Below are 108,464 nucleotides of genomic sequence, written 5' to 3' on the forward strand. Positions count from 1 at the left end.
GCCCGATGCCGTCGCCGTGGTCTGCGGCGCGCAGACGCTGCGCTACGGCGAACTGCTCGACCGTGCCGACCGCCTCGCCGCCGTGCTGCATGCGCGCGGCATCGGCGCCGAGGACCGCGTCGGCATCGCGCTGTCCCGTTCGCCTGACATCCTCGTGGCGCTGCTGGCCGTGCTGCGCAGCGGCGCGGCCTATGTGCCGTTCGATCCGGCTTATCCGAAGGACCGGCTGGCCTATCTGTTCGAGGACAGCGCGATCCGACTGCTGGTCACTGAACCGGCGCTGCTCGATGCGCTGCCCGCACCGGCGTCGCTGCCGGTGCTGATGCTCGACATGGTCAGTGCCGAGGTGGCGCCACTGGCCGAAGTGGCCGTGCATCCCGACCAGCTCGCCTACGTGATCTACACCTCGGGCTCGACCGGCCGGCCCAAGGGCGTCTGCGTCTCGCACGGCCCGCTCGCCATGCATGTGGCGGCCACCATCGACGCCTACGAGATGGGCATCCATTCACGCGAGCTGCACTTCCTGTCGTTCGCCTTCGACGGCGCGCATGAGCGCTGGCTCTGCGCGCTCGCCGGCGGCGGCTCGCTGGTGCTGCGCGACGACGCCCTGTGGACGCCCGAGCAGACCGCCGCGGCGATGACGCGCCACGGCGTGACCAACGCCGGCTTCCCGCCGGCCTACCTGCGCCAGCTGGCCGAATACTGCGAGCAAAGCGGTGAGCGGCCAGACGTCTCGCTCTACTCGTTCGGCGGCGAGGCGATGCCGCGCAGCGCCTTCGCCCAGGCGCGTCGCGCGCTGGCGCCGCGAAGCTTCATCAACGGCTATGGGCCCACCGAGACCGTGGTCACGCCGATGGTGTGGAAGGTCCGTGCCGAGGCGCCGGAAGCCGATTTCCCCGGCACCTACGCACCGATCGGTCGACCGGTGGGCGACCGTTGCTGCTACCTGCTCGATGCCGAGCTTAACCTGGTGCCGCCCGGCGTGGCGGGCGAGCTCTATATCGGTGGCGAAGGATTGGCCCGCGGCTACCTGAACCGCGCCGCGATGACCGCCGAGCGCTTCGTGCCCGATCCGTTCGCCGACGCCGGTGCGCGGCTCTATCGCACCGGTGACCTGGCCCGCTGGCTGCCCGACGGCCAGCTCGAATACCTGGGCCGCATCGACCAGCAGCTCAAGATCCGCGGCTTCCGCATCGAGCCGGGTGAGATCGAGGCACGCATCCTGGCGCAGCCCGGTGTGGGAAACGCGGCCGTGCTGGCGGTCAAGGGGCCGTCCGGGGCGCGGCTGGCGGCGTATGTAGTGCCTTCCGGCGCCACGGTCGATATCGCCGCGCTGCGCACGGCGCTCGCCGCAGGACTGCCCGACTACATGGTCCCGGCCGCCTTTGTCGTCCTCGATGCCCTGCCGCTGACGCCCAACGGCAAGCTCGATCGCCGCGCCCTGCCCGCGCCGGCCTTCGACAGCGCGCACGCATTTGTCGCGCCCGAGGGTGAGGCCGAGACCGCGCTTGCAGCGATCTGGACCGAGGTACTCGGCCTGTCGCGCGTCGGCCGTGCCGACAACTTCTTCGAGCTTGGCGGCGATTCGATCCTGAGCCTGCAGATCGTCGCGCGCGCCCGCGCGGCCGGGTGGCTACTGACGCCGCGCCAGCTCTTCGAGCGCCAGACGCTGGCAGAGCTGGCCGCCGTGGCCGTGCCATTGGCACAGGATGCCGTCACCGACAACGTAGTGCCGACAGGCGCCGTGCCGCTGCTGCCGATCCAGGCCGGCTTCTTCGATACGCCGATAGCGCATCGCCATCACTGGAACCAGTCCGTGCTGCTCGATTGCAGCGAGGTGCTGGACGTGGAGGCCCTGCGGTTGGCCCTGGCGGATGCCGTCGCGCATCACGATGCGCTGCGGCTGCGGTTTACGCGGCGCGATGGCACGTGGCAGCAAGCCTACGCGGACATGGAGACGTGCCCGGACCTGCTATGGGTGCGCAAGGCCGGATCGGAAGCCGAGCATCGTGCCCACTGCGAGGCCGCCCAGCGCAGCCTCGACATCACCCATGGCCCGTTGCTGCGCGCCGTCGCGCTGCAATCCGGCGAACAGTGGCAATTGCTGCTGGTGATCCACCACCTCGTTGTCGATGGGGTGTCGTGGCGCGTGCTGGTGGAAGACCTGTTGACGGCGTACCGGCAACGGATGGAAGGCACGCCGGCCGCGCTGCCGGCACGTACCGCGTCGTACCAGCGCTGGTCCGAAGCGCTCCGCGCCAACGCCGCGGAACGTGCGATCGAACTGGCGCACTGGCAGGCGCTGGCGCAATGCGACCAGCACCTGCCCTGCGACAACCCGGATGGCGAACTGACCATTGCCGAACGCGACAGCATCATCCTGGCGCTGCCGGCTGACCTCACCCAGGCCTTGCTGCAGCGCGCCCCCGCAGCCTACCGCACCCGCATCAACGACCTGCTGCTGACGGCGTTGGCCCGGGCGCAGTCGGCCTGGTCGGGCCAGTCCAGGGTGCTGGTCGACCTCGAAAGCCATGGCCGCGCCGCGGGCGTCGACGACACGCTCGACCTGAGCCGCACCGTCGGCTGGTTCACGACCATGTTCCCGGTCGCGCTCGACGGCAGCGGCCCGCTGGATGCCGCGATCAGGGCGGTCAAGGAACAACTGCGCGCCGTCCCGGGCGATGGCATCGGCTTCGGCCTGCTGCGCCGCTTCGGCACGCCGGCGCAACAGGCAGCGCTGGCGGCGGTACCCAGGCCCGAAGTCGTGTTCAACTACCTCGGCCAACTCGACGCCAGCTTTGCCGACGACGGACCGTGGCAGCTGTCGGACGGCAGCACCGGCGCCAGCCAGGACCCCGGGACGCCGCTGTCGCACCCGCTGTCGGTCAGCGGGCAGGTGCTGGACGGCCGCCTCACGCTGTTCTTTGCCTACGCCCGCCGCCGCTACCGCGCCGCGACGATCGAAGCGTTTGCCGCGGCGTTCCGCACGGAGCTGGAGGCCGTGGTCGCCCATTGCACGTCGGGCACCAGCGGCATCACGCCGTCCGACTTCCCGCTCGCGCACGTTTCGCAGCCGGAGCTCGATGCGCTTGGCCTGGATCCCGCGCAAGTGCAGGACCTCTACCCGCTGTCGCCGATGCAGGCCGGCATGCTGTTCCACAGCGTGTTCTCGGACCACGGCAGCGCGTACACCAACCAGCTCCGCGTCGACATCGACGGCATCGATCCGGAGCGCTTTACCGCCGCGTGGCAGGCGGCGCTGGCGCGCCATGACAGCCTGCGCTGCGGCTTCCTGCATCGCGCCGTGCAGCCGCTGCAGTGGGTGGCGAAGCGCGTGACGCTCCCCGTCCTGGCCGAAGACTGGACCGGCCAAGACGCCCCCGCGATCGATGCCTTCGCGGACAACCAGCGCGCCCAAGGCTTCGACCTGGAGCGCCCGCCGTTGATGCGCCTGGCGCTGCTGCGCACCGGGCCCAACCGCCACCATCTGGTCTGGACCGTCCACCACTTGCTGCTCGATGGCTGGAGCACTGCCCAGCTGCTGGGCGAAGTGCTGCGCCACTATGCCGGCGAGCCACTGCCGGCCACGGGGGGCCGCTTCGCCGACTATATCGGCTGGCTGCAGTCGCGCGACCACGGTGCCAGCGAGGCCTTCTGGAAGGCGCAACTGGCGCCGCTGGACGCGCCCACGCGTCTGCTGGCGGCACTGCCAACGCCCGGGCATGGTCACGGCCAGGCCGAGCATCACCATCTGCTCGACACCCGCGAAACCGCCGCGCTGGCTTCCTTCGCGCGCGCGCAGAAGGTCACGCTGAACACGCTGGTGCAGGCCGCATGGCTGTTGCTGCTGCAGCGGTGCACCAGCCAGCCATTCGTGGCGTTCGGCGCTACCGTCGCAGGTCGCCCTGCCGACCTGCCTGGGGCGCAGCAGATGCTGGGCCTCTTCATCAACACGCTGCCGGTGATCGCGGCGCCGCGCCCGCAGCGGGCAGTGGGCGACTGGCTGCGCGAAGTGCAGGCGCTCAACGTCGCCGCCCGCGAGCACGAGCACACGCCGCTGTACGACATTCAGCGCTGGGCCGGCCACGGAGGACAGGCGCTGTTCGACTCGATCGTCGTGTTCGAGAACTACCCCGTCGACGCCGCGCTGCGCCGCACGCCGGCTGGCCTGGCCTTCTCGGACGTGCGCAATCGTGCCGAAACCAACTATCCGCTGACGCTGCTGTTCGCGCACACCGATACGCTGCACCTGACTTGCCGCTTCGACCGCGCGCTGCTGGCCGAGCCGCAGGCACGCCAACTGGCGCAAAGCCTGTTTGCCGTGCTGGGCCAGATGGCGGCTGACGCGGCGCGGCCGCTTGGCGAGATCGGATTGCTGGCGCCCGAGGACATGAATGCCGTGCTCGCGCTGGGCACCGACCCACAGCCCTATCCGCCGGCGCAACCCGTGCACCGGCTGTTCGAAGCCCGCGTGGCCGCACAGCCCGATGCCATGGCACTGTGCTTCGGCGGCCAGGCGCTGACCTACGCGGCGCTGAACCGCCGCGCCAACGCGCTTGCCCATCGGCTGATCGCGCAAGGCGTCGGACCGGACGTGCCTGTGGGCGTGCTGGCCGAGCGCTCGATCGAGATGGTCGTGGCCCTGCTGGCCATCCTCAAGGCCGGCGGCGCCTATGTGCCGTTCGATCCCGACTATCCCGCCGACCGGCTCGCCTACATGATCGAGGACAGCGGCGTGGCGACGGTGCTGGTGCAGCGCCCGGAGGCGATGCCGCCGCTGTCCCGCGCCGTGTCGGCCATCGACCTGACCGACGCCGCGCTGTACGCGCACGGCGACGACGGCAATCCGCAGCCGCTGCTGTCGCCCGAGAACCTGGCCTACGTGATCTATACCTCCGGGTCGACCGGACGGCCTAAGGGCGCCGGCAACCGCCACGGCGCGCTGCACAACCGGCTCTGGTGGATGCAGGCGCAGTATCGGCTGACCGCGGCGGACACGGTGCTGCAGAAGACGCCATTCAGCTTCGATGTTTCGGTCTGGGAGTTCTTCTGGCCGCTGATGACGGGCGCGCGGCTGGCGCTGGCAGCGCCCGGCGACCACCGCGATCCGCAGCGGATCGCGGCACTGATCGCGCAGCATCGTGTCACCACGCTGCACTTCGTGCCCGCGATGCTGCAGGCATTCGTGGCCGACGACACGGTCGCCGCATCATGCGCGAGCCTGCGCCATATCGTCTGCAGCGGCGAGGCGCTGCCCGCCGACCTCGCGCGCCGCACCATGTCCTTGCTGCCGTGGGCCGGCCTGCACAACCTGTACGGCCCCACCGAGGCGGCCATCGACGTCACCCACTGGACCTGCCGCGACGATGGCGGGCATGCCGTGCCGATCGGGCGCCCGATCGCCAACGTCGGCGCCCATGTGCTCGACGCCGCGCTGCATCCGGTGCCCGCAGGCGTTGCCGGTGAGCTCTATCTGGGCGGCGCGGGGCTGGCGCGCGGCTATCTCGGCCGCGCGGCGCTGACGGCCGAACGCTTTATCGCCGATCCGCATGGCGCACACGGCGAACGGCTTTATCGCACCGGCGACCTGGCGCGCCGCCGTGCCGACGGCCAGATCGAATACCTGGGCCGGCTCGACCACCAGGTCAAGATCCGCGGGATGCGGATCGAGCTTGGCGAAATCGAAGCGCGGCTGCTGGCGCACGACAGCGTGCGCGAGGCGGTGGTGATCGCGCTGACCGGAGACGGCCCGGCGCGGCTGGTCGCCTACCTCGTGCCGGCAGCCGGTGCTGCCATCGACCTCGCCACGCTGCGCGACTGGCTCGCGCAGGCACTGCCCGACTACATGGTGCCGGGTGCCTTGGTCTTGCTTGCGCGGATGCCCGTCACGGCCAACGGCAAGCTGGACCGCCGCGCGCTGCCGGCCCCCGAGTTTGCCGGCACGGCCGCCTGCGAGGCGCCGCGGGCAGGCATCGAAGCCACGCTGGCCGAAGTCTGGTCCACGGTGCTGAAGGTACCGCGCGTGGGCCGGGCCGACAACTTCTTCGAGCTCGGCGGCGATTCGATCCTGAGCCTGCAGATCGTCGCGCGCCTGCGCGCGCTGGGCTGGCTGCTGACGCCGAAGCAGCTTTTCGAACGGCAGACGCTGGCCGAGGTGGCCGGCGTGCTAACCCCGCTCGAAGGCCAGGCCGCCGGGGGCGCAGCGCCATCGGTGCAGCGCCGCACCGCGCTGCGCAGCGAAGACTTTCCGCTGGCGCGCCTGTGGCAAGCCCAGCTCGACAGCCTTGGCCTCGACGCCACGCAGGTACGAGACCTGTATCCGCTGTCGCCGATGCAGGCGGGCATGCTGTACCACAGCGTCGCACGGGCCGATGCCGGCAGTGCCTATATCAACCAGCTTCGCGTCGACGTGGACGGACTCGATCCGGAACGCTTCGCGCGGGCATGGCGCGAGGCGCTGGCCTGTCACGACACGCTGCGCACCGGCTTCCTGCAGCGCGGCGAACAGCCGTTGCAATGGGTGGCGCACGACGTGGCGCTGCCGCTGGCCGAAGCGGACTGGTCGGCGCATCGGCCCGCATCGCTGCCGGCCGCGCTGGACCAGCTTGCTGCCGCCGATCTCGCGCGCGGCTTCGACCTGGAATGTCCGCCGCTGATGCGGCTGACGCTGGTGCGCACCGGCGCCGCACGTCACCAGCTGGTCTGGACCGTTCACCACCTCCTGCTCGATGGCTGGAGCACGTCGCAACTGCTGGGCGAAGTGCTCCAGCGCTATGCCGGCGAGACGGTCGCGGTGGCCAATGGCCGCTTTGCCGACTACATCGGCTGGCTGCAGCAACGCGATGCCAATGCCGCACAGGCGTTCTGGGCCGCACAGCTCGATGGTTTCGATACGCCCACACGGCTGGCGCAGGCACTGCCGGCACCCGCCGCCGGCGACGGCTACGGGCTGCTGCGGCATGCGTGCAGCGTGGCGTTGACCGAACGCCTGTCCGCCTATGCCCGCGCGCAGAAGGTGACGATCAATACGGTGGTGCAGGCCGCCTGGCTGCTGCTGTTGCAGCGCTACACGGGCCAGCGGCGCGTCGCATTCGGCGCCACCGTGGCCGGCCGCCCCGCCGAAGTGCCGGGCACCCAGCAGATGCTGGGGCTGTTTATCAACACGCTGCCGGTGCTGGCCGCGCCACGGCCCGAGCAGGACCTGGGCGACTGGCTGCGCGAACTGCAGGCGTTCAACCTGTCCGCGCGCGAGCACGGGCACACGCCGCTGTCCGATATCCAGCGCTGGGGCGGCCAGGCCGGCCAGCGGCTGTTCGACAGCATTCTCGTGTTCGAGAACTTCCCGCTGGAGGACGCGCTGGAGTCGGCCACGCGCAGCGGCCTGCGCTTCGAGACGCAAGGCAGCACCGGCCTGACCGAATACGAAATGGACGTCGAGGTCAGCCTGCGGCAGACCCTGCAATTGAGCTTCACCTATATGCGGCGCGCATTCGACGCCGCGCAGGTGGAGCGGATCCGTGCGCAGATGATGGCGCTGCTGGAAACCATCGGCACGGTGCCGGGGCAGACCGTTGGTGCGCTGGGCCTGTTGACGGAGCATGAAGAGGCCGCGTTGCTGGCACTGGGCCATGGTGTTGCGCCGGCCGACGACGGCCTGCCGGCGCACGCCCGCATCGCCCGCCGCGCGGCGGCCAGGCCCGATGCCGTCGCCGTGGTCTGCGGCGCGCAGACGCTGCGCTACGGCGAACTGCTCGACCGTGCCGACCGCCTCGCCGCCGTGCTGCATGCGCGCGGCATCGGCGCCGAGGACCGCGTCGGCATCGCGCTGTCCCGTTCGCCTGACATCCTCGTGGCGCTGCTGGCCGTGCTGCGCAGCGGCGCGGCCTATGTGCCGTTCGATCCGGCTTATCCGAAGGACCGGCTGGCCTATCTGTTCGAGGACAGCGCGATCCGACTGCTGGTCACTGAACCGGCGCTGCTCGATGCGCTGCCCGCACCGGCGTCGCTGCCGGTGCTGATGCTCGACATGGTCAGTGCCGAGGTGGCGCCACTGGCCGAAGTGGCCGTGCATCCCGACCAGCTCGCCTACGTGATCTACACCTCGGGCTCGACCGGCCGGCCCAAGGGCGTCTGCGTCTCGCACGGCCCGCTCGCCATGCATGTGGCGGCCACCATCGACGCCTACGAGATGGGCATCCATTCACGCGAGCTGCACTTCCTGTCGTTCGCCTTCGACGGCGCGCATGAGCGCTGGCTCTGCGCGCTCGCCGGCGGCGGCTCGCTGGTGCTGCGCGACGACGCCCTGTGGACGCCCGAGCAGACCGCCGCGGCGATGACGCGCCACGGCGTGACCAACGCCGGCTTCCCGCCGGCCTACCTGCGCCAGCTGGCCGAATACTGCGAGCAAAGCGGTGAGCGGCCAGACGTCTCGCTCTACTCGTTCGGCGGCGAGGCGATGCCGCGCAGCGCCTTCGCCCAGGCGCGTCGCGCGCTGGCGCCGCGAAGCTTCATCAACGGCTATGGGCCCACCGAGACCGTGGTCACGCCGATGGTGTGGAAGGTCCGTGCCGAGGCGCCGGAAGCCGATTTCCCCGGCACCTACGCACCGATCGGACGCCCGGTGGGCGACCGTTGCTGCTATCTGCTCGATGCCGAGCTTAACCTGGTGCCGCCTGGCGTGGCGGGCGAGCTCTATATCGGCGGCGAAGGGCTGGCGCGCGGCTACCTGAACCGCGCCGCGATGACCGCCGAGCGCTTCGTGCCCGATCCGTTCGCCGACGATGGCGCGCGGCTCTATCGCACCGGTGACCTGGCCCGCTGGCTGCCCGACGGCCAGCTCGAATACCTGGGCCGCATCGACCAGCAGCTCAAGATCCGGGGCTTCCGCATCGAGCCGGGTGAGATCGAGGCACGCATCCTGGCGCAGCCAGGTGTGGGAAACGCGGCCGTGCTGGCGGTCGAGGGGCCGTCCGGGGCGCGGCTGGCGGCGTATGTAGTGCCTTCCGGCGCCACGGTCGATATCGCCGCGCTGCGCACGGCGCTCGCTGCAGAACTGCCCGACTACATGGTCCCGGCCGTCTTTGTCGTCCTCGACGCCCTGCCGCTGACGCCCAACGGCAAGCTCGATCGCCGCGCCCTGCCCGCACCCGGAGCGGAAACATCCGACCAGTACGTCGCGCCGCGTACCGAGGCCCAACGCTGGCTCGCACAGGTCTGGCAGGACGTGCTCGGCGTCGGGCGCATCGGCCTCGATGACAACTTCTTCGCGCTCGGCGGCGATTCGCTGCTGAGCCTCAAGGTGATTTCGCGTGTACGGGCCAACAAGGCGCTCGGGCTGGACCTGAAGCTGCGCGACCTGATGCGGACGCCCACCATCGGCCAGTTGTTGCCCGCTGGCGAGGCGGCCGCAACGGCGCCAGTCACTGCGCTGCGCGTGCTTGCGCAAGGGCCGGCGGGCAGTACGCTGCCGCCGGTTGCCTGCGTCCATGCCGCACTCGGCACGCTGTTCGACTACGACGCGATCGTCGCGCAACTGGGCGCGCAGCGGACCGTCTATGGCTTGCAGTCGCGCGCGCTGGCCGACCCCGCGTGGCGCGACGCTTCCCTGGCGTCGATCGCGGCCGACTATGTGCGCGAATGGCGCGCGGTGCAGCCGCAGGGGCCGTATCTGCTGCTGGGCTGGTCGCTGGGCGCCACGCTGGCGACGCTGATGGCGCGCGAGCTGGAAGCGCAGGGGCAGACGGTCCAGTGGCTCGGCCTGTTCGATCCCTTCGTACCAGAGCCACGGCAGCCTGACTCAGGCGAATCGCAACCAGCGCCGGGCTGGCCAGCCGCGCTGGCGGCGTTCGCCACCCGCCTGCTGCCCGGTGCCGGACCGCTGGCGCTGCCGGACAACACCGGCGCGGAGCCGGATGCCGATACCGTGCGCGCGCTGCTCGCCCCGCTCGTGGCCGACGCCTCGGCGACGCAGGGAGGGCTAGGCGCCGACGAGCTCGCGCAGATGTTCGTTGCCGCGCATCGCCTTGGCGCGCTGGCGGCGGCCCAACAGGCAGTGCCTGTAGTCAGCGCACCACGCGCGGTCTGGTGGCGCGCCGGCCGCGAAGGCGCTGCCGCGCGGCTGGCCGGCTGGCAGGGCGCGCCCCGCCACGAGACCGTGCTCGACGGCGTCGACCACCATGCAATCGTGCGCGACAAGCGGCTTCTGGCCCAGCTCGCCGCCTGCCTGGGAGGGGCCCCGGACGCGGATGCCGCCGCCCGACACCCGGAAATCGGTGCCGCAACCCTTCCAACGTAGTAGGCCATTTGCAGACATCGCCTTAACGCAAATAACAATGATTTGCATTTACAATACGGCACGAATCAATACGCCGAAATCCAGGAGGAATATGTACCGGGGTAAGACGGGCGGGTCGGGTCAGGCCCAGCACTGCCGCCAACCATTCGCGCTGACGGCGCTGGCACTGGCTGTATCGATGCAGGCAGCGTATGCGCAAAGCGGCGGCACCACGGCAGCGGCCGGCATCGCAGAGGTCCAGTTGCCCGCCGTCAGCGTGCGCGCCGACAACGCGGAGAACTACGGACCGGCGGGAAAGAAGTCGGTATCCGCCACCAAGTCCGATGTGCCGATCGAAGACACGCCACAGTCGATCAGCGTCATCACCGCCGACCAGATGCGCGCCCAGGGGGCGCAGCGCGTGGAGGAAGCCCTGCGCTACAGCGCGGGGGTGCGTACCGAGCCGATCGTCGATACGCGGCGCAGCACCTACATGATCCGCGGTTTCACCGTTTCCCAGAACAGCCAGTACTGGGACGGCCTGAAACTGCCGGCATCCGGCGGCTACGGCGGCTGGGAGCTGGAGCCGTACAGCCTGGAGCGCGTCGACGTCGTGCGCGGCCCGTCGTCGGTCCTGTATGGCCAGACCTCCCCGGGCGGGCTGATCAACCAGATCAGCAAGCGGCCGCAAGCGGAGACCGCCAACGAGATCAACCTCAGTTTCGGCAACTACGACCGCAAGGAGGTGTCCGGCGACTTCACCGGCGCGCTGGACAAGGACGGCAAGGTCCTGTACCGCGTGACCGCGCTGGCACGCGACAGCGGGACGCAGACGAACATGGCCGGCGACGACCGGCTGTTCATCTCGCCGCAGATCACGTGGCGCCCCACCGATGCCACCAGCTTCACCGCCTACGCCCAGATCTATCACGACAATGCCGGCAACAGCGCCAACTTCCTGCCGGCACTGGGCACCATCACGCCGTTGGCCAACGGCTCGAAAATCCCGACCGACCTGTTCACCGGCGAACCCGGCTTCGACCGCTTCAAGCGCGAACAGTACATGGTGGGCTACGAGTTCTCGCATCGCCTGAACGATACGCTGACGCTGCGCCAGAACCTGCGCTACGGCCACATGTACGTCAGCTATGAAAATATCGGCGGCAACAGCGGCCTGGTCGCGAACCCGCCCAACGGCCCGTACCTGCTGCGGCGGATCGGCCTGCGCTCGAACGAGTCGTTCAACCTGTTCACCGTCGACAACCAGGCGCAGATCAAGGTAAAGCACGGCATCTTCGACCACACCATCCTGACCGGTATCGACTACTCGCGCTCGACGTTCGACCGCCTGCTGGGCCTGACGGGCAGCACGCCGGCCGCGCAGCCGCCGCTGAACATCTTCAATCCGGTGTACGGCAACTTCGTCGCGCCGAACTACCAGACCGACGCCGACACCACGCGCAGCCAGATCGGCTTCTACCTGCAGGACATGGTGCGGATTGCGGACCGCTTCGTGCTGCAGCTCGCCGGCCGCTACGACAAGGCCAAGGTCAGCACGCAGACGCGCACGATCGCGACCAATGCCCTCGCCCGCACCGGCAGCGACGACGGCAAGTTCACCGGGCGCGCCGGCCTGCTGTGGGAAGGGCCGTACGGGCTGTCGCCCTACCTGAGCTATTCGACGTCGTTCGAGCCGGCGACGGCCGTGCCGCTGTTTGGCGGCGGCACGCCCCAGCCCACCACCGGCAAGCAGTACGAGGCCGGCCTGAAGTGGCAGCCCACCGGCAGCCGCAGCTTCGCCCAGTTGTCGCTGTTCAACCTGACGCAGCAGAACGTGCTGACCACGTCGCCGGTGAGCGGCTTCCAGTCGCAGCTAGGTGAAGTGCGTTCGCGCGGCGTGGAACTGGAAGGCACGTGGTCGGTCACGCCCAACTTCAACATCCTGGCGTCGTACACGTACACGGATGCCGAGGTCACACAGGCCGGCCCGAACGCGCCGAATGCCGGCAAGACGCCGCAGTACGTGCCGCGGCACATGGCATCGCTGTGGGCGGACTATCGGCTGTCCGGCGGGTTCCTGGCCGGTGTCTGGGTCGGTGGCGGGGTGCGCTACGTGGGCAAGACCTACGACCAGACCAACGTGACCGAGGTGCCGGCGTTCACGCTGGTCGACCTGGCCGCGAGCTATTCGTTTGCCCGGCACTACACGCTGCGCCTGAACGTCAACAACCTGTTCGACAAGACCTACGTGGCCGCATGCGACAGCGCCACCAACTGCTACTACGGCCGCCGCCGCACCATCATCGGTACGGTGACCTACCGCTGGTAAGCAGCGCACGCCGCCCCTGTCCGGAGCCCGGGCGGGCGCGGCGCCGCCTTGCAGGAGAAAAACATGAAAGCCCCCACGCTGCGCATCTGGTACGCGATCCACCGCTGGACCAGCCTGCTGTGCACGCTGAACCTGCTGGTGCTGTGCGTCACCGGCCTGCTGCTGATCTTCCACGAAGATATCGATGCGCTGCTGGGCCAGGAACACCACGGCCTGGTGTCCGCCGAGCGCACCGCCGCCGTGCCGGCACAGCGTCCGCCGCTGCAGGCGCTGGTCGATACGGCGCGGGCCGCGCAGCCGGGACAGGTGCCCAAGTCGATCTCGTTTGCCGAGGACGACGCCGATGCCGTCGGCGTGCGCGTTGGCCCGCCCGGCGAGCCGAAGCTGCGCAACGGCACCACGATCCAGTTCGACGCCGCCACCGGCGCGCCGCGCAAGCCCGGTCCGCCCGGCGAGACCTTCAGCGGCTTTATCCTCAAGCTGCACCTGAACCTGTTCCTGGGCCTGCCCGGGCAGTTCTTTATCGGCTTGATCGGCGTGCTGTTCGCACTGAGCCTGATCAGCGGGCTGGTGCTCTACGGGCCGTTCATGCGCAAGCTGGCCTTCGGCCTGGTGCGCTTCGGCAAGCCGGTGCGCGTGGTGCAGGCGGACCTGCACAACCTGTTCGGCATCGTGGTGATGGTGTGGGCGCTGGTGGTGGGACTGACCGGCACGTTCCTGTCGTTCTCGCCGCTGATCATCGGGCTCTGGCAGAAGACCGAGCTGCAGCACCTGATCGCCACGCTGCCGGGCCCGACGCCGCCGGCGTTGGTGCCGGTGGACCGCGCACTGGCTGCCGCCGACCGCGTGGTGCCGGGCAAGGACCCGGCCTTCGTGTTCTATCCGAACACCGAGTTCTCGACCGGGCGCCACTACGGCGTGGTGCTGCGCGGCCATACCGAGTTGCAGAAGCGCGTCTATGCGATCGTGCTGGTCGATGCCGGCGACGGCAGCGTGGCGGCGGTGCGCGGCATGCCGTGGTACCTGCAGGTGCTGCTGCTGTCGGCGCCGTTCCACTTCGGCGACTACGCCGGCAGGCCGCTGCAGATCCTGTGGGCGCTGCTGACCGTGATCACGGCGGGCGCCACCGTGACCGGTTTCATCTTCTGGCTGAAGCGGCCGCGGCGCAGCCGCGACGATGTGCGCGCACCGCTGCCGCAGCAATTGTCTGGAGACCAGGCATGAAGCTGACCGACAACACCTGGCCGATGCCGGTCCTGCTGGGCGTGCTGTCCCTGGGCGGCCTTGCGGCAGGCATCTTTGGCGATGGCGCGTGGGATGCGCTGTGCTGGGTCGGCCTTGGCGTGCCGGTTGCGGTTACGGCGTGGTGGCTGCGGCGGCAGTGGCGGGAGCGAGGCCACTCCCCACGGCGTTAAGCGCACGGGCGCCCGCCACGCGCGGGCAGGTGCCGCACTGCCCCTCGCCCGGCAGCCGGTAGTTCAGGCAGCAGTTGCGCCGTACCGGCACCACGCCGGGCGCCTCCGGCCCGGCACCCGGCCGGAACGCACCGTGGAACGGATTCGCGAAGCCATCGGCGGAGACGGCATGTTCGATCCACGCCAGGACTTCGGCGCGCCTTTCCACATATTGGGGGGCGGCCAGCGCCGGATGGGCGGCGAGCTGCCGCGCCACACCGGCAGCGGCGACACCGCCGGTACACCAGAGCAGTCGCGGCGACACCCGGGCAGCCGCTGCCAGCGCCGCCACCACCTGCGGCAGGTGGCCGTCCAGCAGTGGCGCCAGCTGTGCCGCCAGCGTGGCGCGCTGCGGCTTGCCGGCATCGGGTAATACCAGGCTGGCGAGGCGCCCATCGGCGGCACCATGCCAGCTCACGCCGGGATGACCGAACGGCAGGCTGCGCCGATGCAGCGCCGCCGCGGCCAGCGCGCCCGGCAGCACCGCCAGCGTGTAGTCGCGGAACCATGCCGCTGCCAGCGCGCGCCGGTCATCGCAACCCAGCGTCCGCGCCGACCGGTCCAGGCATCCGGCGGCCCATTGGCGGTCCAGCGCGGCCGCGGCGAGCGGCGATGGCTGCACGGCGCCCTCGCCGGCAATGGCCAGGCGCTCGCCGAACGGGCGTAGCGGTCCGGCAAAGAACGGGGCGAGCAAAGCGATCATCGAGGTCTGATGCGATGGCCGGGGCGACATGCCGGCCTGCACGACGGATGACGAATGCCGGGCGCAAGAAGTTAGTGGCGCGATGCCATGGCGTGATGCGCGCCCTGCGATGATCGATGCGCGCCGCTAACTTTCCGCCGCGGCCGCACGTCATCCGGTCAGTAATGACCTCAAACCACGCCCGCATGACGCTATTTGCCTCCCTGCCGCGCACGCTGCGCCTCACCATCGTCCTGGCCGCCGCGGCCAGCCTGGCTGCGGGGCTGTGCGCCGTCAGCATGGTCGCGCTGATCAACCGCGTGCTGGCCACGCAAGGCGCCGACGCGCCACGCGTGGCGCTGCCGTTCGCGGCGCTGGCGATTGCCGTACTGGCGTGCCGCACGCTGGCATCGACGCTGTTCGTCCGGGTCAGCCAGAGCGCGCTGGCACGCATCCGCGCGCAGATCTGTGAGCGATTCATCGGCGCGCCCTACCCGCATATCGAACAGACCGGCAATGCGCGCGTGCAGGCCGCGCTGGCCGATGACAGCACGCATGTGGCCAACGGCCTGTCGGTGATCCCCGTGGTGCTGACCAATGCGATGGTGGTGCTGGGCTGCCTGGGCTACCTGGCGTGGCTGTCGTTGCCGACGTTCGCGATCGCCTGCGCGATCCTGGGCATCGGCTCGTGGATCTATCACCTGAACCACCGCCGCGCGCTGGTGCACCTGAAGCAGGCCGGCATCGCGCAGGACACGCTGCATGGCCAGTTCAAGGCGCTGGTAGCGGGCGCGCGCGAACTGAAGCTCAACCACGACAAGCAGCGCAGCTTCCTGCGCGACAGCCTCGGCGCCACGCTCGAGGCGGTGCGCGCGACACGGACGCGGGGCCTGTCGATCTTCTTCGTCGCGCTTGGCTTCGGCAGTTTCCTGTTCTTCGCGGTGATCGGCGGCGTGCTGTTCGCTCCGCGCGCCACGCCGCTCGATCCGGCGGTGATGACGGGCTTCACCATCATGTTTCTCTACATCATGTCGCCGCTGGAATCCCTGCTGAACGCGCTGCCGGCGCTGAGCATGGGCCGCCTGGCCTATGCCCGCATCGAGGCCCTGGGTGCCGATGCCGCGCCCGAAGCGCCCCCGGGCGCGCCGACAGCGGCACCGTTCTCGTCGGTGTCGCTGGATGGCGCGAGCCACCGTTATTTCCACGAGGCCGAGAACAGCTTCTTTGCCCTCGGTCCCGTCGACCTGACGCTGCGCGCCGGTGACATCGTGTTCCTGGTCGGCGGCAACGGCAGCGGCAAGACCACCCTGGCCAAGCTGATCGCCGGCCTGTACCCGCCGCTGTCGGGCCATTTGCTGCACAACGGCAAGGCGGCGGACCCGGCGCGCCTGGCGGACTACCGCGCGCTGTTTTCTGCCGTGTTCTCGGACTTCCACCTGTTCGACACGCTGCTGGCGCACGACCCCCAGGACGAGGCCCTGGCCAACCGGCTGGTCGAGCGCTTCCAGCTTGGCCACAAGGTCAGCGTGCGCGGCGGGCGGTTCACCACGCAGGCGCTGTCGCAAGGCCAGCGCAAGCGGCTGGCCCTGATCGTCGCCTGCCTGGAGCGGCGCCCGGTGCTGATCCTCGATGAATGGGCCGCCGACCAGGACCCGCTGTTCAAGGACATCTTCTACCGCGAGGTACTGCCGGAACTGCGTGCCCAGGGCAAGGCGGTGCTGGTGATCTCGCACGATGACCGGTACTTCGGCCTGGCCGACCGCCTGATCAGGATCGAGAACGGCCAGCTCGTCGGCGACAGCGCGCCCGGCCACGCCGCGCCGGCGCTGGAAGCCTCCGCGGCCTGAGTCGCCGCCTCACTCCTACCGTATTGCCCATGCCACTGCACCCAGATCTCGAAGCCCTGCTCGACATGGTGGACATCGCCACCACCGCCGGCAAACGCCCGGTCATCCACCAGCTCACGCCCGCGCAGGCGCGGCGTGAGTTCGACGCGGCCTGCGCCGCGCTCGACCTGCCGCCCGAGCCGCTGGCGCGCGTGGAGGCATTGCTGATCCCCACACGCGACGGCCAGCATGTCGACGCCCGGCTCTACGCGCCCCGCGTGAAGGGAGACGGGCCGGCGCTGCCGGCACTGCTGCACTTCCACAGCGGCGGCTTTACGGTAGGCAGCCTCGCGTCGCATGCATCGCTGTGCAGCGCACTGGCGGCACGCACGCCCTGCGCGGTGCTGTCAGTGGCCTACCGGCTGGCACCCGAACATCGCTTCCCGACGGCTGCCAACGACGCCGTCGACGCACTGGCCTGGCTGGGCACGCATGCCGCCGCGCTGGGCCTGGACGCCGCGCGCATCGCCGTGGGCGGCGACAGCGCGGGCGGCACGCTCAGCGCCATGCTGGCGCTGGCCGCACGCGACGATCCTGCATTGCCGCAGCCCTGCCTGCAAGTGCTGTGCTATGCCGGCCTGGGCGGGCGCACCGACACCGACTCGCACCGGCGCTACGGCGAGGGCTATTTGCTCGATACGGACACCATCGAATGGTTCTACCGCCAGTACCTGCGCGATGCGAGCGACCGCGACGACTGGCGCTTCGCACCGCTGCTCGCGCCGGATCATCGCGGCGTGGCGCCGGCGCTGCTGGTGCTGGCCGAATGCGATCCGCTGCGCGACGAGGGCCACGCCTACGCACGCAAGCTGACCGATGCCGGTGTAGCGGTGACGGTGCGCGAATACGCGGGCATGGTCCACGAGTTCCTGCGCATGGGCAATATCGTCGCCGAGGCCGCGCAGGGGCATGCGGACATCGCGCAGGCGCTGGTGCAGGCTTTCCAGGCGCGCGCTGCGGCACCCGCCGCCATGGTGCATGGCTGCGTGACAACCCTGGCGTGCGCCTAAATTCGCCTGGCGCTGCATCGTCTCGATAGGCATGGTGGGCGGGGCGATCAGCGCGCCCCGCCCGACCGCTTCGCCTGGACAGGACTCCAATGTCGACTACGCTCTCTCCCTTCTCGCGCCACGTTTCGTTCGCCGCGCGGCCCGCGCTGCGCTGCGACAGCCAGTTCGATGGCGCCTGGCTCACGGTCATGCAAGCAGGTGGCCAGCTCGCCCGCTTCGGGCTCGACGGCCATGCGCTGCACTTGCTAGACAGCGCGGCCGGCGACGATGCGCTGGCGCATGCCACCATGGCGGCGCTCGATGCCGCGTTCGCGCACGGCGCACCGCGCACGCTGCACGTGCAGTTGGAATCGCGCGATGCCGGGCGCCGGCTCCATGACCTGGGCGTGCTGGTGCGCGACCCCTCCGGCGCACGCGGCAGCGTCGCCCATGCCGAACTGCTGTGGCAGCTTCCCGAGCTGTACATGGCGCCGGCCGCCGGGCCGTATCCGCTGCGCTACACGATGACAGACGGCAAGCGCCATCCGCAGCGCCCGCCCAAGCCGCATGGCGTGGTCTATGCGCGCCACATCCCCTGGCTCGGGCAGACGCTGACGCTGCGCGCGGCAGAACTCGCGCGCGACCTGCCGCTGCTCCATCGCTGGATGAACGACCCCGACGTCGCGTACTTCTGGAACGAGGACGGCGACGAAGCGAAACACCGCGCCTACCTGCAAGGGCTGATCGACGACCCGCACATGCTGCCGCTGATCGCCGCGTTCGACGACAAGCCGTTCGGCTACTTCGAGGTCTACTGGGCGAAGGAAAACCGCGTCGCCCCGTTCTACGACGCGCACGACCACGACCGCGGCTGGCATGTGCTGATCGGCGAGCCGGACTTCCGCGGCAAGGCGTTCCTGACCGCGTGGTTCCCGGCCATCCAGCACTACCAGTTCCTCGACGATCCGCGCACGCAGCGGATCGTGGGCGAGCCGCGCGCGGACCATGTGCGGCAGATCGCCAATCTCGACAAGGCGGGCTTCTCCAGGATCAAGGAGTTCGACTTCCCGCACAAGCGCGCCATGCTGGTGATGCTGCTGCGCGAGCGGTTTTTTGGCGAGCACCTGTTGCTTCCCGCTTTGCCGCCCGCCTTGTCCCCTTCTTTCCCGATTGCTCAGCAAGGACCGAACCCATGACGCTACGCGACATCTCCCCTGCCGCCCACGACCTGATCGGCATCGGCTTCGGGCCGTCCAACCTGGCCCTGGCCATCGCGCTGCAGGAGCAGGCCGCCGCCGGGCGGCCGCTCGACGCGCATTTCCTCGAGAAGCAGCAGGACTATCAGTGGCACGGCAATACCCTGGTGGCGCAGAGCGAGATGCAGATCTCTTTCCTGAAAGACCTGGTGTCGATGCGCAACCCCACCAGCCCCTACAGCTTCATCAACTACCTGCACCGCCACGGGCGCCTGGTCGATTTCATCAACCTGCGCACGTTCTACCCCAGCCGCATGGAGTACAACGACTACCTGCGCTGGGCCGCCAGCCACTTTGCCGCGCAGTGCAGCCATGGCGAGGAAGTGGCGCGGATCGAGCCCGAAGCGCAGGGCGGGCGCATCGGGCGCGTGCGCGTGGTGTCGGTCGATGCGCAGGGCCGCGAGCGCACGCGGCTGGCGCGCGTGCTCGTGCTGTCGACCGGCGGCACGCCGCGCATTCCGGACGCCTTCGCCGGCCTGCGCGGCGACCCGCGGCTCACCCACCATAGCGGCTACCTGCGCTGGATCGGCGCGCAGCCTTGCACCAGCGGCAAGCCGATGCGCATCGCCGTGATCGGTGCCGGCCAGAGCGCCGCCGAGGCGTTCATCGACCTGCATGACAACTACCCGTCGGTCAAGGTGGACTGGATCGTCCGCGGCGCCGCGCTGAAGCCGGCCGACGACAGCCCCTTCGTCAACGAGATCTTTGCGCCGGCCTATACCGATGTGGTGTTCGAGCAGGCGCAGGCAGGACGCGACCGGCTGATCGAGGAATACCTGAACACCAACTACTCGGTGATCGACGCCAACCTGATCGACCAGATCTACGCGATGCTGTATCGCCAGAAGGTCAGCGGACAGTTCCGCGTCAACCTGCTGACGTGCAAGGCGGTGAAGGCCGCCCATGCCGGCGCGAACGGGATCGAGCTGAGCATCGCCGCGACCGCACCGGGCGCCGATGCCGACACCGAGACGCGCCGCTACGATGCCGTGGTGCTGGCCACCGGCTACGAGCGCGAAAGCCATCGCCGCCTGCTGGCCCCGCTGGCGCGCTACCTCGGCGATTTTTCGGTGGATCGCAATTACCGCGTACAGGCAGAACCGGAACTCGCGGTGCCGGTGTATCTGCAGGGCTTCTGCCAGAGCAGCCACGGCCTCAGCGACACGCTGCTGTCGGTGCTGCCGGCCCGGGCCGAAGAAATCGCCAGCGACATCCACGACGCACTGGCCGGCGAGCGCCGCTGGATGCCGCAGCCCGCTCAGGCCGGCGGCAGCCAGGCCATCGCCGCGGCGTAGCCGGCCGGGGCCTGCCGCCCATACAGCCGGGTCCGCGCCAGCGCCGCCGCATGCCCGGCCAGCTGGCCGGCTTCGGGCACCGCGGCGAAGCGGTGCGCTTCGCCCTGCGCCCCGGCCACCACCGAAACATGCTGCAGGTGGTCGGCAATCCCTAGTCCCAGCGCCTTCAGCACGGCCTCCTTGGCGGTCCAGAGCGCGAAGAACGCGCCCGGCCATGCCTCGGCATGCAGCGCTGCCAGCCACGCAAGCTCGCGCGGCGTCAGGCAGTGCGCCGCCATCTCACGTATTGCTTGGGGACCCAGTGCCGGGTCGATGCGCTCGATATCGACGCCGACCTCGCCCCCGCCCCCGGCGATGGCGATCCAGGCATAGCCGCCTGCATGCGAGACATTGAAGCCGGGCGCGCCAAACACATCCAGAAATGGCTTGCCGTGCTGGCCCGTGCGGAATTGCAGCGACGCCGGTGGACACCCCACGCATCGACCAAGCAGCGTTCGCAGCGCTACCCGCGTGGCGGCAAAGCGCAGGCGGTCGGCCGGCTGGCGCAGGCTGGCGGCGTGCGCCTGCTCGGCCGGACAGAGGCAGGTTGCAGTCCCGCGCGCTTCTCTCGCCCCGATATGCGCCGGGTCTTGCAGATCCACTTGCCAGAGGGACACCGCCGGCACCGGGCTGGCGAGGCGGCGTGGCAACCCGGCCGCCGGGTAGGTTCGATATGCCATCCCATGCAAGACGAACGGCAGCGCCATGAATTTAGGTACTCGCCACCGGACTATGAATTTGCCTAGACGAATTCACTGGCGAGAAATTTAATAGCTTTTACATGGCGGAATTTGGAACAACATTTCAACATCGCTCACATCAGAGTTATCTTTTCATAAATTGCGAATCGTTCGTATTCGTATTAACGTACTAGCTCCGCACCGCAGCCACTTCAGGAGCCCGCCCCGTGATTCCCATCACCGTTATTGGCAAACGTCCCGCCCCTGCCGTGGCAGGCGACGCGCTCCTCGGATTATTCCTGGAGAACCGGCGCGCGCTGGTCGGGGCCGCCGCGCGTATCGTGGGCTCGCGCGACCAGGCCGAGGACGTGGTGCAGGACGCCTTCCTGCGGCTGCGCGGCATGACCGACGAGCCGTCGATCCGCTGCCGCCTCAGCTACCTGTTCCAGGTCGTGCGCAACCTGGCGATCGATACCTACCGCCGGCAGACGCTGGAACGGAAATGGATGGCGCCCGAGGACGAAGGCATCAACGCGCCCTCGCCAGCGACTTCGCCCGACATCATCGTGATGGATCGCCAGGCGCTGTGCGCGCTGGCCGGTGCGCTGTCGGAACTGCCCGAGCGCACGCAGCGGGCGTTCGAGATGTGCCGGCTGCAGGGAATGACGCAGAAGGAAATCGCGTCGGCGCTGGGCGTGTCGCCGACGCTGGTGAACTTCATGGTGCGCGATGCCTGCATCCATTGCCGCGCGCGGCTCACGCGGCAGCAGGCGATCTGAGCCGCCGCACGAGCGGCCATGTTGTATGCTCGCGGGTTCCGCGAACCGTACACGAGATTGATGCACCACACCGACGACGCGCTTTCCGAGCACGAATCCTCCGCCATCCACGAGCCTCGCCTGTGGCGAGACAAGGGCTGGACCGCCCGGGTGATCAAGAACGAGGATGGCGACGGCTGGGCGGTCGAAATGATCCGCGACGGCAGCGCCGAGCCGGCGCTGGTCGGTCCCTGGACCATGGGGCGAAACAAGGTCGATCCGAAGCCGCTCGATGCCACCGCCCACCAGACGCTGGTCAAGACCGCTTCGGAAGTCATCCGGCGGCATGAGCAGCAACTGCATGCCCAGCTCAACAAGCAGCTCAGCATCGAGTCCGAGGCCGGCACCGTGACCGTCAGGCTCGCCATCACGCCCGATGAGTTCGAGCCCTACGGCACGCTCACTGCCGTTGATCCCTTCGGCGATGTGATCGCAACCGCCAAGGTGCGGCCCGACTTTCGGCTCACGCGCGACAGCGCCGCCCGCTGGGCGGCTGGCGGCTTCGACAAGATTCGCTAGCCGCGGGTCCGCTCAGGACGCGTTGTCCTCGTCCGCTCGCATCGGGCGGCTGCGCGTCGGCATCTCGGAGTCGAGCACGAGGCGGCCATGGATGCGGCCGTTCATCCGAGTCACGTAATGCGTGCACTCTTCCATATGGGCCGACATCAATGACCGTACCGCTTCCGCATCGCGGTCGCGGGCGGCTTTTACGATGCGCTTGTGGAATTTCACGTTGGCCGCGCCAAAGCGCTCATGCTCGCAGGCCGGCGTGTCGTTGCCGAACACCACCAGCTGCCGGATCATTTCATTGATCAGCTCGCAGCAAAAACGCAGCATCGGATTCGGATTGGCGGCGGCAAGGATGTCGTGGAAGGTCAGGTCTTCCTGGCGCTGGTCCAGCAATGGCGCGGCAGCCGCGGCCGATGCCGGGTCGCAGAGATCGATGGTGCGCTCCAGCGCGCTGAAATCCTCCTCGGTCAGGTGGGGCACCGCACCCGCGGCAAGCTCCGGCTCCAGCAGGCGCCGCACGGTGTAGATATCCGCGATCCCGACGTCCTTGAAGAACAGGTAGTTCTGCATCAGCTGGAAGGTCCGGTCCAGCGGCACTTCCACGATCGTGCCGCCCCCCGCGGGCCCGGTGGTGACGCTGATCAGGCCCTGGACTTCCAGCGATTTCAGCGCCTCGCGGATGGTGCTCTTGCTGACCGAGAACATCTGCTGCAGCTTGCCTTCCTGCGGCAACCTGTCCCCCGGACGCAGGTTACGCTGCGTGATCAGTCGCTTGAGTTCCTCCGCCACCAGGTCCGCACGCTTCTGCTTGCGGATCTCGATGGCGCCACTCTTGCCCTCGCGAAACATCGCCATTTCCCTCTTTCCTCGAAATACTTGCGCACCGCATGCAGGCCACCAGGTATGGGGCGCTCCCATTCTAGTGCCCCGCGTGCGCCGTTTTGAGGCCCAACCGTCCCGATTTCCAGCCTGAACGCCATCCGCCGGACGCTGCAACCCGGGTGCGTAAACCCTGAGATCCCTTTGGTTGACAACGACTTTGGCCGGCTCCTAAGATGATTCTATTCTATTTATCATGATAAATAGAATAAACAGGTTCGATTCTTGCTCGGTCAGGTCGGCACCGGGCGGAATGCACCGAATGCATGTCGGGCAGACGGTGGCGCGCCGTTGACACGGCGCGTCCATGGCCTTCGCCCCGCAGCCGAATCCCCCATACAGAGGAGTGAGCCTTGAATCGTCGTGACCTGCTGAAACTGGCGGCCTTGTCTGCCGTCCCTGCTTCCCTGATCCACGGCCGCACCGCATTCGCCGCGGGCGAGGCCCTGGAATTTGGCTGCCCGGTGCCGATGTCCGGTGCCTTTGCGGCCAACGGCAAGTTCGCCGACCTGGGCATGAAGCTCGCCATCGAGCAGTACGGGCAGGTGCTGGGCCGGCCGCTGCGGTACAGCGTGCTGGACACCGAGGGCAAGCCGGCCACCGCCGTGCGCAAGGTGCAGGAGCTGGCGCAGCAGAAGACGGCGCGCTATTTCGCCGGCGGCATCCTGTCGTCCGAGTCGCTGGCGATGGGCAAGGAGGCCGAGAAGTTCGGCGGCGTATTCGTGACCACCGCCGGCGCCGACGAGATCACCGGCAAGGACTGCAACCGCGCGACGTTTCGCTGGTCGGTGCCGACCTATGGCGCGATCGAGCGCACCGTGCGGCCGCTGATCGAATCGATGCCCAAGGCAAAGCGCTGGTACACCATCACGCCGCAGTATGTGTTCGGCGATGGCCTGCTCTCCGCGGCCAAGGCGATCTTCAAGGAAAAGGGCATCGAGCATGTCGGCAACAGCTACCACGCCCTCACCGAGAAAGAGTTCAGCGGCTACCTGACCAATGCGCTGGCAGCCAGGCCCGACGTGCTGCTGATCCTGAATTTCGGCTCGCAGTCGTCCGATACGCTGCGCCAGGCGGTCAGCTTCGGCATGAAGAAGAACACCACCATCCTGGTGGCGTGGGCGTCGGGCCTGGAGCAGTTCGAATCGCTCGGCGCCGACCTGTGCGAAGGCGTTTATTTCGGGGCGCAGTACTGGCACGGCGTCGATACGCCGCTGAACCGCGACCTGGTCAGGCGCGCCAACGAGAAATTCAAGGCCAATCCCAACTACAGCCTGGCCGGCTCGTATATCTGCACCAAGATCATGGTGGACGGCATGATCAAGGCCGGCAGCGCCGACCCCAAGGCGGTGGTCGCCGCGCTGGAAGGCATGAAATACGAAGGTCTGACCGGGCCGGAAGAAATCCGCGCCGCCGACCACCAGGTGCTGAAGAACTACTACCTGCTCAAGGGCAAGGCCAAAGCGCGCATGAAGGACAAGGACGACTACGCCGAGGTGGTGAGCGTGGGCCAGGCGTTCCTGCCGGTCGGGCAGACCCAATGCAAGATGGCCTGACTGGCCTCAATGGCCTGACGTGTGCGGGGCATCCGCTCCGCTGACAAGGCATACCCAAGCACTACCAGAGCACCGCGCCGCGCGGCGACGCATGGCGCGGCGGCTTCCTTCATTCGCACGCGCTCATGAATGTCTATCTGTTGCAGGTGATCAACGGCGTCGGCATCGGCATGCTCTACTTCCTGCTGGCGGTAGGGCTGTCGATCGTGTTCGGCCTCTTGCGCTTCGTCAACTTCGCGCACGGCGCGTTCTATGCGCTGGGGGCTTACCTCTGCTTCCAGGCGCTGCAGTTCGGGCTCAACTTCTGGGTGGCGCTGGTGGTTGCGCCGCTCATCATCGGCGCACTGGCATGGCTGACCGAGAAGGTCATGCTGCGCTACGTCTACGCGCAGCCGCATGAATTCCATATCCTGGTCACGGTTGGCCTGGCGCTGGCCATCCAGGAACTGATCATCGTCGGCTGGGGGCCCCTGGGCGTCGACGTGCCGCCGCCGGATGCGCTGCAGGGCGTGGTGATGTGGGGCGACTTTATCTATCCGAAGTACCGTCTCTTCGTCATCGGTTTCACCGGCCTGCTGGCGCTGGGCCTGTGGTGGCTGCTGGAAGGCACGCGGCTGGGCAGTGCCGTGCGCGCCGGCAGCGAATCCACCGAGATGGTGTCGCTGCTCGGCATCAATGTGTTCCGCCTGTTCAGCCTGATGTTCGCGCTCGGCGCGGCCACCGCCGCGATTGCCGGCGTGCTGGCGGCACCGATCCGCGGCGCCGAGCCCTTTATGGGCGTGGAAGCACTGGGCGTGGCGTTTATCGTGGTGGTGGTCGGCGGCATGGGCAGCTTTGCCGGGGCACTGGTGGGCGGATTGCTGGTCGGCATCGTACAGAGCCTGATGAGCACGCTGTGGCCCGAGGGCGCGCGGCTGATGATCTACGTTGCCATGGCCGCGGTGCTGCTGCTGCGTCCGCATGGCCTGCTTGGGAGGGGATGATGGCATCGGGCAAACAATGGTTGGTGCGCTACCACTTCTGGTGGCTCGCGCTGGGGGTCGCGCTGCTGCTGCCGCTGACGATGCGGTCCGGCACGCTGGCGACTGAAGTGCTGATCTATGCGATGGCGGCGATGGCCTGCAACTTGCTGCTGGGGTACACCGGGCTGCTGTCGTTCGGCCAGGGCATCTTCTTCGGCCTTGGCAGCTACGCGGTGGGGCTGGCGCTGACGCGCACCGGACTGCCGATGCCGGTGGGCCTGCTGCTCGCCATCGTGATCGGCGCCGCGGCCGCGGCATTGGTCGGCTGGTTCTCGATCCGCCAGCGCGGCACGTACTTCGTGATGCTGACGCTGGCGTTCGCGCAGATGTTCTACTTCCTGGCCTACACCGCGCCCGGCATCACCGGCGGCGACAACGGCCTGCTGGATATCCCGCGCCCGCCGCTGTCGGTGGGCGGCTACCCGCTCGTCGCACTGGCGTCGCCCTGGCAGTTCTACGGCTTTGTCGCGGTGTTGTTCCTGGTGGTGTTCTTCCTGGTGCTGCGCGTCACGGAGTCGGTGCTCGGCCGGACCCTGCTCGCCATCCGCGACAACGAGGAACGCGCACTTGCGGTGGGCTACAACATCCGGCTGTTCAAGCTGCTGGCCTTCATGATCTCCGGCGCGGTGACCGGGCTGGCCGGCGCGCTGCATGCCATGCTGACCGGCATCGCGCCGCTCACCAATATCGACTACCACGCCAGCGAAATGATCCTGGTGATGACCGTGATCGGCGGCACCAGCAATATCTTCGCCTCGGTGCTCGGTGCGGCCTTCTACGTGCTGCTGGCTGACTGGCTGTCCACGCTCTGGCCGCGCTGGCTGATGCTGCTCGGTTTCCTGCTGATCGCGGTCAGCCTGTTCATGCAGCGCGGGCTGTGGGGGCTGGGCGCCACGATCGCGGATCGCCTGCGCGGCGCGCGCCGCGCCCCCGTCACGCAGGAGGAACGCGCATGAGCCCCCCGATTCTCGAAGCCACCGGCATCGTCAAGCAGTATGGCAAGTTCATGGCGCTGGGCGGGGTCGACCTGCGCGTGATGCCCGGCACGATCCACTCGGTCATCGGCCCCAACGGCGCCGGCAAGACCACGCTGTTCCACATGCTGACCGGCACGCGCACGGTCAGCGCGGGCCGCATCGTCTTCGACGGCAAGGACGTCACCGCCGAAACCGACTACCAGCGCGTGCAGCGCGGCATTGCCCGCTCGTTCCAGGTCACCAGCCTCTTCCCCAGCCTGCCCGTGCGTGAAAACCTGCGGCTGGCCGCACTGGGCACGTCGCCGCGCAAGGCGATGAACGGCTGGCGGCTGCCCGCCGGCGACCTCGCTTGCGGCGAGGTCGTCGACCAGGTGCTCGAACGGCTAGAGCTGACCCGTGTCGCCGACAGCGTGGCGGGCGTCCTTTCGCACGGCCAGCAGCGGCGGCTCGAAGTCGGCATGGCGCTGGCCGCGCGCCCGCGCGCCATCTTCCTGGATGAGCCCACCTCGGGCATGGGCGTCGACGATCTCGGCGCGATGAAACGGCTGATCCGCGGCCTTGCGCACGACCACACGGTCGTGCTGATCGAACACAACATGGATATCGTCATGGACATCTCCGACACCATCACCGTGATGCAGCAGGGCAAGGTACTGATGGAAGGCGCGCCCGCGGTCGTGCGCGCCGACCCGCGGGTGCGGGCCGCTTACCTCGGCAACATGATCACCGGGGGCCAGGGATGATGCTCGACGTACAAGACATCCATGGCTACTACGGCAAGAGCCATGTGCTGCAAGGCGTATCGCTGGCCGTCGGCGAGGGCGAACTGGTAACGCTGCTCGGGCGCAACGGCGCCGGCAAGTCGACCACGCTCAAGGCGATTGCCGGCATCGTGCAGCCCAGGGGACCAAAGGGCGGCGGCCGGGTTGTGTTTCGCGGCAAGGATGTCGCCGGCATGCCGCCGCACCGGATCGCCGCCGAAGGCCTGTGCTTTGTGCCGGAGCACCGCGGCATCTTCAAGCTGCTGACCGTCGAAGAGAACCTCAAGCTCGCCGCGCGCCGCGAATCGCCGTGGCAGCTCGATGATGTGTACCGCATTTTTCCGCGGCTGCGCGAGCGGCGCGGCAATGGCGGCGCGCAGCTCTCGGGCGGAGAGCAACAGATGCTCGCCATCGGCCGCGCGCTGATGAACCACCCTCGCCTGCTGATGCTGGACGAACCGGTCGAAGGACTGGCCCCGGTGATCGTCGAAGAGATCGTGGCCCAGCTCAAGGTCATCAAGGCGGCGGGCGTGCCCATCCTGCTGGTCGAGCAGAACCTGGAGGTCTGCACGCAGCTCGCCGACCGGCACGTGATCATCGAGCAAGGCCGGGTGGTCTACACCGGCAGCAATGACGCCTTCCGCGCCGACGAGGCGGTCAAGGACCGCTACCTTGGCGTGGGTCTTGCATGCTGAGCGCACCGCCCCCACTGACCGCACCGAGAAACCTGATGACTACCTTGCAAGCAAAGCGCACGGCATCCGCGCTTGCCACCGCGGACCTGCGTATCGACGGCGCACGCCTGTGGCACACACTGATGCGCCTGGCCGAGATCGGCGCCACGCCCAAGGGCGGCGTCTGCCGGCTGGCGTTGACCGACCTGGACCGCCGGGGCCGCGACTTCTTCGTTGCCGAGGCAAAGGCCGCGGGATGCACCATCCGCGTCGATGCGATCGGCAATATCTTCGCGCGCCGCGCGGGGCGCGACGACACGCTGCCGCCGGTGATGACCGGCAGCCATATCGACACCCAGCCCACGGGCGGCAAGTTCGACGGCAACTATGGCGTGTTCGCCGGCATCGAAGTGGTGCGCACGCTGAACGATGCCGGCATCGTCACCGACGCGCCGATCGAGGTGGCGGTGTGGACCAACGAAGAAGGCTCGCGCTTTGTCCCGGTCATGATGGGCTCGGGCGCCTTTATCGGCGAGTTCGCGCTGGCGGACCTGCTGGCGCAGCGCGACCGCGATGGTATCTGCGTTGGCGACGCGCTGCAGGACATTGGCTATGCGGGTCCGGAACCGATCGGCGGGCGGCCGCTCGGCGCCTACTTCGAAGCCCATATCGAGCAAGGTCCGGTGCTTGAAGCAAACGACACCACCATCGGCGTGGTGACCGGCGCCCTTGGCCAGCGCTGGTACGACGTGGTGCTGACCGGGATGGAAGCCCATGCCGGCCCGACGCCGATGCACCTGCGCAAGGATGCGCTGCTCGCCGCCGCCGAGCTGGTCGGCATCGTCAACCGCATTGCGCTGGACCATCCGCCGCATGGCCGCAGCACGGTCGGCTGCCTCGGCGTGCATCCGGACTCGCGCAACGTCATTCCCGGCAAGGTGTCGATGACGGTGGACCTGCGCGCCGCCGACGACACCGTGTTGTCCGCGATGGATGCGGCGCTGCATGCAGCGACCAAGGCGCTGGCCGCGCGCACCGGCATCGCCATCGACGTACGGCAAGTGGTGTACTTCCCGCCGCAGCACTTTGACGACCGGCTGGTCGCGGCGGTGCGCAGCGGCGCACGGCGGCTCGGCCTGTCCGAAATGGACGTGATCAGCGGCGCCGGCCACGATGCGGTCTACCTGGCGCGCGTGGCGCCGGCCGCGATGATCTTCGTGCCGTGCAAGGACGGCATCAGCCACAACGAGATCGAGGACGCCCGGCCCGAGCACCTCGAGGCCGGCTGCAATGTGCTGCTGCATGCCATGCTCGATGCGGCGATGCAGCCCTGAGCCGATAGCAAGCGCGCCACCCTCACCAGAACGGAACCCGCCAATGAAGATCCTGATTGCCCGCCTCAATCACGAAACCAACACGTTTTCCCCGGTGCCGACGCCGCTGGCGTCGTTTGATCCGCGCTATGGTGAGGACGGCTATCGCGCCGCCAGGGGCACGCGCACCGCCGCGGCTGCGTTTATCGACCTGGCCGAGGCGGCCGGCGCGCAGATCGTGGTGCCCGTGATCGCGGGCGCCAACCCCAGTGGCCGCGTAGCGGCCGACGCCTACACCCACCTGAGCGACACCATCGTCTCGGCCGCAGCCGGCTGCGACGCCGTGATGCTCGACCTGCATGGCGCGATGGTGGCGGAGAACAGCGATGACGGCGAAGGCGACCTGCTCAGGCGCATCAGGCAAGTGCTGCCGGATGCGCCGGTGGCGGTGGCTCTCGACCTGCACGGCAATATCACCCAAACCCTGATCGACCATGCCGACATCGCGGTCAGCTTCAAGACCTACCCGCACGTGGACATGTATGAAACCGGGGAGCATGCCGGCCGGCTGCTGCTGGACATGATCGCGGGCCGCGTGCGGCCGGTGCTGGCGTGGCGGCGCCCGCCGCTGGTCACGCATACCTTGCGCAGCCGCACCGACGAAGGCGCGATGCAGCGCGCCGTGGCGCTGGCGCGGGCAGCTGAACAGGAAGGCATGCTCGCCGTCTCGGTGCTGGCCGGCTTCGGCCTTGCCGACATTGCCGCGCCCTGCCTGAGCGTGATCGTGGTCGGCGACGGCGACCAGGACAAGGCCGACGCCGTGGCCGGCCGGATTGCGGCGCTGGCGTGGGCCGAGCGCGATGGCTTCGGCTACCACGCCGAGCCGCTTGCCGACTCGATCGCGCGTGCGGCACGGCTTGCCGACGGTCCGGGCGACGGGCCGGTGCTGCTGCTCGACCATGGCGACAATTGCATGTCCGGCGGCACCTGCGACAACATGGCGGTCCTGCACGAGGCGCTGGCACAGGGGTTGACCGGCATCGCGGTGGGGCCGGTCTGCGATCCGCAGGCGGTTGCCGCGCTGGTGGAAGCCGGCGTGGGAGCCAGCGTCACGCTGCCGGTCGGCGACAAGGTGCCGCTGCCCCAGCTGGAGGTGTTCCCGCAATCCAGGCCGCTGACCGGCAAGGTGGCCGCGATCAGCGACGGCGAGTATGTCATCAGCGGCCCGACCTACACCGGCCAGCGCATCCGCATGGGACGCACCGCATTGCTGGACACCGGCGCGGGGCAGGTGATCGTCACCGAAACGCCGCAGGAACACTGGGACCTCGGCATCTTTACCCACATCGGCATCGATCCGCTCAAGGCGCGCTTCCTGCTGCTGAAGTCGCGCATGTACTGCCGGCCGGTCTTCGTCCCCATCGCCAGGGGCGTGGTCGAATGCGATGGCGAAGGGGTCACCAGTTCCCGTTACGAGCGCTTTCCGTTCCGTCACGTCGCGCGCCCGGTCTATCCGCTGGATGCCGGCACGACGTGGGGCGGCTGATTCCTGCGCGGGAGCATCGGCGCGGGAACACGTTACGTTACACGTAACACTTTCCCGTCGTTGCCGGCGGTCCCGCAAGGGCCGCTGCCATTGCGGTTTACGCCTGCAAACCCAAGGCTGGCCTTGGGCCAGCGCCTGCCATGGCCGGCGCCGGAACGCATCGCCGTAGCTGGCACTCCGCTTGCTGATTCCCTGGTGCCTGGCGCTGGCCGCGAAGCCGTCGCCTGGCGATCAGAGCAAACAAGGCGGAGAAGACAACGATGATCCGGACGAATCTGGGAGCCAGCGCCTGGGACCAGGCCCTGGCGCGCAGCCGCGAGGCGCAGGCCGTGGTGGTCGACGACATGCCGGTGTACCGGCACGGTGTCATGCATCTGCTATCCGGGATGCCGGGCATCGGCAGGGTCGAGCTCGTCGAGCCGGGGGCCCTGGCGGCAAGCCGTGTCCGGCAGCCGGGGACGACATTGCTGGTGTTCGGCATGCCATCGGACCTGGCCGAAGGCTGGCATCTGCTGCGCCAGGCCAGCCTGCTGCTGAAGCCAAGGCGCCTGCTGCTGGTCTCCGACAATATGTGGCTGCGCCTGCCGCCGGGCCTGGACAGCAGGTTTGCCCGCTGCCTGCCCAGGTCGGCCTCTCTCGCCAGCCTTGAACAGGACGTCCGCGCGCTGCTGGAGCTTGCGCCGTGTGCGCCGGCGCATCCCGTACAGGACGCGGAACCGGTGCGATTGCGGCACCCGTTCCACGCGGTGGCGTGAGGCGCGGGGCAGACTGGCCCGGCTGATCGCTATCGCTCTTCAAGGCAACCGCCTACGGCTGCGCAACCGGCGGCAGCACGCTCCACCCTGACACGCCGCTCGACGTCGTCCTGCGCTGGCTCCTGAGGACACCGTTCTCGTCGAACTCGAACAGGACGGTCGACGAGCGGATCTCGCCTCCCGAAAACAGCGGGCCGATAAAGGGAATAAAGCTCTCGGGACGAGGCTTCGAGGTGGCGAACGAATAGAGCAGGATCGTTGCCCCGTTGGTCAGCGTGGTCTGGGAACTGGGCGCGCCAAGCTGGCCGGTAACGTCGTCAACGGTCGAGAAACCGGGCAGGAAGTTCGCCAGGTGCTCCTGTTTCACATCGACACCCGTTGAGACGCAGGCCGCCGACAGGATGCAGGTCGCAAGCAGTGCGGGAACAAGCCTCATATTGACACCCCCCGCACGTTGGTACCGTGATTCAGTCCTCGCCAAACTCCTGCTGGCTGCGCGGTGCATGCGGGCATTGCGCGTCCAGCGATTCCCGGTATTTCACGCAGCCCCGCATGAACTGGGGCCAGTCGGGGACGACCGGCATGTGGCTGGCCGATTCCGGCAGCAACGCCCACAGGTCGGGATGGTGCCAGCACAGGTCATGGCCCGATGCGTCGCGGTGCCGACGTATCCCTGCGCGCAGTTTGCGCACTTCCTCGGCGAGCCGTTCGCGGCTCATCGCATTGAGGTCGTCGTCCATCGCCCCGCTCCCGCCGGTCGTTCCGCTATCACCCTGCGCCGTCTGATCGAACCCGCGCCGCCAACGAACCAATCTTACGCCCGCCCGGCGCGCACATCGCGCGTCACCCAAAAGAAAAAGCGGGCTTCCGGAGAAGCCCGCCCTGCTTGTTACTGATACGTCAGAGCCGATGCAGCTCAGGCAGGCACCTGGGCACCAGCCGCCGCCGTCTCCTTGGAGAACAGGCTCCTCGACGTCGCGACGTGACTGGCAAGTACCGGACGCAACACCATGATTGCCAGGAAGGCCGCGGTCAGGTCCATGGCGGCAACCGTGTAGAGCACGGTCGACCAGGTCCCGGTCGCCTCCATCATCAGGTTGCCGATCGGCACGAACAGCGCGCCGATGCCCTTGGCGGTGTAGAGCACGCCATAGATCTTGCCGATGTGCTTGGTGCCGAAGGCATCGCCGGCCAGCGCCGAGAACAGTGAGTAGACCTCGCCCCAGGCCAGGAACACCACGCCGGACAGGATCAGGAAGGCATACGGATTGCTGCCGAAGTAGCCAAGCGCAATGATGCCGATCCCTTCCAGCGTAAAGGCGATCACCATGGTTTTCTCGCGGCCGATATGGTCGGAAACCCAGCCGAACAGCGGGCGCGAGATGCCGTTCATGATCCGGTCGAGCATCAGCGCGAGCGGCAAGGCGGCCATCACGAAGAAATGCAGGTCGACCTTGAACTCCTTCACGCCCAGGTCCTTGGCGATGACGCCGAGCTGGGCCACGGCCATCATGCCGCCGGTGACCACCAGGATAAACATCACCAGCATCAGCCAGAACAGCTTGGTGCACATCGCTTCCTTGAGCGTGTAGTCGCGCGTGGCCTGGACCAGCTTCTGCGACGCCTTCACCTCATGGGCCTTCGGCGAGCGCAGGAACCACGCCGCGGCGAAGGCGAGCGAGCCTTGCAGCAGGCCGAAGAACAGGAAGGTGTGCTGGAAGCCCTGCGACTCGATCATGGCCGCGATCGGCAGGATGGTCGCGGCGGAGCCCGCGCCATAACCGCCGGCGGTAAGGCCGACGGCCAGGCCCCGGCGATCCGGGAACCACTTCAGCGCGTTGTTGATGCAGGTCGCATAGATCGAACCTACGCCAAGGCCGCCGACCGCCGCGCCGACGTAGAAACCCATCAGCGTGGTCGCCTGCGAATTGATGCACCAGGCCGCGCCGATGAACACGGCGCCGAACGCCACCATCAAGCGCGGGCCGAACTTGTCGATAAAGTAGCCTTCGATCGGCGCGAGCCAGGTCTGGACCAGCACAAACACCGTGAACGCGATCTGGATGCTGGCGCGGGACCAGCCATAAGTCTCCTGGATTTCGGGGACGAATAAAGTCCAGGCGTATTGGATATTCGCCGTGGCGATCATGCAAACCACGCCGACGACGAGTTGCATCCAGCGGGTGCCTTCCGGAACCTGCTGATTAGCGCGCAGTGCCGCTCCCGTAGGATTAGACATGGCGACCTCCTTGAATGGTGTGGGCTTTTTTCTCCGAGGGTGCGGACGGAGATGCGGATGGGTATGCGGCCTCGTTGCGCCTCAGCGTGAAAATGGCTGCTGGCATTTATGTCTCCTGGTGTGATGGCATTTACTGCCTTTTAATCCGACGCCGAATTGACGCCTGCGCCCTCACCTGACTCAAAACTAAGAGTGGCGATGGGATACACAGTATGTGATATATCAAGTAAGTCAAGTGAAAGGAAGGGCAGGGTTTTCACTGAACTTATGAGCGAAATAACCGGGAAACAGGCATCCTTGACGCCACCTCATCAATGCAGGCACCAAAAGGCGCCGGGCGCGCCTTGCAGGTTACCTGGTGCGACCGGCGAGTCCCCGCGGTTATTCATTTGCCATTGATGCCTGTCTTGACTGGAGCCATGAGGAGAATGACTGAATGATTTCCGCGGCGCCCTCGGCATGAAGAGAAAAACTGAAAATCACGATTCACATGATTTTCTCATCGACGGGCAAAAAAAACCCGCGAGGTAAATCTCGCGGGCTGAGTCATGATGCGGGACATCGGCCGCAGCATGTAACTGCAGTTATAGGCGAATCCTCCGCGCAAATAAATAACAATGAGCGATGACGAACATCCGGGCTGATGACTGGTGTCGAAATCGGCTGCGCGGATTGCCCGTGGCACGCTGAACCGAGGGGCCCGGGAAGCGTTTGCATCGAGCGAACGGGTAGAGGGATTTGCTCGTGACGGTTGCGGGAATAGATGAAACGGTAAGCGCCGTAGAGGTTTTGGCAAGCTCTCCGCCCTCCAGCACTGCCCCTTCGAGACCTCTCCTCTTCGCTCCCGTCTCCCGAGCTGTGATATGCAAAGTGGTAACGACAAACCCAAATAATAGATACTTTGGTAAGCCGCGTAGAAACTCTGGTAAGCTAGCCGTGCCCTGCAGCCCACATACCGCAACCCATATGGCTCATACGCCGCTAGGCTACGACGCGCTGATCCGGCAGTTCGGGCTGCGCGTCCCGCCGCTGCGCTCGACCTCCGCCCTGGCCGACAAGACCGGCGTGCTCAGCACGCATACCGGCCCGGACGGCACCACGCGTACCGTGTATCCCAGGAACCGCTACCGCGGCGGGGACACGACGGTCGATCACCTGACGTTCGCGCTGAAGAAGGAGCAACTGGACCTGACCGTGCTGGCGGCATTGTTCGGGCACGAGCAGGCGGTGGCAGCCGTGCGGGAGTGGCTGGCGGCCACGCCGACCTCCCGCTATGCGAGGTTGAGCGCCTTCTATGCCAAATGGCTTGCCGGCGCACAGTTCGACTACAGGCTGCCGGCCGGCGCGCCGCGGATACTGGCGCTCGACGAGGCCCAGTACATCACCGGCCCGGCGACGGCCGACCTGCAGTTCGGGATCCAGAACAACCACCTGGGCCCGGCGGCGTTTTGCCCGCTGGTGCGCCGCACCGACAAGATCGCGTCGTTTATCGCGGCCGACCTGCCGGGGCGCGTATCCGCGGCAATCCAGCGGCTCGAGCCGGAATTGCTGGCCCGCGCGGTGGATTACCTGTACCTGGCGGAAACGCGCTCGACCTACTCCATCGAGCACGAGATCCCCGATAACCAGCGTGTCGCCAAGTTCCGGCGCCTGCTCGAGTACGCGGGCGCGCCCGGTCCGCTGACCGAAGAGCGGCTCTGCGAATGGCAGAACGAAATCATCTCCGGACTGCGCGCCGAATACGCCTACCGCGACAAGCAGAACTGGCTCTCCCGCGGCGGGCGCATGCGCAATATCGCCGACTATATCCCGCCTCCGCCGGAGCAGCTCGACGCGATGATGGACGGCATCGCCGCGGTGGCGAGCCTTGTCGAGGCCCAAGCGGCGAACCCGATCGTTATTGCCGCGTGCGTCTCCTTTGGCTTTGTCTTCGCCCACCCCTTCTACGATGGCAACGGCCGGCTCCATCGCTTCCTGATCCACCACCTGCTGCGCCAGGCGGGGGTCACGCCCGAGGGCGTGGTGCTGCCGGTATCCGCACGGATGCTCAAGCAGCTCGATACCTATGCCGCACTGCTCAAGTCCTATTCCGCGCCGCGCACCGCCCTGCTCAATTACGCGCTGGACTCGGACAGCGACACCATCCTGATCAAGTCGCCGCAGCCTTACTGGCTTTACGCATCATTCGATGCGACGGCGCTGTGCGAGTTCGTCTTCGAGTGTATCGAGCAATGCGTCGAGCAAGACCTCGCGCAGGAAATCCAGTACCTGCGCGCCTACGACGCCAGTATCACCCGCCTGGAGACCTGGCTTGACCTGCGCCAGTCGCGCCTGTCGAACCTGGTCGACCTGATCGTCCAGAACCACGGCGAGCTGTCCAGGCGCAAGCGCAAGCTGTTCGAAGACGTCACCGACGCCGAGCTGGCACGCATCGAAGCGGTGGTGCGCGACGAGTTCGCCGACTACATCGACCTGAACGGCAGCCACTGAAGGGCGGCGCGGCGGCGCCCCTCCCCCGCGGAATCGAAGCGCCAACTATCGATCCGCGATCTTCTTCGTTTGCGCCCCGCAAACGCCGGCTTACGATTCTCTCCTTTGCCAACCGGACCGACCCGCCCGCTCAGGCGCTGACCAGCCCTCGCTGCAGCGCCGTCTTGAGCATCGAGAACACATGCCGTGCAACAGGATTGACCGCATTGGGCCGCGCCCACAGGTAATACGTGACATCGGGCAAGCGCGGCAGTCCGTCGGCCTCGCCCAGGATGCGCATGTCATTGGCCAGCAGGTCGATGCTGCGCGCGGTGATGCCAAGCCCGCCGCGCAGCGCGGCCTTGATGCCGATCAGGCTGGGCGCCAGGTAGGCGATGCGCCAGGGCACGCCGGCCTGCGTCAGCGCTTCCAGCGACAGCTTGCGGAACAGGCTGGGTTCGTCGGCCAGGATCAGCGGCACGGGCGTGCCGCGTTCATAGACGAAATCCGCGGCGCAGACCCAGATCGTCGGCGTGGTGCGCAGCGCGATGCCGTCAAGCGTGGTGTCCTCGCGCGTGGATACGGTCAGGTCGATCTCGCCGCGGCGCAGCGACTCCATCAGGAAGGGGCTGCGGCCGACGTGAATCTCCAGCCGCAGCGCCGGCGAGGTACGGGCGATATGCGACAGCAGCACCGGCAGGATGGTGTCGGCCACGTCGTGCGGCGCGCCAATCCGTACCGAGCCGGTCAGGTCGCCCTCGCGCAGCACGCGCAGCGCCTCGTCGTTGAGCGTCAGCAACTGGCGGGCGTATTCGACCAGCTTCTTGCCGTGGCGCGTGAGCTGCTTGCCGCGGCCGTGCTTCTCGAACAACGTCAGCCCGAGCTGCTCTTCGAGCCGCTGCATCTGCTGGGTGACCGCCGACTGGGTGCGCTGCACGATATCGGCGGCGGCGCCGAAAGTCTCGTGGTCGGCGATGGCCACCAGGGTGCGCAGCAGGTCGAGATCGAGGTTACGCATTCATCAGGGATGCTAATGGGTTTTTGTCAGGCATTAAGTGGTTTTCAGGACAGGTGTTCATTACAGTGAAACACGAAACTTCGTTCTACCCGTCAAAAACCGAGATTGCAAGGATCGACCGCATCATGTCCATCGCCCAACAACGCCAGGCAGCCGTAGCAGACGCCATCGAATCCATTAGGGAAATCGTAGCCAGGGGCGGCGTCACCCGCGACGCGCTGGCCGAAGTCCTGACCCGGATCGAGGATCTTGGCGCCCGTACCGAACTGTGGAGCGAGGCCGATTTCCCGCCCCCGGACGCTGGCGAGCGCCAGGCGCGCTACCTGATTGCCGAGGACGCCGACCAGACCTACGCCCTGTACCTGAACGTGATGCGGCCCGGCAAGCGCATTCCGCCGCACAACCATACGACCTGGGCCTGCGTGGCCGGCGTCAGCGGCATCGAGTTCAACGACGTCTATGTGCGCACGGATGACGGCAGCCAGCCGGGCGTGGGCACGCTGGCCTTCTCGCATACGGTGGAAGTGGGACCGCGCCATGGCATCGCGCTGCTGCCGGACGACATCCACTCAGTGGAAATCCGCGGCGACGACGTGATCCGCCACCTGCATATGTATGGCCGCTCCCTGGAAACGCTGACCGAGCGCTTGTCGTTCGACCTCGAGACCGGGCGCTGCCAGGTCATGAGCGTGGGCGTGCAGACGCGCCGCTGAGCCCCGCCGGACGCTCCGGTGAGCCGGGCGACGCCCGATCCCGGCGCGCCGCCCTCCCCCGACCAGCCAGACCGATTCCTTCCCTGCGCGGGAAGGACGGCCCCCTTTTTGCCCGGAATTCCATGCCGACGCCTTCCTTCCCCCCCGTCGATGCCGCCACGCTCAAGGGCTGGCTGCACGATGCCGACGAAATCGCCCTGTTCGACGTGCGCGAGCACGGCCAGTACGGCGAAGGCCATCCGTTCTACGCGGTGCCGCTGCCCTACAGCCGGCTGGAGCTCGATGCCGGCCGGCTGGCCCCGCGCGTCGGCGCACGCATCGTGCTGGCAGATGATGGCGACGGCGTGGCGCCGGCCGCCGCGCAGGCGCTGGCGCGGCTGGGCTATACCAGCCTGTACGTGCTCGATGGCGGCATGCCGGCCTGGCGCGCGGCGGGCTATACGCTGTTTGCCGGCGTCAACGTGCCGTCGAAGACCTTCGGCGAACTGGCCGAGCACCACTACGGCACGCCGCGCGTATCGGCCGACCAGCTCGCCGCGATGCAGGCCGGCCGCAGCGGCCTGCGCCCGGTAGTGCTCGATGGCAGGCCGGCGTCCGAATTCCAGAAGATGAACATCCCGGGCGCGGTCTGCTGCCCGAACGGCGAGCTGGCCTACCGGCTGCGCGACCTGGTGCCCGACACCGAGACGCCCATCGTCATCAACTGCGCCGGCCGCACGCGCAGCATTATCGGCGCGCAGACACTGATCAATATCGGCGTGCCCAACCCGGTCTATGCGCTCGAGAACGGCACGCAGGGCTGGTACCTGAACGATTTCACGCTGGAGCACGGCGGCACCGCGCGCTACCCGGACACCGCCGCGCCGCGCGGGCTCGACGCCGCACGCGCTGCCGCCAGCACGCTGGCCGGGCGCTTTGGCGTGCCGCATCTGGCGCCGGCACAGGCGGCCGCCTGGCTGGCGGACGCGACCCGTACCACTTTCCTGTGCGATGTGCGCACGGCCGAGGAGTTTGCCGCGGGCACGCTGCCCGGCGCGCAGCACACCCCCGGCGGGCAACTGGTGCAGGCCACCGACCAGTACGTCGGCGTGCGCCGGGCGCGGCTGGTGCTGTTCGATGCCGACGGCGTGCGCGCGCCGGTGGTGGCAAGCTGGCTGCGGCAGATGGGCCATGACGCGGTGGTGCTGCAGGGGGGGCTGCAGGCCGGCCTGGACGCGGGCCTCGCCGCTGCGCAGGGGCCGCAGCCGGAAGTGGCAGCCCCGCCCGCCGTCGCGGCCGCCGCACTGGCCGCCGGCCTGCAAGACCGCTCGATGCTGGCGCTGGACCTGCGCGGCAGCATGGCCTATCGCGCCGGCCATATCGCCGGCAGCCGCTGGTCGATCCGCCCGCGGCTGGCGCAGGACCTCGCCGGTGTGCCGCACGACACCGTCGTGGTCCTGGTCGGCGATGCCGACGGCGGCGATCCCGCAGCACTTGCCGTCGCCAGCCTGCATGCGCTGGGGTTTGCCGATGTCCGCCGGCTGCACGGCGGGCTCGCGGCGTGGCAGCGCGCCGGGCTGCCGCTCGGGCGCGGCGCCGACACACTGCCCGACGCCCGCTGCATCGATTTCCTGTTCTTCGTGCACGACCGCCATGACGGCAACAAGGCGGCGGCACGGCAATACCTGGCCTGGGAAACCAACCTGGTCAGCCAGCTCGACGCGCAGGAGCTGGCCACCTTCCGCTTCCCGCCGGCCACCTGATCCGGCACTGGTCCCGCCCTGATTCGTCTTTTCCCCAACTGACGCTGTCCCACACAAGAACGAGGTCGCCCCCATGTCACGCATTCCGCAGTTCCTGGCCGCATTGCTCTCGCTCACCACGCTCGGCGCCGGGCCCGCCGCCTCCGCGCAGCAGCCGCTGGCGCCGGTCGGCGGCTTCCCGTCGCAGCCGCTGCGGATGGTGTCGCCGTTCCCGGCCGGCGGCGGCAACGACGCGGTCACGCGCATCGTCGCGACGCGGTTGTCGCAGGTGCTGGGCCAGAGCGCCGTCACGGACAACCGCGGCGGTGCCGGCGGCAATATCGGCACGCGCTTCGTGGCGGAAGCCAAGGCCGACGGCTACACGGTGCTGACCTCGCAAGTCTCGGTGATGGCCGTCAACCCGTCGCTGTACCGCGCGCCGGGCTTCGACCCGGTCAAGCAGTTCCTGCCGGTCACGCAGATCAATGCCGCGCCGCTGGCCATCGTGGTGGCCGCCGAGTCGCCGTACAAGACCTTTGCCGAGCTGGCCACGCAGGCGAAGGCGCAGCCGCAGAAGATCACGTATGCCACGCCCGGCAACGGCACGCTGTCGCACCTGGTGGGCGTGGTGCTCGACAAGGATAGCAGCGTGTCGCTGCAGCATGTGCCGTACAAGGGCGCCGGGCCGGCGATCAATGACCTCCTCGGGGGGCAGGTCGATGTGCTGATCACGTCGACGTCGTCCGTCGCCAGCTTTATCCAGGCCGGGCGCATGCGCGCGCTGGCGGTGACCAGCCCGCGCCGGCTGGGGGTCTTCGCCAAGGTGCCGACGCTGGAGGAACTCGGCTATCGCAATGCACGCTTCGAGGACTGGTATGGCTTCTTCGTGCCGGCCGGCACCGCGCCGGAACGCGTGGCGCTGCTGAACCGCGCCATCGTGCAGGTGCTGCAGATGCCGGAGGTGGTCAGGCTGATCAACGACGGTGGCAGTGACGTCATTGCCAGCAGTCCCGAGGCGTTCGCGCAGCAACTGAAGCAGGACATCGCGCGCTGGTCGCAGATCGTCAGGCTGTCGGGCGCGCACGTCGACTGAGCCCCAAGGCCCGCCATGAAGCATTCGCTCCCCACCCGCCTGGCGCACGCCGGCCGTATCGCAAGCGTGCCCGGCGGCCAGCCGGTCAACCCGCCGGTGGTGCGCGCCAGCACCGTGCTGTTCGAGTCCGTGGCGCAGCAGCGCGAGATGCGCGCGCGCCGCGGTCACGACCGGCTCTTCACCTACGGCGCGCGCGGCAACCCGACCAACTACGCGCTGGAAGACATGGTGACCATGCTCGAAGGCGGCTACCGGACCCGGCTGTTCCCCACCGGGCTCGCCGCAGCGGCGATGGTGATCCTGTCCTACGTGCGGCCCGGCCAGCACGTGCTGCTGCCCGACTGCGTCTACGAGCCGGTGCGCAACCTGGCCGACGGCTTCCTGCGCCAGCACGGCATCGCCACCAGCTTCTACGCGGCCGACGGCTCGGATCTCTCCGCGCGCCTGCGCCCCGAGACGCGGCTGGTCTATGTCGAAGCCCCGGGTTCGCTCGTCTATGAAATGTGCGACCTGCCCGCCGTCGCGGCGCTGGCGCATGCGCACGGCGCGCTGGTCGCCGCGGACAACACCTGGGGCTCGGGCCTGCTGTACCGGCCGCTGGAGCTGGGCGCCGATATCTCGCTGATGGCGGCGACCAAGTACCTGGGCGGCCATGCCGACGTGATGATGGGCACGGTATGCACCACCGAGGCCGCGTGGACCGAACTGTCCGCCACGGCCGATGCCTTCGGCATGACGGTAAGCCCCGACGACGCCTACCTCGTGCAGCGCGGCATCCGCTCGCTGGGCGCACGGCTCGCGCAACACCAGCAAAGCGCGATCGCCGTGGCGAGCTGGCTGCGCGACCGGCCCGAGGTCGCGCGCGTGTTCTCCCCGGCGCTGCCGGACGATCCTCACCACGCACTGTGGCTGCGCGATTGCGATGGCACCAACGGGCTGCTGTCGTTCACACTGCGCAGCACGGCGCCGGTGGCGGCGGAGCGCTTTGTCGACAGTTTGCAGTTGTTCGGGATCGGGTCGTCGTGGGGCGGGTTCGAAAGCCTGGCGGTGCTGGCCGATATGCGCCGTGCGCGCAGCGTGACCGACTGGTCGGGCCATGGGCAGGTGATCCGGCTGCATATCGGGCTGGAAGGGGTCGGCGACCTGCTGGCAGACCTGGAGCAGGCGTTTGCGGCGATCGCGGATGTCGGGAACGACAAAGAGGACCAGCAAAGCGCGCGCGCCGGTGCCCGTCATCGGTGAGCGGTGGCACGCCGGATCCTGTGGCTGCCACCCCTGGCATTACCGCGGCCGACCTGCTCGACCCGGCCTGCCTGGCGGCGCGCGCCCGCGCCATCGATCCGGACCGGGCCTCACGGCCGGGTCCGGTCAATTCAGGTGGGCTTCTGAACCGCGCCTGCGCATGCCGCGTCAGGGACGGCCCATCCCTTGGCGGCGGGAATCGCTCGCCAGGTCGGGCGCGAACCGGTCAGGTCAGGCCTTGAGCTGGTCGCGGATCGGCAGCGTGCGGATGCGCTTGCCGGTGGCGGCGAAGATTGCGTTGCACAGCGCCGGCGCAATCGTCGGCGTCGCCGGCTCGCCGACCCCGCCGAGCGGCACGTCGAAGCGGCTCGGCAGCAGGTGCACATGGATCTGCCGCGGAGCGGCCGGCGCGCGCAACACCTCGTACTGGTGGAAATTGTCCTGCTGGGGACGCCCGTTCCTGAAGGTGATCTCGCCGCTGGTGGCCAGGCTGAGGCCCATGATGCAAGCGCCTTCGACCTGCGAGCGGATGCGATCCGGGTTCACCTGGGGACCGCAATCGACCGCAACGTCGATGCGCGGTACGCTGATGCTGCCGTCCTGGCCGACCACCACTTCCACCACCGCGGCCACGTAGGTCACGAAGCTGTAGCAAACCGCCAGACCCAGCCCGCGGCCCGTCGGCAGCTTGCGGCCCCAGCCCGCTTCGCGCGTCGCCACTTCGATGGTCTTGCGCATCCTGCCCGTATCCAGCGGATACTGCTGCGGCGACTCGCCGTAGTTCCAGGTGTCACCCATCTGGCCAGGATCGATGCGGCGATCCCGGCCCAGCAGCGCCAGCAGGTAGTCGCGATGATCCTGGCCCGCTGCCGCCGCCAGTTCAGCGGCAAATGACTGCACGGCGAAGGCGTGCGGAATATTGGACACGGAGCGGAACCAGCCGATGCGGGTATGCGCCTCCACCTCGGGATTCTCCACCCGGAGGTTGGGGATGTCGAAGGGCACATTGATCGCGGACATGCCCAGCTCCACCGCCGATTCCGACCTGGCACCGGCGGTGAACGTGGAGCTGATCGATGACGCCGCGGTCCGGTGCAGCCACGCGAGCGCCTTGCCGTCGGGGCCCAGCATGGCCTCAAGATGCTCCACCGAGACGGTGTGGAAGTAGTCGTGGTGGAGATCGTCGTCCCGGGTCCAGGTCACCTTGACCGGCTTGCCGCCCATTACCCTGGACAACAGCGCGGCCTCGGCAACGAAATCGGGCTTTGACTTGCGACCGAAGCCGCCGCCCAGCAGCGTCACATGGACGGTCACGTTCTCAGGCTTGAGACCGAGCGCCTTGGCCACGGTCTCGCGCGTGGCCTGGGGCGCCTGCACCGGCGCCCACACCTCGCACGTCCCGTTGCTCACCTTTGCGGTAGCGACCGGCGGTTCCATCGATGCGTGCGCGATATGCGGCAGGTAGTATTGCGCCGTGATCCGCTTGCCGCTGCCGGCCAGCGCCGCCATCGCGTCGCCCTGGTTTCTCACCACCCGGCCCGGCAGGTTGGCCGCCGCTTCCATGCTGGCCTTGAAGGCCGCCGAATCGTAGCCGGCGTTGGGGCCGTCCTCCCACCGGATCTTCAGCGCTTCGCGGCCCTTGATGGCGGCCCAGGTATTGGTGGCGATCACCGCCACCCCGCCCAGCGGATTGAACAGGGCCGGCGCCGGGCTGCCGGCAAGTGGCACGACCTTGACCACGCCGGGCACCTTTTCGGCCTGCGCCGCATCGAAGCTGGCCACCTTGCCGCCAAAGACCGGAGGACGCGCGATCACGGCGTACAGCAGGCCGTCCATGCGCACGTCGATCCCATACTGCGCGCGGCCGGTGGCGATATTGCGGCCGTCGATATTGCGCGTGCTGTCCTTGCCGATATAGCGGAACGCGGCGGGATCCTTGAGCTTGAGGCTGGCGGCCGGGGGCACGGGCAGGCGGGCCGCGTCGCGCGCCAGCGCGCCGTAGCCCAGCTTCCTGCCGCTCGCGGCGTGCACCACCTCATGGTTGCGCGCCTGCACCTGGCTCACCGGCACGCCCCAGCGCGCGGCAGCAGCGGTTTCAAGCATCTGCCGCGCACTGGCGCCGACGCGGCGCATCGGCTCGAAGAAATGCCGGATGCTGCGTGAGCCGTCGGTATTCTGGTTGCCATAGCGCGTTTCGTCGCCCAGGGCCTGCACCACCGCCACGCGGGCCCAGTCGGCTTCCAGCTCGTCGGCCACCACCATCGGCAGGCTGGTGCGCACGCCCTGTCCCATCTCGGAGCGATGGCACACGACGGTGACACTGCCATCCTCGCCGATCTGCACGAAGACCAGTGGATCGTCCACCGCGCCACCCGGCATCCCGTCGCGGCCGTATTTCCTGGCCTCCTGCGCCAGCACGACGCCGTCCAGGCCGACCGTCAGTGCCAGTCCTGTCATCGCGCCCATGCCCTTGAGCCAGCGGCGCCGCCCGGTCGATTCCGGCGTGCCGGGGATGGCGTCCTGCGCCGCTGCCACGTCCATACCGCGGATCCCGCTCATTGGTGATGGCTTCATTTGGCGCCCCCCTTGCCTGCCACGTTCGACTTCGCCACATGCTGGATGGCGGCGCGGATGCGCGTGTAGGTGCCGCAGCGGCAGATGTTGCCGCTCATGGCGCCGTCGATATCGGCTTCGCTGGGATGCGGATTCGCCTTCAGCAGCGCCGTGGCGGACATCAGCTGGCCGGCCTGGCAGTAGCCGCACTGGGCTACGCCGAACTGTTCCCACGCCGCTTGCAGCGCCTGCCCGACCCTGTCGGCCCCCAGGCCCTCGATGGTGGTGAGCTTCTTGCCTGCTGCCGCGGAAACGGGCGTGACACAGGAGCGGATCGGCTGCCCGTCCAGGTGCATGGTGCAGGCACCGCAAAGCGCCATGCCGCAGCCGAACTTGGTGCCGGTCATTCCGAGGTGGTCGCGCACCGCCCACAGCAGCGGCGCATCGTCGGGCAAATCGATCTTCTGGGGCTTACCGTTGATGGTGATTGTTCTCATGTCTTCTTGCAGGGCGTGCCAGTGGGAACGCACGGCCCTTACAAGGCCGCACGCGGCGAATGCAACGGAGATTCTGGTGCGCGCGCGGCGCACGCGGAATGAGAGTTTTGGGAATTCACAATTCCAGGCCTCGGAACTCTTCTTTATGCCTGCAAAACGGGCAGCGCGTCAGCGATGCCGATAGGCATGCGCGCCGCTACGCTTCGCCGGACGCTCTGCGCCTGCCAGCCTGTCCGCTGCCGCGAAACAGGTCGGGATCGGTGAAATAGGCGACCAGTGCATCGAACACCAGCCGCACGCGCTTGGGGACTGGGGCGCGCCGCGGACGGAAAACATAGAGGCCCCACGGCTGCGGCGTGTGTTTATCCAGCACGCTGACGAGCCGGCCAGCGCGGAGGTACGCCCCCGCAAGGTAGTCCGGCAGCTGGCCATAGCCGAGCCCGGACAGCACCGCGCTGAGCTCGGTTTCCGGGTCGTCGGTCAGGAACGCCGGGGTGCGGGGAATGAACTGCTCACCTTGCGCGAAATACCAGGGCCAGGGCCGGCGGGTGCTGCGCGCCATCAGGCCGGTGGTGGGCAGCCCGTGCAGATCGGCTGGCACCGCAGGGCTGCCGGCGCGCGCCACCAGCTCTGGCGTCGCTACCACATGGAACGAAATCCGCCCCGCCATGCGGGCGACAAAGCGTTGGTCGCGAAACATGCCGAGACGCACGCCGATGTCGATTTCCTCGTCCACCACGTCGGCAACCTGGTCCGACAGCCGCAGGTCGAGCATCAGGCCCGGATGGTCGAGGGCAATCTGCCGCAAGGCCGGCAGCAGGTGTTCGCGGCCAAGCGTGTACGGGGCCGTGATTCGCACGGTGCCGCTCAGCTCGTTCGCGGCGCGGGCCGAAGGCTGGGCGAACAGGCCATCAACATCGCTCAATGCCTGGCGTGCGCGTTCGGCCAGCCGCTCTCCCGCGGCGGTGATGCGCACACTACGCGTATTGCGGTGAAACAGGGGCTCGCCCACCAGGTCTTCCAGCTCCTTCACCGCGCGCGTGATGGTCTGGGGCGAGGTGCTCAGACGAGCGGCGGCCGCCTTGAAGGATGGCGATTCCGCGGTCACGCAGAAAATCCTGAGCATTTCGAGTCGATTCAGCATGCACCCTCGGCGATACCGGCCAGAAACTTCGCGTCCTGGCTGGCGCGCATATTCCAAATATGCGGAGTATAAGTTCGACGATGACCTTCATCGCGTGCTCGCCTATGCCGCTGTGGCTGACGTCTCCGTGCTTGGCCGCAGCCATCCCGTCTGGGGAGAGGAAATGGTGGCCGTCGTCGTGCTGAAGGCCGGGATGCGGATGACCCGGTCCGAACCCGATCAGTGGTGCCTGCACCGGATCGCCAGATTCAAGCGGCCAAAAGCCTATCTGTTCGTCGAAGCGTTGCCGAAGAAGCGAGGAAAATTCGTCCTTTACAAATCGTCTAATGCTGGATAATCTGTCCACATGACGAAACGAACCCCGGAGCAGCAAGCGCTGCTGGACAATCTCAAGCAAGTGGCGCAGGGCCTCGGCGAGACCCTGGCGCCATTCTGTGAAGTCGTAGTTCACGACCTCCTGCACCCCGAGCAAGCCATTCTGGCGATCCATAACAATCTGTCCGGACGCCAGCCGGGCGACCCGGCGACGGAACTTGGTCTGGCGCGCATTGCCGATCCGCAATACCAGCAAGTCATCGCCAACTATGCGAACCAGTTCGCCGATGGCCGACAGGCTAAGAGCACGTCGATCGGCATCAAGGATTCCAGCGGCAGATATATCGCCGCCTTGTGCCTGAACGTGGACCTCACGCTGTTCCGTGGCTTGCAGAGCATGCTAGGCCAGTTTGGCAGCGTTGGCGCTGCCGCAGGCGTCAGCGAATCGCTCGATCCGCTTGGCGCCGATGCCATCCGGGATCGCATCGACCAGTATGCGGCGCGGCTTGCAACCACGCCTCGTTCGCTGAAAGCGACCGAACGGCGCGCACTGATACGCGAACTCAAGGAAGCGGGCTTCATGGAGGTGCGGCGGGCGATGGAGATCGTCGCGATGCACCTGGGCGTATCGCGAGCAACGGTGTACAGCGATGCCAAGTGACGCCCGCCTGCTGCTCCTCGACAAGAACGAGGTCGAGGCCCTGCTGCTGCCTGACGATGTCATGCAAGCCGTGCGCGAGGCCTTCGTGCTGCATAGCCAGGGAGAGGGCCGCGTTTTCCCCGTGGTGCGCGAGGCGCTCGCGACCGGCGGTGTATTCGGCATCAAGTCGGGCGATGTGCAGGCGCAAGGCTTGCTCGGCTTCAAGGCCGCGGGATTCTGGCCGGACAACCGCCTGCTGGGTGGCGAGCCGCACCAGGCCACGATCATGCTGATCGATCCCGCTACCGGGCGGCCAGTCTGCATCATCGACGGCAATGCGGTCACCACCATGCGCACCGGCGCCGCGGGTGGCCTGGGGCTGCAGCAGCTTGCGCGAGCCGACAGTACCCGCCTGTGCCTGTTCGGCACCGGGGTCCAGGCGCGCGTGCAACTTGGCTTTGCGCTGCAGCTGTTGCCGGCGCTGTGCCAGGTCCGCTATGCCACGGCGGACGGCAAGCGCGACGCTGCTTTTGAAGCCCACTTCGCGCACCGCTGCGACATCTCGCTTGCCGACGACCGCAATGCCGCGGTGTCGGAGAGCGATGTCGTGATCACCGCCACCCCGGGCGGCGGAGCATTGTTTGAAGCGGAGTCGGTGCAACCCGGTACGCATCTGAATTGCGTCGGCGCCGACACCAGAGGCAAGCGCGAGCTGCCACAGGGCCTGCTGGAGCGGGTGCGTCTTTTTGTCGACGACCGGGCGCAGGCGCGCCAGATCGGTGAAACCCAATGGGCCCCCGATACGCCGTGCACCGAACTGGGCGACCTGTTGACCGGAAAGGCAGCCGTGGACCGGCAGCCGACCGACATCACGGTATTCGACATGACTGGTCTTGCCTTGCAGGACCTGACCGTCGCACGCCTGCTCCATCAGCGCGCTGGTGCGGCCCGCGTGGGCTCCAGCATCGCGTGGTCCTGGTAACGCGCGCATCGGAGTCCGCACTATGTAGGACCACATTGCTTTCGATGATCCCACCGCAGCCGCTGCGCGGCTTCGGCGCCTTGCCCACCGCACGCCAATGATGCGAATCCGGACGGTCAAGGACCTCCATACCTTCCCTATCGTCCTTTTTGTCCTCGATTGTCCGGAGATTGTTTCATGCGCCCCACCACTGCCTTCACGGCTCTCGCACTGATTGCCGCCTGTAGCTTCACTGCGCCTGCCGGCGCCGCCGACAACGCCTGGCCGCAAAAGCCGGTGACCGTCATCGTTGCCTCCGCAGCCGGCGGATCGGCCGACGTATTGACCCGCGTCGTGCTGACGCACCTCGCCAAAGAGACCCACGCCAACTTTGTCGTCGACAATCGCCCGGGCGCCGCCGGCAACATCGGCATGGCCCAGGTCAAGCGCGCTGCGCCGGACGGGTACACGCTGGGCTACGGCAACATCAACACGCTGGCCATCAACCCGGCCCTGTTCAGCAAGCTGCCCTACGATGTGCGACAGGACTTCGTGCCTGTGGGCCGCATGTTCTCCATCTACAACCTGTTGGTGGTACGCGCCGACTCTCCGGTCAAGAACGTTGGCGAGCTGCTCGCACTGGCGAAGAAGTCACCCGGCAAGCTCTCATACGCTGCTGCCGGCACCGGGAGCAGCGGCCATATGGGCGGCGAACTGCTCAAGAAGATGGCCGGCATCGACGTGCTGTTCATTCCGTACAACGGCGACCCGGCGTCGCTGACCGACCTCGCCGGCGGCCGGCTCGACTACACCATTACCAATGCATCGGTGGCATGGCCGCTGGTCAAGAGCGGCAAGCTGCGCGCGCTGGCGATCACCAGCCGCGAACGCATTGCGCTGTACCCCGACGTGCCGACGCTCAATGAGTCGGGCCTGAAGGGTTATGAGAACGTCTCGTGGGGTGGCCTGGTGTTTCCCAAGGGCACGCCGCAGCCGATCGTCGATAAGGTCGGCACGGCACTGGAAAAGGTGCTGAAGTCCGACAGCTTGCGCCAGGACCTGTCCAATGCCAACGCCGTCGCGGCCACGGGCAACCGCGACGACTTCATCCGCTTTATCGCCAGCGAGCAGAAGAAGTGGGCCGATCTGGTCGAAACCGCACAGATCCCCAAGCAGAACTGAGCATGCCGCCGACCATGTCCAATCCCCGCATCGCGATTCTTGGCTTTGCCATCGAATCCAACCGTTTTGCTCCAGTGTCCACGCGCGCCGACTTCGTCGACCGGACTTACCTGGCCGGCAGTGCGCTGCTGGCGGATGCCCGCGCCGCCGCGCCCGCGATGACGCCGGAGATCCCGGCCTTTGTCCGCCGCATGGATGCCAGCAACCCGTGGACGCCGGTGCCGATTCTCTTCGCCAATGCGGAATCGGGTGGCCCGGTCGATCACGCCTTCTTCATGGAGACGCTTGCCATCTTCGAGCGGGGACTGCGCGCCGCCTTGCCGCTGGACGCTGTCTACATCTGCGAGCACGGTGCCGCCATCACCCCCGAAGAGGATGACCCCGATGGCCTGGTCTTCGAGAGGGTAAGGTCCATCGTCGGGCCGTCGGTGCCGGTCGTCGCCACCGTCGACCTGCACGCCAATGTGTCCGATCGCATGGTCGACGCGGTGGACACGCTCATTTCCTATCGCCGCAATCCGCATACCGACATGGCCGAACGCGGTACCGAGGCGGCCGACATACTGATTGAGCTGATGCAAGGCGTGCGTTTCTGCGTCGCCCATGTGCGCATGCCCGTCTGTGCGCCGCCGACCCAGTTGTTGACCGCGCCCGGCACCGGGCCTTACGCCGACATGATCCGGCAAGCGGAAGCGCTGGACGACCCGCGCATCGTCAATATTTCGGTGGTCGGCGGCTTTGCCTTCGGCGATACGCCCAAGAACGGCCTGACGGTGATTGTCTCGACCCGCGGCGATGCCGGCTTCGCCCGGCAGACCGCCGAGGCGTTGGTGATGCCAGCCTGGATCGGGCGCGCCGCCTTCACGCCCGAGCTGACGTCTGTTGCTGAGGCGGTCGCGCTGGCCAGGGCCGCCGGCGACGACCACACGCTGCCGCCCGTATTGCTGGCCGATGTGGCTGACAATCCCGGCGGCGGCGGGCGCGGCAATACCCCTTTCCTGCTGCAGGCGTTATTGCGCGCAGGCGTGCGCGATGCCGTGCTGGGTGTGGTCACAGATCCCCAGCTCTGCGCGCAGGCGCTTGCCGTCGGCGTGGGCGCCGAGTTTACCGCCCGCTTCAATCGCGGCGAACGCACCGCCTACTCCGAAGCCTTCAGCGCGCCCGCCACGGTATTGCGGCTGCATCCGGGTCAAGGCGTGGGGCGCCGGGGGCAGCTGGCCGGGTGCAGCTTCAACCTGGGCCCTTCGGCCCTGCTGCGCGTGGGCGGCGTGCAGGTCGTGGTGATCACCAACCGCCATCAATGCCACGAGCCCGCTTTCTTCGAGATGTTCGGCATCGATCTCGCAGCGGCACGCACGGTGGTGGTGAAATCGCGCGGCCATTTCCGCGCCGCTTTCGACGAGTTCTTCAGCCCCGACCAGATCTTCAGCGTCGACGCTCCGGGACTGACCTCGCCGGTATTGTCGCGCTTCGACTTCCGCCGTCTGCCCCGGCCCGTCGTCCCCCTGGACGCCATGACAGAGTGGACACCGCACATCCGCCTGTTGAGCTGACCGCTCCTCTCCCCATAGCCCATCCGGTTCGACATGCACACTACTCTCGACACCCTCGATACACCCGCAGCCGTCATCGACGTTGCGCGCATGCAGCACAACATTGATCGGATGCAGCGGCGCATGAATGCGCTCGGCGTCCGTTTCCGCCCCCATGTCAAGACCTCCAAGTGCATGCCGGTCGTGCGTGCCCAGCTCGCTGCCGGCGCGACGGGTATCACAGTCTCTACGCTCAAGGAAGCCGAATACTTTTTCGCCGAGGGCGTCACCGACATCCTCTATGCCGTTGGCATGGCCGCGCACCGGCTGCCGCAGGCGCTGGCTTTGCGCCGGCGCGGCTGCGACCTGAAGCTCCTCACCGACAGCGTGGCCTCGGCCGAATCGATCGCAGAATTCGGGCGAGCGAACGGTGAGGTGTTCGAGGTGCTGATCGAGATCGACACGGACGGCCACCGCTCCGGCATCCGGCCGGAGGACCCTGCGCTGCTGGAAGTCGGCCGCGCCCTGCACGATGGAGGCATGCGCCTGGGCGGCGTGCTGACCCACGCTGGCTCGAGCTACGAGCTTGATACCCCTGAGGCCCTGAGCGCCATGGCGGAGCAAGAACGCGCCGGCTGCGTGCGTGCGGCTGAACGTCTGCGGGGGGCGCAGTTGCCATGCCCGGTGGTCAGCGTCGGCTCGACCCCGACGGCACTTTCCGCCGCGCAGCTCGCTGGTGTCACCGAGGTGCGGGCCGGTGTCTATGTCCTGTTTGACCTGGTGATGAGCAACGTGGGCGTCTGTACCACCGATGACATCGCGCTCAGCGTACTGACGACGGTGATCGGCCACCAGACCGACAAGGGCTGGGCCATTGTCGACGCCGGGTGGATGGCGATGAGCCGCGATCGCGGCACGCAGAAGCAGAAGCGGGACTATGGCTATGGGCAGGTCTGCACGATGGACGGCGCAGTGTTGCCAGGCTACGTGCTCAGCGGCGCCAACCAGGAGCACGGCATCGTGTCGCGCGAAGGCGTGCCCGATGCTGACATCGCCGGGCGTTTTCCGGTTGGCACGCGGCTGCGCATCCTTCCCAACCATGCGTGTGCGACCGGCGCGCAGTTCCCCGAATACCGGGCGCTCTCCGAAGGTGATGAACTGGCGGTATGGGACCGCTTCCACGGCTGGTGACACAGGCGCGGCAAGGATCGTATGCGGCGGAAGTCTTCTACAATGGCGGCCATGTGTCCGCAGCGCGGACGCGCGACGGAACCCCTCCATGCCAGCGAAGAAGAAACTCCCGGCCAAGTCCGCGCCGGCCCCGGCCAGCAAGGCCGCCCCGCCCCCGCAGCAAGCCACGCTGAGCGCCATCATGGCGCGCATCGACAGCATCCGCGACACGCTGGGCGCCACTGGCCAGCGCATTGCCGACTTCATTGCCGGGCATCCTGAGCAAGTGGTCCATATGTCCGTCAGCGAAGTGGCCGAGCGCACCGGCGCCAGTGAAGGCAGCGTGGTCGGGCTGTGCAAGGCGCTCGGCGCCACCGGTTTCCAGCAGCTGAAGATCGTGCTGGCACAGGAGATCGTGCAGCCGGTACAGATGATCCACGAAGACCTGGAACCGAAGGACGATGCGGCTGCCGTCGTGCGCAAGATCTTCCAGAGCAATGTGCAGACGCTGCACGATACCCAGTCGACCCTCGATGTGGCCGCGCTGCAGCGCGCGGTCCAGATCCTGAAGAAGGCCAAGCGCATCGAGATCTACGGCATCGGCAGCGCGGCCACCATCGCCGAGGATGCGCATTACCGCATGCTGCGCATCGGCCTTAACGTCAAGGCGGTGATCGATTCGCACGTGCAGGTCATCAGCGCGGCCTTGACCGGCCCGGATGTCGCGGTGCTGACCATCTCGCATTCCGGCAGCACCTATGAAACCGTGACGGCGACGCGACTGGCGAAGGAAGCCGGCGCGCACACCATCTGCATCACCAATTTCGGCAAATCGCCGATCCAGGCCTTCTCCGATGTGGTGCTGCTGACGATGGCGCGCGAGACCCACTTTCGCACCGAGGCGATGACCAGCCGCCTGGCACAACTGGCGATCATCGACGTGCTGATCGCCTGCCTGGCGCTGACCGACTACGACCGCGCGGTCAAGACCATCCGCCACACCTTCGACGTACTGTCGCTCAAGCGCTATTGAGCCTGACGTGCAGGCCCGTGCGGCCGGCACACCAGGTGTCCAGCAACTGAGCCGGGGTCTGCGCATCCGCCCCGGCGCCGGTGCCAAGCAGCAGATATGACATGCCCATCGCGACCGCGCCCGCGGCATCGGTCGCGGGGTTATCGCCGATCATCAGCGCCTGCGCAGGGCTTGCCTGCAGCCGCCGCAGTCCTTCGTGGAACAGCGCATCGGCGGGCTTGCCGATGATGCACTCGGGATGCACGCCGGCACAGGCTGTCAGCGCGGCGAGCAGCGCACCGGTTTCCGGCACGCACGTGCCGTGGTCTCCGGGATGGCTGAGATCGGGATTGGAGACCACCAGCCTGGCGCCGGCGCGCAGCACGTTCGCCGCCAGCGCCAGCTTGCCGTAGTGGAAGTCGGGATCGCGCGCCAGCAGTACCACGTCAGCGTCCTGTTCCACCAGCCGGCAACCGCTCCGCTTCGCATAGCGGCGCAATGCCGGGCTGCCCAGCAACAGCACCCGCGCCTCGGGGGAAGTTCGGCGCAGCCAGTTCACAGTCATTTCTCCGGCAAGCACGAGTTGCTCCGGTGCAACGGCCAGGCCCATGCGGCGCAGCTTGCGCGACATGCCGGCCGCCGTGTCGGTCGAGTTGTTCGACACGATGACATAGCGGCCCTGCAACGCCTCGATCAATGCGGCCGCGCCCGGCATGGCAGCGCCGTTGCGGATCAGCGTGCCGTCCAGGTCGACGATGTAGCGCCATGCCGGCGCGCGCCAGGGCGGCAGCGCCAATGGCGGGATGGGGGCATCGTCGGTGGCACGTTGGCCGGAGGGGAACCGCCTGATATCTGTCATCGTTGCGTTCGATCGCCTTGAGCATCGCTCATTCTACATTTAATTTATATTGAGCAATGTTCATTTCGTTGTCATGTAGGTCTTCTAGCATCCGTGTTGCCCCATCCCCCACCACGCGACACGGAACCTCCATGAACACCCTGCGAACGAGATGTCTCGCTGTACTGGCTGGCGTTGTACTGAGCTCGGCGCTAGCCGGCTGCGGCGGCGGAGAAGACTCCGCCTCCACGGCAACGTCACAGCAACTTTCATCGGCACAAGCGAACGAGCAGAAAAAGCCCGCGGACACGCTGCGCTGCGCCCCTTGAGCCTCTGTTGATCTCCTCCCCACGCCATCGCCCACAGGTCATCCACATGCAATCTAACGACAGACGCAATTTCCTCCGCACCGCCACCCAGGCCATGGGTGCCGCCGCCGCGCTCACGGTGCTGCCGCCGAGCATCCGCCGCGCGCTCGCCGTGCCCGCCGCCGTAGAGACGGGCACCATCAAGGACGTCAAGCACATCGTCATCCTGATGCAGGAAAACCGTGCCTTCAATCACTACTTCGGCACGATGAAGGGCGTGCGAGGCTTCGGCGACCGCTTCCCGATCCCGCTCGAAAGCGGCAAACCGGTGTGGTACCAGTCGGATGGCACCAAGGAGATTCCGCCCTTTCACCTGGACAAGCAGACCATGAACGCACTGCTGGTCCCGAGTACGCCGCACGCGTTCTCGGATGCGCAGGCAGCCTGGAACCAGGGCAAGTTCGGCATGTGGCCCAAGTACAAGAAGCCCTACTCGATGGGCTATTACAAGCGCGACGACATCCCCTTCCAGTTCGCGCTGGCCGAAGCCTTCACCATCTGCGACGCCTACCACTGCTCCATCACCACCGGCACGGATCCCAACCGCATCGTCTTCTTCTCGGGCTCCAACTTCAATCCCGAGCTGCGCGCGCAAGGCATCAACTGCACCGATACGGACGGCGAGCCGAACAACCTGCGCTGCTGGATCACGGGCGCGCTGCCGACGCCGGGCTACACCTATGCCGGCTCGTCCTTCCGTTGGCCGACGATTCCCGATGTCCTGCAAAAGGCCGGCATCCGCTGGCGCATCTACCAGAATCCGAACGACAACTGGACTGGCGCGATGCACGGTGGCCTGGCCTTCGATTCGTTCCGCACGGCGCAGCCGGAGTCGCCGCTGTACAAGGAAGGCATGAGCCTGTGGACCATCGAGGACCTGCAGCGCGACGTGATGAACGGCACGCTGCCCGAAGTGGTGTGGGTGCTGCCGACCAAGCTACAGTCGGAACACCCGGGCGCGCCTTCCAGTCCGCAGCACGGCGGCAACTTCACGGCCCAGGTGCTGAACGCACTCACGTCGAACCCGGACGTCTGGAGCAAGACGGTGTTCTTCCAGACCTTCGACGAGAACGACGGGCTGTTCGATCACCTGCCGCCGCCGGCCGTTCCCTCCTACAACCTCGACGGCACGCTCGCGGGCAAGTCGACGCTGCCGCTGGCAGGCGAGTACTTCTCAGACCCGGCGCGCAAGTACCTGCATCCCGAAGACACCATCAGCGGCAACGTGCGCCCGTGGGGGCTGGGACCGCGCGTGCCGATGTACGTGGTATCGCCATGGAGCAAGGGCGGCTGGGTCAATTCGCAGACGTTCGATCATTCGTCGGTGGGGCTGTTCCTCGAACAGCGCTTCGGCATCACCATTCCCGCCATCAGCCCCTGGCACCGCGCGGTCTGCGGCGACCTCACCTCGGCCTTCGACTTCGCCACGCCTAACGACCCGAAGTTCCCGGCACTGCCCGACACCAGCGACTACGCGATCATCGAAGCCCAGCAGAAGACCATGCCGGCGCCGACGCCGCCCGCCACGCCGCAGCCGTTGTTCCAGGAAGCCGGCACCCGCTTCTCGCGCGCGCTGCCCTACGAGCTGCACACCAGTGCGCGCGTCGACAGTGGGGGCCGCAGCGTGACGCTGCTGTTCGCCAACAGCGGCATGCAGGGCGCGGTGTTCCATGTCTACGACAGGCTGCACCTGGACCGCATCCCGCGCCGCTACACCGTGGAAGCGGACAAGACCTTGTCCGACGCGTGGGACGTGGTCGCGGACAACGGCAAGTACGACTTGTGGGTGCTCGGGCCGAACGGCTTCGTCCGGCATTTCACCGGCACCGCGGCTGCCAGCGGCGCGCTGCCGGAGTGCCAGGTCTGCTATGACCCGAAGAACGGCCAGTTATACCTGCATATGCGCAACCAAGGCAACGCCGCGTGCACCGTGACGGTAAAGGCCAACGCGTACCGGAACGATGGCCCGTGGACGCTGACCGTACCCCCGGGTGGCGAGGTCGTGGAAGAGCGCTGGTCGCTGGAACGGAGCGCGCGCTGGTATGACTTCAGCGTCGTGCGCGCGGACGACGCGAGCTACCTGCGGCGCTTTGCCGGCCGCCTCGAAACCGGCAAGGACAGCGTCAGCGATCCGGCCATGGCGACGCCCGCCGTATGATCGGCGGCGCTTAGAAGAGGGCCAGCGTTGCCCTCAACCCGGGATGATGATGCCGCGCAGCCGCCGGTTTTTGACTCACCGTTTGGGTGCTCCCTCTCCCGCTTGCGGGAGAGGGTTGGGGTGAGGGCCGGCGTGTCGACGAAGTCAGGCGCTGGCATTAGCGACGCACGTCACATCGCGGAAGCCCCAGCCAACGCAGCTCTCCAAATCACCGCGTCACATCCAGCTCCCACCCCGGCTCAAGATGATCAGGGTTATTCGCCAGCCGATAACGCGGATTCAGGTTGATCAGCTCCCTTAACGCAAAGTTGCCCACCTGTTGGTCCTGCGTCATCGCCTCGGCCTGTGCCTGCGTTTTCTGCTCGTCCGACAGCAGCGTATCCAGGTTGGCACCGGCGATGCCCCACAGCGTGGAGTTGGCGGCGTTGCCTGCGCTGTAAGGCTGCACGCGCACCGTAGGCGGGTGCGCCGGGCGCTCCCTCGGTGGTTCCTTCGGTGGTTCCTTCGGTGGCTCCTTCGGTGGCTCCTTCGGTGGCTCCTTCGGCGGCGTGACATCGTCGCGCGGCGGTACCGTCGGCTGGGTGGCGGGCGTTGGCTGTGGCGCGTCCTTGCGCTTGTCCTCGTCCTTCAGCACTTCCGTCAGGATCTTGGCGCCGAAGTTGACGATCACCCCGCCGCCCAGCAGCACCAGCCCTTTAGGCATGGCACGGCCAAAGAATTCCCACTTCTGTGCCAGCCACGGCGTGACGGGCTTGTCCACCGCATTGGGATCGGCTTGCTTTGCCAGCCGGTTCTTCTCGGCGTTGATCAGCTTCTGTTCATTGCGCGATTGCAAATGCGCGCCGATGCCGAATACCGCCAGGCTGCCAGCCTCGATCGCCCCCACCACGCCACCGGTATGGACCATGTCGGCAACCGCCAGCGGCACCGCGCCGACCGAATACGCGTTCATCACGAACTTGCGCAGCCGCGCGCTCAGCAGCGCGGGCTGCGCCAGCCCGGTGTGGTAGCCCGCGCGCGCGGCAAAATTGACCGTGCTCAGCACCGAGTTGGCCGCCAGAAAGACCGCGCTGCTGTAGGTCAGCGGTTCGCCAAGCTGCGTGACGCCGTGCTCGCCGAACCACAGCATGGTATTGCCGTTGTTGACGGCAAGCGTGGTGAGCTGCAGCGTGTCGTTGACCCGCCCCGCGGGGGTGTCCGGCGTCAGGATCGACGCGCCGACCGTAGCCAGCACGCCCTGCGCCTCGCGGATCTTGTCGGCGGCCTCCGGCAGGTTCTTCTTGTCGGGGTTGTGCGCGTAGTCGTTGAGCTTGTCGAGGGCCTCGGAGAACTTCTTCTGGTTGGTTTCGTTGATGCCCCACACCGCGGTGCCCGGCTTCTCCGTCAGCGTACGGCGCAGCCAGGCGATATCGGCAGGCGTGTGGGTGCCAGCGCGCCGGATCACCTTGTTGGCATGCACGGTGCGCGCCATTGCCACGCTGCCGCGATAGATAAAGCAGCCGGCGCTGGTCAGCACCACGTTGGCGCCGGTCTGCGCCGAGAACGCCGCCGCGCCGGAGGCCGCGGCAAAGGTGCCGGCGGCCGACATCGTCAGCGCCGTGCGCAGCTTCCATGGCCGCGGACCATTGCTGCCCGGGGGCGGTGCATTGCCGCCACCGTGCGCCACGGTGGCACGCGCCACGCCGTCGTCCGGGGCACCGGACTGGCGCTGCACGGCTTCGTTGGCGCGCGCGGCCTGCAACATGCCGCCGATCATGCCGTGCACGGCGCTGCCCCGCCATTTGCCGGAGCCAGCCTCGATATGGGTCAGGTCGGCCACCTTGACCGCGCCGTCCGGGAACAGCGCCAGTTCCATATCGCCCAGGTAAAGCTTGCCGGCCTCCATGCTGCCGGCAAAGGCCTCCAGGTCCTGCCGCGACTTGCCGTTCAACAGCCCGGCCAGTTCGGGGCGCAACGTGCCGGCGCCGTCGAACAGGTCCTTGCTGCTGGCGGCATAGCGCTCATAGCCGATGGCCGGGCGGCCGAACACCTCGAACGATGGCGGCCCGTATGTGCGCACGGCGTTCAGTCCGTGCTCGCCGGCCTGCCTCATCGCCATGCGCTCGATGTGCACCATGTCGCCCAACCATGCCTCATTGGCGATACCGACCGCAAGGTCCTTGCCCAGCGCGAATACGGTCTTGGCGCCGCCACTGCCGAGCCGCGGCCCCAGGTAGGCTTCCAGTGCCACGCGCTCGCGCGTGCCGTCGGGCCGGCGCAGGAACACATTGCCGTGGTTGTCGATCTTGAAGCTGTGGTTCGCATACGGATCGGGCTGCGGCGTCAGCCGGCGCCAGCGGCCCGGCTGCGCCAGGTCGATCTGGCTTTTTGCCGGGTTGTCCGGATAGGCGCCGCGCTGCAGCGCGAACTCCGGCACCAGCACTTCGGCACCCGTCACGTCCGCGACCTGCTGGGCCAGCACACGCCCCTGCGGCCCGTGCGCACCATCGAGCGCCAGCACGATCGGCTGGCCAGGTTCCCAATCATGCGCGAGCTGCAGCGCCAGCTCATGGGCGCCCAGGCCCGTACCATCGTCGCCGCGCAAGCCGCCCGCGGGGTGTACAGCGCCAACCACCACGAGATGGTCCTCGGGAGCATTGACGCGCACCGTCGGCTCGCCCACCGCCACGTCGGCCCAGCGCCCTTTGGTGTTGTGCCACGATGCTGGCACGGGATCGCCGACGGTCTTGCCACTGTGCTGGCGCACCGGCTTGCCGCCGCTGGTCACCGCCACGATCGGCAATGCCGGCATCGCGCCGCGCATGCGGCCGGCGTCCTGCACGTGTACCGGTGCGCCCGACTTTGCCATGGTGGACGGGTCGCCGGCCACGCGCAGCCGCGCACCATACGCCAGGTCGCTGCCCGGGGCGCGGAACGCATCCACATCCAGCCGGCCGTCGGCGCCATAGACGCGCGTGTTCAGGCCGGTGGCCAGTTGCTGCACCAGCGACTCCACGCCATCCTGCCCGTAGCAGCCGTACAGCACCACCGGCATGCCTTCCTGGTAGTCCAGATGCGCGCGGATGCGGTCGATCACCGCCTGCGCATCGATCACGCGCGACTGGCCGTTGCCGCCGGCCTGCATCTCGATGCCGCCGAACAGTCCTTCCGCACGCACCGTGAAGTGCCCCGGGATCTGCGGCACCGATACCGCCACGGCTTCATCGCCAAAGGTCTTCTGCCCCGCCTCCTGCGCCAGGTCCAGGTCGGCGCGCCCGCGCGGGAACTGTTCGAGCTGCTGCAGCAGGTCGATGCGGCGGCCATCCTGCTGGCGCACCAGCGGCATGCCTGCGCGGAAATCGTCGGGCAAGGCCGCGCGGATATCGCCGTGGTAGCCGGGATTCAGCTCCACGCGCCCAGCCTGCGGCTTGTGCCCGTGCAGCGACAGCGGCATGGTGCCGACCACGCTGCGCGCGTCGACGCTGCCATGCCGTGCGGCCGCGCGCTGCGAAACGATGGCGATGCGGTAGTTGCCGCCCGCCTCCAGCGCCGGGGCGATGTCGCGCATCGCCTGCTGCAGCGACGTGTATGACGATTCCGGCAGGCCGCCGCGCATCGGCACGGACAGCCCGTCGCCATGCATCACCACGTAGTGCACGCCGGCCAGCCGCCCGCCGGATTCATGGATGCCATCGATGGTGGCTTCGATCGCCGAGCGGCCCGGCGCGCCGTCGCGCACCGACCAGTTGCCGTCGCGGATCGCGGGCCTGGCCGCCGCAGGCACCGCACGGGCCGTCTGGCCGCCATGCTCGCCATCGCCCGTGGTGCGCTTGCCTGACGGCAACTTCCCGCCGTGCGACACCATCGCTTCGGCAGCCTCCGCCACCGGCGTGCGCGCCACGCCGGGGCCTCCCGGCAGCGGCGAGCGCGCCGCGCCCGGGCCGCCCGGAGGGTTGCCGCCGGCGGCACGCGCATACAGCGCGATCACGGCCTGGTGGACTTCGGTCGAGAAGCCATCGACCGTCGCCACCTGCTCGCGCGAGACGCCATCGACGGCCCCCGCATCGGCCGCCGCCTGCAGCACGCGGCCCAGTTCCTCGGGGCTCTGGAAATGCTCCAGCATATTGCCCCGGCGCAGCAGAAGCGCCGAGACCGCATAGGCGGCCCAGTTCGACACGCTGGCGGTCACCACATGGTCCACCGGCACCACCGCGGCGATATTGCTGCCGTCCTTCGCCAGCGGAATCAGGCCGGTCACGCCGCCCATGCCGGCCTCGTTGCCGCCGTCGCCGATGCCCAGCGTCTCGACGTCCTTCATGGCGTTGGCTTCGATGATGATCTGGTCCAGCGCCGGATTGAACGCATCGATGCCGATGCCGCGCATATTGTGCTTGGTTCCGCGCGCGCTGCGCGACGGCAGCTCGATCGCCATCACGCGGTCCGGATTGATTTCCCGCAGCAGCGCCTGCGCGGGCTCAGCTGCGCTGTCGATGGGCGCGTCGAACACGCGGATATTGTCGACGGGCTCGCCCATCTCGCGCAGGATGCCTTCCAGGATCGGCTTGTTGGCCGAGTCCACCACATAGGTCACCTGCTTGCCGCGCAGACGCAGCGCGCGGCCCAGTTCCGCCGTCCCCGGCGGCCCGTCGGTCTCCGGCATGCCCTTGTCGACCGAGAAGCCGGTCACCAGCATCACGTTGTTGGCGCTCTCCAGCGAACTGGCCGCGCGATCCGCGCCGCCCGGCATGTAGAAGTCCGGCAGGCCGCGGCCGATGTAGTTGAAACTGATGCGGTCGATCGGGGTCATCCAGCGCCCGCCGTCGACCAGCGCCAGCGCAGCCGACACGTCGGCCGCCTCGCCAAACTCGGTCTTGAACACGCGGATATCCGGCCGGCGCCCCATCGCATGCGCCAGCCCCGACACCTTGGACGGCTGCCCGGTGGTGAAGACCATGGTCGGCAGGGTCTTGTCGTCGGGCACGCTTGACGGGTCCAGCGGCTGCGCCCGCACGTCGGCGCGATCGATCAGCCCCTGCTCGACCAGCATCTCCACGCCCTTGCGCGCCTGGTACTGCATCGGGTCGATCAGCTCGACGTCGCTGCGCCCCATGGCGTCGAGCTGCTGGCGCACCACCGTCTCCAGCGCCGGGTAATGGGTGCAGCAGAACCACAGCGAGGTGGCGTCTTCCGGGATGCGCTGCGGGTTGATGTACTTGGCCACGAGCTGGCGCAGCTTGTCGAGCTGCGGGCCTTCGGCCATGTGCATCAGGTTGTTGACCGCGTCGGCCCATTCCACCGCGGCGATCTCTTCGACGGTCACGCGGCCGCCGCTGGCCTCGCTGACGGCCTGCAGGTAGGCGTGCAGGTTCACGGTGCCAGGCGTCGCCACGATCACCGGCCGCGCACCGCCTTCGGTGACGATCTTGGGCGCGGTCTGCATGATCAGGTCGACCACCTTGGCCTGGTGCGTGCCCACCAGCGCATCGGGGAAGGCGGTGCAGGCGGTGTTGCAGGCGAACAGGTCGACCGCACCCTTGGCCTTCTGCGCCGCTACCACGCCCGCGTGGACCTTCTCTACCAGGTCGGGGCGCTCGCGCCCGCCGTAGGTGCCGGCGGCGTGGTCGGTGAAGGCCACCACCTGCACCGCCTTGCCGGTCATCGCATAGACATGGCGCGCGATGTTCTGCGCGGCCAGCAGGCCGCCGTTGCTGGAATCGAACGCGGTGATGACGATGGCGTCGTCCTGCACCTTGATGCCGAAGTCGGCCGGCTCGATGCCCTCCGGCAGGAAGCGGCGCTGGATGCCTTCGAACAGCGTCGCCATGTCGAGCCCGTCGGGCAGGCTTTCGGCCGCCTTCTGCAGCAGCTCGTACACGCCCTTCTGCACGGTCTTGTCGTAGCCGCGCACGCTGGTGGCTCCCACCTCCAGCGTGACGCCGTCGCGCGCCTTGTTGCGCGCCATGGTGTCGAGCAATGCGCCCACTTTGTTCGCGTCCGGCATGCCTTGCTGGTGGCCCAGCGCGCGCTGCACGCCAAAGCCGATCGCCTGCGCCGCCAGGTTGGAGTTCATGCCGGTGACCAGGTGGTCGGCGCCGACGGCGGACCAGATATCGGCAAGCTGGTCTTCCACCGCCATATCGCGCAGGATGCGGTCGCGCGCGGCGCGCATGCCGGCCTCGTTGCCATGGTCGCCGACGGCGATGGTGACCATGTCGGCCATGTCGTTGGCGTCGATCAGCAACTGGTCGAGCATGGCGTTGCCATGCACCTGCTCGCCGTTCTGCAGCCGGTACTGGTTGTTGGTGTTGCGCCCGGCCACTTCCACCGCCACCACCGCCTGCGGCTTGTGCATGGCCAGCAGCGCGCGCGACTGCTGCCCCGCGCTGGCAAAGTCCCTGGCTGAGAACGTCTCCACCCGTGCGTCGGGCTGGTTCAGGTCCTGGCGCAGCATCTTGCGCAGTGCGCGCGCATGCGCGCGGTCGGTGACGTAGACCACTTCCTTGCCGAGCGACGCCAGGTACGCGCCCAGCGTCGCGGCGCCCACCGGGCCGTTGGTCTCGGCGCGGCCGTGCGCGGTCAGCGGGCCGGTGACGATCATCACCGAATCCAGGTGCGCCAGCGCGCGCGCCGCCATCTCGGCTCCGTACGGCACGCCGATGTTCTCCATGCGGCCGTCGATCCACAGCACGTTGTCCAGCGGCGAGATCGCGTTTTGCTTCAGCGCCATGCGCGACACCGCGTCGGGCGCGTCGGCGGCATGCGCCAGCGCAGCAGGGCCGTGGCTGATGGTGGCGCGCTGCACGCCGCCGTCGCCGTCGTCATGGGGCCGGCGCGGCGCGCGCGCCAGCGCGATGTTGTTGCCGTTCTGGCGGCGGCGCGAGGCCGGCACCGGCACGTCAGAGCGCCGGTTTTCGCCGGCCTGCGTGCGCGCCGCGGAATCGGCCATGTAGCGCTCCATCGCCCGGTTGATGGCGCGGTCCATCATCCCCTGGATCATCCGATCCTGCATGATCGAGCCGCGCGTGGCCGCCATGTCGAATGCGGCGGCGGTGCTGAGCTTGACCGATTGCCACGGCGTCAGCCGCTGCGGCGTGCGGAGGTCGCGCGCGGGATTGGTGGTGGCGTCAGTGACCGGGCGGCCGCTGGTGGAGGTGCTTTCCGGCGTCGCGGGCCGGGAAACGCCGGGCGCCGTCTCACCGTCGGCATGCGTGCCGGAGCGGCCGGAATGGCCGTCGGCATCGGTGCGCGCAAGCGGCTGGCCGTCGGCGTCGTGTCCTGGCACGCTGCGGCGCGTGGCGGGCCGCGTGGTGGCAGCATCGCCCTCGCGGAACGACCCCAGCGCGTCCGGCGCCACGCCGCGCCCCGGACCGCCAAAGCCTCCTGCATCGCCGGTGGAGACGCCACGCCCGCGCATGGTCTGGTAGCCGTCGCGCACCGACTCGCCGATGCGCTTCTGGATCGCCATCGGCAGCATCTGCGTGGCGCCCATCAGCAGCATCGCGCCATTCTGCAGCTTCTCCGACAGGCTCATCTCGCCGCCATGCTCGGCGAACATCGCCGCCTGCTGTGCCGTCTGCACGCCGCCGATGGTAAAGCCCACGCCGTTGAGCACGCGGCTGGCATTGCCGTACTGGCTCGCGCTGCGCGTCAGCATGCCGCCGGCCATTTGCCGGATCGGGTTGGTGCTGCCCGCCAGCCGGGTGCCGGCGTTCATCGCCAGCGCGCCGCTCTTTGCCAGGCCCATGCCGCCCATGCCGGCCAGCGAGCCGGCCACGTTCAGCCACTGCGACATCGCCTCCTGGCTGTTGAACGGGTTGATCGAACGGCCATGGTCGGCGATGTTGTCGAGCTCGGCCCACGAGGTGCCGATGCCATAGCCCATGCTGCCCACCATGCCGACCCAGGCAGTGGCCACCAGCGGCGTCAGCGTGCCGCCCGAGGCCACCATCAGCACCCCGCCCGCAACCGCGCCCACCGCGGCCACGCCGAGGTTGACCCAGCCCCACACCTTCTCGCTGGTGGTGACGATATGCGCGTCCATCGAGGCATAGCTGGCATGGCCGTCGCTGCCCAGCTCCAGGTTGTCGGCAAAGTAGATGGTGCCGTTGTCGGCCAGCAGGTTGTTCTCCTGGAAGTCGCGCTTCGCGTCCAGGTCTTCCTTGCCGTAGACCGAGCCCTGGTCGTCCACCCACAGCGTCTTGCCGTCCTTGCCCTGGAACTCGAACACCGCGGTCTGGTACGGCACGCCGCCCGGCCCGGTCACGTACATGGGGATGGCCTTGACCATGGTGCCGGGCTTGGCATCCTCGGCGATCTGTTCCTTGATCGCGTTGGCGTCGCCCTGCGGCGCGCCCAGCTTGATGGCCTGGTCAAGCTTCTTGTCATCCGACGACGACGCGCTCAGGTCTTCCTTGCGCATCGCCAGGCTGTCGAAGGTCTGGCGCAGGATCTCGTCCTTGTCGAGCTCGAAGCGCTGGTTGGCTTCCTTGGCTTCATCGGTCTTGGCATAGTCCTCGCTGCCGCGCTGCACCGCATTGCGCAGGTACACGTCGGACATGACCGGTGCGTCCTTGGCGGACTTCAGCGACTGCTCGAACGCCGCCGACAGCCCGATGTGGCCTTTCGCGGCGGCGTCCTCGGCCCCGCCATAGATGCGCCCCTGGCGCGACGAGCCGCCCTGGTTCATCATCATCAGCATGCTGACGTCGTTGTCGCGATCGGTCAGCCAGCTTGCCGTGCTGGTGGCGGCAGAGCCCGTGCCAGGCTTGGCGTCCCGGTTGCCCGCGTAGTAGCCGGCATCGGCGACGTCCACCACCGCGGACAGGCCATGGTAGAAGTCGTCCCAGTCGTTGTAGCCCGGGGACTGGCTGTTGTTGCGCCCGGTCCAGTCGTTGCTGTACTCGGACTTGACCGTATCGAGCAACGTATTGGCGTCCTCCTCGATCAGGTGCGGCGCCACTTCCTGCATGTAAACGCCGACCTTGTCGGCATACATCTGCTCCTGCCCGATGATGGGCCGGCCCTCGTCGTCGTGGGTCTTGTTCTTCAGGTCCTTGTCCATCGACGCTTCGATCTGCCCCTTGAACAGGTCGCTGCTGAAGCGGTCGTTGTGCACATCGACGTAGCGCTGGCGCTCCTCGGGCGTCTGCGCGGCATCGGCGCCGGCCTTGCGGATCTGCAGCGCACCGGTCACGTCGCCGCTGTCGAGCTTCTGGTCGATGCCCCTGGTCATGGCATCCACGCGCAGCGGCGTGGAGCCTTCCATGAAGCCGAGCATCCGGTTCAGGCCATTGGCGGCCTTGTCGCGCTCGTCCTGGCTGAGCTTCGGGTCTTCGCTGCGCGCCTTGAGCTGCTCCACGGTGTAGCCGAGCAGGCCTTTCTGCGCGACGCCCTTGTCGTATTGCGCCTTGACCGGATCGTTCGCCGGCAGGTTGGCATCCGGTATCAGGCTGTCCGCGCCCAGCGACTTGACCATGACGTAGCCGGCGGGGTTGTGCTCCATCAGGTCGCGTTCGGCCTGCGGCAGGTCGCGCGGCGTGGCCGAGTTGGGATCGGTCTTGGCCTTGGGATCCAGCGTCAGCCCCTGCACCTGCGCCATCGCCAGCGTGGTGGGGTCGTGCTTCGCCAGGTCGCGCTCGAAATCGTTGGCCGGCGTCAGGTGCGCCATCTCGCCGGCCATGCGGCCGCGCAGGTCGACGCGGTCGATCAGCTTGTCCATGCCGCCGTCGGTGCCGTAGCGCTCCTTGAGGTCATTGACCGCCTGCTGACGGAATTCGTCGGGCACCTTGACGCCGTGCCCTGAATTTGCCGCCTTGACCTGCGCGTCGGCATCCGTGACCTTGCTGTTGGCCTGCGTGATGTCGTACGAGCGGTCGGCCATCGAGATGCTGCGGTCGTGCGGGGCGTTGCGCACGTCCCCCAGGCTCTTGTCGGCATCCTTCTTGTAGCCGTTGGCCGCGAGCGTGTCGATTTCCTTCTGCATCGTGTCGAGGAAGGTCTCCCCGGCCTTGACGCGCTCCTGCTGCGCCGTGGTCTGGGCACTGCGGGCCGCGACCAGCTCATCGTCCGCCGTGGGCTCGGCGTTGCGCACGCCGGACGGGATCTTCAGGTAGGCGGCCTGTGCTTCGCTGACCTTGGCGTTAGCCTTGTCTTCCTTCTCCTGCGCCAGCACCACGTTAAAGCGCGCGCCTTGCGTGTCGCGCGCCTGCTGCGTGTTCTCGGTCTTCAGGAAGTGCTTCTTGGTGTCGTCCAGGTTCAGCCTGACATTGGGGTCGTCATAGCGCTTGCTGATCTCGTCGGCCTTGGCCTCGACGGCGGCATTGACGTCCTTGCCGGTGGCCGCGGCGTTGTTGGCGGCCACGCGCAGTTCGTTCTGCACGCCGCCCATCACGTTGCCGTACTTCAGGCTGAGCGGCTGCCAGTCCTTCTCGGTCATGGCGCGGCCGTTCAGATCGTCGACCACCTTGTCGTAGGCGCCCTTGGCTTCCTTCTGCCAGCGGTCGGTCACGTCCTTCGCGTCGGTCGCCTTCTTGTTGCGCGCTTGCTCGGCGGGATCCGGGGCGGGGGCGTCGACCTGCGTCACCTTGGGCGCCTGCGCGCCGGTGGTGTTGGTCGTATAGAGGGCCGGCGCGGCGGTGACGGCCTGGGGCTTGTCGGTGCTGGCCGCCTGGTCAGCCGGTTTGGTCTGCTGCGCCTGCTGGGCCTGCTGCGTTTGCTGGTTATTCTGCGTGTCCTGCTGGCGCTGCTGTTCGCGCGCTTCCGCCGCGCGCTGCGCGCGTTCGGCGGCTTCACGGGCGGCGCGCTCGGCGGCTTCGCGCGCGGCTTCGGCGGCGGCGCGGGCCGCGGCTTCGGCTGCCGCGCGCGCGGCAGCCCGGATGGCATCCATGAAATCCAGCATGACGCGAGTCTCCAGGGGACGCCGGCGCCTGCCGGCATGTCAGTCGGTTGCCTGGGCGGTGGCAAAGCCTCCGCGCACGCGCGGACGCACCACGGCCATCATGCCGCCCGATTCTGCGCGCGGCGGCGCAACAAGCAAACTATGGGAATTCGTAGGACCCGGCGGCGCAGTGCCCGGTGGCGCCTACAGGCGGTTGTTGTCGAGGTCGGTCACCAGCATGCAGCCGGGCGCGTGGGTGATGCAGATCTCGGGGCGCGCCTCGCGGATCACGGCCTGGGGCGTCACGCCGCAGGCCCAGAACACCGGGATTTCACCGGCATCGATGGGCACCGCATCGCCATAGTCGGGCGCTTCGATATCGTCGATGCCGATCAGCGAGGGATCGCCGATATGCACCGGCGCGCCATGCACGTCGGGATAGCGTGCGGTGATCTGGGTGGCCAGGATCGCGTCGGCGGCCTTCAGCGGGCGCATCGACACCACCAGCTTCCCCGACAGCCGGCCCGCCGGGCGCGTTTCGATCGCGGTGCGGAACATCGCCACGTTGCGGCCCAGGTTGATGTGCTTGAGCGGCACATTGGCCGCCAGCAGCGCCTGCTCGAACGAGAACGAGCAGCCGATGGCAAAGGCGACGAAGTCGTCGCGCCACAGTTCGGTGATGCTGGGGGTCTCGTGATAGGCATTGCCGTTGCGATAGACGCGGTACATCGGCACATCGGTGCGGATATCGACGTCGCGGCCCAGGTTGCGGAATACGGGATCGCCGGGATCGGTCACGTCGATCAGCGGGCAGGCCTTGCGGTTGAGCGCGCAGAACTGCAGGAAGTCATAGGCCCAGTCGCGGGTCAGGATCACGATATTGGCCTGCACGTGGCCGCGCGCCAGGCCGCTGGTATGGCCGCGGTAGCGGCCTTCGCGGATCAGTTGGCGCAGTGCGGCGGGATCTTCGGGCAGGAGCGTGGCGGCGTGCTGGAGCGGCTGGTTCATGGTCGGCTGGAAAGCACGCCGGAGGGCGCGCAGGCTACGTTGACCAGTCGATTCTGGTTGCCGCGGCGCCCTGCCGTCCAACAAATCTTTCGGATGGAGCGCGATAAAGGAATCCGATGACTACGAGCCTGCGTGGGGCGTGGCCGCCGCATCCGGCGCCGTCGTGCCCGCCGGCTGCATCGGCACGGCCATCTCTTCGCCCACCTCCGCGCAGAACTCCGCCACTACCGCGGTGGCCAGCCCGACGATCGATTCGTTGACCTCCAGCCCCGCGCCGATGCGCCATGACGCCACGATATCCAGCGCCGGCGGATGGTTCTCCACGTCCACCACCGACAGCGTGCCGTCGGCCAGCTCCTTGCGCACCAGCGCCGGCGGCACCGCGCCGATGCCGAAGCCGTCGCCGATCAGCCGCGTCATCGCCGCCACCGAGTTGACGCAGTTGATGCGCGGCGACGATACGCCGTTCAGGTGGAATAGGCTCAGGATGTCCTGGTGCGGGCGCGAGTTCTTGACGAAGGTGATGACGCGCTCTGCGGCAAGCTCTTCCAGCGAGGCATAGGGCCGGTCATAGACCGAGCCGGTGGCGACGATCCAGCGGATCGGGTAGCGCGCCAGCTCGATATTGCGCACGGTTTCCAGGCGCAGCAGGTCGGTCTGGAAGATGACGTCGAGATAGCCCTTCTGCAGCTGGTCGCACAGGTTGAGCGCGGCATCGGCGGTCAGCTCGATTTCCAGCGCCGGGTAGGCCCGCATGGCGCGCTTGACCACTGTCGACAACCAGGTATGGATCACCGAGTCCATCGCGCCGATGCGCACGCGCCCCGCAATGGCGCGCGAACGGTCCAGCGACTGCCGCATATGGTGCATGGTGTTCACCATCTTCTCGGCATATTCCAGCACGCGCTGGCCTTCCGGCGTCAGCGTCACGCCGCGCGAATCGCGCAGGAACAGCTTGACGCCCAGGTCCTCTTCCAGCACCGCGATGCGGCTGGAAATGGAGGCCTGGGTGCTGAACAGCTTCTCGGCGGTCAGCCTGAAGCTGCGCAGGCGTGCGACCCAGACGAAGGTTTCGAGAAAGCGCAGGTTCATGGGCGATGTGCGGGGGGATGTCGCTGCGGCGGCCGGGCTGGCAAGCGACAGAATCTACGCGATGGCGGGGAGGCGAACAAGCGTTTGAGGATGGGGATTGGTTTGGTGGGTTGAGGGGATGCAGGGTGCGTGCCTGGGGGCCCGGCTTGCGCTCTGGTTGCTCCCCTCTCCCGCAAGCGGGAGAGAAGAGCGTTCGCGTGGGGTGGTGGCCTATATTCAGTGCTTTGGTGTTCGAACGCCTCCACACAGTGCGGCTTTTCAATGCCTGCCGGTCTGCTCCCCTCTCCCGCCTGCGGGAGTGGGGCCGGGTGAGAGGGCAGGCGCTTGCATACCGACGTGCGCCCTTCACGCCCCCAGCGGCGAAGGCTCCGCCGGTGTCGGCGCCGCGCGCGACGGTGTGCTTGCCGGCCCGCGTGCCGCCGCAGCTTCAGCTTCCCGCTGCGCGGCCTCGGCCTGCGCCTTCAGCCGTTCCAGCGAGATCTGCATATCCTCTGCCAGCGCCGCCGGATATTCCGCCTGCGCGCCGTTCGGCACCGACGACGGATCCAGCCACAACTGCCAGGTCACGCGCGTGGTGCCAACGCCGTTGCCCGCTGTCACCTGCAGCCGCCCGCGCGTATGGTTGGACAGCTTGCGATAGCTGTACGAGTAAGGGCCCTTGTCGGTCAGCACATCCACCGCCGGCAGACCGCCGGCCTTGCGCGCCATGCGCCGTACCGTGCCGGGCCCGCCATCGCCCAGTACCACGCTGCAGTCCTTGTACGCGGTGTCCCACTTCGGCAGCCCGCAGTAGTTGCCGGCCTGCTGCCACACGCGCACCGGGTCCGCCTGCACCTCGACCGAACGTTCGACGGCAATCATCTGCGCTTGCGCGGGCGCCGCGATACCAATGGCAAGCAGCAGCGCGGCGCACGCACGGGCTGGCAGGGTCAGGCAGGCTGGGTTCGGCATAGGGAGGCGGGCGCGCGCCGGCATTGGAATGGCTGCAAGCCTAGCCGAGCGCGGCGCCCGCTGCCATTACCGAAGGTTCGTAGCCATCGCCCTACCCTACGCATTTCCGTAGTCATGCGGCCACCCTGCCCGCGCTGGCGCGCCGTATGCTTATGCCCGCGCTGATCCCTGCACAACCCAACGAAGAATGCCAGGGCTCGCCGCGGGGATCAGGGAAAACCCGCGGGCCGCAGCCATGCCAGCGGCAGGCAAACCGGCGCAAACCGCGAATTCACGCGCTTTCAGCTCAGTCATCAGTTTTTCTTATCGGCCGTCGCCCGAAAAAGTAGTTGGACGCGACGCACCGGGCATTTCAAGAATGCAGGCAGCGGGGCGTACCGCAGGACGCTCCACAACAACAAGAGCAACTCCGCCCGCCGGTGCCTGGCCCCAGGGCCTGAACCGCCATACCACGACGAGGCATGCATGGAAACGCAGATCGGCAGCATCCAGAGCCCGCAGCATCCGGCGCAACCCGCCGGCGATGAGGCAGCGCCGTCGCGCGGTTTCTTTTCCTGGTACCGCGACATCACGCCCAACGAGCGGCGCACGTTCTGGAGCTGCAAGGTCGGCTACGCGCTCGACGCGATGGACACGCAGTTCCTCAGCTTCGTCATCCCCACGCTGATCGCCACCTGGGGCATCAGTCGCGCCGACGCGGGCTTTATCGGCACCGCCACGCTGCTGACTTCGGCCGCGGGCGGCTGGGTCGCCGGCATCCTGTCGGATCGCATCGGCCGCGTGCGCACGCTGCAACTGACCATTCTGTGGTTTGCCTTCTTCACCTTCCTGTGCGGGCTGGCGCAGAACTATGAACAGTTGCTGATCGCCCGCGCCCTGATGGGCTTCGGCTTCGGCGGCGAATGGACCGCCGGCGCGGTGCTGATCGGCGAAGCCATTCGCGCGCAGGATCGCGGCAAGGCGGTGGGCATGGTGCAGGCCGGCTGGGCGATCGGCTGGGGCCTGTCGGCCCTGCTCTATGCGCTGGTGTTCTCGCTGCTGCCGGCCGAGACCGCATGGCGCGCGCTGTTCCTGATCGGCCTGCTGCCGGCGGTGTTCGTGATCGTGGTGCGCCGCATGGTGAAGGAGCCCGAGGTCTATACCGAGCACAAGGCCCGCGAAGCGCAGAGCAGCGACAAGGCATCATTCGCCGCGATCTTCTCGCCCAGGCTGCTGTCGGTGACGCTGCGCGCCGCGCTGCTGACCACCGGCGCGCAGGGCGGCTACTACGCCATCACCACCTGGCTGCCCACCTTCCTGAAGACCGAGCGCGGGCTGACGGTGCTCGGCACCGGCGGCTACCTGGCGATGGTGATCGTGGGCTCCTATATCGGCTATGTCACCAGCGCCTACCTGACCGACCGCATCGGCCGCAAGCGCAACTTCATCCTGTTCGCGCTGGGTTCGATGACGATCGCGCTGGCCTATACGCATATCCCGGTCAACGACACCGTGATGCTGCTGCTGGGCTTCCCGCTGGGCTTCTTTGCCTCGGGCATCTTCGCCGGCATGGGCGCGTTCCTGACCGAGCTGTTCCCGACCAGCGTGCGCGGCTCGGGCCAGGGCTTTTGCTACAACGTGGGCCGCGCGATCGGGGCGTTCTTCCCGTTCCTGATCGGGCAGGTCAGCCAGCAGATGTCGCTGGGCCATGCCATCGGCATCTTTGCCGCGGCGGCCTACGGCGTGCTGATCCTGGCGGCGCTGACGCTGCCCGAGACGCGCGGCAAGGCGCTGGAAGCGTAGGCATGGCGCGCCTGGACATCCGCATCGCAAAAGACCCTACGGCCGGCAGGGGAAGTGGCTCTGATACCACTGTCCCTGCCGCACAATGCGTCGCAGGCCGGTGCGTCACCCATGCGAGGGACGCGCACCCCGCCCCGGTGTCCGCGCGCCCAATCAAAAAGCACAACCACGCGCGCGGCAGGACCGGTTTGCGGACCTGCCATGCGCCGCGCACGCCCGCGGCGTGCCATCGCGGGACATTTTCAACAGCATGCATCACGACGCCGGAGCCATGGTTTCGGGGTGCGACAACTACATAACGGGCAGCCCCCTTGCGGGGGCAAGCCCCTGGTATTTCCGACGGGAATCCGGGTCAGCAGTATGTTGGGCTTGCCAGCCCGACGGCAATGCGGCGCAGGCGCGATACGCGCTGGCGATGGCCGCCATCTCCATTCCAGGGGACGGACGGTCGCGACCGGCACGAGGCACTGCGCGCACGCATCGCCGCCGCGAAGGCAGACCCCCCATTTGCACGCGGCGGCCGGCTCACGAGGCCGATGCCGCGCGCCAAAGACTCGTTGTCGGAGGCCTCAATGATCAAAGATGTGGAAGTCGTGCCGTACAGTGACGCGGGGGCGTTCACGTATGGCACAGCCAGCCCCACCACCAGCCCCACTACCACCGGGCCGCTGCGCCCCGGCGCCGGCATCGCCCCTGCGCTGGTGGCCAACAACGGCATCAAGGTATTCGGCGAGCGCCACCTGGTGCCGGTCAGGCAGCGCGTGCGCCATGGCGCCACGCCCGGCCTGGTGACCGCGCTGCAGGCGGAAGCCACGCATGAGGGCCGAACGACGGTGATGGAGTCGGCCATCCGCGCGATCGGCTTCGACTGGCTCGGCTATGGCACCGCCGCCAACGTGGGCGGCCAGATCCAGCCGCGCACCTTCTTCGAGACCTACTCCGCGCCCGGCTGGCGCGAGCGCTACTTCCGCGAGCGCTACTACGAGATCGACCCGCGCAACCCGCAGCCCGGCACCTACGGCCTGCCGACCGTGTGGGACGCCGACGACCTGGCACAGATGCCGGCCGGCAACGTGCCGCCGCTGCGCCGCCGCCGCTTCTTCGACGACCTGCGCGATGCCGGTATCCGCAGCGGCATCTTCCTGAACCTGCCGATGCCGGGCAGCAGCGACTTCGTGCTGATCAGCTTTATGTCCGGCATCGAGAGCCGGCGCTGGATCGGCGATTCCGTGGTCGGGCAGGCGCTGGCGACGGGACTGGCGCTGCATGAGTTCCTGACCTGCCATGTCGAGATCCCCGCCTTTGCCGGGCGTCATCGCGAAGGGCTGTCCGACGTGCAGCGCGATATCCTCGCCTGCCTGGCGCAGGGTCTGTCCGACAAGGAGATTGCGCGGCGCATGGCGATGTCGATCTTCAATGTCGATTACCACATGCGTCGGCTGCGCAGCCACTTCGGCGTGCGCAACCGCGTGCAGCTGGCGAGTGCAGCGACGCTGCTGCGGCCTGTGGGCGCGCCGCTGTCCGTGGACCGGGTACAGGATGCGGAAGGCGTGATCGCGGCTTAGTTTTCTGGCGTTGGTTTTGGCATTGGCTTTGACTTTGGCGTTGGCCTTCGCTTTGGCGTTGGCTTTCGCCGGACCGATTGCGTGCTCCCTCTCCCGCTTGCGGGAGAGGGGAGCAAACCAGCGGCAGAGGACGTCCGAGCCACCATCACTCGCCCTTGGCCCACCGCATTAAGTCAGCCACCCGCTCAAACAGCGTCCGGTCGATAAACCGGTCCAGCGGCACGTTCAGATACAACCGCTGCGCCAGCTCGGAATCGAACGCCGACGGGATCAGGTAGTCCGCCGCCGCCTGGCGGATGCGCGCGGCCACGTGGCCGCTGCCCTTGGCCACCACCTTGGGCAGCGTGCCCGGGCCGTCGTAGCGCAGCGCCACCGCATACTGCGTGGAATACACCACCGCCGTCGATACCCTGACCCGCTCGCCCACGCCAAAGAACGCCGCCTCGAAGAACGCGGCGCGCCGGCGTCCGGCCATGATCGGATCGCCCTGCGTCTCCTTGTACTCGCGCCGGTACTCCTCCACGCTCATGCGCTGGCGCTTCATGAACTGGTAGCGCTCGTGCACGTAGTCCACCACCGCCATCACGAGGTAGATCACCGCGGCCCAGCAGCACATGCGCAGGATGATGTAGGCCACCAGCAGCAGGATCTCCGGCGGCCGCGCGTACCCGGTGCGCACGCCGTCCTCGATCGCGCCCAGTGCCAGCACGTACACCAGCCCGCCCAGCAGCGCGATCTTGACGAGGATCTTGACCAGGTTCACCAGGTTGCGCACCGCGAACATGCGCTTCAGGCCCTCAGCCGGGTTCAGCCGCGCCAGGTTGGGCTTGATCTGCTCGAACGCCACCAGCGGCCCCACCTGCAAGAAGGCACCGACGACGCCGCACACCAGCGCGATCGCGGCGATCGGCAACACCCCCATCAGCAGGAAGCGCGCGCCGGCCTCGCCCAGCACCAGCATCTGCTGGTCCACCAGGTGCTGCGGCACGCTGCCCATGGCGTTGTGCCACAGCGCCTGGAACAGCCGCACGAAATAGCGGCCCAGCAGCCATAGCCCGGCCAGCACGCCGAGGAACACCACCGACGAAGTCACATCGGCGCTGCGCGGTACCTCGCCGCGCTTGCGCGCCTCGTCCAGCTTGCGCTGGGTGGCTTCAAGGTTCTTTTCGCTATCGCTCATGTCGTCAGTCTAGGGCGCCGGCGCGCCCTTGCGCAGCAACTCGATCAGCACATTGTCGGGCCGCAGGAAGCCCTGCAGCGAATCCACCATCACCGCCAGCATCAGCACCAGCATCAGCAGCGCCACCGTGATCTTGACCGGCTGCGCGAACTGGAACACGTCGAACTGCGGCACGAAGCGCGCGATCAGCGCAAAACCCAGCTCCACGATCACCAGCAGCAACAGGATCGGCGCCGCCAGCTTGACCACCCACGAGAACATGGTGCCGGCGTACAGGTTGGCAAAGCCCATCGATGCCAGCGACATCTCCGGCCCGAACGACATCACCGGCCAGAATGCAAACGATTCTACGATCACGCCGGTCATGGCAAAGAAGCCGCCCAGCGAAGCGAACAACGCGATGCCGAAGTGCGACAGCAGGTTCTCCATCGGGCCGTCTTCCTGCTGCGTGACCGGGTCGAAGAAGGTGGCGTTCCCCGAGCCGGTCTGGAAGTCGATCAGCTCGCCGATCATCTGCAGCGCGACAAAGAACAGCCCGAAGGCCATGCCCAGCAGCAGGCCGATAAAGGCCTCCTTGAAGATCAGCACCAGCCACAGGCCGCCGACGATGGCGTCGAAGTCGATGCGCGCGCCCGGCGACACGAACAGCGCGATCGCCAGTACGATGCCGTTGCGCGCCACGCCGGGAATGGCCTGCTGCGACAGGAACGGCAGCACCGTAAACGCCGTCAGCAGGCGCGGCATCACCATCACGATCGGCATGATGACCTCGCGGCCCCACTGGAACAGCAGGCTGGGATCGAGCAGGTCGCCCTGCATGCTCAGGCGCGCAGCGCGGCGGCATGCCACGCACGGGCGGCCGCTTCGTCGACGGCCTCGTCCTCGCGGCGCTCGGCACCGGCCTGCGCGGCGCGGCGGTCGCGCACGGCCAGTTCGCGCGCGCCTTCCAGCCTGGCCTGGGCGCGCAGCAGTGCGCGCCGGCTGTCGTCAAAGGTGGCGCGGCGTTGCGCCACGTCGTCCAGCACTTCGCCCAGCCGGGCATTGGCGCGGGCGATGCGCGCGTCGAACGCGGTCTGCCAGCCCTGCGCATCCAGCAGTCCGGAGACCGACACCCCGCCCTGCGACGCGCCCCGGCGCAGCCGGTCGATAAACGCGGCGCGTTCGGCCAGCGCGGCGTTGACCGCCTGCTGCGCGGCCTCGGCGTCGCGCAGGCCCGCCATCACATGCGCGCGGCGCTGCTGCATCACGCGCATGGCCTCGTCCTGGCGGCGCTGGCGTACGGTTTCGAGCTGGCCCAGGCGCGGGTCCGTGGTGGTCTGCGTCATGCTGCCTCTCCTGCGCGCGGGCCCGGCTCGGGCACGCGGATGGCCTGCGCCAGCTTGTCGACGGCACCGGCGAAGGTATCGAGCCGCGCCGCTGGCTGGGCCAGGTAGGCGCGCATGTTCTGGATGGCGGCCACGGCGGCGTCGGCGACCGGGTCGGCACCGGGCCGGTATTCGCCGATCTGCAGCAGCAGCTCCATCTCCTGGAACTTGGCCAGCAGTTGCCGCAGCCGTGCCGCGTCGCGCGCATGGGCGCCGGCCACCACCTGCGGCATGACCCGGCTGACCGACTGCAGCACATCCACCGGCGGATATTGCCCGGCACTGGCCAGCTTGCGCGACAGCACGATATGGCCGTCCAGGATCGAGCGCACTTCCTCGGCGATCGGGTCGCTGTCGTCCTCGCCCTCGGTCAGCACCGTATACGCCGCGGTGATCGAGCCCTGCACGCCGGTGCCGGCGCGCTCCAGCAACTGCGGCAGCATCGAGAACACCGACGGCGGATAGCTGCGCCGCGTCGGCGGCTCGCCGCTGGCCAGTCCGATCTCGCGCTGCGCGCGCGCGAAGCGCGTCAGCGAATCGACCAGCAGCAGCACGCGGCGGCCCTGGTCGCGGAAATGCTCGGCAATCGCGGTGGCGGTGTAGGCGCAGCGCACGCGCTCCATCGGCGAGCGGTCGGAGGTGGACACCACCAGCACCGTGCGCGCCATGCCCTCCGGCCCCAGGTTGTATTCGATGAATTCGCGCACCTCGCGGCCGCGCTCGCCGACCAGCGCCACCACGTTGACATCGCTCGACGCGCCGCGCGCCAGCATCCCCAACAAGGTGCTCTTGCCCACGCCCGGCGGCGCGAAGATGCCCACGCGCTGGCCCTCGCCCAGTGTCAGCAGCCCGTCGATGGCGCGCACGCCGGTGGCGAGCGGCTCGCGGATCAGCCGGCGGGTCAGCGGGTCGGGCGGCTCGTTGTCGACCGGCACGCGCGTCACGCCGTCGAGCCCGCCCTTGCCGTCGATGGGCTCGCCCAGCGCGTCGAGCACGCGGCCCAGCAGCGCGGCGCCGGCCGGACACTCGTGCCCGTGCGCGGAGGGGATGACCTCGGTCAGCGCCGATACGCCGGTAGTGCGGCCCAGCGGCGTCAGCAACGCGGTCTGCTGCACGAAGCCGACCACCTCGGCCAGCAGCGGTGGCTCGCCCGGCGTGACGAGCTGGCACAGTTCGCCCACATGCGCCTGGATGCCGGTGGCATTGATCAGCATGCCCACGGCCTTGCTGACGCGGCCGCGCATCGCCACCGGCGTGAAATGTTCGAAGGCGCGTTCCAGGTCCGCCGCGGCGTGCTGCAGCGCGGCTTCGATATCGGTGGCGGGCAGTTCGTTGGGCATCGGTGTTCAGCCCGCCCGCAGGCGGCGCGCAAAGGCTTCGAGCTGGGCCTGCAGGCCCACTTCCATGGTGCCCGAGGGGGTCTGGATGCGGCAGGCGTCGGGCTCCAGCCCCGGCTCCACCACCACGTTGGCGCGGCGCGGCCATTCCTGCGTCTCGGCCAGCCGGTCGAGCAGCCCGCGCACGGCCTGCTCGCGGCCCAGCGGGATCTGGATGGTGATAAAGGGCTCGGCGCGCACCAGCGCTTCCACGCGCTGCAGCGCCACCTCCAGGATGATGTCGGGATCGAGCTCGCCGGCGATCTGCTGCACCGCCTTCATCACGATCTCGGCCATGGTGCGGCGCATCGCGCCCAACTGGCGCTCGGCTTCGGCGGCGGCGCTGACCTGCGCGGCGGCGTGGTCGGCGTGCGCGCGCGCCCAGCCTTCGCGGTAGCCGTGCTGGCGCCGCTCCTCGGCTTCACGCTGCGCTTCGGTGCGGATATGCAGCGCCTCGCGGCGCGCGGACTCGATTACCTCCGCGGCGTCCATCAGCGCGGCGTATTCCGCTTCCTTCAGCACCTTGCGCTCGGACAGCAGCTGCAGGTTCTCGCTCGTGATCAGAAAAGCCAGTGCCATGCCGGGAATCGTTCAGGGATCAGGTTGAGCAGCAGCAGTTCGCGCAACTGGCCCGACTGCGCCGGCGTCAGCGGCGCGGGCGACAGTGCAGCGAGGCGGCGCGGGAATTTGTGGCGCAGCGCATGCAGCAACGGCGCATGCCGTGGCGCGGACAGCAACCCGCACAGCAGCCGATAGCCGCGCTCTGCCATCAGCCGGCCGGCACAGGCAGGCCGCGCGCGCATCGGCGCCAGGTTCATCGGCAGCGCCGGCAGTTCCGGCACGCGCTTCAGGATAAAGGCCACCGCCTGGCGGTCGAGCCGCCGCGCGGCGCGGCGCATCGCGCGCGGCGTGCTGCCGATCAGCGGTGCGGCCAGCGCGCCCGGCAGCGGTGCGATGCTGTCGGTGAGCTGCGACGGCAGCATGCGGCGCTCGCTGGCAAAACCCGTCTTGTGCACCGCCAGCCCCAGCCATAACGCCAGCAGCCGCAGGTCGCTGCGCGCCATCAGCACCAGCCGCACCAGCGGATCGTGGTTGGGCGCCAGCAGGCTGCCGGTCACGGCGTCGCGGGTGGCGCCGTCGCCGGCCAGCCCCAGCGGCTGCGCCAGCACGTTGGCCGCGGCCGCGCCGAACCTGCCGGGCCGGCGCCAGGCGACCGGCCAGTCGGCCGGCAGCCAGCTGGGGTGCAGGTGTTCCAGCGGCCGCTGCACGAAGCCCGCCACCGCGCGCGCCAGCGCCGGGTCTGGCAATGCCAGCGGTGCGGGCGCCAGCGCGGTGGACAGCGCGCCCGGCAACGGTGCGCCAAACGCTGGCGAGGTGCCGGCGGCAGACAGGTTCACTGCGCGCTCCGCGGCACCACCCGGCGCCGCAGCCAGCGCAGCCCGCCGCGCTGCCACGCCACCGCGGCGGCCGCGAGCTGCGCGATGGCGGCCACCGCGGCCACGGCGATGGCCGCGAAGCGCCCGACCGGGAAGCCGTTCGCGGGCACATGCGCTGCCGCGACCGGCGCGAACGGGCGCGCCTCGACCAGCGACAGCGATACGTTGTCGTGGGTCACGCCCTCGATGCTGTGCGCGACCATGTCCTTGACGGTCGGTACCAGCAGCCGCAGGTCGGTATCGGACCGATGCTTGATAAACACCGCCGCCGACGACGGCCGGATCTTGTCCGACAGCGGATCGTTGGCGGGGATCACCACGTGCACGCGCGCCGTGACCACGCCGTCGATATTGCGCAGCGTCTCCGACAGTTCCTGCGACAGCGCGAAGATATAGCGCATGCGCTCTTCGGTCGGCGTGGCGACCAGGCCCTGCTTCTGGAACACCTGCCCCAGCGAGGCAAAGCGCTCGCCCGGCAGCCCTTCGCTGCGCAGGACCTCCAGCGCGGCGGGCAGCTGCGATTCCTCGACACGCACGCTCCACAGCCCCTCGTTGCCGCCGCCGCTGTCGCCGGTGCGCGCCTTCTCGGCGTCGATGCCTTCGGCGGTCAGCGCGGCCAGCACCTGGTTGGCCTCGGGTTCGTTCAGCGATGCATACAGGTCGACCTTGCACGCGGCCAGCGCCAGCGCCAGCAGCGCGGGCGCCAGGCGCGCGGCGCGCGCAAGGCTTGAAGACAGCGGTGGCGTGGGCGTCATTGCTGGTTCTTCAGCAGGCTGTTGAACAGGTTGGTCCCGGCGCTGCCGATGCTCGACGTCACGTGGATCGATGAGAACAGCTCGAGCGACTGCGTCTGCAGCATCATGGCCTGGTAGACCACCTCGGTGGTATTGCCCTGGTACATCGAGGCGAACATGCCGTCGCGCAGTTCCTGCAGCCGCGCGGCCTGCCGTGCCGATTCCTCGCCGGCCGAGACGTAGCTGGCGCGGATGGCATTGCCCAATGTGGTGGAAGTGGGGTCCGCCGCCTGCGCGACGTGCGCGGTGCGCGAGCCGTCGGCGGCGCGCCCCTGCTGCACCATCTGGGCAAACTCCTGCGCCTGCTGCGGGTCCGCCGGTGCGCCGGCGCCTGCCGGCGACTGGTGCGCCGCGACGGTGGCGGTATCGGAGACAGCGCCAGTGGCGGCGGTTGCGGTCGGGTCCATATGGCTCTCCTTGCAATGCGTTCGGCCCCCCGGGAAACCGGGGGCCCCTTGGCGGTCTGGCGCGGCGGTCCGCCCCCGGACGCGGCCGCGCCAGCCGCCGTCAGTTGGTGCGGGATGTCTGCTTGACGTCCTGCATCGCACCCTGGATCAGGTTGGCCTTCTGCGTGTTGTGGGCCATTTCGCTGCTGACCACGGCGTTCTGGCGCGTCAGCGTGTCCTGCAGGTTCAGGATGTTCACGGAGAACTCCTGAGCTTTCTGCTGGATTTCATTCATCTTGGCATTGAGGTCGACTTCAGCCATGACAATCTCCTTCAGGTAGGTTGGCGTCATACACCTGCCCTCCGGGGGCAAGCGGCATTTGCGCCGGCTGGCGCAAATTCATCGGCACGGGCGTGGGGTTCGCTTTCCTCATCGCCGTGCCTGCGGCGGCACCGGGCTGTCCTTCAGCACCACGCCGTCCGCGTCGATCCGTTCGATCTCGGCGCCGTTCTTCAGCACCGCGCCTTCGAAATAGCGCGCGCCGTTGGCAAGCTGCACGGAGCGCGTACCGTTGCCGTCCTCGGTAATGCTGACCACGCGCGCCGGGAACACGCCCTGCCAGTTCTCCATGCGCCCCTCGCGCAACTGGCGGCGCTTGCTGTCGGCGGTTTCGCGATAGTCGATCTTGTCCGACACCAGCACGCCGGGATGCAGGTCCTCGATCACGCGCTTGACCTTGTCGCGCCCGCCCACCGGATCGGCGGTGCCGGTCAGCAGCACGCGGCCCTGGCCCTGGTAGGCGATGCCCACGCCGGGCTCGTCGATATAGCGCTGGATATGCTCGATCAGGTCATCGGCCGAGCGCACCTGCTGCTGCACGCCACGGCCATACGGCGCCAGCGCCTGCACGATGCGCTGCCGGTCGACGCGCGAATTGACGAAGCCCTTGACCGTGACCGTGCCGTTGGGCAGCGACACCACTTCCAGCTCCGGATACGCGGCCACCGTCTTGCGCACCGCCGCGGGGTCGGCCTGCTGCGCGCGCGGCGCGAGCCCCGCATTGGCAAAGGTCGCGGCCATCCAGCCGGCGCCCACCAGCAGCACCACGCCCAGCAGGCCCGCGCCGGCCAGCAGCCAGCGGTTCGGCCCGCGGCCGGCGGCCTGCTGCGCATCGGCATCGCGCGCGGCGCGGCGGCCGGACTCGGCCCAGGCAAACAGCGTGTCGGTGGTTTCGGACGCGCCCGGCTGCGCGCGCAGCAGTTCCACGTCGAGCGCGCCGATGGTCAGGATGTCGCCGCCGGCCAGCGCAAAGGCGCGCTGCGTGGTGGGACGGCCGTTGACCTGCACGCCGGCTTCGCCGATGCGTTCGGCGGACACCGCCAGGTCGCCCACGTTCAGCACCAGGTGGCGCGGCTGCACGTCGGTGCCGGGCACGCTGATATCGACGTCGGCGGCAGTGCCCAGCACATTGGGCCCGCGCCGCAGCGTAACCAGGCGGCCGTAGACATCGCCGCCGAGAAAGCGCAGCGTCCAGCCAGAGGCGCCTTGCGCCGCGTGATCGGTGCGATCGGAGCGATCGTAGAGGGACTCGGCCATCAGCTCATCCCCGGAACGATCAGGCGCGGCGTCAGCAGGTAGAAGCGCTCCATGTTGTTCTGGCGCTTCTCCTGGTACTTGAACAGGTTGCCGATGATCGGCACGTCCTGCAGCAGCGGCACGCCCGAGGTGGCGTTGATCTTCTCTTCGGTGGTATAGCCGGCGATCAGCAGGCTCTTGCCTTCATCCACCATGGCCTGCGTGGTGATCGAGCGGCGCCGCACCACCGGGATGTTGTCGACAGTCTCGCCCGACAGGTTGCCGTCGGCGATATCGATGGTCAGCATCACCGCGCGGTTCTGCTTCTCGTCCACGACCAGCGGCGTCACGCGCACCGCCGTGCCGGCGGTCACGTTGAACAGGCCCGCGTCCTGGAACCCGTCGACACGCACGTAGAACTCCTGCAGGTTCTCCAGCGCCGCTTCGGTGTTGTCGAGCGTCAGCACCTTGGGCCGCGCGACAAAATTCGCCTGCCCGCGCTCGGCCAGCGCCTTGACCCGCGTCAGCAGGTAGCGCGTGACGTCGCTGCCGATGGCGCCGGTGAACTGCAGCCCGCTGCCCACCGCCGCGGCCGTGGTGCCGGCCTCGGTGGTCAGGTTGCCGAAGGCGAGCCCCGGATTGCCGTTGCCGCCGCCAAGCTGCACGTCGACGTGGCGCGTATGCAGGCGCCAGTCGACGCCCAGGCTGTCGAGGTCGGCCTGGCTGATATCCATGATAGTGACCTCGATCTCCACCAGCCGCGGCTTGACGTCCAGCGATTCGATCAGGCGCCGGTACTGCGCCATCTTGTCCGGGGTGTCGCGCACGATCACCGCGTTGAGCCGGGTATCGGCCTGGAACTGCGGCAACTGGCCGCTGCCCCAGTTGCTCTGCATGCCCATGCCCATCTCGCCGCCGCCCATGGCGTCCAGCATCTGCGACGGGTCCGCGCTGGGAATGCCCATGCCGCCGCCACCGCCCTCGCCCATGCGCAGCTTGGCCTGGCGCGTCGCGCCGCGGCTGGTGCTCAGGCTCGGGCCGGTGCCGGTGGCCGGGGCGCGGTTGCGCCCGTACAGGTTGCGCAGCACGGTGACCACGCCCGGCACGGTCATCTCCTTGCCGGCGCGGTTGATGCGGAAGTCAGACGCCCACGAATACTTGAGCGGGAAAAGCTGGATCTCGGCGCGCTCGTCGGCGATCGAGCGATCATCCACCGCGCGCACCGCGGCGCGCACAGTCTCGACATAGCGCTTGGGCCCCGAGACCATCAGCGTGCCTTCGGCATCGTTGATGGTGATCGGGTAGCGTGAATCCGGCACCTGCATCCGCTCCAGCGAATCGCGCAGCCGCATGCCCGAGCCGCGCGCGATCGGCAGCACCTCGCTGCGCGCTTCGCTGGCCACGTCGATATAGAGCAGCGAGCCGTCGTAGTAGTAGGTCAGCCCGAACATCGAACAGACGCTCTTCAGGATGTGCTGCGCCGACTCGTTGAACTTGCCGCTGATGGTGCCCTCGACCTTGGGGTCGATCACCGCGGTGGTGCCCTGCGAAGCGGTCAGCTCGCGCAGGAAGTCAGGCAGCCGCTTCTCGCTGGCGGACACCTGGAACGGCTTGTTGGGCCAGCGCAGGTCGGCCGCGCGCGCGGGCTGCAGCGCGGCGCACAGCAGCAGGCTGTACAGCCACAGCCGCGCCATCCCCTGCAACCAGTGCCGGCGGGCCAGTATGCGGCCGGTCGATCCGAGTTCCCCGTGGTGCCCCAGCGTCATGTCAGTCTGCTTGTCGGTTGTTGTTCTTGCCTGTGGATGCATGGCGCCCCTCGCGCTCAGAGGAACGTCAGCATGGTCTGCAGCGCGCGCTGCGCGAACTTCATCACCTCGCCGCCGAGCCAGCCGCCCAGCAGCACCAGCGACACCAGCACCGCGATCAGCCGCGTCGAGGTGCCGATGCTCTGGTCCTGGATCTGCGTTACCGCCTGCAGCACCGCCACCACCAGCGCCACCACGGTGCCGATCAGCACCACCGGCAGCGTGACCCACAGCACCACCAGCAGTGCCTGGCGCGTGATGTCGAGGATGGTGTCGGCGGTCATCGGTGGTTGGCCTTCATGTGCTCTCACTCGCCGGCCGGGTTCTGGATCCAGCCCACCGGCACCAGCGTCACGTCCTCGTCCACCTCCTGGTACGACAGCACCGGGATGCGCGGCGCCACCGGCTCGATCAGCCGCTTGATATAGCGGCGCACGTCCACGCTGACCACCACCACCACGCGCGCGCCACCGGCCTTCTCGCCGGCCTTTTCCAGCAGCACGCGCAGCTGCTCGCGGATATCGCGGGTCACGTCGTGGCTCAGCAGCAGCAGGTTGCCGCGCGCGGCCTTCTCGATCGCGCCCTGCACGCGCGCTTCCAGCGCGGGTTCGAACAGCACCGCATCAAGCGAACGGCTTGCGCCCACATGGCGGCTGGTGATCAGCCGGCCCAGGTCGACGCGCACCAGCTCGGTCAGCGCGATCGCATCGGTCTCCTTGGGCGCCCACGTCACCAGGCTCTCGAAAATCGTGCGCAGGTTGCGGATGGGCACGCCTTCCTGCAGCAGCCGGCGCAGCACGTCGGTAATGCGCTGCAGCGGCACCACGCGCGCCAGTTCCATCACCAGGTCCGGCGCCTCCGCCTGGACCACGTGGATCATCGACTGCACGTCCTGGATGCCCAGCAGCGGCGCGGCATGCTGCTTGATCACCGCGCCCACGTGGACCGCAAGCACTTCCTCGCACGCCAGCGTGCGCACGCCTTCCGGGTTCTCGCCGCTGGCCGGCGCGGGCACCCACACCACTTCCTGGAAGGGCCCGAACGGCGCGCCGACCTCGGCCTCGCCCTGGTCGACGCGGGCGCGCGCGCCCGGCTCCAGCAGGCGCTTGCCGGGCCGCAGCACGCCGCCGGAAGCCACCACGTCCTGCACGCGGATCGCATAGGCATCGCGCTCGGCCATCGGCCGGTGCTGGATGCGCAGCCGCGGAAACACCATGCCGAGCTCGGCCTCGACCTCGCCCTTGGCGGTGGTCATGCGCTGCTCGAACAGGCGCAGGTCGATGCGCCCCCGCAGTCCCTCATCCAGTTCCAGCGCCAGCGCCGGCGCCACCGCCGCCTGCGTGCCTTCGCGCGCGGCGCTGTCGGCGTCGTCCGCCATCTCGATCCAGGTCACGGTGCCGGTGGTGCGCTGCGCGCGCCGCAGCAGCAGGTAGCCGCCGCCTGCCACCACCAGCGCCATCAGCCCGAAGGTCCATTTAGGAAAGCCGGGCACCACCACGAACACGGCGATCGCCAGGCCCGACACCACCAGCGCCTTGGGCTGCGCCAGGATCTGCTTGCCGATCACGTTGCCCAGGTTCAGCGAACGGGTGCGGTCCTCGTCCGACGACACGCGGGTAATCACCACGCCGGCCGCGATCGACACCAGCAGCGACGGGATCTGCGACACCATGCCGTCGCCGATGGTCAGGATGGCGTAGCGCTGCAGCGCGTCGCCGATGCTCATGTCCTTCATCAGCGTGCCGATGGTGATGCCCGCCAGGATATTGACCAGCGCGATCACCACGCCGGCGATGGCATCGCCCTTGACGAACTTCATCGCGCCGTCCATGGCGCCGTGGAGCTGGCATTCCTGCTCCAGCGCGCGGCGGCGCTCCTGCGCCTGGCCGGCGGTGATGGTGCCGGCGCGCACGTCGGCGTCGATGCTCATCTGCTTGCCCGGCATCGCGTCCAGCGCAAAACGCGCACCCACCTCGGCCACGCGCTCAGAGCCCTTGGCGATGACGATGAACTGCACGATCGCGATGATCAGGAACACCACGCCGCCGACCACCACGTTGTTGCCGACGATCAGCTTGCCGAAGGTGTCGATGATGTGGCCCGCGTTGGCGTGCAGCAGGATCAGCTTGGTCGAGGCAATGTTCAGCGACAGCCGGAACAGCGTGGTGAACAGCAGCAGCGACGGGAAGGTCGACAGCGACAGCGCCGACGGGATATAGGTGGCGACGATCAGCAGCGTCAGGCTCATGCCCAGGTTGATCGTCAGCAGCAGGTCCAGCAGGAAGGTGGGCAGCGGCAGCACGAACAGCGCGATCACCGCGAACAGCAGCAGCGTCAGCGCCAGGTCTGACTGGCGCGACGCCGCCGCGGCCATCTGCTGCAGGCCCGGCGCCCCGGGGCCAAGGCCGCGGGGGAAAGCAGTGAGGTTAGCCGGAAGTTTTGCCATCGCCCTTGCTGGTGGGGATCAGTGGGCGCAGTGTATGGCCGCCCCTGCACAGCGACCAGTACCGAGGATTCGTAGCGGCTGCGGCACATTTCGTAACTTCTCGTAACTGCGGGGGCACGCCTACAAGGGCTCGTAGTGGACGCGGCTGCACCCGGCTGCGTATCGTTCGAACTCGTTGCGCCGACCTCGACGTCCGACGGGAATTGCCTGCCGATATGCCATCCAGCCTGCATCGCCAAACGCCAGCCCCTGTGCCCGCGCCCACTGCGCGCGTGACCGTGCATGCGGCCGACACGGCCGCGCGCCTGGTGACGGCATCGCTCGATGCCTCGCCGGCGCTGCCGCATCTGGAGCCGGAGATCGCGCGGCTGTCCAACCGGCTGATCTGCCGTACCGCGCCATTGCAGGTGCGGGTGGCGGGCCTGGACTGGCAGTTGCGCTTCGTGCCCGCCGATCCGGCGATCGCCACGCGCGCCGATGCAGGCTACGCCTTCACGCTCGGCAGCAGCCACGGCGTGCTGCGCTGGGACGTGGCCAGCGAACGGTTGCTGCTGGGCGAGCCCGGCGCGGCCGAATCGCTTCCCGGCCTGCTGCGCCATGCATTGATCGCCGATGCGCTGGCCGATGCCGTGGCGGCGCTGTGCCGCACGCAGCCGGACGCGTTCACCTGGCAGCCCGACGCCGGCCGCGCGCAGGCTGCGCCATCCGCGCATGCCTTCGGCTTTGAACTGCGCCGCGACACCGCGCCGACGCGGCTGCGCGGCACGCTGCAGCTCGACCAGCCCGAGCGGCTCGCCGCGGCGCCCGCCGGCCGCCTCCCCGCGCACGCCGCATGGACCGAAAGGCTGGCCGTGCCGCTCGCCGTGCGTATCGGCACCACGCGGCTGGCCGTGGGCGAAATGCGCGGCATCGAGCCCGGCGACATCCTCGGCATCGACCACTGGCACTCTCAGGGCAGCGCGCTGGTCGTGCGCTGCACCACCGGCCGCAACGGCCCCGGCTGGACCGCCCTGGCCGAGGGCCGGCGGCTGATCGTGCAGCCCGGTGGCGCGGATAGAACAGACGTTTCAAACGGAGCGCATATGGAAGAACGAGACAACGCGCAGCAGCCGCAGCCCATCCCCCATCCCGATGCCGCGCAGCCGCCGCTGTCGCGCCTCGACAACCTGGAGGTCACGCTGCGCTTTGAAGTGGGCGATGTGGCGGTGCCGCTGGCCGAACTGCGCGCGGTGGGCCCCGGCTATGTATTCGAGCTGCCGCAGCCGCTCAAGCAGAGCGAGGTGCGCATCGTCGCCAATGGCAACCGCATCGGCACCGGCACGCTGATCGCGGTGGGCAACCGCCTCGGCGTGCGCATCACCGGCTTCGCCGCCGGCGACGCATAGATACCGCAGCAGCGCGATGAACAGCGGACTCTACAACCCGGTACTGATCCTCACCGTCATCCTGACGTTCGGCATCGCGCCGTTCGTCGCGCTGATGGTCACCAGCTATACCAAGCTGGTGATCGTGTTCGGCCTGCTGCGCGCCGCGCTCGGGCTGCAACAGGTGCCGCCGAACATGGTGCTCAACGGCATCGCCATCATCCTGACGGCCTACATCATGGCCCCGATCGGCTCCGACGCCTTCGACGCCATCAAGCGCCGCGCGGATGCCAACACCGCGTTCAACGTCAACGACGTGGTCACCGTCTACGATGCGGTCAGCGGGCCGTTGAAGGCGTTCCTGGTCAAGCATACCGAGGAGCGCAATCGGACGTTCTTTGTCCAGTCAGCCAAGCGCATCTGGCCGGAAGGCCGCGCCGAAGACCTGAAGTCGGACGACATGATGGTGCTGATCCCGAGCTTTACGCTGTCGGAGCTGACGCGGGCTTTCCAGATCGGCTTCGTGGTTTATCTGGTGTTTGTGGTGGTGGACCTGATCGTCGCGGCGATCTTGCTGTCGCTGGGGATGTCGATGGTGGCGCCGACCACGATATCGGTACCGTTCAAGTTGTTGTTGTTCGTGATGCTGGAGGGGTGGACGCAGTTGATACAGGGGTTGGTGTTGTCGTATCGGTGAGCTTCGGCGCAATCGCTCAAACCCCTACAGGCCGGGCCCCTCTCCCGCAAGCGGGAGAGGGGAGCAGACCAGCAGCAGGCCACGGAAAGAAGTGTCAGATCACCTTCTCCGCGCGCAGACGCTCCAGCTCTTGCGCACCAATGCCACACCGCGCATAGACCTCGGCATTGTGCTCCCCCACGTCCGGCCCCGTACGCGGCGGCAGCGGCGAATAGCCTGAAAACCGCGGCACCACGCACGGCGCCGGCACGGAACCGAGGTCAGCATCCGGCAGCCGCACGATGGCCTGCCGCGCCACCGCCTGCGGGTCGTCAGCAATATCCGCGATGCTGAACACCTTGCTGAACGGCACCTGCCGCGCCTCCAGCATTGCCGCGACATCGGCATAGGCCCGCGCCGCAAACCACTGCGCAATACGCCCATCCAACGCGTCGAGATGGCGCACCCGCGCGGCATTGGTGGCGTACTCTGGCGCCTGCGCCAGTTGCGGCGCATCCATGGCCTCTGCCAGGCGGCGGAAGGTGGCATCGGACGAGGCCACCACCGTGACCCACACATCGTCCGCGGTGCGGTACATGTTCGACGGCGCAGCATACGTGGTGCGATTGCCGGCGCGCTGCCGCACCCGTCCCAGTTGCTCGTACTCCACCGCCAGCGGGTCCAGCAGGCGAAACAGCGCTTCGGTCGCGGCCAGGTCGATTTCCCGGCCGGACAACTCTGGCCGCGCGCGCTGCTCCGCCACCGCGGTGGCGATGGCAAAGGCACCGAACAGCCCGGCGATCATGTCGCCCACCGGGTAGTTCATATGCATCGGCCCGCTCTCCTCGCTGCCGGCGAGGCAGGTGAAACCGCTCCTCGCCTCGAAGATCCGCGCAAAGCCGGGCCGCGCTGCATCCGGCCCGGTCTGGCCGAAACCGGTCAGCCGCAGCACGATCAGCCGCGGATTAGCCGCATGCAATGTTTCCAGGTCCAGCCCCCAGCGCGCCAGCGTACCGGTGCGGAAGTTCTCCACCAGCACGTCGAACTGCGGCAGCAGCCGCAGGAAAATCTCCCGCCCCCGCGGCGTGCGCACATCGAGCGAGATGCCGCGCTTGCCGCGGTTGGTGACCTTCCAGTACAGCGCGTGTTCGTCGGTGACCGGTTCCAGTCCGCGCAGCGGATCGCTGCCGTCGGGCAGTTCCAGCTTGACCACGTCCGCGCCCATGTCGGCGCACAAGGTGGCGGAGAACGGTCCGGCCACCACCGTGGCCATGTCGAGGATGCGGAGGCCGCTGAGCGGGCCTGCCGATTGTGCGTCGGGCGATACCCGGTCCTTGCTGCTGTGTGCCATGGCGGATTCCTTGGGTGGCGTTCAACAGGCAAGGTGGCAGGCCGCCATCGCTTGGGCAAGTACGGTTTCGCTGTGCGGAACGCTCGTGCTACAAGATTGACTCCCCCTTCGACGGATCCGAGCATGGAACCCAAGCAACCACCGCCAGACATGGAACGCACCCTGGAACGCACACCGCCGGGCCTCGCGGACGAAGAAGGGCTGGCCACCGACCGCCAGTTCGCCACCAACCTGGCCCGCGGGCTGGAAGTGCTGCGCGCCTTTACGCCGTCCAGCCCGGTGCTGGGCAACCAGGACATCGTGGTGCGCACCGGCCTGCCCAAGGCCACGGTGTCGCGGCTGACCTACACGCTGGGCCTGCTGGGCTTCCTGAGCCGCGTGCCCGGCAACCAGAAGTACCGCCTGGGCGCGGGCGTGCTGGCGCTGGCCTACCCGATGCTGGCCGGGCTGGCGATACGCCAGGTGGCACGGCCGTACATGGAGGCGATTGCGCGCGAGACCGGCTGCACGGTGAACCTGGGCATGCGCGAGCGGCTGTCGGTGGTGTACGTGGACAGTTGCCGGCTCGACCCCGGCAACTTCTACCAGCCGGATATCGGCAGCACGCGGCCGCTGCTGGCCAGCGCGATCGGCCGCGCCGTGCTGCTGGCGTGCAGCGCCGACGAGCGCACGGCGGTGCTGAACCGGCTGCGCGTGGCCGATCCGGAACGGTTCCACCAGGAGAAAGCGATGTGGGCGAATGACCAGAAGCACTACCGCACGCACGGCTACTGCGTGAGCCGCGGCGAATGGCGGCCCGAGATCCATGCGATCGCGGCACCGATCCGCCAGTCGCTGCATGAAGACCCGTTCGCGCTGAACTGCACCATCGCCGCGGCGCGCAACCGCGACAACATGCTGGAGCGCGAGGTCGCCCCGCGGCTGCGCGAGGCGGTGCGGCAGATCGAACTGAACTGCGCACGCTGACGGGACAGAAGGACCCGCCGGCAGCAAGCCGGCATCCCAGAGCGGCCCGCACGAGGCCGCCACCGGCCGGGGACGAACCCCGGCAGACAACCCAGGAGACAAGATGGACACCCTCCAACCGTTGCGCCGGCGCCTGGCCGCCGGCATGCTGGCCTGCGCCGCGCTGATGCCGGCGGCAGCCGGCGCGGCACCCGACAGTGGCGCGCGCTTTCCGGACCGGCCGGTGCGGATCATCGTGCCATTCTCGGCGGGCGGCGTGGTGGATTCCGTCACGCGCATCACCGCCGAACGGATGGCACAGGTGCTGCGACAGCCAGTCATCGTCGAGAACAAGACCGGCGCCGGCGGCGCGATCGGCGCGGACCTGGTCGCCAAGGCGCCGGCAGATGGCTATACGCTGCTCGCGGTCAGCCCCAGCTACGTGGTCGGGCCGTTGCTCAACAACCGGGTGCAGGGCAAGAACGGCAAGGATTGCCGCGCCGTCGCGGGGCTGGGCGCGGTGCCCAACGTGATCGTGGTCCCGGCGGCGTCGCCATTGCGCACGCTGCCGGAGCTGCTCCAGAGCGCGCGCAGCCAGCCCGGCACCCTGACGTACGCCAGTGCGGGCGTCGGCACGTCGAACCACCTGTCGGCGGAACTGCTGGCGCAGATGACGCACGTCAAGCTCAGCCACGTGCCGTACAAGGGCCAGCCTGAGGCCCTGTCCGACGTGCTCGGGGCGCGCGTGTCGATGATGGCGCTGACTACCGCTATTGCGCGCCAGCAGGTGCAGAGCGGCAAGCTGCGCGCGCTGGCGGTGACTTCGGCAAAGCGCTCGGCGTCGATGCCGGACGTGCCCACGGTGGCTGAAGCCGCCCGCCTTCCGGGCTACGAAGTGGGCGCCTGGTTTGGCCTGGTCGCGCCGCGCGGCACCCCTGACGCCGTGGTGCGCAAGCTGGCCGATGCTGCCACCCAGGCCGCCTCCGACCCGGCCACGGCGCGCCGCCTGGCGGAACTCGGCATGGATGTCGCGCCGCAATCGGCCGCCGCGTTCGACCGCTTCCTGGACAGCGAATCGCTGAAGTGGGCCGGCGTGCTGAAGACCGCCGGCATCACCGCACAGTAACAGCGGCTACGCAGCCGCGCCCGCCCCCCTCTTCCCTCCACTCACCGCAAACACCCATGATCCGCGACCCTGCCCGCCAGCAAGCCCTGCTGGCCGACCTCCGCCGCTTCGTGCTGGAAACCTGCATCCCGCTCGAGGCGGAAATCGACCGCACCGACGTGATCCCCGAGCCTGTGGTCGAACAGATGCGCCGCCTCGGCCTGTTCGGTCACAGCATCCCCGAGGCCTACGGCGGCGCCGGGCTGACGACCGAAGAGCTGGCGCTGGTCAACATCGAGGTCTCGCAGGCCGCCACCGTGTTCCGCGCCCGCTTTGGCGGCAATACCGGCATTGCCTCGGAATCGCTGGTGGCAGACGGGACCGAGGAACAGAAGCAGCGTTACCTGCCAAGGCTGGCGTCCGGCGAGGTCACCGGCTGCTTTGCGCTGACCGAGCCCGAAGCGGGTTCCGACGCCACCTCGCTGCAGACCACCGCGCGCCGTGACGGCGACCATTACGTGCTCAACGGCAGCAAGTGCTTTATCACCAATGCCCCGATCGCGGACCTGTTTACCGTGTTTGCCCGCACCGATCCCGAGCTGCCGGGTGCCCACGGCATCAGCGCCTTCCTGGTCGAGCGCGGCACGCCGGGCCTGACCACCAGCGCCCCCGAGCGCAAGATGGGGCAGCACGGCTCGCCGGTTGGCGATGTCTACCTGCGGGATTGCCGCGTGCCGGCCAGCGCCATCGTCGGCGGCAAGCCCAATGTCGGCTTCAAGACCGCGATGAAGGCGCTGAACAAGCAGCGCATCAACCTGGCAGGCCTGTGCGTCGGCCCCGCCATCCGGCTGGTCGACGAGATGGTCCGCTACGCGGCGCAGCGCCGCCAGTTCGGCAAGCCGATTGCCGACTACCAGCTGGTGCAGCAGATGATCGCCGACAGCAATACCGAGCTGCACGCCGCGCGCGCGCTGGTGCTCGACACCGCGCGCAAGCGCGATGCGGGCGAGGACGTGACGATGGAGGCATCGATGTGCAAGCTGTTCGCCTCGGAAATGGCAGGCCGGGTGGCGGACCGCGCCGTGCAGGTCTTCGGCGGCAGCGGTTATATGGCCCGCACCGTGGCCGAGCGCTTCTACCGCGACGTGCGGCTGTTCCGGCTGTACGAAGGCACCACGCAGATCCACCAGCTCAATATCGCGCGTCGGACCATGGAGGCACGCGGTGGCGCGCTAGAGGGAGCAGGCGCAGGCTGATTGCCTGCCCGCCCTCATGCGGCTGCGGCGCGCTGCACCGAGCGTTTGCTTGCCCCGCTCAGCCCGGACGGCGCCTCGAGCCGGGGCGCCAGCCGCAGGCCAAGGGCGTAGTCGGCCCGCTGGGCCCGCTGCGCGAGGCAATCGACCCTTATTGATTTGCTGAATAGGGCATATAACCGCGATTCTATTGGCTGATTTCCCATGCTGACCCATCATTCCGTCACGACTACGACAACGATACGGAGACGGCATGGAAGTCCTCGTCCTCCCCCAAGGGCAGCGCCTGGCGGTTCCCCATGGTGAAAACCTGCTGACTGCCCTGCAGCAACACGGCGTTTCCATTTCCTACAGCTGCATGGCCGGACGCTGCGGCACGTGCCGCTGCCGCGTCGTCGACGGCGATATCCATGAAGCCGGGGGCTATGCCTTCCACAATTCCGACCACCAACGCGACCGCCACGTGCTGGCGTGCCAGTCGGTCGTGACCGGCGATTGCGCCATCGAGATCCCCGAACCGGACGAGGTTGTCGTCCATCCCGCACGCATCGTCAAGGCCACCGTCACGGCACTGGAAGACCTCAGCCACGATGTCCGGATGATCCGGCTGGCCCCCGCCAAGGCGCTGTCTTTCTCGCCGGGCCAGTACGCGATGCTGCAGTTCACCCCCGACCATATCCGCCCCTATTCGATGGCGCGGCTGGCGAGCGACGGCGAGCTGGAATTCCACGTCCGCATGGTCCCCGACGGCCGCGTCACCAGCTATATCCGCGACACCCTGAAGACGGGCGATACGGTACGCGTCAGCGGTCCGCTCGGCACCTCGTACCTGCGCACCCGCAACGAAGACCCGATCCTCTGCATCGCCGGCGGTACCGGCCTGGCGCCCGTGCTGTCGATCGTGCGCGGCGCGATCGAAGCCGGGCTGCGCAACCCGATCCATCTCTATTTCGGCATCCGCTCGCCCCGCGACGCCTACGGCCTGCACTGGCTGGACGAACTCGCGCAGCGCCATCCGCGCCTGCGCGTGGAAGTCGTCTCCACGCTGCCGGGCGATCCGGGCGATCCGGGCGATCCGGGCGACGCGCGCAGCGACCTCCGCACCGGCCTGGTCACCGAAGCCGTGGCGCAGGACTTCGACGCGCTGGGCGGCTGGCGCGCCTACCTGTGCGGCGCGCCGCCGATGGTCGACGCGGCCACGCTGCTGCTGCGCGACAAGGGCGTGCGCCCCGAACACATCTATGCCGATGCGTTCTACGCCTCGGGCACCTGAAGCCAGACCGAACCCTAGATACCGACCTGGAGACAACCATGGACACCGCATCCACCCCGACCGATCCGGTCTGGCAAGACGACGGCATCAGCCGCATCCCGTTCCGCGTCTATACCGATCACCAGCTCTACCAGCGCGAACTCGAGCGCTGCTTCTACCGCGGCCACTGGAACTACGTCGGCCTCGAGGCCGAGATCCCCAACCCCGGCGACTTCAAGCGCACCGGGATCGGCGAACGCTCGGTGATCCTGGTGCGCGACCAGGAAGGCGAGATCAACGTGGTCGAGAACATCTGCGCCCACCGCGGCATGAAGTTCTGCCGCGAGCGCAGCGGCAACCGCAAGGACTTCCACTGCCCCTACCACCAGTGGAACTATGACCTGAAGGGCAATCTGCAGGGCGTGCCGTTCCGCCGCGGCGTCAAGCAGGACGGCAAGGTCAACGGCGGCATGCCGGCGGATTTCAGGCCGCAGGACCATGGGCTGACGCGGCTCAAGGTCGCAGTGCGCGGGGGCGTGGTGTTTGCGTCGTTCGACCATGAGGTCGAGCCGCTGGAGGACTTTCTGGGTCCGGAGATCACCGGCTACTTCGATCGCCTGTTCAACGGCCGCAAGCTGAAGATCCTCGGCTACAACAAGCAGCGCATCCCGGGCAACTGGAAGCTGATGCAGGAGAACATCAAGGACCCCTATCACCCGGGCCTGCTGCACACCTGGTTCGTGACCTTCGGCCTCTGGCGCGCCGACAACAAGTCGCGCCTGGTGATGGACCCACAATTTCGTCACGCCGCGATGGTTTCCACGCGCGGCCAGGGCGGCAAGGGTGAGGTGACCTCGGGCGTGGCCAGCTTCAAGGACCAGATGGCGCTGCAGGACGACCGCATCCTCGACATCGTGCACGAGCCCTGGTGGGGCGATCCCACCGCGGTAATGATGACGGTGTTCCCCAGCGTGATCTTCCAGCAGCAGGTCAACTCGGTGTCGACGCGGCATATCCAGCCGAACGGCCCGGATTCGTTCGACTTCGTCTGGACGCATTTCGGCTTCGAGGACGATACCGACGAAATGACGCGGCGCCGGCTGCGCCAGGCCAACCTGTTCGGGCCGGCGGGCTTTGTCTCCGCCGACGATGGCGAGGTCATCGAATGCTCGCAGGAGGGCTTTGCGCAGAAGCCCTGGCACCGCGTGCTGGCCGAGCTCGGCGGCACCACCGCCGAGAACACCGACCATATGGTCACCGAGACGCTGATCCGCGGCATGTATGCCTACTGGCGCAAGGTGATGGAGATCTGACCATGGACTTCCAGGATTACTACGCCCTGCTTTCGCTCTACGCCGACTACACCGCCGTGGTGGACAACGGCGAATGGGACAAGTGGCCCGACTTCTTCACCGACGACTGCGTCTACCGCCTGCAGCCGCGCGAGAACTACGAACGCGGCCTGCCGCTGGCGACGCTGTCGTTCGAGAGCAAGGGCATGCTGAAGGACCGCGTCTTCGGCATCCGCGAAACGCTGTTCCACGACCCCTACTACCAACGCCATATCGTGGGCGCGCCGCTGGTGCGGCAGGCCGATGGCGAGCGGATCGTTGCCGAAGCCAACTACGCGGTGCTGCGCACCAAGCCCGACCAGCTCACCGACGTGCTCAACACCGGCCGCTACCTCGACAGCATCGTGCGCACGCCGCAGGGCCTGCGCTTTGCGTCCCGCCTTTGCATCTTCGACAGCGAGATGATCCCCAACTCGCTGATCTATCCCATCTAGGAGACAAGCATGACGACAGAAACCTGGATCGAGGCCGCCGCGCTCGCCAGCGTGCCGCAGGACGATGTGATCGCCATCGAGGTCCAAGGCCGCGAGATCGCGCTGTATGGGATCGATGGCAAGGTCTTTGCCACCGACAATATCTGCACCCACGGCCATGCGCGGCTGTGCGACGGCTTCCTCGACGGCCACGAGATCGAATGCCCGCTGCACCAGGGCAAGTTCGACGTCAGGAATGGCACGGCACTGTGCGCGCCACTGACCGAAAATATCCGCGCGTACCCGGTGCGGATCGATGGCGGCAAGGTATACCTCGATCTCGGCTAACCAGCCCCCTACTCCGAGAACAACTCGAACACCTGCGTGCGCAGCCACTGGTTTGCCGGATCCCGGTGGTAGCGCGCATGCCAGAACAGGTTGATCTGGATATCCGGCAGGTCCACCGGGTGCTTGACGTACTTCAGCCCGAAGTACTTGGCGCTGCGCTCGGCGAACTTCTCTGTCACCGTGGCGATCAGGTCGGTGCTGGCGACGATATCGGCGAGCGCGACAAAGTGCGGCACCCTTAGGCGGATACGCCGCTGCACGCCGCGCCTGGCCAGGATCTCGTCGACGCGCGCATGGCCGGTGCCGGCCGCGGTCACCACCACGTGGTCGGCTTCCTCGAAGTCGCGCAGCCGGATGGTGCGTTTGTCCAGCGCATGGCCGGGCCGGAACATGCAGACATAGCGCTGGCGGAACAGCCGGCGCTGGAAAAACTCGGAGGTCAGCTCGGGCAAGTGGCCTACGGCCAGGTCGATCTTGCCCTGGCTCATCTCCTCGGCGAGATTCACCGCGGCATTGCGCACCGTGGCCACCGATACGCCCGGCGCCAGCTCGCGCAGCGCGCCCATCAGCCTGGGGATGAAATGGACTTCGCCGATATCGGTCATGGCGATGCGGAAGTCGCGCTCGCTGCGCGCCGGCTCGAAGTCGACCTTGCGGTTGAGCGCGGTGTGCAGCGCATCCAGCGCATATGACACCGGCTCGGCAAGTTCCAGTGCCAGCGGTGTCGGCAGCATGCCCTTGGCGCTGCGCACGAACAGGTCATCGTCGAAGATGCGGCGCAGCCGCGCCAGCGCATTGCTGACCGCCGGCTGGCTCAACTCCAGCGCCCTGGCTGTGCCAGAGACGGTGCGCAGGCGCAGCAGGTGTTCGAATACCACCAGCAGGTTCAGGTCGACGTTGTGCAGCTCCATGTTTCGCTCCGCGCTGCATATTGATGTAGTGAATGAGGAGATGCGCGGTCATTCTAAACATTTATTCGCGGTGGCGCGCCCACCACCCCGATCAAGAGGAGGATCCGCCATTTCGAGCCCCATTGCGGGCTCGATATGCACCCATTTGGGGCGTATTGATAAATGCAGCTTCAAAGCGCTTTCGGATTTTCACGCCTAAACACAATCGGCCATCCCGCCTATCATTTTTCTGCGCCCTGTTAATTCGCTACGCCGCCGCACGAACGTCATCCGCATCCGTGCCCGCCGGCGCGGCACGGCCACGCAGTTCACAATCCTGCTTCCCCACAACCTGACGCCGCCCCCGACGGCGTTTCGCTTTTCTATGGAAAGCGACCAGACAAGGACCCGAACGCATGGAAGACGTCAGCGATATCAAGATCACGCGGCGAGACCTGCTCAAGGTCGGCGCCGCCTCCGCGACGGGTGTTGCCCTGCCCTGCGCCGCTAATGCGCAAGAAGCCGCCAGCCGCGGCGCGCAGGGTGGCATCAGTGCCGCCGTCACCCTCGAAGTCAACGGCAAGCCGCACAAGCTCCGACTGGATACCCGCACCACGCTGCTCGACGCGCTGCGCGAGCAGATGCAGCTGACCGGCACCAAGAAAGGCTGTGACCACGGCCAGTGCGGCGCGTGCACGGTGATCGTCGACGGCCGGCGCATCAATTCCTGCCTGACGCTGGCGGTGATGCACGACGGCAGCAAGGTCACCACCATCGAAGGGCTCGGCGCGCCGGGCCGGCTCCACCCGATGCAGGCGGCCTTCGTCCGGCACGACGGTTACCAGTGCGGCTATTGCACGCCGGGCCAGATCTGCTCCGCCGTGGCGGTGCTGGGCGAGATCCGTGACGGCATTCCCAGCCACGTGACCGCTGACCTGAAGGCGCGCCCGCCGCTCACCGCGGAAGAGATCCGCGAGCGCATGAGCGGCAATATCTGCCGCTGCGGCGCCTATTCCAATATCGTCGACGCGATCACCGAGGTTGCGGGGAGCAAGGCATGAAGCCCTTCAGCTATGAACGCGCCCGCTCTCCGGCCGAGGCCGCCGCGGCGGCTGCGCGCACGCCCGGCGCGCGCTTTATCGCGGGCGGCACCAACCTGCTCGACCTGATGAAGCTGGGGATCGAATCGCCGGTCCATCTGATCGACGTCAACCGGCTGGCGCTCGACCGCATCGATGCCACCCCGGAAGGCGGCCTGCGCATCGGTGCGCTGGTGCGCAACACCGACCTCGCCGCCGATCCACGCGTGCGGCGCGACTATGGCGTGCTGTCGCGCGCGCTGCTGGCCGGCGCATCGGGCCAGTTGCGCAACCGCGCCACCACCGCCGGCAACCTGCTGCAGCGCACCCGCTGCCCCTACTTCTACGACACCAACCTGCCGTGCAACAAGCGCGTGCCGGGCAGCGGCTGCTCCGCCATCGGCGGCTTCAGCCGGCAGCATGCGGTGGTGGGCGGCAGCAACAGCTGTATTGCCACGCACCCGAGCGATATGGCCGTGGCGATGCGCGTGCTCGATGCCACGGTGGAAACGGTACGGCCGGACGGCAAGGCGCGCGTGATCCCGATTGCGGACTTCCACCGGTTGCCGGGAAACACGCCGCCTATCGAGACCGCGCTGGAGCCCGGCGAGCTGATCACCGCGGTGACGCTGCCCAAGCCCATCGGCGGCGTACAGGTCTATCGCAAGGTGCGCGACCGCGCTTCGTATGCGTTTGCACTGGTGTCGGTCGCCGCCATCGTGCAGCCCGACGGCACCGGCCGGGTGGCGCTGGGCGGCGTCGCGGCCAAGCCGTGGCGCGTGGAAGCGGCCGAGGCGCAGATGCCGCAGGGCGCGCGGGCAGTTACCGAGCGCCTGCTGGCCGAGGCCCGTCCGACCGAGGAGAACCAGTTCAAGCTGACGCTGGCCTACCGTACCATCGCCGCCGCGCTGACGCAGGCAAAGGGATAGGACTTGATGAAATTCGATACCCCAGCCACCACCAACCCGATCGACCAGCTCAAGGTGGTCGGCCACCCCGTCGACCGCATCGACGGCCCGCGCAAGACCAGCGGCACCGCGCCCTATGCCTACGAGCGCCACGATGTCGCGCCCCAGGCCGCCTACGGCTATGTGGTGGGCGCCGGCATCGCCAAGGGCCGCATTGCCTCGATCAGCGTCGATGAAGCGCGCCGCGCGCCGGGCGTGATCGACATCATCACGGCCAGCAACGCGGGCAAGCTCGCCAGGGCCGGCCGCAATACCGCGACGCTGCTGGGCGGGCCGGAGATCCAGCATTACCACCAGGCCATCGCGCTGGTGATTGCGCAGACCTTCGAACAGGCCCGCGCGGCGGCGCAGCTGATCCGCGTGCGCTATGACCGGCAGCGCGGCGGCTATGACCTGGCGCAGGCGCGGGGTTCAGCCGCCAAGGTGCCGAACCGGCCGGATTCGGCGGTGGGGGATTTTGCCGGGGCCTTTGCCGCCGCGCCGGTGAAGCACGATGCCACCTACACCACGCCCGACCAGTCGCACGCGATGATGGAGCCGCATGCCACGGTCGCGGCCTGGCAGGGCGACAGGCTGACGGTGTGGACCTCCAACCAGATGATCGACTGGGCCCGCACCGACCTGGCCACCACGCTCGGCATTCCCAAGCAGAACGTGCGCGTGGTGTCGCCGTTTATCGGCGGCGGCTTTGGCGGCAAGCTGTTCCTGCGTGCCGATGTGCTGCTGGCCGCGATCGGCGCGCGCGCGGTGCGCCGCCCGGTGAAGGTGGCGCTGACGCGCCCGCTGATGATCAACAACACCACGCACCGCCCGGCCACGATCCAGCATATCCGGCTGGGGGCGACGCCGGACGGCAAGCTGACCGCGATCGGCCACGACAGCTGGTCGGGCGACCTGCCCGGCGGCAAGCCGGAGAATGCGATCCAGCAAACCCGCCTGCTCTATGCGGCGCCCAACCGGCTGAGCACGCTGCGTCTCGCGTCGCTCGATCTGCCCGAAGGCAATGCCATGCGCGCGCCCGGCGAGGCGCCCGGCATGATGGCGCTCGAAGTCGCGATGGACGAGATGGCCGAGAAGCTGGGCATGGACCCCATCGCCTTCCGCATCCTCAACGACACCCAGGTCGATCCGGAGAAACCGGGGCGCCCGTTCTCGCAGCGGCGGCTGGCCGATTGCCTGCGCATCGGCGCCGAGCGCTTCGGCTGGCAGGCGCGCAACGCAAAGCCCGGTACGCGGCGCGAGGGGCAATGGCTGGTGGGCCTGGGCGTGGCTGCGGCGTTCCGCAACAACCAGGTGATGAAGTCGGCCGCGCGCGTCAGGGTCGATGACCGTGGCATCGTCACGGTGGAAACCGACATGACCGATATCGGCACCGGCAGCTACACCATCATCGCGCAGACCGCGGCGGAGATGATGGGCGTGCCACTGGACAAGGTGCTGGTGCGGCTGGGCGACTCGGACTTCCCGGTCTCGGCCGGGTCCGGCGGCCAATGGGGCGGCAACAGCTCCACCGCCGGCGTCTATGCGGCCTGCGTGAGGCTGCGCGAGGCGATGGCGCAGAAGGCCGGCTTCAACCCGCAGGAAGCGGTGTTCGAGAACGGCCAGATCCGCGCCGGCGGACGCAGCGTGCCGCTGGCCAGCGTGGCGGCCGGGGCCGGTGAAGGCGGCATGGTTGCGGAAGACGTGCTGGAATTCGGCGACCTCGACAAGCGCTTCCAGCAATCCACCTTCGGCGGGCATTTTGTCGAAGCCGCGGTCGATATCGCGACCGGCGAGACCCGCGTACGGCGCATGCTGGCCGTCTGCGCGGCGGGGCGGATCCTGAACCCCAAGTCGGCGCGCAGCCAGGTGATCGGCGCGATGACCATGGGCGTGGGCGCGGCGCTGATGGAAGCGCTGGCCATCGACCTGCGCGTGGGCTTCTTCGTCAACCACGACCTGGCCAGCTACGAGGTGCCGGTGCATGCCGATATCCCGCACCAGGAAGTGATCTTTCTCGACGAAACCGACCCGGCCTCTTCGCCGATGAAGGCCAAGGGCGTGGGCGAACTCGGCATCAGCGGCGTGGCGGCGGCGGTGGCCAACGCGGTCTATAACGCCACCGGCGTGCGTGTGCGCGACTACCCGATCACGCTGGACAAGCTGATCGGCAAGATGCCGCTGCAGGCCTGAGGGGCGCCCCGGCCCGTTAGCGGGCCGGCTTTCCATGCGGTGCTGCCACTAGCGCACGTTGATGGTCTTCTGCGGCGTGGCTTCCTTCTTGGGCAGCACCAGCCGCAGCACGCCGTTTTCATAGACGGCGTCGACCTTGTCCTCGTCGACGTCGTTATCCAGCGCAAAGGCGCGCCGCATGGTGCCGCGGTAGCGTTCGCGGCGGATCACGCGCTCGCCCTCTTTCTCGACGCTGGAGCGCTCCACCTTGGCCGAGATCACCACGGTCCCGCGCTCCACCGACACCTCGATATCTTCCTTCCTCACGCCGGGAAGCTCCGCCGTCACCGTATAGTCCTGGTCGGTCTCGCTGACATCGACCTTGATCCCGCCGCCACCTTCGGTCGCGCCGCGCAGCGTGCGCAGCACCCCTTGCAGCATGTCGCCGATCGGTTCAATGGAGAACGGGTCGTACATCCGGTTGCTGCCCATGATGCCTCCTTGCTCTGGCGTTCGTTGCCGCAATGACCACCCGGCACCGGCCGGGCGTGACGATCGTGGCGTGGCGGCCAGCTCGGCCCTGTCAGGTCCAGCCGGCCACGTCCCCTGCCGGTTCGACCGACGCGCCGCGGTGATGTTCTGCCCCGCAGGCACGCCCCCGCTCCGGGATGGTCATCAGTGCAGCGGGCTGCACCATGCCACGTCCACCAGGTTCCGCCGCCGCCACTCCATGGCGCGGCGACCACCCTCCGAAGGATCTCAATCCCGTCTTGCCTACGCCGGGGTTGATTTAGGTCAAGCGCATGTCCCGGTCTCCGGCTACGCTAACTGCAACGAATCGCAACAAGAATTCGTTGCCGGGTACTCCCAAAATTCCCTCTGGAGACACACCATGTACCAGCGCATCCTGCTCGCCGTGGACGGCAGCCGCTCGTCCGACCTGGCGCTTAGCCAGGCGGTCATCATCGCCCGCGCCACGGGTGCCGAAGTCAAGGTACTGTATGTCGTGGACGACAGCGACGTCTATTTCGAAGCCAGCTATTTCGACCCGCGGGAACTGGTCGAGAACCTGACGACCCACGGCCGCAAGGCGCTGGACGCCGCCACGGCACGGTTGGGCGAGGCCGGCATCCGCAACACCACGAAGCTCGATGAGAAGCCGGTGGCGCCGGGGCGCATCTCGTCGACCATCGTCGCCGAAGCCGATGCCTGGAATGCCGACCTCATCGTCATGGGCACCCATGGCCGTCGCGGCGTCAGGCGCCTGCTGATGGGCAGCGTGTCCGAAGGGGTGCTGCACAAGACCATCAAACCGGTGCTGCTGGTGCGCAGCGAGACCGAGGGCTGACGCCGTCGCCTTCGCAGCACGTAGGCCGCAGCCGCCACAGACCACCGCCCGTCCGCCGGGACCGGCCTCTGCCGCGCCCGGCAGGCATTTGCCAGCTGTTGGCGAGGACCCTGCCCAGGCCAGCCCGGGCGCCGGACCACACGCCGGCGCCGGCCTGCCATCGTTCAGCGCCGCCGTGCAAGTGCCGCATGGCAGCGGCTGGCTGCCGGCCATGCTCGAATCCGGCCCCGATCCGCGGGCGTCGTGCCGGAGCATTGCCGGCCTGACGGCGGACTGGTTTGAACAGCTGCTGTCCGCGGCCCCGCCGGCGGTCCTCGACTACGACGGGACCTGACTGCCCTGCGGCGCCCGCGCTACCATGCCTTGGCCAGGCGCACATCGGCATGCAAGCCTTTGGCAACGCAGATCTGCGGGCACTGAGCCCTTTTCCCGTGGCCGGCGCCTAGCGGCGGCTCGTGCCAAGTGGCCCCAGCGACGCGATGCTCGCGGCCAACCCGCTCGTCACCGCCGCCATGCGATCGTAGTCAAGCGTCGCCGGTACGTCGTGCGCGGTGTGGTAGTTCGGATTCCGCAGATAGGCAGTGTCCGTGACCATGACGGCCGGATAGCCTTGGCGCCAGAAGGAGAAATGATCGCTCAGGGCGACCCCGGGCACCCACCACGGCAGCGCCGCTGCTGCGACTGGAAAACCGGAGGCACTCCGGAATGCGTCAACAACCCATCGCAATTGGCGCAATGAGCGAAGATTGGAAACGAAGGCGATAAAGTTGCCGCGTTCTGGATAGAAGTAGCGCAGCAGTGGCGGATACCCTTGCGTGCCGGGTTCATTCCGGTAGTAGCCCAGCATCTCGAGCGAAAGCATCACGCGGATGCAATCCCCATGCTGCCGCGCGGCTCTTGCATACCTCAGGCTACCCATGTCCCCGCGGGCGAAAAACGGCGCTTCCTCGTTCACGAAGGCAACGCAGCGCACCGTGTACTGGGGTGAGAGGGACTGCAGCAGGCCCGTGATCTCGAGCACCGCGGCAACGCCGCTGGCGTTGTCATCAGCCCCGGGGCTGTTCCGCACTGTGTCGTAGTGCGCGCCGATCACAATGATTTCGTCGGGCTGCACACAGCCGGCGAGCGTGACCTCGATATTGGCGCACGGAACGCCTCGTGCCTGATACGCCTGGTGCCTCACAGCACTACCACGCCTTGCCCACTCCTGCACGATATAGTCGGCCGCCGCGTGCAACGCGGGCGGCCGGAACACGTTGCGTTCGCCAATGTCTCCGGCAAGCGCTTTCACATGACGTTCCAATGCCGCAGCCAGGTCGCGGTGGTGCGCAGTCAGCATGCAATTCACTCCGGATGGGACCGAAGCTGGCCGGCTACAAGGGGCCCATGCCGGACTCGTTCGACGTTGGGCCGACAAGCTATTTCTTCCTTGGATCCTCCGCGGGATTCAGATAGCTGATGCCCCAGGGACCGGTACCATGAATCTGAATGACAGTTTCTTTGCTGGTGGTGTAGGCGAACATGGGCATTCCCGCAGGCATCATCATGACGCCGCCAGCCGGATAAGCCCTGGCCTTGGCGCGATCGAACGTCTCGCCGATGCCCAAATGGAGCGTCCCGGACAACACGGTGACTCGCTCAAACACGGGATGAGTGTGGGCTGGGATCTTGAAGTTGGGGGGAAGCTTGATCCGCATGGTGAACGGCGCGGCTTGATTGAGATCACCTTCCAATACCGCCAGCTTGGCGCCAGGTCCGATAGATGGGACCTCGGTCCACTTGATTTCGGACGGGACGATCGAAATATGGCCTTCCATAACGGGCTCAGCTGCCAGTGCGGGGGCCATGATGAGCGCACCCAGCGCGCATGCCGTCGAGGCTTCAATCATTCTCAAGTTGCGCATGCTCTACTCCTCTGCGTTAGCGTAGCCCCGGTCAACCCAGCCACCGGTGCCGGCAGTCACCCGGGAATGCCGGCCTGAGATCGACGCTAACCGGTCCGCGTCAGCGGTGAGACGCGCCGCCTGCCTGGAACCCAGCCCTGAGCGCAGGCTGAGGCAAAGGACGGGTGCAACCAACCCCACGGCAGCAATTTCAGCCTAGCGTGCCGGATAGCGGGAAGCAAGCAGCGCGGATAATCCGGTTTCGATAACGATTCGGTCGACCTCTTCGATTAGCAGGCCAAACTGGCAATCTGCCCCAGCGCGCCACTAAGGCCAGGGCAAGCAAGAAGGTACCAGGTGCGTCGCCGGTAATGCCCGCCGGTACCTCAACCATCTGTAGGCCGAACCGAACCATTGGCAGAGCAAACCAGCGGGACAGGTACCACACCACATCAGACCACGCTGATCGCCACCCCAATATTCCCCCGCGTCGCCTTGGAGTAAGGACACGTCTGGTGCGCATCCCCAACCAACGCCTCGGCATCCTCCCGCGGCAGGCCTGGCAGGCTGACGTTCAATCGTGCCTGCAGGCCATACCCCTCTCCGGCCATGCCAAGGTCGATTTCTGCATCGACCGCCAGATCCGCCGGCAGCGCGATCTTGCGCTTTGCCGCAGCCTTCTTGATCGCGCCGATAAAGCAGGCCGACCAGCCCGCGGCAAACAGCTGCTCCGGATTGGTACCGGTGCCGGCGCCGCCCGGCGTGGACAGCCGGATATCGAGCCGGCCATCGTCGCTGCGCGCGGTGCCGCCGTCACGGCCGCCGGCCGAGGTGTGGGTCTTGCCGGTGTAGAGAACTTTGTCGAGTCGGGTCATAGCGAGGTCTTTATGTGTCATGGGAAAAGTTTGAGGAATTTCAGGCGATGGCTTGCGCGCCAACGCTGCCGGGCGCGTGCTCGGACTCGGTATAGCCATCGCGATTGCTGATGCGCGCTACGGTCGAGCCTGCGCCGTCATCGCGGGCGCCGTCGGTAAAGACGTCGCGGCTGCCGCTGCGCGCGCCCTCGGTGAACGCGTCACGGGCGCCGTTGTGCGCGCCGTCGGTGAAGGCGCTGCGCTCGCCGATGCGGGCGCCATCGGTGAAGACATCGCGGTCGGCGACGCGGGCCGCGCTGATGCCGCCCAGGTTCTGGTCGCCGGGAAATACGGCGGCCGAGGCGGCCTGCGCGGCGCCCAGCGCTGCCGCGATCGCGGCGACGGAAGCCAGTTGGCGGGCGAGACGAGGGAAATGGATGGCAGGCATTTGATTGCTCCGTGGATCAGGTTGCAGTTTCGGTCGATGGGCTTCGCCGCAACGGGCGGCGAGGCCGGGGTCGCGGCACCGGCCGGGAGATCTGCAATCTGCCTCGGCGCCGCGCCACGAGATGTATTGAAGGCGACCGATGTATCTGCCACGTAGCGGGATGGTGTGCGCATGGTCAGCGCACGTATCGGCCAGCGCGGCGGATACATAGACATACAATGCAACTGACTGAGGCCCGGCGCGGGACGCCGGCAGCCGCACTACGCCGGCAGCGTCAGAGTCGCCTGCAGACCGCCGCCGTCGCGATTGGCAAGCGTCAGCGTGCCGCCCAGCGCCTGCGTCAGTTGCTGGGCGATGGCCAGTCCCAGGCCGGTACCGCCGGTGCCCCGGTTGCGCGACGTTTCGAGCCGGTAGAACGGCTGCATGACCCGATCCAGTTCCTCTTCCGGGATGCCCGGCCCCCGGTCCAGCACCGCGATGGCAAGCCCGCCATCGGCCTGCCGGGAAACCGCCAGCGTCACTTCGCCGCCGAACTTGACCGCGTTGTCGATCAGGTTGGTCAGGATGCGTCGCAGCGCCTGCGGCCGGGTCAGGATCGGCGCACCCGCCCTGCCCTCGACCGCCACTGCGTGGCCGGCGTCGAGGTAGTCACCGGCCAGGCTGTCGAGCAATGCGTCAGGGTCGATGCGCGCCTGGACCTCGGTGCCGCCGTGCAGCGTGCGGGCGTAGGCCACGCCCTCGCGCACCAGTTGCTCCATCGCGCGCAGGTCGTTATAGAGCTTCTCCTGCATCTCCGAGGGCTCCATCAGGTCCACGCGCAGCCGCATGCGTGTGATCGGCGTTTGCAGGTCGTGCGAGATCGCAGCCAGGATCTGCACGCGCTCGGCCAGGTAGCCGGCGATGCGTGCCTGCATCGCATTGAAGGCGGTGGCCGCATGGGCCACTTCGGCGGGCCCGCTTTCGGGCAGGCGGTCAGCCTTCAGGTCTGGCCCCAGGTTCTCTGCCGCGGCCGCGAGCTGGTTCAGCGGCCGCGTCGCCAGTCGCACCGCCATCCAGGCACAGCCGACCAGCAACGCCAGCTGGACCGCCAGCAGCACCGGCAGCCAGGCCGACAGCAGCGTGCCGGACGGATGCACGTCGATGGTCAACGGGTTGCCGTCACGCAGCCGCAGATGCACCTGGAAGCGGTTGCTCCCCGGCTGCGTGCTCGCCGTCACCTCGTAGCGGCCCTGCAGCGCCTGCGCGATGGTGTCCACCGCCCGCCGCGCCCGCTCCGAACGCGGCGGCTCGCCGGGCGTGCCGGCATCGAGCCGGTAGCTGTAGTTCTGCCGCCGCACCCGGTCCAGCCAGGCGGCGCGCTTGTCCGCCGGCAGCATGTCGAGCATCGCCACGGAGCTGGCTACGTCCATTTCGAGGTTGCCGAGCATCAGCCGGTCCGCCACCTCCCTGCGCTCCAGCATCACCAGGCCGAACGACAGCCCCTGCGCCAGCACCAGGCCCACCAGCAGGATCAGCATCAGCCGCGCGAACAGCGTGCGCGGCCATGCCAGCAGCTTGCGCGTGCCGCCGTTCATGGGCGTGCCTCCCGGATCTCGACCGGCGCGGTGAAGACATAGCCGCCGTTGCGAACCGTCTTGATATAGCGCGGCTCGCGCGCGTCGTCGCGCAGCCGCTGGCGCAGCCGGCTGACCAGCAGGTCGATGGAGCGCTCGAACAGTTCGGCATCGCGGCCCTGGGTCAGGTTCAGTAGCTGGTCGCGCGTCAGCACGCGTTGCGGATGGTCGACGAACACGCGCAGCAGCCGGTACTCGGCGCCGCTGAGCGCGACAATCACGTCCTGCTCATCCAGCAGGTGGCGCGCGGTGGTATCCAGCCGCCACGGCCCGAAGGCCAGCACGCTGGCGGCCTCGGTCACCTGCAGGTTGGGCGGCAGCATGCGGGTGCGCCGCAGCACCGAGCGGATGCGCGCCAGCAGCTCGCGCGCCGCGAACGGCTTGACCAGGTAGTCGTCGGCGCCCATTTCCAGGCCCAGGATGCGATCGGCTTCCTCGTTGCGGGCGGTCAGCATCAACACCGGCAGGTGGCGGCGTTCCCCCGCGCGCAGGTCCCGGCACAGCGCCAGGCCGTCCTCGCCGGGCAGCATCAGGTCGAGCACCACCAGGTCTATCGCGCCCTTGTCCAGCGCGGCGCGCATTTCGCGCCCGTTGGCGGCCAGCGTCACGCGCATGCCGCTGCGCTCGAGATAGGCGCCGACAAGTTCGCGGATCTCGCGGTCATCGTCGACGATAAGGATATGGTCCGGCGTGGTCATGGCAGCGTCTGGGCTTGATTGGGGCTGATTGGTTGGAACTGATGAAAGGGGCGGATCGTTCTCTCGATAATAGGCCGGCGCCGGCCCGCTGGCCGGTTTGCCGGCATGGGCGGCGCCCGTGACGTGATTATGCTGCGACCGGCTCGCCACTTTGTATCGCACTGTATCCGGGATGCCGGCAGACATGAAACATTGCATTTGGGGCGAAATCGGAAACAACCGGGATACGACGGGGCGGTGAAATGCTGGCATCGCATTCGCTAACGGAGATCCCGCCCGATGCCTGCCCTTCCCGCCC

The 108,464-nt window shown here is 68.0% G+C and carries 84 protein-coding genes; 47 read left to right on the plus strand and 37 right to left on the minus strand.

The genetic code is table 11. The features are described 5' to 3' along the window. From AB1I47_RS09155 to AB1I47_RS09170, 4 genes are all read left to right on the plus strand, one after another. On the plus strand, positions 1 to 10,294 hold a 10,294-nt coding region (locus AB1I47_RS09155; RefSeq protein ID WP_354683427.1), incomplete at its 5' end, for an amino acid adenylation domain-containing protein. Between the two features lie 91 nt (positions 10,295 to 10,385). Further along, entirely contained in the window at positions 10,386 to 12,602 is a 2,217-nt protein-coding gene (locus AB1I47_RS09160; RefSeq protein ID WP_354683428.1) for a TonB-dependent siderophore receptor, read from the plus strand. Between the two features lie 63 nt (positions 12,603 to 12,665). After that, a complete protein-coding gene (locus AB1I47_RS09165; RefSeq protein WP_354683429.1) occupies positions 12,666 to 13,826 on the plus strand; it encodes a PepSY-associated TM helix domain-containing protein in 1,161 nt (386 codons plus the stop codon). After that, entirely contained in the window at positions 13,823 to 14,017 is a 195-nt protein-coding gene (locus AB1I47_RS09170) for a hypothetical protein (RefSeq protein ID WP_354683430.1), read from the plus strand. Before AB1I47_RS09165 ends, AB1I47_RS09170 begins: the two co-directional genes overlap by 4 nt. Here the strand turns inward: AB1I47_RS09170 and fhuF are convergent. Further along, entirely contained in the window at positions 13,959 to 14,759 is an 801-nt protein-coding gene (fhuF, locus tag AB1I47_RS09175; RefSeq protein WP_354683431.1) for a siderophore-iron reductase FhuF, read from the minus strand. The two genes, AB1I47_RS09170 and fhuF, sit on opposite strands and share 59 nt — an antisense overlap. A 185-nt stretch (positions 14,760 to 14,944) precedes the next feature. Here fhuF and AB1I47_RS09180 point away from each other — a divergent pair, with 185 nt between their 5' ends. From AB1I47_RS09180 to AB1I47_RS09195, 4 genes are all read left to right on the plus strand, one after another. After that, complete coding sequence (locus AB1I47_RS09180; protein WP_354683432.1) at positions 14,945 to 16,585, plus strand: cyclic peptide export ABC transporter; 1,641 nt, start codon at positions 14,945 to 14,947, stop codon at positions 16,583 to 16,585. Between the two features lie 29 nt (positions 16,586 to 16,614). Next, a complete protein-coding gene (locus AB1I47_RS09185; protein ID WP_354683433.1) occupies positions 16,615 to 17,634 on the plus strand; it encodes an alpha/beta hydrolase in 1,020 nt (339 codons plus the stop codon). A gap of 89 nt (positions 17,635 to 17,723) precedes the next feature. Then, positions 17,724 to 18,809: a GNAT family N-acetyltransferase gene (locus AB1I47_RS09190; protein WP_354683434.1), complete on the plus strand. Its 1,086-nt coding sequence runs from the start codon at positions 17,724 to 17,726 to the stop codon at positions 18,807 to 18,809. Further along, positions 18,806 to 20,164: a lysine N(6)-hydroxylase/L-ornithine N(5)-oxygenase family protein gene (locus AB1I47_RS09195; RefSeq protein WP_354683435.1), complete on the plus strand. Its 1,359-nt coding sequence runs from the start codon at positions 18,806 to 18,808 to the stop codon at positions 20,162 to 20,164. Before AB1I47_RS09190 ends, AB1I47_RS09195 begins: the two co-directional genes overlap by 4 nt. Here the strand turns inward: AB1I47_RS09195 and AB1I47_RS09200 are convergent. Continuing rightward, entirely contained in the window at positions 20,128 to 20,820 is a 693-nt protein-coding gene (locus AB1I47_RS09200; RefSeq protein WP_354683436.1) for a 4'-phosphopantetheinyl transferase family protein, read from the minus strand. The two genes, AB1I47_RS09195 and AB1I47_RS09200, sit on opposite strands and share 37 nt — an antisense overlap. Before the next feature lie 290 nt (positions 20,821 to 21,110). Between AB1I47_RS09200 and AB1I47_RS09205 the strand changes: the two genes are divergently transcribed. Beyond that, positions 21,111 to 21,662 (plus strand): RNA polymerase factor sigma-70, encoded by a 552-nt coding sequence (locus tag AB1I47_RS09205; RefSeq protein WP_354683437.1) that lies wholly within the window; start codon positions 21,111 to 21,113, stop codon positions 21,660 to 21,662. A gap of 60 nt (positions 21,663 to 21,722) precedes the next feature. Continuing rightward, complete coding sequence (locus tag AB1I47_RS09210) at positions 21,723 to 22,220, plus strand: hypothetical protein (protein ID WP_354683438.1); 498 nt, start codon at positions 21,723 to 21,725, stop codon at positions 22,218 to 22,220. A 12-nt stretch (positions 22,221 to 22,232) separates the two neighbouring features. On the opposite strand, the gene AB1I47_RS09215 is transcribed toward AB1I47_RS09210, so the two are convergent. After that, on the minus strand, positions 22,233 to 23,066 hold the full coding sequence (locus tag AB1I47_RS09215; RefSeq protein WP_354683439.1) for a FadR/GntR family transcriptional regulator: 834 nt from the start codon (positions 23,064 to 23,066) through the stop codon (positions 22,233 to 22,235). Positions 23,067 to 23,443: 377 nt separating this feature from the next. Between AB1I47_RS09215 and AB1I47_RS09220 the strand changes: the two genes are divergently transcribed. From AB1I47_RS09220 to AB1I47_RS09255, 8 genes are all read left to right on the plus strand, one after another. Next, a complete protein-coding gene (locus AB1I47_RS09220; RefSeq protein ID WP_354683440.1) occupies positions 23,444 to 24,646 on the plus strand; it encodes an ABC transporter substrate-binding protein in 1,203 nt (400 codons plus the stop codon). A 125-nt stretch (positions 24,647 to 24,771) separates the two neighbouring features. Next, positions 24,772 to 25,629, plus strand: a complete 858-nt coding sequence (locus AB1I47_RS09225; protein ID WP_354683441.1) for a branched-chain amino acid ABC transporter permease — start codon at positions 24,772 to 24,774, stop codon at positions 25,627 to 25,629. Then, a complete protein-coding gene (locus AB1I47_RS09230; protein ID WP_354683442.1) occupies positions 25,629 to 26,624 on the plus strand; it encodes a branched-chain amino acid ABC transporter permease in 996 nt (331 codons plus the stop codon). The genes AB1I47_RS09225 and AB1I47_RS09230 overlap by 1 nt, the downstream gene beginning before the upstream one ends. Continuing rightward, positions 26,621 to 27,388, plus strand: a complete 768-nt coding sequence (locus AB1I47_RS09235) for an ABC transporter ATP-binding protein (RefSeq protein ID WP_354683443.1) — start codon at positions 26,621 to 26,623, stop codon at positions 27,386 to 27,388. Before AB1I47_RS09230 ends, AB1I47_RS09235 begins: the two co-directional genes overlap by 4 nt. Then, complete coding sequence (locus tag AB1I47_RS09240; protein WP_354683444.1) at positions 27,385 to 28,101, plus strand: ABC transporter ATP-binding protein; 717 nt, start codon at positions 27,385 to 27,387, stop codon at positions 28,099 to 28,101. The genes AB1I47_RS09235 and AB1I47_RS09240 overlap by 4 nt, the downstream gene beginning before the upstream one ends. 35 nt (positions 28,102 to 28,136) lie before the next feature. Further along, complete coding sequence (locus AB1I47_RS09245; protein ID WP_354683445.1) at positions 28,137 to 29,414, plus strand: Zn-dependent hydrolase; 1,278 nt, start codon at positions 28,137 to 28,139, stop codon at positions 29,412 to 29,414. A gap of 43 nt (positions 29,415 to 29,457) precedes the next feature. Beyond that, positions 29,458 to 30,939 carry a M81 family metallopeptidase gene (locus tag AB1I47_RS09250; RefSeq protein ID WP_354683446.1) on the plus strand — a complete coding sequence of 494 codons (1,482 nt, stop codon included), beginning with the start codon at positions 29,458 to 29,460 and terminating at the stop codon, positions 30,937 to 30,939. A gap of 260 nt (positions 30,940 to 31,199) precedes the next feature. Then, a complete protein-coding gene (locus tag AB1I47_RS09255; RefSeq protein WP_354683447.1) occupies positions 31,200 to 31,694 on the plus strand; it encodes a DNA-binding response regulator in 495 nt (164 codons plus the stop codon). 52 nt (positions 31,695 to 31,746) lie between these two features. Here the strand turns inward: AB1I47_RS09255 and AB1I47_RS09260 are convergent, their stop codons facing one another. From AB1I47_RS09260 to oxlT, 3 genes are all read right to left on the minus strand, one after another. Continuing rightward, entirely contained in the window at positions 31,747 to 32,130 is a 384-nt protein-coding gene (locus AB1I47_RS09260; RefSeq protein WP_354683448.1) for a hypothetical protein, read from the minus strand. Positions 32,131 to 32,161: 31 nt separating this feature from the next. Beyond that, positions 32,162 to 32,434, minus strand: a complete 273-nt coding sequence (locus tag AB1I47_RS09265; RefSeq protein WP_354683449.1) for a hypothetical protein — start codon at positions 32,432 to 32,434, stop codon at positions 32,162 to 32,164. A 176-nt stretch (positions 32,435 to 32,610) separates the two neighbouring features. Further along, positions 32,611 to 33,933 carry an oxalate/formate MFS antiporter gene (gene oxlT / locus AB1I47_RS09270; RefSeq protein ID WP_354683450.1) on the minus strand — a complete coding sequence of 441 codons (1,323 nt, stop codon included), beginning with the start codon at positions 33,931 to 33,933 and terminating at the stop codon, positions 32,611 to 32,613. 966 nt (positions 33,934 to 34,899) lie between these two features. Between oxlT and AB1I47_RS09275 the strand changes: the two genes are divergently transcribed. Next, complete coding sequence (locus AB1I47_RS09275) at positions 34,900 to 36,423, plus strand: Fic family protein (RefSeq protein ID WP_354683451.1); 1,524 nt, start codon at positions 34,900 to 34,902, stop codon at positions 36,421 to 36,423. A 130-nt stretch (positions 36,424 to 36,553) separates the two neighbouring features. Here AB1I47_RS09275 and AB1I47_RS09280 read toward each other — a convergent pair whose 3' ends face one another. After that, on the minus strand, positions 36,554 to 37,420 hold the full coding sequence (locus AB1I47_RS09280) for a LysR substrate-binding domain-containing protein (protein WP_354683452.1): 867 nt from the start codon (positions 37,418 to 37,420) through the stop codon (positions 36,554 to 36,556). A 125-nt stretch (positions 37,421 to 37,545) separates the two neighbouring features. Between AB1I47_RS09280 and AB1I47_RS09285 the strand changes: the two genes are divergently transcribed. The 4 genes from AB1I47_RS09285 to metC all read left to right on the plus strand — a co-directional run bounded on the left by AB1I47_RS09285 (position 37,546) and on the right by metC (position 42,189). Then, positions 37,546 to 38,133 carry a cysteine dioxygenase family protein gene (locus tag AB1I47_RS09285; protein WP_354683453.1) on the plus strand — a complete coding sequence of 196 codons (588 nt, stop codon included), beginning with the start codon at positions 37,546 to 37,548 and terminating at the stop codon, positions 38,131 to 38,133. 122 nt (positions 38,134 to 38,255) lie between these two features. Next, entirely contained in the window at positions 38,256 to 39,875 is a 1,620-nt protein-coding gene (locus AB1I47_RS09290) for a rhodanese-like domain-containing protein (protein ID WP_354683454.1), read from the plus strand. 73 nt (positions 39,876 to 39,948) lie between these two features. Beyond that, positions 39,949 to 40,947, plus strand: a complete 999-nt coding sequence (locus tag AB1I47_RS09295) for a Bug family tripartite tricarboxylate transporter substrate binding protein (RefSeq protein WP_354683455.1) — start codon at positions 39,949 to 39,951, stop codon at positions 40,945 to 40,947. A gap of 15 nt (positions 40,948 to 40,962) precedes the next feature. Further along, positions 40,963 to 42,189 carry a cystathionine beta-lyase gene (metC, locus tag AB1I47_RS09300; RefSeq protein WP_354683456.1) on the plus strand — a complete coding sequence of 409 codons (1,227 nt, stop codon included), beginning with the start codon at positions 40,963 to 40,965 and terminating at the stop codon, positions 42,187 to 42,189. A 231-nt stretch (positions 42,190 to 42,420) separates the two neighbouring features. On the opposite strand, the gene AB1I47_RS09305 is transcribed toward metC, so the two are convergent. From AB1I47_RS09305 to AB1I47_RS09315, 3 genes are all read right to left on the minus strand, one after another. Continuing rightward, positions 42,421 to 44,730 carry a xanthine dehydrogenase family protein molybdopterin-binding subunit gene (locus AB1I47_RS09305; protein ID WP_354683510.1) on the minus strand — a complete coding sequence of 770 codons (2,310 nt, stop codon included), beginning with the start codon at positions 44,728 to 44,730 and terminating at the stop codon, positions 42,421 to 42,423. A 29-nt stretch (positions 44,731 to 44,759) separates the two neighbouring features. After that, a complete protein-coding gene (locus AB1I47_RS09310) occupies positions 44,760 to 45,239 on the minus strand; it encodes a (2Fe-2S)-binding protein (protein WP_354683457.1) in 480 nt (159 codons plus the stop codon). A 196-nt stretch (positions 45,240 to 45,435) separates the two neighbouring features. Further along, the gene (locus AB1I47_RS09315; protein ID WP_354683458.1) at positions 45,436 to 46,383 is read right to left on the minus strand and encodes a LysR family transcriptional regulator; all 948 of its coding nucleotides are present in this window, start codon (positions 46,381 to 46,383) and stop codon (positions 45,436 to 45,438) included. A 94-nt stretch (positions 46,384 to 46,477) separates the two neighbouring features. On the opposite strand from AB1I47_RS09315, the gene AB1I47_RS09320 reads away from it, so the two are divergent. From AB1I47_RS09320 to AB1I47_RS09350, 7 genes are all read left to right on the plus strand, one after another. After that, on the plus strand, positions 46,478 to 46,720 hold the full coding sequence (locus AB1I47_RS09320; protein WP_354683459.1) for an AMP-binding enzyme: 243 nt from the start codon (positions 46,478 to 46,480) through the stop codon (positions 46,718 to 46,720). Between the two features lie 9 nt (positions 46,721 to 46,729). Continuing rightward, positions 46,730 to 47,359, plus strand: coding sequence for a helix-turn-helix transcriptional regulator (locus AB1I47_RS09325; RefSeq protein ID WP_354683460.1), 630 nt, complete (start codon positions 46,730 to 46,732; stop codon positions 47,357 to 47,359). Continuing rightward, a complete protein-coding gene (locus tag AB1I47_RS09330) occupies positions 47,349 to 48,320 on the plus strand; it encodes an ornithine cyclodeaminase family protein (protein WP_354683461.1) in 972 nt (323 codons plus the stop codon). The genes AB1I47_RS09325 and AB1I47_RS09330 overlap by 11 nt, the downstream gene beginning before the upstream one ends. A 177-nt stretch (positions 48,321 to 48,497) precedes the next feature. Beyond that, entirely contained in the window at positions 48,498 to 49,481 is a 984-nt protein-coding gene (locus AB1I47_RS09335) for a Bug family tripartite tricarboxylate transporter substrate binding protein (RefSeq protein ID WP_354683462.1), read from the plus strand. A 2-nt stretch (positions 49,482 to 49,483) separates the two neighbouring features. Then, positions 49,484 to 51,034, plus strand: coding sequence for a M81 family metallopeptidase (locus tag AB1I47_RS09340; RefSeq protein WP_354683463.1), 1,551 nt, complete (start codon positions 49,484 to 49,486; stop codon positions 51,032 to 51,034). 33 nt (positions 51,035 to 51,067) lie between these two features. Further along, positions 51,068 to 52,204 carry a DSD1 family PLP-dependent enzyme gene (locus AB1I47_RS09345; protein ID WP_354683464.1) on the plus strand — a complete coding sequence of 379 codons (1,137 nt, stop codon included), beginning with the start codon at positions 51,068 to 51,070 and terminating at the stop codon, positions 52,202 to 52,204. 88 nt (positions 52,205 to 52,292) lie between these two features. Next, entirely contained in the window at positions 52,293 to 53,216 is a 924-nt protein-coding gene (locus AB1I47_RS09350; protein ID WP_354683465.1) for a MurR/RpiR family transcriptional regulator, read from the plus strand. Here the strand turns inward: AB1I47_RS09350 and AB1I47_RS09355 are convergent. Then, positions 53,203 to 54,054 carry an HAD-IIA family hydrolase gene (locus AB1I47_RS09355; protein ID WP_354683466.1) on the minus strand — a complete coding sequence of 284 codons (852 nt, stop codon included), beginning with the start codon at positions 54,052 to 54,054 and terminating at the stop codon, positions 53,203 to 53,205. The two genes, AB1I47_RS09350 and AB1I47_RS09355, sit on opposite strands and share 14 nt — an antisense overlap. A gap of 354 nt (positions 54,055 to 54,408) precedes the next feature. Between AB1I47_RS09355 and AB1I47_RS09360 the strand changes: the two genes are divergently transcribed. Beyond that, complete coding sequence (locus AB1I47_RS09360) at positions 54,409 to 56,559, plus strand: phosphocholine-specific phospholipase C (protein ID WP_354683467.1); 2,151 nt, start codon at positions 54,409 to 54,411, stop codon at positions 56,557 to 56,559. A gap of 208 nt (positions 56,560 to 56,767) precedes the next feature. Here the strand turns inward: AB1I47_RS09360 and AB1I47_RS09365 are convergent, their stop codons facing one another. The 4 genes from AB1I47_RS09365 to AB1I47_RS09380 all read right to left on the minus strand — a co-directional run bounded on the left by AB1I47_RS09365 (position 56,768) and on the right by AB1I47_RS09380 (position 70,465). Further along, positions 56,768 to 67,435 carry an LWXIA domain-containing protein gene (locus tag AB1I47_RS09365; protein WP_354683468.1) on the minus strand — a complete coding sequence of 3,556 codons (10,668 nt, stop codon included), beginning with the start codon at positions 67,433 to 67,435 and terminating at the stop codon, positions 56,768 to 56,770. 183 nt (positions 67,436 to 67,618) lie between these two features. Further along, on the minus strand, positions 67,619 to 68,422 hold the full coding sequence (locus AB1I47_RS09370; protein ID WP_354683469.1) for a putative hydro-lyase: 804 nt from the start codon (positions 68,420 to 68,422) through the stop codon (positions 67,619 to 67,621). A 120-nt stretch (positions 68,423 to 68,542) separates the two neighbouring features. Beyond that, a complete protein-coding gene (locus AB1I47_RS09375; protein ID WP_354683470.1) occupies positions 68,543 to 69,514 on the minus strand; it encodes a LysR family transcriptional regulator in 972 nt (323 codons plus the stop codon). Between the two features lie 345 nt (positions 69,515 to 69,859). After that, positions 69,860 to 70,465: an SRPBCC family protein gene (locus AB1I47_RS09380; protein WP_354683471.1), complete on the minus strand. Its 606-nt coding sequence runs from the start codon at positions 70,463 to 70,465 to the stop codon at positions 69,860 to 69,862. A 465-nt stretch (positions 70,466 to 70,930) separates the two neighbouring features. Here AB1I47_RS09380 and AB1I47_RS09385 point away from each other — a divergent pair, with 465 nt between their 5' ends. Both AB1I47_RS09385 and AB1I47_RS09390 read left to right on the plus strand, forming a co-directional pair. Beyond that, positions 70,931 to 72,247, plus strand: a complete 1,317-nt coding sequence (locus AB1I47_RS09385; RefSeq protein ID WP_354683472.1) for an MFS transporter — start codon at positions 70,931 to 70,933, stop codon at positions 72,245 to 72,247. Between the two features lie 572 nt (positions 72,248 to 72,819). Continuing rightward, positions 72,820 to 73,812 (plus strand): helix-turn-helix transcriptional regulator, encoded by a 993-nt coding sequence (locus tag AB1I47_RS09390; protein ID WP_354683473.1) that lies wholly within the window; start codon positions 72,820 to 72,822, stop codon positions 73,810 to 73,812. A 145-nt stretch (positions 73,813 to 73,957) separates the two neighbouring features. On the opposite strand, the gene AB1I47_RS09395 is transcribed toward AB1I47_RS09390, so the two are convergent. From AB1I47_RS09395 to sctV, 13 genes are all read right to left on the minus strand, one after another. Next, positions 73,958 to 74,992: an EscU/YscU/HrcU family type III secretion system export apparatus switch protein gene (locus AB1I47_RS09395; protein ID WP_354683474.1), complete on the minus strand. Its 1,035-nt coding sequence runs from the start codon at positions 74,990 to 74,992 to the stop codon at positions 73,958 to 73,960. A 9-nt stretch (positions 74,993 to 75,001) separates the two neighbouring features. Further along, positions 75,002 to 75,811 (minus strand): type III secretion system export apparatus subunit SctT, encoded by an 810-nt coding sequence (sctT, locus tag AB1I47_RS09400; RefSeq protein WP_354683475.1) that lies wholly within the window; start codon positions 75,809 to 75,811, stop codon positions 75,002 to 75,004. Positions 75,812 to 75,813: 2 nt separating this feature from the next. Then, positions 75,814 to 76,317, minus strand: coding sequence for a flagellar FliJ family protein (locus AB1I47_RS09405; protein ID WP_354683476.1), 504 nt, complete (start codon positions 76,315 to 76,317; stop codon positions 75,814 to 75,816). Then, the gene (locus AB1I47_RS09410; RefSeq protein ID WP_354683477.1) at positions 76,314 to 77,696 is read right to left on the minus strand and encodes a FliI/YscN family ATPase; all 1,383 of its coding nucleotides are present in this window, start codon (positions 77,694 to 77,696) and stop codon (positions 76,314 to 76,316) included. The genes AB1I47_RS09405 and AB1I47_RS09410 overlap by 4 nt, the downstream gene beginning before the upstream one ends. Positions 77,697 to 77,702: 6 nt before the next feature. Further along, entirely contained in the window at positions 77,703 to 78,311 is a 609-nt protein-coding gene (locus AB1I47_RS09415) for an HrpE/YscL family type III secretion apparatus protein (RefSeq protein ID WP_354683478.1), read from the minus strand. Then, positions 78,293 to 79,129 (minus strand): type III secretion system protein SctK, encoded by an 837-nt coding sequence (locus AB1I47_RS09420; RefSeq protein WP_354683479.1) that lies wholly within the window; start codon positions 79,127 to 79,129, stop codon positions 78,293 to 78,295. The genes AB1I47_RS09415 and AB1I47_RS09420 overlap by 19 nt, the downstream gene beginning before the upstream one ends. Beyond that, entirely contained in the window at positions 79,126 to 79,923 is a 798-nt protein-coding gene (gene sctJ, locus AB1I47_RS09425; RefSeq protein ID WP_354683480.1) for a type III secretion system inner membrane ring lipoprotein SctJ, read from the minus strand. Before sctJ ends, AB1I47_RS09420 begins: the two co-directional genes overlap by 4 nt. Beyond that, the gene (locus AB1I47_RS09430; protein ID WP_354683481.1) at positions 79,920 to 80,369 is read right to left on the minus strand and encodes a hypothetical protein; all 450 of its coding nucleotides are present in this window, start codon (positions 80,367 to 80,369) and stop codon (positions 79,920 to 79,922) included. Before AB1I47_RS09430 ends, sctJ begins: the two co-directional genes overlap by 4 nt. A gap of 100 nt (positions 80,370 to 80,469) precedes the next feature. Continuing rightward, on the minus strand, positions 80,470 to 80,670 hold the full coding sequence (locus tag AB1I47_RS09435) for a hypothetical protein (protein ID WP_354683482.1): 201 nt from the start codon (positions 80,668 to 80,670) through the stop codon (positions 80,470 to 80,472). A 108-nt stretch (positions 80,671 to 80,778) separates the two neighbouring features. After that, entirely contained in the window at positions 80,779 to 81,945 is a 1,167-nt protein-coding gene (locus tag AB1I47_RS09440) for a type III secretion system protein SctD (protein WP_354683483.1), read from the minus strand. Continuing rightward, positions 81,945 to 83,690 carry a type III secretion system outer membrane ring subunit SctC gene (sctC, locus tag AB1I47_RS09445; RefSeq protein WP_354683484.1) on the minus strand — a complete coding sequence of 582 codons (1,746 nt, stop codon included), beginning with the start codon at positions 83,688 to 83,690 and terminating at the stop codon, positions 81,945 to 81,947. The genes AB1I47_RS09440 and sctC overlap by 1 nt, the downstream gene beginning before the upstream one ends. Before the next feature lie 56 nt (positions 83,691 to 83,746). Next, a complete protein-coding gene (locus AB1I47_RS09450; protein WP_354683485.1) occupies positions 83,747 to 84,013 on the minus strand; it encodes a flagellar biosynthetic protein FliQ in 267 nt (88 codons plus the stop codon). A 23-nt stretch (positions 84,014 to 84,036) separates the two neighbouring features. After that, the gene (gene sctV, locus AB1I47_RS09455) at positions 84,037 to 86,175 is read right to left on the minus strand and encodes a type III secretion system export apparatus subunit SctV (RefSeq protein ID WP_354683486.1); all 2,139 of its coding nucleotides are present in this window, start codon (positions 86,173 to 86,175) and stop codon (positions 84,037 to 84,039) included. A 251-nt stretch (positions 86,176 to 86,426) separates the two neighbouring features. On the opposite strand from sctV, the gene sctQ reads away from it, so the two are divergent. Both sctQ and sctR read left to right on the plus strand, forming a co-directional pair. Beyond that, on the plus strand, positions 86,427 to 87,560 hold the full coding sequence (gene sctQ, locus AB1I47_RS09460; RefSeq protein ID WP_354683487.1) for a type III secretion system cytoplasmic ring protein SctQ: 1,134 nt from the start codon (positions 86,427 to 86,429) through the stop codon (positions 87,558 to 87,560). A 16-nt stretch (positions 87,561 to 87,576) separates the two neighbouring features. After that, entirely contained in the window at positions 87,577 to 88,236 is a 660-nt protein-coding gene (gene sctR, locus AB1I47_RS09465; protein WP_354683488.1) for a type III secretion system export apparatus subunit SctR, read from the plus strand. 94 nt (positions 88,237 to 88,330) lie between these two features. On the opposite strand, the gene AB1I47_RS09470 is transcribed toward sctR, so the two are convergent. Beyond that, positions 88,331 to 89,566, minus strand: coding sequence for a CaiB/BaiF CoA transferase family protein (locus AB1I47_RS09470; protein ID WP_354683489.1), 1,236 nt, complete (start codon positions 89,564 to 89,566; stop codon positions 88,331 to 88,333). 123 nt (positions 89,567 to 89,689) lie between these two features. On the opposite strand from AB1I47_RS09470, the gene AB1I47_RS09475 reads away from it, so the two are divergent. From AB1I47_RS09475 to AB1I47_RS09505, 7 genes are all read left to right on the plus strand, one after another. Then, entirely contained in the window at positions 89,690 to 90,532 is an 843-nt protein-coding gene (locus AB1I47_RS09475; protein ID WP_354683490.1) for an IclR family transcriptional regulator, read from the plus strand. A gap of 103 nt (positions 90,533 to 90,635) precedes the next feature. Next, a complete protein-coding gene (locus AB1I47_RS09480) occupies positions 90,636 to 91,637 on the plus strand; it encodes a tripartite tricarboxylate transporter substrate binding protein (RefSeq protein WP_354683491.1) in 1,002 nt (333 codons plus the stop codon). A gap of 56 nt (positions 91,638 to 91,693) precedes the next feature. Beyond that, positions 91,694 to 92,872, plus strand: a complete 1,179-nt coding sequence (locus AB1I47_RS09485) for an acyl-CoA dehydrogenase family protein (RefSeq protein WP_354683492.1) — start codon at positions 91,694 to 91,696, stop codon at positions 92,870 to 92,872. Positions 92,873 to 93,122: 250 nt separating this feature from the next. Then, positions 93,123 to 94,142 (plus strand): 2Fe-2S iron-sulfur cluster-binding protein, encoded by a 1,020-nt coding sequence (locus AB1I47_RS09490; protein ID WP_354683493.1) that lies wholly within the window; start codon positions 93,123 to 93,125, stop codon positions 94,140 to 94,142. Between the two features lie 38 nt (positions 94,143 to 94,180). Next, the gene (locus AB1I47_RS09495; RefSeq protein WP_354683494.1) at positions 94,181 to 95,434 is read left to right on the plus strand and encodes an aromatic ring-hydroxylating dioxygenase subunit alpha; all 1,254 of its coding nucleotides are present in this window, start codon (positions 94,181 to 94,183) and stop codon (positions 95,432 to 95,434) included. A gap of 2 nt (positions 95,435 to 95,436) precedes the next feature. Continuing rightward, positions 95,437 to 95,907, plus strand: coding sequence for an aromatic-ring-hydroxylating dioxygenase subunit beta (locus tag AB1I47_RS09500; RefSeq protein WP_354683495.1), 471 nt, complete (start codon positions 95,437 to 95,439; stop codon positions 95,905 to 95,907). A gap of 9 nt (positions 95,908 to 95,916) precedes the next feature. Then, the gene (locus tag AB1I47_RS09505; RefSeq protein WP_354683496.1) at positions 95,917 to 96,234 is read left to right on the plus strand and encodes a non-heme iron oxygenase ferredoxin subunit; all 318 of its coding nucleotides are present in this window, start codon (positions 95,917 to 95,919) and stop codon (positions 96,232 to 96,234) included. A gap of 8 nt (positions 96,235 to 96,242) precedes the next feature. On the opposite strand, the gene AB1I47_RS09510 is transcribed toward AB1I47_RS09505, so the two are convergent. Then, positions 96,243 to 97,145, minus strand: a complete 903-nt coding sequence (locus AB1I47_RS09510) for a LysR family transcriptional regulator (protein ID WP_354683497.1) — start codon at positions 97,143 to 97,145, stop codon at positions 96,243 to 96,245. Between the two features lie 395 nt (positions 97,146 to 97,540). Between AB1I47_RS09510 and paoA the strand changes: the two genes are divergently transcribed. Genes paoA through paoC form a run of 3 tightly spaced genes read left to right on the plus strand, consistent with a single transcriptional unit; the run spans position 97,541 to position 101,343 of the window. Continuing rightward, positions 97,541 to 98,185 (plus strand): aldehyde dehydrogenase iron-sulfur subunit PaoA, encoded by a 645-nt coding sequence (paoA, locus tag AB1I47_RS09515; protein WP_354683498.1) that lies wholly within the window; start codon positions 97,541 to 97,543, stop codon positions 98,183 to 98,185. Further along, positions 98,182 to 99,132 (plus strand): FAD binding domain-containing protein, encoded by a 951-nt coding sequence (locus tag AB1I47_RS09520; RefSeq protein ID WP_354683499.1) that lies wholly within the window; start codon positions 98,182 to 98,184, stop codon positions 99,130 to 99,132. The genes paoA and AB1I47_RS09520 overlap by 4 nt, the downstream gene beginning before the upstream one ends. A 6-nt stretch (positions 99,133 to 99,138) precedes the next feature. Further along, the gene (gene paoC / locus AB1I47_RS09525; RefSeq protein ID WP_354683500.1) at positions 99,139 to 101,343 is read left to right on the plus strand and encodes an aldehyde oxidoreductase molybdenum-binding subunit PaoC; all 2,205 of its coding nucleotides are present in this window, start codon (positions 99,139 to 99,141) and stop codon (positions 101,341 to 101,343) included. 48 nt (positions 101,344 to 101,391) lie between these two features. On the opposite strand, the gene AB1I47_RS09530 is transcribed toward paoC, so the two are convergent. Next, complete coding sequence (locus tag AB1I47_RS09530) at positions 101,392 to 101,814, minus strand: Hsp20/alpha crystallin family protein (protein ID WP_354683501.1); 423 nt, start codon at positions 101,812 to 101,814, stop codon at positions 101,392 to 101,394. Positions 101,815 to 102,214: 400 nt separating this feature from the next. Between AB1I47_RS09530 and AB1I47_RS09535 the strand changes: the two genes are divergently transcribed. Both AB1I47_RS09535 and AB1I47_RS09540 read left to right on the plus strand, forming a co-directional pair. Further along, entirely contained in the window at positions 102,215 to 102,670 is a 456-nt protein-coding gene (locus tag AB1I47_RS09535; protein ID WP_354683502.1) for a universal stress protein, read from the plus strand. 88 nt (positions 102,671 to 102,758) lie between these two features. After that, a complete protein-coding gene (locus tag AB1I47_RS09540; protein WP_354683503.1) occupies positions 102,759 to 103,004 on the plus strand; it encodes a hypothetical protein in 246 nt (81 codons plus the stop codon). A 108-nt stretch (positions 103,005 to 103,112) separates the two neighbouring features. On the opposite strand, the gene AB1I47_RS09545 is transcribed toward AB1I47_RS09540, so the two are convergent. The 6 genes from AB1I47_RS09545 to AB1I47_RS09570 form a co-directional block, all read right to left on the minus strand. Next, the gene (locus AB1I47_RS09545) at positions 103,113 to 104,009 is read right to left on the minus strand and encodes a M28 family peptidase (protein WP_354683504.1); all 897 of its coding nucleotides are present in this window, start codon (positions 104,007 to 104,009) and stop codon (positions 103,113 to 103,115) included. Between the two features lie 79 nt (positions 104,010 to 104,088). Further along, positions 104,089 to 104,574, minus strand: coding sequence for a cupin domain-containing protein (locus AB1I47_RS09550; protein WP_354683505.1), 486 nt, complete (start codon positions 104,572 to 104,574; stop codon positions 104,089 to 104,091). A 431-nt stretch (positions 104,575 to 105,005) separates the two neighbouring features. Further along, the gene (locus AB1I47_RS09555) at positions 105,006 to 105,428 is read right to left on the minus strand and encodes an organic hydroperoxide resistance protein (protein WP_354683506.1); all 423 of its coding nucleotides are present in this window, start codon (positions 105,426 to 105,428) and stop codon (positions 105,006 to 105,008) included. Between the two features lie 40 nt (positions 105,429 to 105,468). Further along, complete coding sequence (locus tag AB1I47_RS09560) at positions 105,469 to 105,855, minus strand: copper resistance protein CopQ (protein ID WP_354683507.1); 387 nt, start codon at positions 105,853 to 105,855, stop codon at positions 105,469 to 105,471. Positions 105,856 to 106,115: 260 nt separating this feature from the next. Next, the gene (locus tag AB1I47_RS09565; RefSeq protein WP_354683508.1) at positions 106,116 to 107,429 is read right to left on the minus strand and encodes a HAMP domain-containing sensor histidine kinase; all 1,314 of its coding nucleotides are present in this window, start codon (positions 107,427 to 107,429) and stop codon (positions 106,116 to 106,118) included. Then, complete coding sequence (locus tag AB1I47_RS09570; RefSeq protein ID WP_354683509.1) at positions 107,426 to 108,166, minus strand: response regulator; 741 nt, start codon at positions 108,164 to 108,166, stop codon at positions 107,426 to 107,428. The genes AB1I47_RS09565 and AB1I47_RS09570 overlap by 4 nt, the downstream gene beginning before the upstream one ends. Between the last annotated feature and the right edge of the window lie 298 nt (positions 108,167 to 108,464).

The sequence above is a fragment of the Cupriavidus necator genome (genome assembly GCF_040578825.1).
Lineage (GTDB): Bacteria > Pseudomonadota > Gammaproteobacteria > Burkholderiales > Burkholderiaceae > Cupriavidus > Cupriavidus necator_E.

Coding starts and splice junctions, on each gene's coding strand:
- AB1I47_RS09410 (WP_354683477.1), bottom strand. CDS start 77,696: ATGCCCAACGAACTGCCCGCCACCGATATCGAAGCCGCGCTGCAGCAC.
- sctV (WP_354683486.1), bottom strand. CDS start 86,175: ATGGCAAAACTTCCGGCTAACCTCACTGCTTTCCCCCGCGGCCTTGGC.
- AB1I47_RS09185 (WP_354683433.1), top strand. CDS start 16,615: ATGCCACTGCACCCAGATCTCGAAGCCCTGCTCGACATGGTGGACATC.
- AB1I47_RS09225 (WP_354683441.1), top strand. CDS start 24,772: ATGAATGTCTATCTGTTGCAGGTGATCAACGGCGTCGGCATCGGCATG.
- AB1I47_RS09380 (WP_354683471.1), bottom strand. CDS start 70,465: ATGCCGAACCCAGCCTGCCTGACCCTGCCAGCCCGTGCGTGCGCCGCG.
- AB1I47_RS09350 (WP_354683465.1), top strand. CDS start 52,293: ATGCCAGCGAAGAAGAAACTCCCGGCCAAGTCCGCGCCGGCCCCGGCC.
- AB1I47_RS09430 (WP_354683481.1), bottom strand. CDS start 80,369: ATGGACCCGACCGCAACCGCCGCCACTGGCGCTGTCTCCGATACCGCC.
- AB1I47_RS09560 (WP_354683507.1), bottom strand. CDS start 105,855: ATGCCTGCCATCCATTTCCCTCGTCTCGCCCGCCAACTGGCTTCCGTC.
- sctJ (WP_354683480.1), bottom strand. CDS start 79,923: ATGACGCCCACGCCACCGCTGTCTTCAAGCCTTGCGCGCGCCGCGCGC.
- AB1I47_RS09530 (WP_354683501.1), bottom strand. CDS start 101,814: ATGGGCAGCAACCGGATGTACGACCCGTTCTCCATTGAACCGATCGGC.
- AB1I47_RS09275 (WP_354683451.1), top strand. CDS start 34,900: ATGGCTCATACGCCGCTAGGCTACGACGCGCTGATCCGGCAGTTCGGG.
- AB1I47_RS09440 (WP_354683483.1), bottom strand. CDS start 81,945: ATGGCCGAGTCCCTCTACGATCGCTCCGATCGCACCGATCACGCGGCG.
- AB1I47_RS09535 (WP_354683502.1), top strand. CDS start 102,215: ATGTACCAGCGCATCCTGCTCGCCGTGGACGGCAGCCGCTCGTCCGAC.
- AB1I47_RS09340 (WP_354683463.1), top strand. CDS start 49,484: ATGCCGCCGACCATGTCCAATCCCCGCATCGCGATTCTTGGCTTTGCC.
- AB1I47_RS09260 (WP_354683448.1), bottom strand. CDS start 32,130: ATGAGGCTTGTTCCCGCACTGCTTGCGACCTGCATCCTGTCGGCGGCC.
- AB1I47_RS09355 (WP_354683466.1), bottom strand. CDS start 54,054: ATGACAGATATCAGGCGGTTCCCCTCCGGCCAACGTGCCACCGACGAT.
- AB1I47_RS09335 (WP_354683462.1), top strand. CDS start 48,498: ATGCGCCCCACCACTGCCTTCACGGCTCTCGCACTGATTGCCGCCTGT.
- AB1I47_RS09385 (WP_354683472.1), top strand. CDS start 70,931: ATGGAAACGCAGATCGGCAGCATCCAGAGCCCGCAGCATCCGGCGCAA.
- AB1I47_RS09510 (WP_354683497.1), bottom strand. CDS start 97,145: ATGGAGCTGCACAACGTCGACCTGAACCTGCTGGTGGTATTCGAACAC.
- AB1I47_RS09495 (WP_354683494.1), top strand. CDS start 94,181: ATGGACACCGCATCCACCCCGACCGATCCGGTCTGGCAAGACGACGGC.
- AB1I47_RS09195 (WP_354683435.1), top strand. CDS start 18,806: ATGACGCTACGCGACATCTCCCCTGCCGCCCACGACCTGATCGGCATC.
- sctC (WP_354683484.1), bottom strand. CDS start 83,690: ATGACGCTGGGGCACCACGGGGAACTCGGATCGACCGGCCGCATACTG.
- AB1I47_RS09365 (WP_354683468.1), bottom strand. CDS start 67,435: ATGCTGGATTTCATGGATGCCATCCGGGCTGCCGCGCGCGCGGCAGCC.
- AB1I47_RS09505 (WP_354683496.1), top strand. CDS start 95,917: ATGACGACAGAAACCTGGATCGAGGCCGCCGCGCTCGCCAGCGTGCCG.
- AB1I47_RS09480 (WP_354683491.1), top strand. CDS start 90,636: ATGGACACCCTCCAACCGTTGCGCCGGCGCCTGGCCGCCGGCATGCTG.
- AB1I47_RS09305 (WP_354683510.1), bottom strand. CDS start 44,730: ATGGACGTGGCAGCGGCGCAGGACGCCATCCCCGGCACGCCGGAATCG.
- AB1I47_RS09315 (WP_354683458.1), bottom strand. CDS start 46,383: ATGCTGAATCGACTCGAAATGCTCAGGATTTTCTGCGTGACCGCGGAA.
- AB1I47_RS09500 (WP_354683495.1), top strand. CDS start 95,437: ATGGACTTCCAGGATTACTACGCCCTGCTTTCGCTCTACGCCGACTAC.
- AB1I47_RS09285 (WP_354683453.1), top strand. CDS start 37,546: ATGTCCATCGCCCAACAACGCCAGGCAGCCGTAGCAGACGCCATCGAA.
- AB1I47_RS09565 (WP_354683508.1), bottom strand. CDS start 107,429: ATGAACGGCGGCACGCGCAAGCTGCTGGCATGGCCGCGCACGCTGTTC.
- AB1I47_RS09345 (WP_354683464.1), top strand. CDS start 51,068: ATGCACACTACTCTCGACACCCTCGATACACCCGCAGCCGTCATCGAC.
- AB1I47_RS09310 (WP_354683457.1), bottom strand. CDS start 45,239: ATGAGAACAATCACCATCAACGGTAAGCCCCAGAAGATCGATTTGCCC.
- AB1I47_RS09475 (WP_354683490.1), top strand. CDS start 89,690: ATGGAACCCAAGCAACCACCGCCAGACATGGAACGCACCCTGGAACGC.
- AB1I47_RS09265 (WP_354683449.1), bottom strand. CDS start 32,434: ATGGACGACGACCTCAATGCGATGAGCCGCGAACGGCTCGCCGAGGAA.
- AB1I47_RS09370 (WP_354683469.1), bottom strand. CDS start 68,422: ATGAACCAGCCGCTCCAGCACGCCGCCACGCTCCTGCCCGAAGATCCC.
- AB1I47_RS09235 (WP_354683443.1), top strand. CDS start 26,621: ATGAGCCCCCCGATTCTCGAAGCCACCGGCATCGTCAAGCAGTATGGC.
- oxlT (WP_354683450.1), bottom strand. CDS start 33,933: ATGTCTAATCCTACGGGAGCGGCACTGCGCGCTAATCAGCAGGTTCCG.
- metC (WP_354683456.1), top strand. CDS start 40,963: ATGAAGCATTCGCTCCCCACCCGCCTGGCGCACGCCGGCCGTATCGCA.
- AB1I47_RS09165 (WP_354683429.1), top strand. CDS start 12,666: ATGAAAGCCCCCACGCTGCGCATCTGGTACGCGATCCACCGCTGGACC.
- AB1I47_RS09180 (WP_354683432.1), top strand. CDS start 14,945: ATGACGCTATTTGCCTCCCTGCCGCGCACGCTGCGCCTCACCATCGTC.
- AB1I47_RS09570 (WP_354683509.1), bottom strand. CDS start 108,166: ATGACCACGCCGGACCATATCCTTATCGTCGACGATGACCGCGAGATC.
- AB1I47_RS09325 (WP_354683460.1), top strand. CDS start 46,730: ATGACGAAACGAACCCCGGAGCAGCAAGCGCTGCTGGACAATCTCAAG.
- AB1I47_RS09555 (WP_354683506.1), bottom strand. CDS start 105,428: ATGACCCGACTCGACAAAGTTCTCTACACCGGCAAGACCCACACCTCG.
- AB1I47_RS09240 (WP_354683444.1), top strand. CDS start 27,385: ATGATGCTCGACGTACAAGACATCCATGGCTACTACGGCAAGAGCCAT.
- sctT (WP_354683475.1), bottom strand. CDS start 75,811: ATGCAGGGCGACCTGCTCGATCCCAGCCTGCTGTTCCAGTGGGGCCGC.
- AB1I47_RS09390 (WP_354683473.1), top strand. CDS start 72,820: ATGATCAAAGATGTGGAAGTCGTGCCGTACAGTGACGCGGGGGCGTTC.
- AB1I47_RS09280 (WP_354683452.1), bottom strand. CDS start 37,420: ATGCGTAACCTCGATCTCGACCTGCTGCGCACCCTGGTGGCCATCGCC.
- AB1I47_RS09550 (WP_354683505.1), bottom strand. CDS start 104,574: ATGCGCAACTTGAGAATGATTGAAGCCTCGACGGCATGCGCGCTGGGT.
- AB1I47_RS09210 (WP_354683438.1), top strand. CDS start 21,723: ATGCACCACACCGACGACGCGCTTTCCGAGCACGAATCCTCCGCCATC.
- AB1I47_RS09290 (WP_354683454.1), top strand. CDS start 38,256: ATGCCGACGCCTTCCTTCCCCCCCGTCGATGCCGCCACGCTCAAGGGC.
- AB1I47_RS09435 (WP_354683482.1), bottom strand. CDS start 80,670: ATGGCTGAAGTCGACCTCAATGCCAAGATGAATGAAATCCAGCAGAAA.
- AB1I47_RS09330 (WP_354683461.1), top strand. CDS start 47,349: ATGCCAAGTGACGCCCGCCTGCTGCTCCTCGACAAGAACGAGGTCGAG.
- AB1I47_RS09360 (WP_354683467.1), top strand. CDS start 54,409: ATGCAATCTAACGACAGACGCAATTTCCTCCGCACCGCCACCCAGGCC.
- AB1I47_RS09470 (WP_354683489.1), bottom strand. CDS start 89,566: ATGGCACACAGCAGCAAGGACCGGGTATCGCCCGACGCACAATCGGCA.
- AB1I47_RS09375 (WP_354683470.1), bottom strand. CDS start 69,514: ATGAACCTGCGCTTTCTCGAAACCTTCGTCTGGGTCGCACGCCTGCGC.
- AB1I47_RS09520 (WP_354683499.1), top strand. CDS start 98,182: ATGAAGCCCTTCAGCTATGAACGCGCCCGCTCTCCGGCCGAGGCCGCC.
- fhuF (WP_354683431.1), bottom strand. CDS start 14,759: ATGATCGCTTTGCTCGCCCCGTTCTTTGCCGGACCGCTACGCCCGTTC.
- AB1I47_RS09245 (WP_354683445.1), top strand. CDS start 28,137: ATGACTACCTTGCAAGCAAAGCGCACGGCATCCGCGCTTGCCACCGCG.
- paoA (WP_354683498.1), top strand. CDS start 97,541: ATGGAAGACGTCAGCGATATCAAGATCACGCGGCGAGACCTGCTCAAG.
- AB1I47_RS09405 (WP_354683476.1), bottom strand. CDS start 76,317: ATGACGCAGACCACCACGGACCCGCGCCTGGGCCAGCTCGAAACCGTA.
- AB1I47_RS09215 (WP_354683439.1), bottom strand. CDS start 23,066: ATGGCGATGTTTCGCGAGGGCAAGAGTGGCGCCATCGAGATCCGCAAG.
- AB1I47_RS09255 (WP_354683447.1), top strand. CDS start 31,200: ATGATCCGGACGAATCTGGGAGCCAGCGCCTGGGACCAGGCCCTGGCG.
- AB1I47_RS09450 (WP_354683485.1), bottom strand. CDS start 84,013: ATGACCGCCGACACCATCCTCGACATCACGCGCCAGGCACTGCTGGTG.
- AB1I47_RS09395 (WP_354683474.1), bottom strand. CDS start 74,992: ATGAGCGATAGCGAAAAGAACCTTGAAGCCACCCAGCGCAAGCTGGAC.
- sctR (WP_354683488.1), top strand. CDS start 87,577: ATGAACAGCGGACTCTACAACCCGGTACTGATCCTCACCGTCATCCTG.
- AB1I47_RS09190 (WP_354683434.1), top strand. CDS start 17,724: ATGTCGACTACGCTCTCTCCCTTCTCGCGCCACGTTTCGTTCGCCGCG.
- paoC (WP_354683500.1), top strand. CDS start 99,139: ATGAAATTCGATACCCCAGCCACCACCAACCCGATCGACCAGCTCAAG.
- AB1I47_RS09250 (WP_354683446.1), top strand. CDS start 29,458: ATGAAGATCCTGATTGCCCGCCTCAATCACGAAACCAACACGTTTTCC.
- AB1I47_RS09295 (WP_354683455.1), top strand. CDS start 39,949: ATGTCACGCATTCCGCAGTTCCTGGCCGCATTGCTCTCGCTCACCACG.
- AB1I47_RS09170 (WP_354683430.1), top strand. CDS start 13,823: ATGAAGCTGACCGACAACACCTGGCCGATGCCGGTCCTGCTGGGCGTG.
- AB1I47_RS09490 (WP_354683493.1), top strand. CDS start 93,123: ATGGAAGTCCTCGTCCTCCCCCAAGGGCAGCGCCTGGCGGTTCCCCAT.
- AB1I47_RS09485 (WP_354683492.1), top strand. CDS start 91,694: ATGATCCGCGACCCTGCCCGCCAGCAAGCCCTGCTGGCCGACCTCCGC.
- AB1I47_RS09545 (WP_354683504.1), bottom strand. CDS start 104,009: ATGCTGACTGCGCACCACCGCGACCTGGCTGCGGCATTGGAACGTCAT.
- AB1I47_RS09415 (WP_354683478.1), bottom strand. CDS start 78,311: ATGGCACTGGCTTTTCTGATCACGAGCGAGAACCTGCAGCTGCTGTCC.
- AB1I47_RS09230 (WP_354683442.1), top strand. CDS start 25,629: ATGGCATCGGGCAAACAATGGTTGGTGCGCTACCACTTCTGGTGGCTC.
- AB1I47_RS09160 (WP_354683428.1), top strand. CDS start 10,386: ATGTACCGGGGTAAGACGGGCGGGTCGGGTCAGGCCCAGCACTGCCGC.